Origin of the sequence: Comamonas sp. Z3 (assembly GCF_008121565.1) — a bacterium.
Taxonomy (GTDB): Bacteria; Pseudomonadota; Gammaproteobacteria; order Burkholderiales; family Burkholderiaceae_C; genus Comamonas; species Comamonas brasiliensis.
In genome coordinates this window covers 1-113220 of sequence record NZ_VOQU01000011.1, presented here as the reverse complement: position 1 = coordinate 113220, position 113220 = coordinate 1, and the positions used below count along the sequence as shown (strand labels likewise).

The 113220-nt window shown below is 63.9% G+C and carries 98 protein-coding genes and 1 riboswitch (1 of these 99 only partly in view); of the genes, 51 read left to right on the top strand and 47 right to left on the bottom strand.

Features of this window, described 5'->3' with window-relative positions; translation table 11 throughout:
- On the top strand, nt 1-785 hold the 3' portion of the coding sequence (locus FSY59_RS25965; protein ID WP_003052850.1) for a TRAP transporter substrate-binding protein. 298 nt of this gene lie to the left of the window's left edge; 785 of the gene's 1083 nt are visible here — the last part of the coding sequence; its start codon lies off the left edge, out of view; it ends in the stop codon at nt 783-785.
- Here the strand turns inward: FSY59_RS25965 and FSY59_RS27835 are convergent.
- The 4 genes from FSY59_RS27835 to FSY59_RS25945 all read right to left on the bottom strand — a co-directional run bounded on the left by FSY59_RS27835 (nt 758) and on the right by FSY59_RS25945 (nt 5182).
- Nucleotides 758-964: a hypothetical protein gene (locus tag FSY59_RS27835; protein ID WP_050872193.1), complete on the bottom strand. Its 207-nt coding sequence runs from the start codon at nt 962-964 to the stop codon at nt 758-760. The two genes, FSY59_RS25965 and FSY59_RS27835, sit on opposite strands and share 28 nt — an antisense overlap.
- A 230-nt stretch (nt 965-1194) precedes the next feature.
- Nucleotides 1195-3024: a TRAP transporter large permease subunit gene (locus tag FSY59_RS25955; protein WP_003052852.1), complete on the bottom strand. Its 1830-nt coding sequence runs from the start codon at nt 3022-3024 to the stop codon at nt 1195-1197.
- A gap of 19 nt (nt 3025-3043) precedes the next feature.
- Nucleotides 3044-3664 carry a TRAP transporter small permease subunit gene (locus FSY59_RS25950; protein WP_003052854.1) on the bottom strand — a complete coding sequence of 207 codons (621 nt, stop codon included), beginning with the start codon at nt 3662-3664 and terminating at the stop codon, nt 3044-3046.
- Between the two features lie 345 nt (nt 3665-4009).
- Nucleotides 4010-5182, bottom strand: a complete 1173-nt coding sequence (locus FSY59_RS25945) for a helix-turn-helix domain-containing protein (protein ID WP_003052856.1) — start codon at nt 5180-5182, stop codon at nt 4010-4012.
- 158 nt (nt 5183-5340) lie between these two features.
- On the opposite strand from FSY59_RS25945, the gene FSY59_RS25940 reads away from it, so the two are divergent.
- From FSY59_RS25940 to FSY59_RS25915, 6 genes are all read left to right on the top strand, one after another.
- Nucleotides 5341-5811, top strand: coding sequence for a (2Fe-2S)-binding protein (locus FSY59_RS25940; RefSeq protein WP_003052858.1), 471 nt, complete (start codon nt 5341-5343; stop codon nt 5809-5811).
- Nucleotides 5812-5844: 33 nt separating this feature from the next.
- Entirely contained in the window at nt 5845-8232 is a 2388-nt protein-coding gene (locus tag FSY59_RS25935) for a xanthine dehydrogenase family protein molybdopterin-binding subunit (RefSeq protein WP_043374373.1), read from the top strand.
- A 34-nt stretch (nt 8233-8266) separates the two neighbouring features.
- Nucleotides 8267-9052 (top strand): xanthine dehydrogenase family protein subunit M, encoded by a 786-nt coding sequence (locus tag FSY59_RS25930; RefSeq protein ID WP_003052862.1) that lies wholly within the window; start codon nt 8267-8269, stop codon nt 9050-9052.
- A 179-nt stretch (nt 9053-9231) separates the two neighbouring features.
- On the top strand, nt 9232-10152 hold the full coding sequence (locus tag FSY59_RS25925; protein ID WP_148729958.1) for a MoxR family ATPase: 921 nt from the start codon (nt 9232-9234) through the stop codon (nt 10150-10152).
- Entirely contained in the window at nt 10139-11380 is a 1242-nt protein-coding gene (locus FSY59_RS25920; protein WP_148729957.1) for a VWA domain-containing protein, read from the top strand. The genes FSY59_RS25925 and FSY59_RS25920 overlap by 14 nt, the downstream gene beginning before the upstream one ends.
- 13 nt (nt 11381-11393) lie before the next feature.
- Nucleotides 11394-12041 (top strand): CoxG family protein, encoded by a 648-nt coding sequence (locus FSY59_RS25915; RefSeq protein WP_148729956.1) that lies wholly within the window; start codon nt 11394-11396, stop codon nt 12039-12041.
- Between the two features lie 63 nt (nt 12042-12104).
- Here the strand turns inward: FSY59_RS25915 and FSY59_RS25910 are convergent, their stop codons facing one another.
- Nucleotides 12105-12488 carry a nuclear transport factor 2 family protein gene (locus FSY59_RS25910; RefSeq protein ID WP_148729955.1) on the bottom strand — a complete coding sequence of 128 codons (384 nt, stop codon included), beginning with the start codon at nt 12486-12488 and terminating at the stop codon, nt 12105-12107.
- A 268-nt stretch (nt 12489-12756) separates the two neighbouring features.
- Here FSY59_RS25910 and FSY59_RS25905 point away from each other — a divergent pair, with 268 nt between their 5' ends.
- The 6 genes from FSY59_RS25905 to FSY59_RS25880 all read left to right on the top strand — a co-directional run bounded on the left by FSY59_RS25905 (nt 12757) and on the right by FSY59_RS25880 (nt 23403).
- Entirely contained in the window at nt 12757-14520 is a 1764-nt protein-coding gene (locus FSY59_RS25905; protein WP_148729954.1) for an MdtA/MuxA family multidrug efflux RND transporter periplasmic adaptor subunit, read from the top strand.
- A gap of 24 nt (nt 14521-14544) precedes the next feature.
- Entirely contained in the window at nt 14545-17745 is a 3201-nt protein-coding gene (locus FSY59_RS25900) for an MdtB/MuxB family multidrug efflux RND transporter permease subunit (RefSeq protein ID WP_003052876.1), read from the top strand.
- A complete protein-coding gene (locus FSY59_RS25895) occupies nt 17742-20915 on the top strand; it encodes an efflux RND transporter permease subunit (protein WP_003052878.1) in 3174 nt (1057 codons plus the stop codon). Before FSY59_RS25900 ends, FSY59_RS25895 begins: the two co-directional genes overlap by 4 nt.
- Before the next feature lies 1 nt (nt 20916).
- Entirely contained in the window at nt 20917-22494 is a 1578-nt protein-coding gene (locus tag FSY59_RS25890; protein WP_003052880.1) for an efflux transporter outer membrane subunit, read from the top strand.
- 63 nt (nt 22495-22557) lie between these two features.
- Complete coding sequence (locus FSY59_RS25885) at nt 22558-22881, top strand: hypothetical protein (protein WP_003052881.1); 324 nt, start codon at nt 22558-22560, stop codon at nt 22879-22881.
- Between the two features lie 225 nt (nt 22882-23106).
- Nucleotides 23107-23403, top strand: coding sequence for a hypothetical protein (locus tag FSY59_RS25880; RefSeq protein WP_003052883.1), 297 nt, complete (start codon nt 23107-23109; stop codon nt 23401-23403).
- A 159-nt stretch (nt 23404-23562) separates the two neighbouring features.
- Here FSY59_RS25880 and FSY59_RS25875 read toward each other — a convergent pair whose 3' ends face one another.
- Both FSY59_RS25875 and FSY59_RS25870 read right to left on the bottom strand, forming a co-directional pair.
- Nucleotides 23563-24081 (bottom strand): SRPBCC domain-containing protein, encoded by a 519-nt coding sequence (locus FSY59_RS25875; RefSeq protein ID WP_148729953.1) that lies wholly within the window; start codon nt 24079-24081, stop codon nt 23563-23565.
- Between the two features lie 85 nt (nt 24082-24166).
- The gene (locus tag FSY59_RS25870) at nt 24167-24532 is read right to left on the bottom strand and encodes a hypothetical protein (RefSeq protein WP_187427990.1); all 366 of its coding nucleotides are present in this window, start codon (nt 24530-24532) and stop codon (nt 24167-24169) included.
- A 117-nt stretch (nt 24533-24649) separates the two neighbouring features.
- On the opposite strand from FSY59_RS25870, the gene FSY59_RS25865 reads away from it, so the two are divergent.
- Nucleotides 24650-25321 (top strand): ATP-binding cassette domain-containing protein, encoded by a 672-nt coding sequence (locus FSY59_RS25865; protein ID WP_148729951.1) that lies wholly within the window; start codon nt 24650-24652, stop codon nt 25319-25321.
- On the opposite strand, the gene FSY59_RS25860 is transcribed toward FSY59_RS25865, so the two are convergent.
- The 4 genes from FSY59_RS25860 to FSY59_RS25845 are packed head-to-tail and all read right to left on the bottom strand — an operon-like array spanning nt 25308 to nt 27943.
- Nucleotides 25308-26123, bottom strand: a complete 816-nt coding sequence (locus FSY59_RS25860) for a LytTR family DNA-binding domain-containing protein (protein ID WP_148729950.1) — start codon at nt 26121-26123, stop codon at nt 25308-25310. The two genes, FSY59_RS25865 and FSY59_RS25860, sit on opposite strands and share 14 nt — an antisense overlap.
- Nucleotides 26120-27181 carry a sensor histidine kinase gene (locus FSY59_RS25855; protein ID WP_003052891.1) on the bottom strand — a complete coding sequence of 354 codons (1062 nt, stop codon included), beginning with the start codon at nt 27179-27181 and terminating at the stop codon, nt 26120-26122. The genes FSY59_RS25860 and FSY59_RS25855 overlap by 4 nt, the downstream gene beginning before the upstream one ends.
- Nucleotides 27182-27205: 24 nt before the next feature.
- Nucleotides 27206-27502, bottom strand: coding sequence for a 2TM domain-containing protein (locus FSY59_RS25850; protein WP_148729949.1), 297 nt, complete (start codon nt 27500-27502; stop codon nt 27206-27208).
- Nucleotides 27503-27538: 36 nt separating this feature from the next.
- Entirely contained in the window at nt 27539-27943 is a 405-nt protein-coding gene (locus FSY59_RS25845) for a DUF2306 domain-containing protein (protein ID WP_050872186.1), read from the bottom strand.
- A 273-nt stretch (nt 27944-28216) separates the two neighbouring features.
- Here FSY59_RS25845 and FSY59_RS25840 point away from each other — a divergent pair, with 273 nt between their 5' ends.
- On the top strand, nt 28217-30406 hold the full coding sequence (locus tag FSY59_RS25840; RefSeq protein WP_148729948.1) for a TonB-dependent siderophore receptor: 2190 nt from the start codon (nt 28217-28219) through the stop codon (nt 30404-30406).
- Nucleotides 30406-31665: a PepSY domain-containing protein gene (locus tag FSY59_RS25835; RefSeq protein ID WP_148729947.1), complete on the top strand. Its 1260-nt coding sequence runs from the start codon at nt 30406-30408 to the stop codon at nt 31663-31665. The genes FSY59_RS25840 and FSY59_RS25835 overlap by 1 nt, the downstream gene beginning before the upstream one ends.
- Before the next feature lie 72 nt (nt 31666-31737).
- Here FSY59_RS25835 and FSY59_RS25830 read toward each other — a convergent pair whose 3' ends face one another.
- Nucleotides 31738-32016 carry a PsiF family protein gene (locus tag FSY59_RS25830; protein WP_148729946.1) on the bottom strand — a complete coding sequence of 93 codons (279 nt, stop codon included), beginning with the start codon at nt 32014-32016 and terminating at the stop codon, nt 31738-31740.
- 213 nt (nt 32017-32229) lie between these two features.
- Here FSY59_RS25830 and FSY59_RS25825 point away from each other — a divergent pair, with 213 nt between their 5' ends.
- Nucleotides 32230-33054, top strand: coding sequence for an undecaprenyl-diphosphate phosphatase (locus FSY59_RS25825; protein ID WP_003052903.1), 825 nt, complete (start codon nt 32230-32232; stop codon nt 33052-33054).
- Between the two features lie 136 nt (nt 33055-33190).
- On the opposite strand, the gene FSY59_RS25820 is transcribed toward FSY59_RS25825, so the two are convergent.
- Nucleotides 33191-34066, bottom strand: coding sequence for an alpha/beta fold hydrolase (locus FSY59_RS25820; RefSeq protein ID WP_003052906.1), 876 nt, complete (start codon nt 34064-34066; stop codon nt 33191-33193).
- 60 nt (nt 34067-34126) lie between these two features.
- A complete protein-coding gene (locus tag FSY59_RS25815) occupies nt 34127-35110 on the bottom strand; it encodes a proteasome-type protease (RefSeq protein ID WP_003052908.1) in 984 nt (327 codons plus the stop codon).
- 273 nt (nt 35111-35383) lie between these two features.
- Between FSY59_RS25815 and FSY59_RS25810 the strand changes: the two genes are divergently transcribed.
- Nucleotides 35384-37309 carry a methyl-accepting chemotaxis protein gene (locus tag FSY59_RS25810; RefSeq protein ID WP_148729945.1) on the top strand — a complete coding sequence of 642 codons (1926 nt, stop codon included), beginning with the start codon at nt 35384-35386 and terminating at the stop codon, nt 37307-37309.
- A 62-nt stretch (nt 37310-37371) separates the two neighbouring features.
- On the opposite strand, the gene mutS is transcribed toward FSY59_RS25810, so the two are convergent.
- Together mutS and FSY59_RS25800 are read right to left on the bottom strand one after the other, a co-directional pair.
- The gene (mutS, locus tag FSY59_RS25805; RefSeq protein WP_172671638.1) at nt 37372-39963 is read right to left on the bottom strand and encodes a DNA mismatch repair protein MutS; all 2592 of its coding nucleotides are present in this window, start codon (nt 39961-39963) and stop codon (nt 37372-37374) included.
- Between the two features lie 340 nt (nt 39964-40303).
- Entirely contained in the window at nt 40304-41098 is a 795-nt protein-coding gene (locus tag FSY59_RS25800; protein ID WP_050872174.1) for an IclR family transcriptional regulator, read from the bottom strand.
- A gap of 117 nt (nt 41099-41215) precedes the next feature.
- On the opposite strand from FSY59_RS25800, the gene FSY59_RS25795 reads away from it, so the two are divergent.
- The 8 genes from FSY59_RS25795 to FSY59_RS25760 all read left to right on the top strand — a co-directional run bounded on the left by FSY59_RS25795 (nt 41216) and on the right by FSY59_RS25760 (nt 51462).
- Nucleotides 41216-42658: a carotenoid oxygenase family protein gene (locus FSY59_RS25795; protein WP_003052918.1), complete on the top strand. Its 1443-nt coding sequence runs from the start codon at nt 41216-41218 to the stop codon at nt 42656-42658.
- Nucleotides 42659-42664: 6 nt separating this feature from the next.
- A complete protein-coding gene (locus FSY59_RS25790; protein WP_148729944.1) occupies nt 42665-44410 on the top strand; it encodes a class I adenylate-forming enzyme family protein in 1746 nt (581 codons plus the stop codon).
- A 66-nt stretch (nt 44411-44476) separates the two neighbouring features.
- The gene (locus tag FSY59_RS25785; RefSeq protein WP_148729943.1) at nt 44477-45232 is read left to right on the top strand and encodes an alpha/beta fold hydrolase; all 756 of its coding nucleotides are present in this window, start codon (nt 44477-44479) and stop codon (nt 45230-45232) included.
- Nucleotides 45233-45251: 19 nt separating this feature from the next.
- Nucleotides 45252-46256 carry a tripartite tricarboxylate transporter substrate binding protein gene (locus tag FSY59_RS25780; protein ID WP_148729942.1) on the top strand — a complete coding sequence of 335 codons (1005 nt, stop codon included), beginning with the start codon at nt 45252-45254 and terminating at the stop codon, nt 46254-46256.
- A gap of 11 nt (nt 46257-46267) precedes the next feature.
- Nucleotides 46268-47278, top strand: coding sequence for a nitronate monooxygenase family protein (locus tag FSY59_RS25775; RefSeq protein WP_148729941.1), 1011 nt, complete (start codon nt 46268-46270; stop codon nt 47276-47278).
- A 55-nt stretch (nt 47279-47333) separates the two neighbouring features.
- Nucleotides 47334-48803: a carotenoid oxygenase family protein gene (locus tag FSY59_RS25770; RefSeq protein WP_003052928.1), complete on the top strand. Its 1470-nt coding sequence runs from the start codon at nt 47334-47336 to the stop codon at nt 48801-48803.
- Between the two features lie 29 nt (nt 48804-48832).
- On the top strand, nt 48833-50074 hold the full coding sequence (locus FSY59_RS25765; protein WP_148729940.1) for an acetyl-CoA acetyltransferase: 1242 nt from the start codon (nt 48833-48835) through the stop codon (nt 50072-50074).
- Nucleotides 50075-50370: 296 nt separating this feature from the next.
- Entirely contained in the window at nt 50371-51462 is a 1092-nt protein-coding gene (locus FSY59_RS25760; protein WP_050872168.1) for a porin, read from the top strand.
- Nucleotides 51463-51591: 129 nt separating this feature from the next.
- Here FSY59_RS25760 and FSY59_RS25755 read toward each other — a convergent pair whose 3' ends face one another.
- Complete coding sequence (locus FSY59_RS25755) at nt 51592-52665, bottom strand: sterol desaturase family protein (RefSeq protein WP_148729939.1); 1074 nt, start codon at nt 52663-52665, stop codon at nt 51592-51594.
- A gap of 197 nt (nt 52666-52862) precedes the next feature.
- Nucleotides 52863-53783, bottom strand: a complete 921-nt coding sequence (locus FSY59_RS25750) for an inositol monophosphatase family protein (protein ID WP_003052937.1) — start codon at nt 53781-53783, stop codon at nt 52863-52865.
- Nucleotides 53784-54039: 256 nt separating this feature from the next.
- On the opposite strand from FSY59_RS25750, the gene FSY59_RS25745 reads away from it, so the two are divergent.
- From FSY59_RS25745 to FSY59_RS25735, 3 genes are all read left to right on the top strand, one after another.
- Nucleotides 54040-54840: an RNA methyltransferase gene (locus tag FSY59_RS25745; RefSeq protein ID WP_003052940.1), complete on the top strand. Its 801-nt coding sequence runs from the start codon at nt 54040-54042 to the stop codon at nt 54838-54840.
- Between the two features lie 37 nt (nt 54841-54877).
- Nucleotides 54878-55714, top strand: coding sequence for a serine O-acetyltransferase (gene cysE / locus FSY59_RS25740; RefSeq protein ID WP_003052941.1), 837 nt, complete (start codon nt 54878-54880; stop codon nt 55712-55714).
- A 169-nt stretch (nt 55715-55883) separates the two neighbouring features.
- A complete protein-coding gene (locus FSY59_RS25735; protein ID WP_043376703.1) occupies nt 55884-56543 on the top strand; it encodes a nitroreductase in 660 nt (219 codons plus the stop codon).
- A gap of 137 nt (nt 56544-56680) precedes the next feature.
- Here FSY59_RS25735 and FSY59_RS25730 read toward each other — a convergent pair whose 3' ends face one another.
- A complete protein-coding gene (locus FSY59_RS25730; protein ID WP_050872166.1) occupies nt 56681-57901 on the bottom strand; it encodes an ABC transporter substrate-binding protein in 1221 nt (406 codons plus the stop codon).
- A gap of 184 nt (nt 57902-58085) precedes the next feature.
- Between FSY59_RS25730 and FSY59_RS25725 the strand changes: the two genes are divergently transcribed.
- Nucleotides 58086-58757 carry a nitroreductase gene (locus FSY59_RS25725; RefSeq protein WP_050872165.1) on the top strand — a complete coding sequence of 224 codons (672 nt, stop codon included), beginning with the start codon at nt 58086-58088 and terminating at the stop codon, nt 58755-58757.
- A 70-nt stretch (nt 58758-58827) separates the two neighbouring features.
- Nucleotides 58828-58945: riboswitch (TPP riboswitch) on the top strand.
- 259 nt (nt 58946-59204) lie between these two features.
- The gene (gene thiC / locus FSY59_RS25720; RefSeq protein WP_148729938.1) at nt 59205-61139 is read left to right on the top strand and encodes a phosphomethylpyrimidine synthase ThiC; all 1935 of its coding nucleotides are present in this window, start codon (nt 59205-59207) and stop codon (nt 61137-61139) included.
- A 118-nt stretch (nt 61140-61257) separates the two neighbouring features.
- Here the strand turns inward: thiC and FSY59_RS25715 are convergent, their stop codons facing one another.
- The 7 genes from FSY59_RS25715 to yjgA all read right to left on the bottom strand — a co-directional run bounded on the left by FSY59_RS25715 (nt 61258) and on the right by yjgA (nt 69486).
- Nucleotides 61258-61707, bottom strand: coding sequence for a hypothetical protein (locus tag FSY59_RS25715; protein WP_003052951.1), 450 nt, complete (start codon nt 61705-61707; stop codon nt 61258-61260).
- Nucleotides 61708-61780: 73 nt separating this feature from the next.
- Entirely contained in the window at nt 61781-62494 is a 714-nt protein-coding gene (locus FSY59_RS25710; RefSeq protein ID WP_003052953.1) for a DKNYY domain-containing protein, read from the bottom strand.
- Nucleotides 62495-62509: 15 nt separating this feature from the next.
- A complete protein-coding gene (locus tag FSY59_RS25705) occupies nt 62510-63076 on the bottom strand; it encodes a hypothetical protein (RefSeq protein ID WP_003052955.1) in 567 nt (188 codons plus the stop codon).
- Nucleotides 63077-63249: 173 nt separating this feature from the next.
- Complete coding sequence (locus FSY59_RS25700; RefSeq protein ID WP_255439769.1) at nt 63250-66114, bottom strand: ImpA family metalloprotease; 2865 nt, start codon at nt 66112-66114, stop codon at nt 63250-63252.
- A 513-nt stretch (nt 66115-66627) separates the two neighbouring features.
- Nucleotides 66628-67836, bottom strand: coding sequence for an ABC transporter substrate-binding protein (locus FSY59_RS25695; protein WP_003069356.1), 1209 nt, complete (start codon nt 67834-67836; stop codon nt 66628-66630).
- Between the two features lie 362 nt (nt 67837-68198).
- Nucleotides 68199-68810, bottom strand: coding sequence for a molybdopterin adenylyltransferase (mog, locus tag FSY59_RS25690; RefSeq protein ID WP_148729937.1), 612 nt, complete (start codon nt 68808-68810; stop codon nt 68199-68201).
- Entirely contained in the window at nt 68803-69486 is a 684-nt protein-coding gene (yjgA, locus tag FSY59_RS25685; RefSeq protein ID WP_043374300.1) for a ribosome biogenesis factor YjgA, read from the bottom strand. Before yjgA ends, mog begins: the two co-directional genes overlap by 8 nt.
- A gap of 65 nt (nt 69487-69551) precedes the next feature.
- On the opposite strand from yjgA, the gene pmbA reads away from it, so the two are divergent.
- On the top strand, nt 69552-70973 hold the full coding sequence (gene pmbA / locus FSY59_RS25680; RefSeq protein WP_003052964.1) for a metalloprotease PmbA: 1422 nt from the start codon (nt 69552-69554) through the stop codon (nt 70971-70973).
- A 57-nt stretch (nt 70974-71030) separates the two neighbouring features.
- Here pmbA and FSY59_RS25675 read toward each other — a convergent pair whose 3' ends face one another.
- Nucleotides 71031-71384: a hypothetical protein gene (locus FSY59_RS25675; RefSeq protein WP_043004784.1), complete on the bottom strand. Its 354-nt coding sequence runs from the start codon at nt 71382-71384 to the stop codon at nt 71031-71033.
- Nucleotides 71385-71478: 94 nt separating this feature from the next.
- On the opposite strand from FSY59_RS25675, the gene FSY59_RS25670 reads away from it, so the two are divergent.
- The 3 genes from FSY59_RS25670 (at nt 71479) to FSY59_RS25660 (ending at nt 75844) form a co-directional block, all read left to right on the top strand.
- Entirely contained in the window at nt 71479-72033 is a 555-nt protein-coding gene (locus tag FSY59_RS25670; protein ID WP_003052968.1) for a hypothetical protein, read from the top strand.
- Between the two features lie 122 nt (nt 72034-72155).
- Nucleotides 72156-73070, top strand: a complete 915-nt coding sequence (locus tag FSY59_RS25665; protein WP_148729936.1) for an EamA family transporter — start codon at nt 72156-72158, stop codon at nt 73068-73070.
- 167 nt (nt 73071-73237) lie between these two features.
- Nucleotides 73238-75844, top strand: coding sequence for an EAL domain-containing protein (locus FSY59_RS25660; protein WP_003052973.1), 2607 nt, complete (start codon nt 73238-73240; stop codon nt 75842-75844).
- A gap of 147 nt (nt 75845-75991) precedes the next feature.
- Here the strand turns inward: FSY59_RS25660 and hpaI are convergent, their stop codons facing one another.
- From hpaI to FSY59_RS25625, 7 genes are all read right to left on the bottom strand, one after another.
- The gene (gene hpaI, locus FSY59_RS25655; protein ID WP_003052975.1) at nt 75992-76795 is read right to left on the bottom strand and encodes a 4-hydroxy-2-oxoheptanedioate aldolase; all 804 of its coding nucleotides are present in this window, start codon (nt 76793-76795) and stop codon (nt 75992-75994) included.
- Nucleotides 76796-76858: 63 nt separating this feature from the next.
- On the bottom strand, nt 76859-77821 hold the full coding sequence (locus FSY59_RS25650) for a D-isomer specific 2-hydroxyacid dehydrogenase family protein (RefSeq protein ID WP_148729935.1): 963 nt from the start codon (nt 77819-77821) through the stop codon (nt 76859-76861).
- On the bottom strand, nt 77818-78972 hold the full coding sequence (locus FSY59_RS25645; protein WP_148729934.1) for an exo-alpha-sialidase: 1155 nt from the start codon (nt 78970-78972) through the stop codon (nt 77818-77820). The genes FSY59_RS25650 and FSY59_RS25645 overlap by 4 nt, the downstream gene beginning before the upstream one ends.
- A gap of 179 nt (nt 78973-79151) precedes the next feature.
- Entirely contained in the window at nt 79152-80144 is a 993-nt protein-coding gene (locus FSY59_RS25640; protein WP_003052981.1) for a tripartite tricarboxylate transporter substrate binding protein, read from the bottom strand.
- A gap of 42 nt (nt 80145-80186) precedes the next feature.
- Nucleotides 80187-81668: an NAD-dependent succinate-semialdehyde dehydrogenase gene (locus FSY59_RS25635; protein ID WP_043374286.1), complete on the bottom strand. Its 1482-nt coding sequence runs from the start codon at nt 81666-81668 to the stop codon at nt 80187-80189.
- A gap of 62 nt (nt 81669-81730) precedes the next feature.
- Complete coding sequence (locus FSY59_RS25630; RefSeq protein ID WP_148729933.1) at nt 81731-83260, bottom strand: UxaA family hydrolase; 1530 nt, start codon at nt 83258-83260, stop codon at nt 81731-81733.
- A gap of 47 nt (nt 83261-83307) precedes the next feature.
- Entirely contained in the window at nt 83308-84291 is a 984-nt protein-coding gene (locus tag FSY59_RS25625) for a tripartite tricarboxylate transporter substrate binding protein (protein ID WP_148729932.1), read from the bottom strand.
- A 111-nt stretch (nt 84292-84402) separates the two neighbouring features.
- On the opposite strand from FSY59_RS25625, the gene FSY59_RS25620 reads away from it, so the two are divergent.
- Both FSY59_RS25620 and FSY59_RS25615 read left to right on the top strand, forming a co-directional pair.
- Nucleotides 84403-85338 carry a LysR substrate-binding domain-containing protein gene (locus tag FSY59_RS25620; RefSeq protein WP_003052989.1) on the top strand — a complete coding sequence of 312 codons (936 nt, stop codon included), beginning with the start codon at nt 84403-84405 and terminating at the stop codon, nt 85336-85338.
- A 91-nt stretch (nt 85339-85429) separates the two neighbouring features.
- Entirely contained in the window at nt 85430-85891 is a 462-nt protein-coding gene (locus tag FSY59_RS25615) for a DUF1801 domain-containing protein (protein WP_148729931.1), read from the top strand.
- A gap of 117 nt (nt 85892-86008) precedes the next feature.
- Here the strand turns inward: FSY59_RS25615 and FSY59_RS25610 are convergent, their stop codons facing one another.
- Complete coding sequence (locus FSY59_RS25610) at nt 86009-87097, bottom strand: tartrate dehydrogenase (RefSeq protein ID WP_148729930.1); 1089 nt, start codon at nt 87095-87097, stop codon at nt 86009-86011.
- 128 nt (nt 87098-87225) lie between these two features.
- Here FSY59_RS25610 and FSY59_RS25605 point away from each other — a divergent pair, with 128 nt between their 5' ends.
- On the top strand, nt 87226-88161 hold the full coding sequence (locus tag FSY59_RS25605; protein WP_148729970.1) for a LysR substrate-binding domain-containing protein: 936 nt from the start codon (nt 87226-87228) through the stop codon (nt 88159-88161).
- A gap of 107 nt (nt 88162-88268) precedes the next feature.
- Here the strand turns inward: FSY59_RS25605 and FSY59_RS25600 are convergent, their stop codons facing one another.
- Both FSY59_RS25600 and rpsU read right to left on the bottom strand, forming a co-directional pair.
- On the bottom strand, nt 88269-88715 hold the full coding sequence (locus tag FSY59_RS25600; protein ID WP_003052997.1) for a GatB/YqeY domain-containing protein: 447 nt from the start codon (nt 88713-88715) through the stop codon (nt 88269-88271).
- 182 nt (nt 88716-88897) lie between these two features.
- Entirely contained in the window at nt 88898-89110 is a 213-nt protein-coding gene (rpsU, locus tag FSY59_RS25595; protein ID WP_003052999.1) for a 30S ribosomal protein S21, read from the bottom strand.
- Between the two features lie 464 nt (nt 89111-89574).
- On the opposite strand from rpsU, the gene FSY59_RS25590 reads away from it, so the two are divergent.
- A complete protein-coding gene (locus FSY59_RS25590; RefSeq protein ID WP_255439766.1) occupies nt 89575-90624 on the top strand; it encodes a BMP family protein in 1050 nt (349 codons plus the stop codon).
- Between the two features lie 34 nt (nt 90625-90658).
- On the opposite strand, the gene FSY59_RS25585 is transcribed toward FSY59_RS25590, so the two are convergent.
- The gene (locus FSY59_RS25585) at nt 90659-91933 is read right to left on the bottom strand and encodes an NAD(P)/FAD-dependent oxidoreductase (RefSeq protein ID WP_003053004.1); all 1275 of its coding nucleotides are present in this window, start codon (nt 91931-91933) and stop codon (nt 90659-90661) included.
- A gap of 193 nt (nt 91934-92126) precedes the next feature.
- Between FSY59_RS25585 and FSY59_RS25580 the strand changes: the two genes are divergently transcribed.
- Entirely contained in the window at nt 92127-92606 is a 480-nt protein-coding gene (locus FSY59_RS25580) for an acyl-CoA thioesterase (RefSeq protein WP_003053005.1), read from the top strand.
- Between the two features lie 58 nt (nt 92607-92664).
- Here the strand turns inward: FSY59_RS25580 and cobA are convergent, their stop codons facing one another.
- Genes cobA through FSY59_RS25565 form a run of 3 tightly spaced genes read right to left on the bottom strand, consistent with a single transcriptional unit; the run spans nt 92665 to nt 95485 of the window.
- On the bottom strand, nt 92665-93465 hold the full coding sequence (cobA, locus tag FSY59_RS25575; RefSeq protein WP_148729929.1) for a uroporphyrinogen-III C-methyltransferase: 801 nt from the start codon (nt 93463-93465) through the stop codon (nt 92665-92667).
- Nucleotides 93466-93474: 9 nt separating this feature from the next.
- Nucleotides 93475-94479: a DNA-binding protein YbiB gene (gene ybiB / locus FSY59_RS25570; RefSeq protein WP_003053010.1), complete on the bottom strand. Its 1005-nt coding sequence runs from the start codon at nt 94477-94479 to the stop codon at nt 93475-93477.
- A gap of 58 nt (nt 94480-94537) precedes the next feature.
- Entirely contained in the window at nt 94538-95485 is a 948-nt protein-coding gene (locus FSY59_RS25565) for a LysR substrate-binding domain-containing protein (RefSeq protein WP_148729928.1), read from the bottom strand.
- Between the two features lie 131 nt (nt 95486-95616).
- On the opposite strand from FSY59_RS25565, the gene FSY59_RS25560 reads away from it, so the two are divergent.
- From FSY59_RS25560 to tsaD, 7 genes are all read left to right on the top strand, one after another.
- Entirely contained in the window at nt 95617-96666 is a 1050-nt protein-coding gene (locus tag FSY59_RS25560; protein WP_255439765.1) for a zinc-binding dehydrogenase, read from the top strand.
- Complete coding sequence (locus FSY59_RS25555) at nt 96663-97382, top strand: hypothetical protein (protein ID WP_148729926.1); 720 nt, start codon at nt 96663-96665, stop codon at nt 97380-97382. The genes FSY59_RS25560 and FSY59_RS25555 overlap by 4 nt, the downstream gene beginning before the upstream one ends.
- 44 nt (nt 97383-97426) lie before the next feature.
- Nucleotides 97427-98395 carry a tripartite tricarboxylate transporter substrate binding protein gene (locus FSY59_RS25550; protein WP_050872145.1) on the top strand — a complete coding sequence of 323 codons (969 nt, stop codon included), beginning with the start codon at nt 97427-97429 and terminating at the stop codon, nt 98393-98395.
- Nucleotides 98396-98528: 133 nt separating this feature from the next.
- On the top strand, nt 98529-99575 hold the full coding sequence (locus tag FSY59_RS25545) for a porin (protein WP_148729925.1): 1047 nt from the start codon (nt 98529-98531) through the stop codon (nt 99573-99575).
- A gap of 165 nt (nt 99576-99740) precedes the next feature.
- Nucleotides 99741-100460, top strand: coding sequence for a DUF937 domain-containing protein (locus FSY59_RS25540; protein WP_148729924.1), 720 nt, complete (start codon nt 99741-99743; stop codon nt 100458-100460).
- 154 nt (nt 100461-100614) lie between these two features.
- Nucleotides 100615-101070 carry a CBS domain-containing protein gene (locus FSY59_RS25535; RefSeq protein WP_019043890.1) on the top strand — a complete coding sequence of 152 codons (456 nt, stop codon included), beginning with the start codon at nt 100615-100617 and terminating at the stop codon, nt 101068-101070.
- 174 nt (nt 101071-101244) lie between these two features.
- Nucleotides 101245-102285 (top strand): tRNA (adenosine(37)-N6)-threonylcarbamoyltransferase complex transferase subunit TsaD, encoded by a 1041-nt coding sequence (tsaD, locus tag FSY59_RS25530; RefSeq protein ID WP_003053025.1) that lies wholly within the window; start codon nt 101245-101247, stop codon nt 102283-102285.
- A 56-nt stretch (nt 102286-102341) separates the two neighbouring features.
- On the opposite strand, the gene wrbA is transcribed toward tsaD, so the two are convergent.
- Both wrbA and FSY59_RS25520 read right to left on the bottom strand, forming a co-directional pair.
- Complete coding sequence (gene wrbA / locus FSY59_RS25525) at nt 102342-102944, bottom strand: NAD(P)H:quinone oxidoreductase (RefSeq protein WP_148729923.1); 603 nt, start codon at nt 102942-102944, stop codon at nt 102342-102344.
- A gap of 274 nt (nt 102945-103218) precedes the next feature.
- On the bottom strand, nt 103219-103602 hold the full coding sequence (locus tag FSY59_RS25520) for an Hsp20/alpha crystallin family protein (RefSeq protein ID WP_148729922.1): 384 nt from the start codon (nt 103600-103602) through the stop codon (nt 103219-103221).
- A gap of 91 nt (nt 103603-103693) precedes the next feature.
- Here FSY59_RS25520 and FSY59_RS25515 point away from each other — a divergent pair, with 91 nt between their 5' ends.
- A complete protein-coding gene (locus FSY59_RS25515) occupies nt 103694-104986 on the top strand; it encodes a branched-chain amino acid ABC transporter substrate-binding protein (protein WP_029158743.1) in 1293 nt (430 codons plus the stop codon).
- Nucleotides 104987-105054: 68 nt separating this feature from the next.
- On the opposite strand, the gene mltB is transcribed toward FSY59_RS25515, so the two are convergent.
- The 4 genes from mltB to FSY59_RS25495 form a co-directional block, all read right to left on the bottom strand.
- Nucleotides 105055-106197, bottom strand: a complete 1143-nt coding sequence (mltB, locus tag FSY59_RS25510) for a lytic murein transglycosylase B (protein ID WP_148729921.1) — start codon at nt 106195-106197, stop codon at nt 105055-105057.
- The gene (locus FSY59_RS25505) at nt 106194-108314 is read right to left on the bottom strand and encodes a DUF3488 and transglutaminase-like domain-containing protein (RefSeq protein WP_148729920.1); all 2121 of its coding nucleotides are present in this window, start codon (nt 108312-108314) and stop codon (nt 106194-106196) included. Before FSY59_RS25505 ends, mltB begins: the two co-directional genes overlap by 4 nt.
- Nucleotides 108315-108396: 82 nt before the next feature.
- Entirely contained in the window at nt 108397-109458 is a 1062-nt protein-coding gene (locus FSY59_RS25500) for a DUF58 domain-containing protein (RefSeq protein WP_148729919.1), read from the bottom strand.
- A gap of 31 nt (nt 109459-109489) precedes the next feature.
- Nucleotides 109490-110410 carry a MoxR family ATPase gene (locus tag FSY59_RS25495; RefSeq protein ID WP_050872136.1) on the bottom strand — a complete coding sequence of 307 codons (921 nt, stop codon included), beginning with the start codon at nt 110408-110410 and terminating at the stop codon, nt 109490-109492.
- 36 nt (nt 110411-110446) lie between these two features.
- Here FSY59_RS25495 and FSY59_RS25490 point away from each other — a divergent pair, with 36 nt between their 5' ends.
- The 3 genes from FSY59_RS25490 to FSY59_RS25480 form a co-directional block, all read left to right on the top strand.
- Complete coding sequence (locus FSY59_RS25490) at nt 110447-111406, top strand: histone deacetylase family protein (protein WP_043004825.1); 960 nt, start codon at nt 110447-110449, stop codon at nt 111404-111406.
- 21 nt (nt 111407-111427) lie between these two features.
- The gene (locus tag FSY59_RS25485) at nt 111428-112204 is read left to right on the top strand and encodes an enoyl-CoA hydratase (RefSeq protein ID WP_148729918.1); all 777 of its coding nucleotides are present in this window, start codon (nt 111428-111430) and stop codon (nt 112202-112204) included.
- A 386-nt stretch (nt 112205-112590) separates the two neighbouring features.
- On the top strand, nt 112591-113220 hold a 630-nt coding region (locus tag FSY59_RS25480; protein ID WP_148729917.1), incomplete at its 3' end, for an electron transfer flavoprotein subunit beta/FixA family protein.

Genomic DNA, 113220 nt, shown 5'->3' with positions numbered 1-113220 from the left:
CGGGCAAGGATCCCATCTTCGCCTTCAGCTGCGCCGTGCCCTTCGGCCTGACCACGCTGCAGATGAACGGCTGGAAAGACCATGGCAATGGCCGCAAGCTGCTGGATGCCTTCTTTGCCAAGTACAACTTCAAGACTGCATCCGCAGGCAACACCACGACCCAGATGGGTGGCTGGTACCGCAAGGAAATCAAGACCGTGGAAGACCTCAAGGGTCTGAAGATGCGTCTGGGGGGCGGCGTGTTCGGCGAAGCCATGGCCAAGCTGGGCGTGGTGGCACAGAACATGCCTGCTGGCGATGTCTATCAGGCCCTGGAAAAGGGTACGCTGGATGCCGTGGAATTCGTCGGTCCCTACGACGATGAGAAGCTGGGCTTCAACAAGGTTGCTCCCTACTACTACTACCCCGGTTGGTGGGAAGGTTCTGCCGACCTGGAGTTCTTCATCAACCTGAAGAAGTACAACGCACTGTCGCCCGAGAACAAGGCGATCCTGGACGCTGCAACCCGCGTGGCTGCTGCCGACATGACCAGCAAGTACCAGGTGCTCAACCCTCAGGCCATCAAGCGTCTGGTGGCCAACAAGACCCAGCTGAAGATGTTCCCCAAACCGCTGATGGATGCCGGTTTCAAGGCTTCCATGGAAGTGTTTGCCGAGCACGAAGCCAAGTCGCCCGAATTCAAGAAGATTCACCAGGACATGCGCGCTTTCCAGCGCGACCAGATCCTGTGGAACCGCTTCTCCGAGTTCCCCTTCAATCAGTACATGGCGACTGCCAAGATCTGATCCTGATCAGAGTCACCAGCGCCATGCGCTGGGTGTTGAAAAACCGCAGCTTGCTGCGGTTTTTTCATGCCATCGAGATCATGCTGGGAGTCCACCTGCACCGCCTCGGTGGTGTCTTTCGATACGCGGATGACATCGGCCCGGCAGGGCCGTTCCCATATTCCTTCGGTTGCCAGCATTCCATCGCTGCTGCGACAGGCCGGCTCCACACAAGACTCCTGGGCATTGGCGGCCTGAGACAGCAGATCTGGACAGCAGGTCTGCATAGGGGGGACGGACGGCAGTCAGCAGTTCGGTGACGGTCAGGGTGGCTTCCTGAAGGGAAGCGGATCCATCACCCATCAATCTGCTAGCCATGAAAAAGCCCCGGCTCTTGCGAGCCGGGGCTGTGTCGGTAGCAGCCGTCGATTTACTTGGCGGCAGGTGCCGAGCTCAGTGAATCCTGCAAGGCCTTGGCAGGGTCATCCGAGCCGTAGCCGCTGGCATCGGGCGCTGCCGGAGCCGGCTGGCTGCCTTCTGCAGGGGCCGAACCTTCTTCGCCGCCTTCAGGCGCTCCAAACGGGTTGTCCGCACCATAGCCGCCGCCGGCATCGTTGAGCTGGTTGAGCATTTCGTCGCCCACCTTGTTCATGTCCACGACCACGGGTTTGTCGAGCGCGCCGGTCACGATGCCGGGGAAGGCGATCAGCACGCCCACCATCACCAACTGGATCAGCACAAAGGGCACGGCACCCTTGTAGATCTGCATGGTGGTGACGGGCTCAATCACCTTGTGGGTGACCTTGTCCACGTACTGCTTGTCCGGTGCGACGGAGCGCAGGAAGAACAGTGCAAAGCCGAAGGGCGGATGCATGAACGAGGTCTGCATGTTCACGGCCAGCAGTACGCCGAACCAGATCAGGTCGATGCCCATCTTCTCGGCCACGGGGCCCAACAGCGGCACCACGATGAACGAGAGTTCAAAGTAGTCCAGGAAGAAGGCCAGGAAGAAGATCATGATGTTGACCACGATCAGGAAGCCCACCTGGCCGCCGGGCAGGCTGGTCAGCAGATGTTCCACCCACTTGGGGCCGTCTGCAGCCTGGAAGACCAGACTGAAGGTGGTGGCGCCGATCATGATGAACATCACAAAGCTGGCCAGCTTGGTGGTCGAGGCCAGGGCCTGCTTGAGCAGGTCCATGTTCAGGCGACGGCGGGCAAAACCCATGATCAGTGCCGCCATGGCGCCCATGGCACCGCCTTCGGTAGGTGTTGCAATGCCCAGGAAGATGGTGCCCAGCACCAGGAAGATCAGCAGCAGGGGGGGGATCAGCACAAAGGTCACGCGCTCGGCCAGCTTGGACAGCAGGCCCAGCTTGAGGACCCGGTTGAGCGAGGCGATCACGAAGGCGATGAAGGTGCCGCCGCACATGGCGGTGACGATCTTCTCGTCGGTGGCGACTTCGGTGATTTCCTTGCCCTGCCACCAGGTGTGCAGGTCGGCCATATGGCTGGCCAGGAAGATGGCCACGATGGTGGACAGGCCCATCACCACGACCAGCGAGGTATAGCCGGAGTTGCCGTTGGCTTCGCGGTAGATGCGTGCCTCCAGGGGCAAGGCAGGCACCATCTTGGGCTTGAAGATGGCCAGAATCACCACCCACAGCACATACAGGCCCATGAGCATGAAGCCGGGGATGAAGGCGCCTTTGTACATATCGCCCACGCTCTTGCCCAGTTGGTCGGCCATCAGAATCAGCACCAGCGAGGGCGGGATGATCTGGGCCAGCGTGCCCGAGGCCGCGATAACGCCCGATGCCAGGCGGCGGTCATAGCCGTAGCGCAGCATGATGGGCAGAGAGATCAGGCCCATGGAGATCACCGAAGCGGCAACCACACCGGTGGTGGCAGCCAGCAGGGCGCCCACAAAGATCACGGCCAGCGCCAGTCCCCCGCGGATGGGGCCGAACACCTGACCGACAGTGTCAAGCAGGTCCTCCGCCATGCCGGAACGTTCGAGAATCAGGCCCATCAAGGTGAAGAAGGGTACGGCCAGCAGGGTGTCGTTGGCCATGATGCCGATCAGGCGTTGGGGCAGCCATGCCATCACGGAGGAGGGGAAGACGCCCAGTTCTATGCCCAGAAAGCCGAAGGCCAGGCCCGCAGCGCCCAGGCTGAAGGCGACTGGAAAGCCCAGCAGCAAAAAGCAGATCAGCCCCGCAAACATGATGGGGGCGTAGTTGGTAGCGATGAATTCCATTGATTGTCTCCCGCTACCGTTATGCCTTGGCCTGGGCGGCCAGCGCCTCAGCCTGCTTGCGATCGGCTTCGGCACGCAGGGCCTCGGCCAGCTCTTCCTCGGCGCTCTTGTCGCTGAGCTTGCCCATGGGGTCGGGGCCGTCACCGGTCAGGAAGGCAATGCGCTTGATCAGCTCGGAGATGCCCTGCAGCAGCAGCAAGGTGATGCCCACAGGAATCGCTGTCCACACAGGCCAGCGGATCAGTCCGCCGGGGTTGCCCGACACCTCGCCGGACTGGTACATCTGAATCACCACCGGCATGCTCAGCCACAGAATGGTCAGGCATAGAGGCGTGAGAAAGAAGGCAAAGCCGATGATGTCGATCCAGACCTGGGCCTTTTTGGACAGACGGCTGTTGATCACATCGATGCGCACATGCTCGCGGTGCAGCAGGGTGTAGCCCGCCGCAATCAGAAAGGACCATGCGAACAGATACCACTGGACTTCCAGAAAGGCATTGGAGCTGGTGTCGAAGGCCTTGCGAACAATGGCGTTGGCGGCGCTGATGAAGGTGGCGGCAAATATCAGCCAGATTGAATATTTGCCGACAAAGGCGTTGAGCCTGTCGATAGCCCTGGACAGGGCAAGTAAAGCCTGCATGGTGTCTCCAAAAAGTAGGCCGTGTATGCGTCGCGCTGTTGGGGCTGGTAAGCCTTAGGGCGATCTGAGTTTTTGAACCGAACTGGAGATTCTACGGACGCAGGTATGGTGTTTTTTACAAATACGCAGGCAAATGTGGCGCCCGAGCGTCAGTTGTGTCTGCTATGCGGACGATAGCTGGAAGCGCATGACTGGTAACGCTTAGGTGATTGTTTTATTGAGGTATTTTGGGTTGTTAATGGGCTTTGATGCTAGTGTGCGCCTGCTGTCGTGGAGGGGGCTGTGTGCTGAAACTAGGGCAAATCCGGAGAGAGTAAAACTGCCCTGAATCCGGTTCAAGACCTCTTATTTGCTGGCGAGTCGACGGTAGAGCGTGGCCCGGCTCAATCCCAGGTTGCGGGCTGCCACGCTTACATTTCCGTGCGCCTCCTGCATGGCCTGCTGAATCAGCAGCAACTCGCTGGTGCGCAGCGGCGTGGCCATGGCATTGGCAGGCAATCCCCGGCTGGCTGCGCCGGAGCCCGTCATAACGGGAGCGCGCAGCAAGGGGCCGGCCTGTGCCAGCGCCAGCAGGCGCAGACCGGACCACAGCGGCAGTTGCATTGGCGCCTCGGGCCTCTGGCGCGCATGCTCGATCAGATGGCTCCAGGGCAGGGCCAGCAGCTCATGGCTCTGAATGAGCGAGTCCTCCCCGGGGGCTTGCAGAGGACGTGGCACCAGTTGCCTGGCCACGGTATTGCTGCCCAGCAATCGGCCTTCGGCATCAAACACCATCAGGCCTTCGCCCTCCTGGCCCAGCGGCCCGCCGGGCCAGTTCACGCGCAGCAGCAGGGTGTGAGGCAGGGCCCGCAGCAATCGATCTTCGATGGCGCGTGCGCAGCGCAGCGCCAGCAGCAGCAGCTCGGGGCGCTCGGGGACATCAATGCCGGTGATGTCCAGCATGCCCAGGCATTCGCCCTGAGGGCCGAATACCGGTGCGCCTGCGCAGCTGTAGTCGCGCAGATCGTCGAAAAAATGCTCCTGCCTGTGCAGCCATACCGGGCTGAGTTCGGCCAGTGTCGCGCCTATGGCCGAGGTGCCCACGCCGCGCTCGGACAGATCCACACCGACACGGCCCACGGCCAGCGCGCGCAGATCGCTGTGGTCCACGGGGCCTTGAACTTCCAGGGCCAGTCCCTGGGCATCGGTCAGCAGACAGAAGTAGCGCATGGCGCCCACGGCCGCGACCAGTTGCGTCATGACCGGACGTGCGGCCTGCAGCAGCAGCTGGTGCTTGTCCTGGGCGTGGCGCAGCGCGTGAGGTCCGACGGCCTCGAACTCCACTGTTTGAGCGGGATGACGGCCCTGCGCCACGCAGCGCTGCCAAGAGCGCCAGAGCCAGGGGGCAAGACCAGACGGTACCAGCGCATGGGATGAGTCCATCGCCAGCAACTGCTGCCTGGCCTGGGCAAGCAGGGAATGGCGTGCACCTGGATGGGCTGCGGCTTGCGTGGATGTGGCGAGGCTGGCGGGCGACATGAGGACTCCGGACAGTGTTTCATTTTGAGAATATCTGCGCGTGTTTCGCCTGGCCTGGGGGTCAACCCTAGCGCCTTGCATGGTGGTAACTGCCCACCATAGAGAGTGCGGTTGTGCTTTGTTACCCAATTCTTCGGATATAGGCAGGAGGCATCACGATGAATGTTCAGTTCACGGTCAATGGCCGCGCGGCCAGCATTGACGTCCCCCCCAATACCTTGCTGGTGCAGGCGCTGCGTGAACAGCTGCGCCTGACGGGTACCCATGTGGGCTGCGATACCAGCCAGTGCGGAGCCTGCACGGTGCTGGTCAATGGCAAGGCCATCAAGTCCTGCACCATGCTGGCCGTGCAGGCCCAGGGTGCCGAGGTCCAGACCATAGAGGGCATGGCTGCTGCCGATGGAACCATGCACCCCATGCAGGCGGCCTTCAAGCAGTGTCATGGCCTGCAGTGCGGCTTCTGCACGCCCGGCATGGTGATGAGTGCGGTGGATCTCTGCCGCCAGAAGCCCGGCGCCACCGATGCCGAGATCCGCGAACTGCTCGAAGGCAATATCTGCCGCTGCACGGGCTACCAGAACATCGTCGCCGCCGTCAAAGCGGGTCGTGACGGCATGAGCGCCACCTGAGCAGCGCATCACAACTAGAAGAGGAGACACACCATGGGTGCATCTGACTTTTCCAAGCTGCCGCATATCGGCGAAGCCGTCCTGCGCCGCGAGGATGATCGCTTTCTGACCGGCGCTGGCCAGTACACGGACGACATCACGCTGGGCGCACAGGCGTATGCGGTGTTTGTGCGCTCGCCCCATGCCCATGCGAGGCTGCGCAGCGTCAACGTGGATGCCGCCAAGGCGGCACCAGGCGTGGTCGAGGTGCTCACGGGTGCCGATGTGGCGGCCGCCGGCATCAACGGCCTGCCCTGCGGCTGGCTGATCACCAGCACCAATGGCGAGCCCATGAAGGAGCCGCCGCACCCGATACTGGCCCTCGATACCGTGCGCTATGTGGGCGACCAGGTGGCCATGGTGGTCGCCGAGACCCTGCAGCAGGCGCGTGATGCGGCCGAGCTGGTGGAGGTCGATTACGCGGTGCTGCCAGCGGTCGTGAACGTGGCCGACGCGGCGGGCGGCAAAAAGCCCGGTGCCGTGGTCCACGATATCGCTCCCGACAACCGTTGCTACCAGTGGGCGATTGGCGACAAGGCGGCAGTGGATGCGGTGTTTGCCGGCGCCGCCCATGTGACCCGTCTGGACCTGGTCAACAACCGCCTGATACCCAATGCCATGGAGCCGCGCGTGGCCATAGGCAGCTACAACCGCGCCATGGACGAGTACACGCTGTACGTGGCCAACCAGAACCCGCACGTGGAGCGGCTGCTGATGACGGCCTTCGTCATGGGCCTGCCAGAGAGCAAGGTGCGCGTGATTGCGCCCGATGTGGGCGGCGGCTTTGGCTCCAAGATCTTTCTGTATGCCGAGGATGTCTGCCTGACCTGGGCTGCCAAGAAGCTCAACCGCAATATCAAGTGGACGGCCGATCGCAGCGAGTCCTTTCTGACCGATGCGCATGGCCGCGACCATGTCAGCCATGCCGAGATGGCCATGGATGCCGATGGTAAGTTCCTCGCCATGCGTGTGCACACCGACGCGAATCTGGGCGCCTACCTGTCCACTTTCGCCAGCGCGGTGCCCACCATCCTTTATGCCACCTTGCTGGCGGGCCAGTACACCACGCCGCAAATCCATATCGAGGTCGATGCCTGGTTCACCAACACTTCCCCCGTGGATGCCTATCGGGGCGCTGGCCGTCCCGAGGCCACGTACCTGCTCGAACGCCTGGTCAGCCGCTGTGCCTGGGAAATGAATCTGTCCCAGGCCGAGATCAGGCGTCGCAACTTCATCACCAGCTTTCCCTATCAGACGCCCGTGGCGCTGCAGTACGACATCGGCGACTACCAGGCTTGCATGGATCAGGCCGAGCAACTGGCCGATGTGGCGGGCTTTGCGGCGCGGCGCGCAGCCAGCGAGGCCAGAGGCCTCAAGCGCGGCCTGGGCTACAGCAGCTACATCGAAGCCTGCGGTCTGGCGCCCAGCAATATTGCCGGGGCGCTGGGCGCACGTGCCGGTCTGTTCGAGTGCGGCGAGGTGCGCGTCCACCCCACGGGCAGCGTGACGGTGTTCACGGGCTCGCACAGTCATGGCCAGGGGCATGAGACGACTTTTGCCCAGGTGGTGGCGGCGCGGCTGGGCATTGCCGTCGAGCATGTCGAGATCGTCCATGGCGATACGGGTCGCGTGCCCTTTGGCATGGGAACCTATGGCTCGCGCTCCATCAGCGTGGGTGGCGCTGCCATCATGAAGGCGCTGGACAAGATCGAGGCCAAGGCCAAGAAGATCGCCGCCCACCTGATGGAGGCCAGCGATGCCGACATCGATTTTGCGGGAGGCGAGTTCACGGTGCGCGGCACCGACAGAAAGCTGCCGTTTGCCCAGATTGCGCTGACGGCCTATGTGCCGCACAACTATCCACTGGACAAGCTGGAGCCGGGGCTGGACGAGACTGCTTTCTACGACCCCACCAACTTCACCTTCCCGGCCGGCACCTATATCTGCGAGGTCGAGGTGGACCCTGCCACGGGCGTGGTGCGCGTCGACCGCTTCAGTGCCGTGGACGATTTCGGCACCATCATCAACCCCATGATCGTGGAGGGTCAGGTTCATGGCGGACTGGCCCAGGGGATAGGTCAGGCGCTGCTGGAGAACTGCGTCTACGACCGTGACTCGGGTCAGTTGCTGACCGGCAGCTTCATGGACTACGCCATGCCCCGCGCCGACGATCTGCCCGACTTCAAGCTGGGCACGGTCTGCACGCCCTGCACTCACAACCCGCTGGGCACCAAGGGCTGCGGCGAGGCCGGGGCCATAGGCTCGCCGCCCGCCGTCATCAATGCCGTGCTCGATGCCCTGCATTCCCTGGGCGTCAAGGACCTGGACATGCCTGCCAGCCCACATCGGGTGTGGGAGGCCATCGATGCTGCACGCCCCTGAGGCACCCGACTGAGAGGAAGAGAGGACAACACATATGTATGCCTTCAGTTACTCCACCCCCCGGACGCTGGATGAGGTGAGCGCTGCCAGCGGTCAGTTTCTGGCCGGCGGCCAGAGCCTGATTCCTTCCATGAAGCTGCGCCTGGCCCAGCCCGGCGCGATTGTGGATCTCAACCAGGTCGATGGCCTGGCGGGAATCCGCGTCGGCGGCGATCAGGTCGAGATCGGCGCCATGACGCGTCATGCCGATGTCGCCGCCAGCCGCGAGGTCCAGGCAGCCATTCCTGCGCTGGCCGAGTTGGCCGGCGGTATTGGCGACCGCCAGGTGCGAGCGCGCGGCACGATGGGCGGCTCGCTGGCCAATAACGACCCTGCGGCCTGCTATCCCAGTGCGGTGCTGGGTCTGGGTGCTGTCGTGGTCACCAGTCGGCGCGAGATTGCGGCAGACGACTTCTTCCAGGGCATGTACACCACGGCACTGGAAGAGGGGGAACTGATCAAGGCGGTGCGCTTTCCCGTGCCCAGAAAGGCTGCCTATATCAAGTTCAAGCAGCCCGCGTCGCGCTTTGCGCTGGTGGGCGTGTTTGTGGCGCAGACGGCGCAGGGCGTGCGCGTGGCCGTGACCGGTGCGGGACTATCGGTCTTCCGCCACGCAGGGCTGGAAGCGGCGCTCAACCAGAGTCTCACGGCGGCTGCGGCGGCTGCGGTGCCTATTGACGACAGCGAGCTCAACAGCGATCTGCACGCGAGTGCGCGCTACCGGGCGCAGCTGATCAGCGTCCTGACGCAGCGGGCGGTGGATCAACTGCTCTCTCCCTGAGCGGCTTTGTCTGAGTGGCTGCTCCTGCCTGGGCGGAGGGCAGCCTCGCCACGGGTGGGGCGAGTGGGCGGTCGGCCGGGGCGTTTGCTTGCCGTCTCCTTGCGGCAGTGTGACTGTCATAGGATGTGATTTTTGAATGAAAAGTGGCTTAATCCCTTATCAGTAAAGCGCAAGCAGCTATGAATACTGAAGTGAAAAGCGCTCTGCAGTCGGTGGATGGGCTGCTCGCCGCCTTGCAGGAGGTAGGCTATTTTGCGGACCGGCGTCTGGCCACGGCCGTGTTTCTGGCGCTCAGGCTTCAGCGGCCCCTGCTGCTGGAGGGCGAGCCGGGCGTTGGCAAGACCTCGCTGGCGCAGGCGCTGTCCCAGGTGCTGGCGCGGCAGCTGATCAGGCTGCAGTGCTATGACGGCCTGGAGCAGCGGGAAGCGCTGTATGAATGGAATTACGCCGCGCAGCTGTTGCACCTGCGCGCGGCCGAGCTGCGTGGCGCGGCGGAACTGGAAGCTGTCGAGCAGGAGGTCTATCAGCCTCGCTATCTGGTACGCCGCCCTTTGCTGCAGGCCCTGCAGGCACCTGCGCCTGGCGCGGTGCTGCTGATTGACGAGGTGGACCGGGCCGACGAGCCTTTCGAGGCATTTTTGCTCGAGTATCTGGGCGAGTACCAGGTCAGCATTCCCGAGCTCGGCGTCGTCCGTGCCCAGGTGCCGCCCGTGACCATTCTTACCAGCAATCGCACGCGCGATCTGCATGATGCGGTCAAGCGCCGCTGTCTGTACCACTGGCTGGACTACCCCGAACGCGAGCGCGAGCTGGCCATTGTCCAGTCCAAGGTGCCCGAAGCCGGGGCGGCGTTGACCGAACAGATCGCCAGTTTTGTGGACCGGCTGCGCAGCCGCCCGTTTGCCGATGCCTTCGAGCGCACGCCCGGCATTGCCGAAAGCGTGGAGTGGGCCAAGGCACTGGTAGCGCTAGACACGCTGGTCATAGACCCCGAGCTGGTGCACGAGACGGCGGGCATTCTGTTCAAGCAGCGCGAAGATGTGGCGGCGCTCACTCCAGAGCGTCTGCAGCAATTGCTGGAGCCCGATGCCACAGCCTGAGCTGCAAGCGCAGTCGCCAGAGCGGCCCGCAAGCGCGAGCTGGTGGGGGGACGCGCGCAGCGGCAAACTGCCCATCAATCTGCTGGGGTTTGGCCGCGCGCTGCGCCGTGCGGGGCTGGCGGTGGATGCCGAGCGCCTGGCACTGGCCCTGCAAGGCCTGATGCTGGTGGGGATGAACCGCGAGGACGTGGCCGCCGCGCTGGAGGCCGTGCTGGTTTCACGCGAACAGGACCTGGCGGTCTTTCGCGAATTGTTTGCTGCCTACTTTCGCAATCCCGAGGTGGCCCGGCAGCTTCTGAGCCAGTTGCTGCCGGGCTCGCCGGAGGCGGCCAGGCCGCGTCACAGGCCACGTGTGCAGGAGGCCTTGTCGGCGATTCGTGCCGCACAGCAAAAGCCCGCGAGCGAGGAACTGGCGCTGGATGCCGCCATGTCGGCCAGCGACCGGCACAGGCTGCAGCATGCGGATTTCAACCAGCTCAGTGCCAGCGAGTACCGCCTGGTGCAGCAACTGGCGCGCGATATCCGCTTGCCGCTGCCCAGCTATCGCAGTCGCAGAAGCGAGCTGCGCGCCTCGGGGCTGCGTGTGCACTGGCCCGCCAGTCTGAAAGCTGCGGCAGCCACGGGCGGCGAGCTGGCAAGTCTCAAATGGCGCAGGCGCAAGCGGCTGCCCATGCCCTGGCTGGCGCTGGTCGATGTGTCGGGCTCCATGGAGCGTTATGTGCGTCTGCTGCTGGCATTTCTGCACCAGGCCACCAGCCCCCGGCGCTATCCGCAGCTGCGCCGCCATGTCTACAGCCTGGGAACCGGCCTGCAGGAGCTGGACCGGGCTTTCGCCCACAGCGACCCCGATGCCATGCTGGCCCAGCTCAATCACGACATCGATGATTTCGGCGGCGGCACCTGCCTGGGGGAATGCCTGGCGCAGCTGCGCCGGCAGCAGGCTCGCCATCTGGTGGGCAGGCGTACCCTGGTGCTGCTGGTCAGCGACGGGCTGGATACCGGCGACAGTGCGCTGCTGGAGCGGGAGCTGCAGTGGCTGGCACGGCACAGCGCGCGCATTGTCTGGCTCAACCCCTTGTTGCGCTTTGACGGGTATGCCCCGCTGGCCAAGGGCGCGCAGGTGCTGCATCGTCACAGCCATGCCATGCTGGCCGTGCACAACCTGCAGTCATTGCAGCAACTGGCTGCGCACCTGGCGAAGCTGCTGCAGCTGCCGCACCGAGATTGAAAAGGAGAACACCATGGAAATGCATGCCAGCCGCCCTCTTGCCGTGAGCCAGCAGCAGGCCTGGGAGGCGCTCAACGATCCGCAAACCTTGCAGCAATGCCTAGCCGGCTGCGAAAAGTTCGAGGATGCGGGCGATGGCTCCTATGCCGTGATCATGTCCGTGAAGATCGGTCCGGTATCGGCCAAGTTCAACGGCCGGGTCACGCTGTCGGATGTGCAGCCGCCCAAGAGCTACACGATTGCCTTTGAAGGACAGGGCGGTGTGGCCGGCTTTGGCAAGGGCCAGGCCAAGGTGGATCTGACTCCCACCGATGAACGCCACTGCGAGCTGCACTACGAGGTGCAGGCCCAGGTCGGCGGCAAGATTGCCCAACTGGGCCAGCGGCTGATCGACGGCGCTGCCAAGAGCATGGCCGAGGATTTCTTTGCGCGCTTCGAAGCCGTGATGCAGCAGCGCCACCCGAGCGAGCCGCCCGAAGACGAAGGCAGTGCGGAGGAGCCGGATACACGCTCCTGGGAGCACGATGCGGCCTCCACCAGCTACGCTCCGCTGGACGCCACACCCTCGGCGCCGCCGCGCGAATCGTCTGGCATCCCCGTCTGGGCCTGGGGCCTGGGGGCTGTCATCGCTCTGGGCGCGCTCTGGCTGCTGACTCGCTGACCAGCGCATCAATAAAAAAGCCCCTGGGCCTGAGGCCAGGGGCTTGGTGCAGGTGGCTTAGCCTTATTGAGGCTGGGCGTGGAAAGCCTTGTTGGCGATCTTCCAGCCCTGCTCGGTCTTGAGCAGCACAAAGTAGTCGGTGAAGGTCACGGCACCATGGTAGAGCGTGACCTTGGCCATGGCGGCCGTGCCCACGATGTCCAGGGAGTCGATGACGCGGCGACGCGTGGCTTCGTCGGCGGCGGGCGTGTTCTTGAAGCGCTGGCAGTAGAAGTCCAGGTCCCAGGAGGTCAGCGGGCCTTCGCGCACGGACTCCAGCCGGGCCGTGAGCATGAAGGCTGCGCGCATATGCTCGGCCTTGTCTTCGGCATGGCCGCGCATGTACAGCTCCAGCGGCACGCGCACGGCGGCTTCTTCGGGGTGATTGGTCAGGCGTTCGGTGGTCATATGGGTTTCTCCTTGGAGCCGGATTCCTTGCGCCGCAAGGCGGACGCAGCAAGGGGCGGTGTCAGCCGCCAAGCATGAGGCCTGAAAACACCGACATTGAGGCTATGAAAGTCAGCACTGTTTTAGTCTGCCAAGAGGGAACTTAACGAGGTAAACCCGAGGTAAAGCCGGGGTAAATGCTGGCAAAGCCGGCGCTGCCTGACCCGGGATTTGCTTGCAACTGGATACCATTGGCGCCAATTCAGGCTCGAAATTCCTGCGCTCAACCATGTCCAGCTCATCCCATCTGCACCCCAATCGTCATTTTTTACAGCAGGGCAAGGTCCGGCCCGCCTTGCTTGCCACGGTGGTGCTCGCTGTGGCGGCCGCTGGCGGCGGCTATTGGTGGTATACGCAAAAACAGGGCGCAAGCGGCGATACGTCTGCGTCTGCAGCTCCTAAACAGGGAGCGGGTGGGCCTGGCGCACGCGCCGGGCGCAACGGTCGCGCAGGGCCGGGCGGCCCCGGCGGCATGAGCCAGGCTCAGCCTGTGAGCGTCGGAGTGGTGGAGCAGCGTGACATGCGTGTGCTCGTCAGCGCCATTGGCACCATGAATGCACGTGCCACGGCTGTGGTGCGTGCCAAGGTTTCGGGCGAGCTGCTCAAGCTGCACTTCAAGGAAGGTGACGAGGTCAAGGCCGGTCAGTTGCTGGCAGAGATCGACCCGCGCAGTTTTGCAGCCTCGCTGGCGCAGGTGCAGGGCTCTCTGGCGCGCGATCAGGCCCAGCTCAAGAATGCGCAGCTGGATCTGCAGCGCTACAAGGAGCTGCAGGCCCAGGACTCGATAGCCCGCCAGCAGGTCGATACCCAGGCCGCGCTGGTGCGCCAGCTGCAGGGCACGGTGGCGGCCGATCAGGGTCAGGTCGATGCGGCCAAGCTGCAGCTGAGCTATACCAAGATCACGGCTCCCATCTCGGGCCGCCTAGGCCTGCGCCAGGCCGACCTCGGCAACGTGGTCAATCCTTCCGATACCAACGGGCTGGTGACGATCACCCAGATTCGCCCCATCGATGCCGTCTTCTCCATCCCCGAAGCCCATGTGGGGACGCTGGCCCAGCAACTGCGCGAGGGCAAGGTCATGCCCGTCGAACTCTGGGACCGCGAGCAAAAGCAGATACTGGCCAAGGGCCAGCTCAATGCGCTGGACAACACCATCGACACGACCACGGGCACGGTCAAGGCCAAGGCCTCGTTCGACAACGCGGAGCGCAAGCTGTTCGCGAATCAGTTCGTCAACGTCAAGCTGCAGCTGCGCCAGATCGATCAGGCGCTGGTCGTGCCCGCGAATGCGGTGCAGAACAACTTTGTCTATCTGGTCAAACCCGACAACACGGTCACCCAGCGCAAGATCACGGTGGGGGTGACGGACGGTGACTATGTCAGCGTGCGCGGCGAACTGGAGCCCGGCGACAAGGTGGTGACCGACGGCATCGACCGTCTGCGCGAAGGCGCCCAGGTAACGGTGGTGGACTCGGAAAAAGTCAAGAAGGTCGACCAGGCCGTGCAGGATGCTGCCAGCCAGCCGCGCGGCATGATGCGCAACCTCAGTCCCGAGCAGCGTGAAAAAGTCTCCAAGATGACGCCCGAGGAACGCAAGGAGTTCTTCCAGAAGCTGCGCGCCGAGCGCGGTGCCAATGGCGGCAATGCGGGCCCGGGCCCGGGACCTCGCGGCGCGGACGCCCGTGGCGATCAGCCGCGTGAGGTGCAGGGCAGTCCCTCCAGGCCGGACGCCAAGGCCGATGCAAAGCCGGATGCCAAGCCTGCCGCTGCGAACGAGGCCAGGTCCCAGGCCGGCGCCGAGCGTGGTGACGGCGGCGAGGGCCGAGCCGAGAGAGCCGAGGGCCGGGGCGACCGTCCCCAGCTGACGCCCGAGCAGCGCGCCAAGCTGGAGGCCCTGTCGCCCGAAGAGCGCCGCGCCTTCTTCCAGAGGCTGCGCGCCGAGCGCGAAGCCAATGGTCAGACCGGTACGGCAGCCGGCGGCACGAGTCGCTGAGCATAGTCAGAGCCTGCGGCCATCATGAATCTCTCGCGCCTCTTCATTCTCAGACCCATCGCCACCAGCTTGCTGATGGTGGCGGTGCTGATCTCGGGCATTCTTGCCTACCGTCTGCTGCCCATCTCGGCCCTGCCCGAGGTGGACTATCCCACCATACAGGTCACCACGCTCTACCCCGGGGCCAGCCCCGATGTGATGACCTCCAATGTCACGGCACCGCTGGAGCGCCAGTTCGGTCAGATGCCGGGCCTGGACCAGATGTCCTCGACCAGTTCGGGTGGCGCATCGGTCATCAGCCTGCGCTTTGCGCTCGATATGTCCATGGACGTGGCCGAGCAGCAGGTGCAGGCCGCGATCAACGCGGGCACCAATCTGCTGCCCAGCGATCTGCCCATGCCCCCGCTCTACAGCAAGGTCAACCCGGCCGATGCGCCGGTGCTGACGCTGGCCATCAGCTCGCCTTCGCTGCCCGTCATCAGGATCAACGACCTGGTGGAGAACCGTCTTGCGCCCAAGCTCTCCCAGGTCAAGGGCGTGGGTCTGGTGGCCATTGCCGGTGCGCGCCGCCCGGCCGTGCGCATTCAGGCCAATCCGGCTGCGCTGGCCAGCTTCGGCATGACGCTGGATGATGTGCGCACCGCCATCTCTGCGGCCAACGTCAAGACCGCCAAGGGCAGCTTTGACGGCCCCAACCGCGCATCGACCATCGATGCCAACGACCAGATGCAGTCGGCGGCCGAGTATCGCAACCTCATCATCGCCTTCAAGAACGGCAATCCCGTGCGCCTGTCCGATGTGGCGCAGACCGTGGACGACGCCGAGAACACGCGTCTGGCCGCCTGGTCGGGTACACCGGAGACCGGCTCCAAGTCGGCCGTGATTCTCAATATCCGTCGCCAGCCCGGCGCGAATGTGATCGAAACGGTCGATGCCATCAAGAACCTGCTGCCCCAGCTCAAGGAGACACTGCCTGCCTCCGTCGACGTGCAGGTGCTGACCGATCGCACCGTGACCATTCGCGCCTCGGTCAAGGATATGCAGTTCGAGCTGGCCCTGGCCATCGCCCTGGTGGTGATGGTGATCTTCCTGTTTCTGCGCAGCGCATCGGCCACGCTGATTCCCAGCGTGGCGGTGCCGCTGTCGCTGATAGGCACCTTCGGCGTCATGTATCTGGCGGGTTTTTCCATCAACAATCTCACGCTGATGGCCCTGACCATCGCCACGGGCTTTGTGGTGGACGATGCCATCGTGATGATCGAGAACATTGCCCGCTATGTGGAAAAGGGCGAGGCGCCCATGCAGGCCGCGCTCAAGGGCGCCAGGCAGATCGGCTTCACCATCATCTCGCTGACCATCTCCCTGGTCGCGGTGCTGATTCCGCTGCTGTTCATGGGGGATGTGGTGGGGCGTCTGTTCCACGAATTCGCCATCACCATGACGGTGGCGATTCTGATCTCGGCCGTGGTTTCGCTCACGCTGACCCCCATGCTGTGCGCGCGCCTGCTGCGACACCGGCCCGAGGGCGAGAAGAACCAGGCGCAGTCCAAGGGCTTGGGCGCTGCGGTCGCGCGCTTTTTCGACAAGGTGATTGCCGGGTACGGCCGCATGCTGACCTGGGTGCTGGATCACAGCAAGCTGACCTGGCTGGTGTTCATCGCCACGCTGGTGGTCACGGTGCTGCTGTACTTCGTTGTGCCCAAGGGCTTCTTCCCGGAGCAGGATACGGGCACGATTGCCGCGACCACCGAGGCCGACCAGTCCATCTCCTTTGCCGCCATGGCCGAGCGCCAGCAGGCGCTGGCCGAGCATTTGCTCAAGGACCCGGCCGTGGCTTCCATCTCCTCGTTTATCGGCGTCGATGGAACCAATACCACGCTGAATACCGGCCGCATTCAGATCGACCTCAAGCCCCATGCCCAGCGTGACCGCCTGCCGGTGGTGCTCAATCGCCTGGCCGACGATTCCCAGGCCGTGCCCGGTATCCGCCTCTATGCCCAGCCCGTGCAGGACCTGACGATAGAAGACCGCCAGGCCCGCACCCAGTACCAGCTGCTGCTTTCCTCGCCGGACATGAACCAGCTCACGGCCAGTACCCGAATTCTGGTGGAGCGTCTGCAGCAACTGCCCCAGTTGCTGGATGTGAGCAGCGATCTGCAGAACCAGGGCCGTCAGGCCTATGTGCAGATCGACCGTGCCCAGGCCAGCCGTCTGGGCGTGACGGTCTCGTCGGTGGACTCGGCCCTCTACAACGCTTTCGGCCAGCGCCTGATCTCCACCATCTTCACGCAATCCAACCAGTACCGGGTGGTGCTGGAGGTGGCGCCGCAGTTCAAGATCGGGCCCGAGGCCTTGCAGAACATCTATGCCGCATCCAGCAACGGAGCGCCGGTGCCGCTGTCCTCGATTGCCACGGTGAGCGAGCGCCCGATGGCACTGGCCGTCAACCATGTGGGGCAGCTGCCTGCGGCCACCATTTCGTTCAACACCGCATCCGGTGTGTCGCTGGGCCATGCGGTGGAGGCGGCCCAGGCCATCATCGGGCAGCTGCGCGACGAAGGGCAGATTCCGCTGTCGGTGGACTCGCAGTTCCAGGGCGCAGCGCTGGCTTTCCAGGCCTCGCTGTCCAATACCCTGCTGCTGGTGCTGGCCGCCATCATCACCATGTACATCGTGCTGGGCGTGCTCTACGAGAGCACGATTCACCCGATCACGATTCTCTCCACCCTGCCGTCGGCGGGCGTGGGGGCGCTGCTGGCCTTGCTGGTGGCGGGGCTGGATCTGGACATCATCGCCATCATCGGCATCATCTTGCTGATCGGCATCGTCAAGAAGAACGCCATCATGATGATCGACTTCGCGCTGGACGCCCAGCGCGAGGAAGGCATGAATGCGCGCGACGCGATCTACCAGGCCTGTCTGCTGCGCTTCCGCCCGATTCTCATGACCACGCTGGCGGCCCTGCTGAGCGCGCTGCCCATGATGCTGGGAACGGGCGTGGGCAGCGAGCTGCGCCAGCCGCTGGGCGTGACTCTGGTGGGCGGGCTGCTGCTGAGCCAGCTGCTGACCCTGTTCACCACGCCGGTGATCTATCTGACCTTTGAGGGCTGGGCCGAGGGCTGGCGCACCAGGCGCGGCCTGCCGGCCGTCAAGCATGTGCCGCATTCGGAAGCCGAAGTCATGGGCGAGGCAGGCGATGGCGACCGGGACGGGGCGCGTCCATGAGCATCTCCACGCCCTTCATCTTCCGACCCATTGCGACCATGCTGCTGACCATCGGCATGGCCCTGGTGGGCGGCGTGGCCTATTTTCTGCTGCCTGTGGCGCCGCTGCCGCAGGTGGACTATCCGACGATTTCGGTGACCGCCAGCCTGCCCGGCGCGGCGCCGGACACCATGGCGGCCACCGTGGCCACGCCGCTGGAGCGTGCCCTGGGCGCGATTGCCGGTGTCAACGAGATGACGTCCAGCTCCAGCATGGGCAGCACGCGCATCACGCTGCAGTTCGATCTGACGCGCACGGTGGACAGCGCCGCCCATGACGTGCAGGCCGCCATCAATGCTGCGCGCACGCTGCTGCCCTCGGGCATGCCGGGCAACCCGACCTATCGCAAGGTCAATCCGGCAGACGCGCCCATCATGATTCTGGCGCTGACTTCGGATTCGCTCACGCGTGGCCAGATGTATGACGCGGCCTCCACGGTGCTGGCCCAGAAGCTGGCCCAGGTGGAAGGCGTGGGCCAGGCATCGATCAACGGCGGCGCGCTGCCGGCCGTGCGCGTGGAGCTGGATCCGGTGCGTCTGGCGGCCAATGGCGTATCGCTGGATGCCGTGCGTACAGCCATCACCGCCACCAATGCCAATCGCCCCCTGGGCGCCGTGGAGCGTGAAGACCATTACTGGCAGGTGGCGACCAACGACCAGGCCCGCACCGCCGCCGAGTACGCGCCCCTGGTGCTGCGCTGGAACAACGGCAATGCGGTGCGCCTTTCCGATGTGGCCGACGTCACCGACTCCGTGCAGGATGTTCGCAACTACGGCGTCATGAACGGCAAGCCCGCCGTGCTGCTGCAGGTGTTCAAGCAGCCCGACGCCAATATCCTGCAGTCCGTGGACAAGGTGCGCGCCATGCTGCCCCAGCTCAGGGCATCGATCAATCCGGCCATCGATGTCACGGTGATCTCGGATCGCACGCCCACGCTGCGCGCCTCGGTCAAGGAGGTGCAGAACGCGCTGCTGATCTCGATAGCGCTGGTCATCATGGTGGTGTTCGTCTTTCTGCGCCGGCTGCGCGCCACGCTGATTCCGGCCGTGGCCGTGCCAGCGTCGCTGATGGGCACCTTCGGCATCATGTACCTGTGCGGCTACACGCTGGATAATCTCTCGCTGATGGCGCTGACGGTGGCCGCAGGCTTTGTGGTGGACGATGCCATCGTGGTGCTGGAGAACGTGATGCGCCACATGGAGCGCGGCAAGTCCGCGATGCAGGCGGCCATCGAAGGCGCGCGCGAAATCGGCTTCACCGTGGTCTCCATGAGTCTGTCGCTGATTGCGGTGTTCGTGCCCATTCTGTTCATGGCCGGCGTCGTGGGGCGCTTCTTTCGTGAATTTGCCGTGGTCATGTCGGCGGCGATTCTGGTCTCCATGATCATCTCGCTGACCACCACGCCCATGATGTGTGCGGCCCTGCTGCGCACGCCTGCCGACGAGGAGCGCCGCCGCGCCGAGCGTGCCCGGCGCCCGTTCACGCGCCGCTGGGATGCCTTCTGGCTGCGCGTCTCGCTGGCCATGGATCGCTTCGAGGCGCGTGTGACGGCGCTGTACCGTCACACCCTGGCCTGGGGGCTGCGCCACCAGCCCGTGGTGCTGCTCAGTCTGGTGGCGGTCATCGGCCTCAACATCCATCTCTACCAGACCATAGACAAGGGCTTCATGCCCAGTGAGGACACGGGCCGCGTCATGGGTTTCATCCGTGCCGACCAGTCCACGTCCTTCCAGGCCATGGAGCGCCGCATCAAGCGTTTTCTCGATGTGGTGCAGCAGGACCCGGCGGTGGAGTATGTGACCGGCTTTACCGGCGGCGGCCAGGCCAATTCGGCCAATATGTTCATGTCGCTCAAGCCCATGGCCGAGCGCAAGGTGTCGAGTGACGAGGTCATCAACCGCCTGCGTGAAAAGCTCAAGGACGAACCCGGTGCGCGCCTGTTCATGATGACCCAGAGCGATGTGCGCATTGGCGGGCGCCAGAGCATGTCCTCCTATCAGTACACGCTGCAGGCCGACGATACGGCCGAGCTGCGCCTGTGGGAGCCGCGCATCCGTCAGGTGCTGTCCACGCTGCCGGAGCTGACCGATGTCAACAGCGATGTGCAGGACAACGGCATGCAGACCAAGCTGGTCATAGACCGCGACCAGGCCACGCGCCTGGGCCTGACGGTGGCGCAGATCGACAACACGCTCAACGATGCCTTCGGCCAGCGCCAGGTGGGCGTGATCTACAACCCGCTCAACCAGTACCGTGTGGTGATGACGGCCTCGTCCCAGTATCTGCAGAGCCCGGAGACGCTGCGCGGCTTCTTCTTCGTCAACAGCGCGGGCCAGCAGATTCCGCTGACGGCCTTTGCCAGGATCACCACCTCGACCACGCCGTTGTCCGTGCAGCACCAGAGCGGTACGCCGGCCAGCACCGTGAGCTACAACCTGTCGCCCAATGTCTCGCTGTCGCAGGCCAATGACGCGATCCGCAATGCCATGCTGGAGCTGGGCGTTCCGGTGTCCATTCGCGGCAGCTTCAGCGGCTCGGCCGGGGCCTTCCAGCAGGCGCTGGCGGGTCAGCCCCTGCTGATTCTCGCGGCCATCATCACCATCTATCTGGTGCTGGGCATCCTCTACGAGAACCTGGTCCACCCGCTGACGATTCTGTCCACCTTGCCCTCGGCCGGCGTGGGGGCGCTGCTGGCGCTGATGTGGTTCAAGACCGAGTTCTCGCTGATCGCCTTCATCGGCGTGATCCTGCTGATCGGGCTGGTCAAGAAGAACGCCATCATGATGATCGACTTCGCGCTGGAGCGCGAGAAAGGCGGTCATGCCACGGCGGCCCAGGCCATCTATCGGGCCTGCCATCTGCGCCTGCGCCCCATACTGATGACCACCATGGCGGCCCTGTTCGGCGCGCTGCCCCTGGCCCTGGGCCGGGGCGACGGTGCCGAGCTGCGCCAGCCCCTGGGCATTGCGATCGTGGGCGGCCTGCTGCTGAGCCAGTTGCTCACGCTCTACACCACGCCCGTGGTCTATGTGCTGCTGGACCGTGTGCGCCGCAGTGTGTTGCGCCTCTGGGCGCGCCGTCCGGCCAGAAGGCGCGGCGGCCAGGCCTCTGTCATGGCTGAGGCGAAGTGAGATGAATATGCCAGCACATTTTTTGAATCAAATCGGCGTCAATCCCAATCAGGGTAAGCGTAAGCAGCTCACTTTTATGAAGAATTCTCCCCGGGCGCTGCCCCGCTGGATGCCGCGTCTGCTGCCGCTTGCTGCGGCGCTGGCGCTGGCCGCCTGTTCCACCCAGCCCGCCTATCAGCCGCCACGGCTGGATGTGCCGGCCCGGTTCAAGGAGGCCACGCCAGAGGCCGCGCAGTTCGGCGTCTGGCAACCCGCGCAGAGCTCGGCGGCCAGCCCGTCCGCCGCAGTGCCCGACCAGTGGTGGACGGTGTATGGCGACAGCACGCTGGATCAGCTGCAGCAAGCGGCAGCCGCAGGCAACCCCAGCGTGGAGCAGGCCGTGGCCCGTCTGCGCTCGGCCCAGGCGGCCGTCGCCAGCAGCCGCGCCGCGCAATTGCCCACGCTCAGCACCACGGGCAGCGGCTCGCGTGCCTTGACCGGCGGCGGCACCTACAGCAATACCAACGGCGAGAACGTGGCGCGCAGCGGCAGCATCAACAACAACTTCTCGCTGGGCCTGAGCGCCAGCTGGGAGCTGGATCTCTGGGGCAAGCTCTCGGGCGCGGTGGATGCCAGCCGGGCTTCGGCCCAGGCCAGTGCCGACGATCTGGCTGCGGCCCGTCTGTCGGCCCAGGCATCGGTGGCCCAGACCTATTTCTCGCTGCGTGCCGCCGAGGCGCAGATGAAGTATCTGCAGGAGAGCCTGGAGGCCTACGGGCAAAGCCTGAAACTCACGCAGAACCGCTACCAGGCGGGCGTGGTGTCTTCGGCCGATGTGGCCCAGGCCCAGTCCCAGTACAAGAGCACCCAGGCCAGCCTGCTCGACGCCCAGATCACCCGTGCGCAGTACGAGCATGCACTGGCGGCCTTGCTGGGCAAGGCTCCGGCCAACTTCAGCCTGCCGGTCACCGGCCACCTGCCGACGCCGCCGGCAGTGCCCGAGATGCTGGCCTCCACCTTGCTGGAGAGGCGCCCCGACATTGCTGCTGCCGAGCGCCGCGTGGCCTTGGCCAATGCGCAGATCGGCGTGGCGCGCGCGGCCTATTTCCCTTCGCTGACCCTGTCGGCATCGGCCGGCTATCGCAACTCCGTGCTCTCCGATCTGCTCAATGCACCGAATCTGTTCTGGTCGCTGGGCCCGGCGCTGGCCATGAGTCTGTTTGACGGTGGAGCGCGTTCGGCGGCCGTGGAGTCGGCCCGTGCCACACTGGACCTGAATGCCGCCGCCTACAAGCAGACCGTGCTGACGGCGCTGCAGGAGGTGGAGGACAATCTGGTCGCTGCCGTCAATCTGGCGCAGGAGGAGCAGGTGCAGACCGAGGCCCTGGCCGCAGCGCAGAAATCGCTGACCGTGGCCAACAACCAGTACCAGGCCGGTATCGTGGCCTATCTGAACGTGATCTCGGCCCAGACGACGGTGCTCAGTGCCCGGAACAACCTCAACAGCGTCAGAAACCGCAGGCTGACGGCCGTGAACACCTTGCTCAAGAATGTGGCAGGGCGCTGGGAGCCTCTGGGCGCGGGGCTGCGCAAAGAGTGAGCGGGCCGTGCAGGCTTGTGGTCTGGGTTACAACCGTGGCTCCGTTGTTGTGAAGATCAAACCATGAGCATTGCTGTTTTCTACCTGCGCAATTCCGAGCCCGAGGGCCAGACACCGGTCTGGCAGCCGCAATGCCGGGCCTTCTCCGATGCGCAGATGAGCGAGGCGCTGGCCCTGTGCCAGCAGCTGCGCAAGGACGAGCGCCATGCCCATGTGGTGATTTCGTCGGAGTTGCGCGATATGGTCGGGCCCGTGGGCGTGTCTGCGGTCGAGGACGGCAAGACGCCCGATGGCGTGGACTATCAGTGGAGCAAGGCCGGGCGTGCCGGGGCCAGTCGCAGGAATGCGGCCGAGCCGCCCAGGCAGCGCCAGGATATGGACTGCTGAGCCCGGCCGGCTGGGCCTCGAATATGGCGCGTCGGCGTGCAGCTGCTGTGCACGGCTGTCCCACCGTGATTTGAGGGACAGGCCGGACAGCTTCGTGATAAAACCTGCTCCATTCCCTGGCCGCCATCTCTGGGGTAGGGTTGGGTCTGCGGTGCAGGGCATGTCGGCTTGTGCAGCCTGTCGCCCTTGTCTGCCAGCTATCGCCTGTTTCACCGGGAGTCCGAGATGTTTAAGAAAGCTTTGCTCTTAGGGACTGTCGCTGCCGTTGCGGGGTGCAGCAACAACGGCGCACCTGGCGAAACCCAGGTCAAGCAAGCGCTCTATGACTACTACGCGACCGCGGATGGCAGGGACGATCTGAATCAGGCGCTGGATAAAGAGGTCAGCGTGAAAAACTGCCGACAGGATGGTTCGGGCTATCGCTGCACCATTCAGAACCAGAGTCTGGGAAGCACCATCGACATGCTGTTCGTCTTTGACAAAGGGGACAGCAAGTGGAAATTCCAGCGCGAAGCTTCCTGATCTGCGAAGCATCAGAGAGGGTCAAGCAGATGTCGATTCAGGGTCTGTGAGCCGCGAGGCCAGGGGCGCCAAAGCGCACTCAGGCCGCGACGGCCTGGGCGCACCGGACGGCAGCCGTGCCGCTCCAGGGTGGCCAAACAAGTGCTTGACGGTCTGCCATCAGGCCGCCTGTACCTTGGCCAGATAGCCGGCCAGCAACTGCATGCTGCCGCTCCAGCCCATCTTCATGCTGGCATGCGAGCTGTCGAACAGCGCTTCTTCGACCGGGCTGGCATCGAGAGCGCGCCATTCCAGATGCAGGCGCGTGCCGCCGGCTTCCTCGCTGAGCGTGGTGGTCGACAAGGTGTAAAGCGGCCATTGCGGCGCCATCGGATGGCGCGTGACGCCGCCAGCGGTATCGCTGAACTGCACCACGACGACGATGCGCTCGGGCGCTTTCAACTCCCTGAAGCGCCATTTGCCCCACATGGCGGGCGCCTGGGGCATGGCCTCGGCGCGCATGCCGTAATGAAAGCTGCCGCCTTCGCGTGCATCCACATCGCATTGCGTCATGATCATGCCGGGCGGGCGCATCCACTGGCTCAGGTGCTCGCCTTGCGTGAAGGCCGCGTAGACCAGCTCGCGCGGTGCCTTGATGAATTGCTCGATGACAAACGGGGCAGAGAGTCGCTCGGTCATGGACATGCCTTTGCAGATCGCTTGGAGCCATCCATTGTGCACAGCGAGCACCTGACTTCAAGCGCCGCGTCCTCGGGCTTGGATGTCAGGCTTCGAGATCAAAGGCCTGGCTCAGTGCATCGCCGAACTGCGTGGAGCCCGAAAGACAGAGGCTGACCGTGGTGCGGCCCGTGGCCGAGGCCTGCAGCTCCAGTCTGCCTGCTGCCCTGTCGAAGCGGGCGCTCAGGGGTTGGCCGTCATCGTCCTGTGCCTGCAGGTCATAGTCCCAGTCATTGCCGTCTTCCAGGGCGCCCTGGCGGCCCGCAAACTTCTGGCTGGCCCAGCGCAGCAGGGCTTCGATTTCGCCGGCCAAAGCCGGCACGCGCTCGGCCCTGACGCTGGCCATGGCGTCCCAGGTGCCCGTGCCTTCTTCATCTTCGCTGTAATCGAATTCCAGATAATCCAGAGCCATGGCATATTGCGCGCTGTTGAGAGGGACGCCATTGTGCCTGTGCCTTGCTTCGCGCATGGCTGTGGGTTCTTTGGTCAAAATCAGCCGTAGACATATATATACAAGGCATTGTCAGCTATGAATTCTGAACTCGACGATGGCTGCGAGTCGCTGTGCATGGTGCAGGCTCTGCAGGTGAGCTTCGGCTACCCGGGCCGGGTAGTGGCCCATGAGGCCTCGCATTGCTGGCATGCCGGACTGTGTCTGCTGCAAGGCGACGAGGGCACGGGCAAGACCAGCTGGCTCAAGGCATTGGCCGGGCAATTGCCGCTGCGCGTGGGCTTGATGCACTATCCGTTCGCCGACAACGGCCGCCTGGCTGCAAGCTCCTGCTTCTGGCAGGATCCACGCCAGCCGCTCAACGATGTCTACAACCAGATGCCGGCCGAGAGCTGGGTGGCTTTGCAGCGCACGCTGTATGCGCATTGGTCGCAGAAGCAGTTCGAGCAGCATGTGCAGGGCTTCGGGCTGGAGCCGCATTTGCACAAGCCGCTGCTGGCCCTGTCATCGGGCACGCAGCGCAAGCTGTGGATGGCCGCCGGCTGGGCCAGCGCAGCCGAGCTGGTACTGATCGACGAGCCGCTGGCGGCGCTGGACAAGCCGTCCGAGCGCTATGTGCAGCATGCGCTGGCGGCCATGGCCGCTGAGCTCAAGAATCCGGCACGGCCCCGCAGCGTCATCGTGGCGCATTGGGATGCCATGCAGGGTGTGGACTGGGAGGATGTGATGGTGCTGGCTACATCGCCTTGAAGCGCGTTGCGTAGAGACGGCTGACGGCCAGTTTTTCAGGGCGGTCACGCAGCAGCAGGCTCAGGCGCCCGGACTCGTCACGCTGGGCGCTGGCAATGGCTTGCGCCCGCACCACGGTGCCGCGATGGATTTGCCAGAACTCGCGCGCGTCGAGCTGCGGCAGCAAATCCTTCAGCGGGGTACGGATCAGATACTCCTGACTGGCCGTCAGCACGCGCAGGTATTTGTCGGCGGCTTCGAGGTAGATGATGTCCTGTACCCTCACCATATGGATCTGGTTGCCGACGCTGGCCTGGATGATCTGCAGCGCGGCGGGGACCTGCCCCAGCAGTTGCTGCTGCAGCCCGAGCAGCTGCTCGAGCTGACGGTGATTCTGCATGGCAAGGTCCGTGCCCTGCGCCGGCTGGCGCTGCTGCCACCACTGCTGCAGGCGCTGCACGGTCTGGCCGAGGCGCGCCGCCTGCACCGGCTTGAGCACATAGTCCATGGCGCAGGCCTCGAAGGCCGCCAGGGCGTACTGGTCGTAGGCGGTGACAAAGACAATCGCCGGCAGCGCTTGCTCTTCGGGCCAGGCATCGGCGATTTCGGCGGCAGCTTCCAGCCCCGTCTGGCCGGGCATGCGAATGTCCAGGAACAGCAGATCGGGCAGCCGGGTCAGCGCCTGCTGCACGGCGCTGATGCCGTCGGCCACCCTGGCCTCTATATGCAACTGGGGCCAGAGCTGGCCCAGCAACTGCTGCAATGCCAGGGCCAGCAGCGGTTCGTCTTCGGCAATCAGGGCGCGCGGCGGGCTGGTGTTCATGGCTGGGGCTTCAGGGGGAGTGCGATGCAGGCCCTGGTTCCGCCTGCGCTGTCTGCTGTCAGGTCGAAGCGGGCAGCGCTGCCGTAGCGGCTGGCCAGGCGTTCGCGAATCTGCTGCAGGCCAAAGCCTGAGCCCGAAGGCGGCTGGCCAGGCAGCTCGGGCAGGCCCAGGCCATTGTCATGCACGCTGAGCAGGAGATGGCTGTCATCCAGCATTCCGGCCTGAACGGCAATATGGCCGCCGGCCAGCTGGGGCTCAAGTCCATGGCGAATGCTGTTCTCCACCAGCGGCTGCAGCAGCAGGGGCGGCACAGGCAGTCCGGCCAGATCGGCGGGCAGCGTCAGGGAGTAGGTGAGTCTGTCGCCCATGCGGATCTGCATCAGGGCCAGGTAGTCGGTCAGCAAGGCAAATTCGCTGGCAAGACTGTGGGTGCCGTTGCGTGAACCGGCAAGCGTGGCACGCAGGTAGGCAATCAGATGGTCGAGCATCTGCTCGGCACGTGGCGCATCGCTGGCAATCAGCACGCGCAGATTGGCCAGGGTGTTGAACAGCATATGTGGCTCCAGCTGGGCCTGCAGCAGGCTGAGCCTGGCTTCGGCGGCCTGGCGCTGGGCCTGCTCTGCCTGCATCTGCAGATGGCGCGATTTGCCCACCACATAAAAGCCCCAGGACATGGCAATGCTGGTCGCCATGGTGATGGCAAACGGCAGCCATAGCGAGGGCCTGCCTGCGGCGGGCAGTTCGGGATGGAACTGCTGAACATAGAGGCTACCCAGCGGATTGCCCAGAACCAGCCCTGCTGCAATTCCCAGCGGCACCACGGCCATGCCGCGCAGGCCGCGCGGCCAGGGAATCTGGTCGGACTCGCGCCAGCGCAGCCTGAGCAGATCGATGCTCAGCCAGCTGATCAGGCCTATGGCCAGCGAGTAGGCGAGGTTGACATCCCACAGGCCCTGGCCCAGAGCGGTCAGGGCCGCGGCGATCAGCAGGCAGGCCGCCACGGTGATGCCGGCGTGACGAAGCAGGGGGGCGGGCGCGAACATGGACATGACAGCCATGGTAGGTGATGGGGGATCCGGCAACTAGCGCTTTTCGCTGCGCTTGAGCGTTTTCAGCTCGTGCTCCAGCAACTGCTGAAAGAGCGGGCTGCCGGGTGCCAGCAGCCAGACCACGGCGCCATGTATCAGCAGGCCCAGACCCCAGCCCAGAGCCGGGTAGACCGCCCAGTGCCGTCCCTGACCCAGAGCCAGGGCCAGGGCCAGGGCCATCAGGCCCAGATTCACTGCGGCATAGACCGCAGCATGGATATACCAGCCCAGCTTCATGCCGGCGCGGCGGCGTGCCTGCTGGTGCAGAACGTCTTCAGAGATCGGGTTCATGTCTTTTCCTTGTAGTGCTTGGGATGAGTACGGGGCTCAGGCCAGTCCTTGCCACAGCAGCTTGCCGAGCAGGCGGCCTGGAAGCAGCGTGAACAGCCCTGCGACCACGCAGCTGCCGAAGTACAGCTTGCGCATGACGCTGCGGTGCTGGCCGATGCGTCGATGGGCCAGATGCCAGAAGGACAGTGCCAGGCCACCCAGCGTCACGGGGATCAGCAGATGGATGGGCGTGAAGCCTGCCCAGTTGGGCAGGCTGAAGTCGCGTATGAACAAGGCGGAGATGGCCGTGGCCAGCATGAGCAGCACAAAGCCACGGCCTGCAATTCTGTGCACCCAGGGCAGCGGGCCGGCCTGGCGCCTGGCCCAGAGTGCAATGGCTCCGGTCAAGGTGGCTGCGATGGCGCAACCCATGTGAAAGGCAATCAGAGGTGTGAGTGTCATGGCTGGCTCCTGGTGCTTGCACATGACTGTGCAAGCAGGGCCTGCTGGCGGCCAGCGCCTTGCGACGAAATGACAGAAACCCGGAGCCAGCTGCAACCCCGTGGGTGTGACCGGTGTGGCTGCCTGGTTTGTGCGCGCACACATACCACGCAGCGGCTTCAGGGTTGGCAGTTTGCCGTGGATCCCGTTGAGGCTCCAGGGTGTTTGACATCGTTGGCGGGGGTTGATTACTAAAATTAACGATTCTGAAAATCATTCTCAATAATTTAAAAAATGTTTCTGCTGCGACCGATTTCCCTGGCTGCCCTCGCACTGTGCAGCCAGCAGACTGTTTTTGCCCAGACTTCCAGCACTGAATCAGAGGCTGCCCTGCAGACCGTGACCGTGGAGGCCAGCGCCGATGCTTCGGCCCAGGGTCTGGCCAAGCCTTTTGCGGGCGGGCAGGTGGCGCGCGGCGCGCGTGTCGGCGTGCTGGGAAACCAGGACATGATGGAGACTCCGTTTTCCGCTACCAGCTATACGAGTGATCTGATTCAGGATCAGCAGGCCAAGAGCGTGGGCGACGTGCTGCTCAACGATGCAGGCGTGCGCTCGGCGCGTGGCTTCGGCAATTTCCAGCAGGCCTACTTTGTGCGCGGCTTTGTGCTGTATTCCGATGATGTGGCCTATAACGGCCTGTACGGTCTGGTGCCGCGCCAATACATGGCGTCGGAGTTCGTGGAGCGCGTGGAAGTGTTTCGCGGAGCGAATGCCTTTCTCAGCGGCGCGGGTGCGGGCAGCGTCAGCGGCGGCGGTCTGGGCGGCCTGATCAATGTGGTGCCCAAGCGCGCTGGCAACGAGCCGCTCAATCGTGTCACCCTGGGTGGCGCCAGCGGCGGGCAGGCCTATGCCGCAGCCGATGTGGCCCGCCGCTTCGGCCCCGATGATGCAGCCGGTGTGCGCCTGAACCTTGCGCGCCGCAGCGGCGGCACCGGCGTGAGCGGTGAGAAGGTCCACACCACTGTCGGTTCGCTGGGCCTGGACTGGCGCAGCAGCCGTGCACGTCTGTCGGCCGATCTGGGCTGGCAGGAGCACAAGCTGACGGCGCCGCGTCCCTCGCTGACGCCTTCGGACAATCTGCCCATTCCGGCGGCTCCTGACAGCAAGACCAACTACGCCCAGCCCTGGACCTACTCCAACAGCCGTGACCTGTTCGGCACCGTGCGTGGGGAATACGACTTCAACGACCAATGGACCGGCTGGGCCGCTGTGGGCATGCGCCGGGGCAGCGAGGACAACGCGCTGTCGGGCCTGACGCTGTCCAGCGCGGCTGGCGATGCCTCGGTCAACCGCTTCGACAACACGCGCAGGAACCGCGTCAAGACCGGCGAGCTGGGCCTGCGCGGCAGGTTTGAGACCGGTGCGGTCAAGCACTCGGTGGTGGCTTCGCTGTCGGCCTTCGACGCCAGCGAGCGCAATGCCTGGGGTTACAACTATGCAACCGGCCAGAGCAACAACATCTACAACCCGGTGGCCCTGCCTGCGCCTGCCTATACCGGACTGGGCGGCATACTGGGCAGCCCGCGCGAGATCGAGCGCATCAAGACCAGCAGCCTGGCGCTGGCCGATACCCTGGGCTTCATGGATGAGCGCCTGCTGCTGACGGTGGGCATGCGCTACCAGACCATCAAGGTCGATGGCTTTGATGCCACGACGGGCGCGAGCTCGGGCAGCTATGACAAGAGCCGCGTGACGCCGGTGGCGGGCCTGGTGTTCAAGCTGACCCCCGAGGTGTCGGCTTATGCCAACTACATCGAAGGGTTGGCCAAGGGCGGCAGCGCGCCCATGACCAACGGTGGTCAGGTGGTCAGCAATGCAGGCCAGGTGTTCGCTCCCTATGTCTCCCGCCAGAAGGAGGTGGGCCTCAAATACGACGGCGGCAATATCGGTGCCAGCGCCTCCTTCTTCACCACCAGCATGCCCAGCGCCTATGTGGAGAACAATGTCTACGGGGTATTCGGCAAGCAGCGCAACCGCGGTCTGGAGTTCAATGTGTTCGGCGAGCCCGTCAAGGGCCTGCGCGTGCTCGGCGGCCTGACCCTGCTGGACGCCAAATACCTGACCACGGCGAGTGGCGCCAATGACGGCAAGCGCGTGGTGGGCGTGCCCCGCAGCCAGGCCAATATCGGCGCTGACTGGGATGTGCCGGGCGTGCGCGGTCTGGCATTGAATGCTCGGCTGATGTATACCGGCGCACAGTACGCCAATGCAGGCAATACCCAGCGCGTGCCGGCCTGGACCCGCTTTGACCTGGGCGCCCGCTACCTGATGGACGTCGGCGGCAAGCTGGTGACCCTGAATGCACGCGTGGACAACGTGGCCAACCGCAACTACTGGGCCTCGGTCGGCGGCTATGCCACCAACGGCTATCTGGTCCAGGGCGCACCGCGTACCTTCTCCCTGACCGCCAGCGTGGACTTCTGATGCGCGCTCTGTGGACCGTGGTTCATCGCTGGGTAGGCCTGTTTCTCGCGGCTTTCCTGGTCATGACCGGTCTCACGGGAGCGGTGCTCTCGTGGGATCATGAAATCGACGACTGGCTCAACGCCGACATGCTGCACACGCCGGGACGCGGCCCGCTGCAGACGCCGCTGCAACTGGCCCAGGCCGTGCAGGCGGCCGATGCGCGCGTCGAGATCTCCTATATGAGCCTGGGCCTGCGCGAGGGTGAGGCAGCCTCCTTTCTGGTGCGCCCGCTGCTGGACCAGGGCACGGGCAAGCCCCATGTGCTGGGCTACAACACGGTGTTCGTGGACCCGGTGACGGGCTCCATCACCGGCCACCGCGACTCCAAGAGCCTGGCCCTGAGCTGGCGCAATCTCATGCCCTGGCTGCGCCATCTGCATGAAAGCCTGCTCAGCCCCACGTTTGCGGGCAGCAACCGCTGGGGCTACTGGTTCATGGGCGGTCTCGCGCTGCTGTGGCTGGCCGACAGCTTCTGGGCCCTGGTGCTGACCCTGCCGGTGAAGAAGAAGGCGGCTGCGGCCGGGGCGCAGGATGCCCCCGCCAAGGCTGGCGGCAAGTCCTGGTGGGCGCGCTGGATGCCGTCCTGGCGCATACGCTGGGGCGCCGGTGCCTACAAGCTCAATTTCGATCTGCACCGCGCGGGCGGGCTGTGGATCTGGGGCGTGATCGTCATCGTGGCCTTTACCTCGTTCTCGATCAATCTCTACCGCGAGGTGTTCTACCCCGTGATGAGCAAGGTCTCGACCACCACGCCCGGCCCTTACGAGACGCTCAAGCCGGCGCCTTTCGGCAGCTTCATCGAGCCGAAGATCGGTTTTGCCACGGCCATCGAGATCGCGCGCAAGGAGGCGGTGCAGCTGGGCATCAAGACCGAGGCCGGAGGTATCTGGTATGGCGGGGATTTCCCGTTCTACAACGTGTCCTTCTTCGATCCCGACGATGAGACCGGGGCCATGGGCATGGGGCTGTCCAATGTCTATGTGAGCTCGGAAAGCGGCGAGGTGCTGGGCAGCTATCGTCCCTGGCACGGCACGGGAGCCGATGTGTTCGTGCAGCTGCAGCTGCCGCTGCACAGCGGTCGCATCCTGGGCACCTTCGGGCGTGTGCTGATATCGCTGGTCGGCGTGATGGTGGCCATGCTGTCCATCACCGGCGTCGTCATCTGGTGGAAAAAACGTCGCGCCCGGCGAACGGCCCTGGCCGCTGTCTCCGCCTGAAACCACAAAGCCACCTTGCGGTGGCTTTGTGCATTGCGCGCTGCGCGGAAGCGGCAAAGCCGCTCAGGCGGCTCAGTCCTTCTTCAGGCACTCGCTCATGAAGGTCTTGCGCTCGTCGCCCTTTTTGCCGGCGGCGTCGGCATTGCAGCTCTTCATGCGTTCCTGCTGACGCTTCTTGCCGTCGGACAGGCAGGACTTCATGAACTCCTTGCGTTCATCGCCCTTCTTGCCGGTGGCTTCGGTGTTGCAGGTGCCCATGAGCTGCTGCTGGGCGGTTTTGGGTTTGTCGCCAGCAGCCATGCTCATGCTGCAGGCCAGGGACACGACAGCCAGGACCACAAATTTTTTCATGATGGTGTGATTTTTGAAAAAACGCCGACAACCGGCGCGCAGCTATTGCAGCACAGGCGCGTGAATTTGCCCATCACCACAAGCCATGTCTTGTAAAAGTTTGCGATTGTCTGTCGATCGGTGGCCGGAAAAGGTCTTGTGAGCGCGAGCGGGAAAATGGCGAGCGGATAATGGGCGGCTTTGCTTCAACCCTGCATCCAAAGGACGATTCGCGTGGATACTTTATTGCTGGTCAAGGCCGCCATCATGGGCATTGTGGAAGGGCTGACCGAGTTCTTGCCGATTTCCTCCACCGGCCACCTGATCCTGGCCGGTTCGCTGATGGGCTTCGTCGGCGGCAAGGCCAAGGTGTTTGAGATTGCGATCCAGACCGGGGCCATCTTTGCCGTGATGCTGGTGTATTGGCAGAAGATCCGGGACACGCTGGTGGAACTGCCCAGCAGCCGCCAGGCGCAGAAGTTCGCGCTCAACGTACTCATCGGCTTTTTGCCTGCCGTGGTGCTGGCGCTGCTGTTCGGAAAATACGTGCAGGAGCATCTGTTCACGCCCGTCATCGTGGCGACCACCTTCATCCTCGGCGGTTTCGTGATTCTCTGGGCCGAGAACCGGCCGGCCGCTGCCACCCGTGTGCAGTCGGTGGACGATATGACGGCTCTCGATGCGCTCAAGGTCGGCCTGGTGCAGTGCTTTGCCCTGGTGCCCGGCACCAGCCGCAGCGGCTCCACCATCATCGGCGGCATGCTCATGGGCCTGTCGCGCAAGGCGGCCACCGACTTCTCGTTCTTCCTGGCCATGCCCACGCTGATCGGCGCGGGCGTCTACAGCCTCTACAAGGAGCGCGCGCTGCTGTCCATGGCGGATGTGCCGCTGTTTGCCGTGGGCCTGATCTTCTCGTTCATCAGCGCCTGGCTGTGCGTGCGCTGGCTGCTGCGCTTTATCTCCACCAACAGCTTTGTGCCCTTTGCCTGGTACCGCATCGTTTTCGGCATCATCGTGCTGGTGACGGCCTATACCGGCATCGTGGACTGGCACCATTGAGTGCCTTGGCGCTGTTCGCAGAAAAGCCGCTTGCGTGATTGCAAGCGGCTTTTTTCATAGCTGCTAACGCTTGTCTCGATTGAGTTTCAGATAGTTTTAATGCTGAAATCGTTATCTGAAAAGCGCAAGAAGCTACTTATTTATGAGTGCTGCCAGCGGATTTCTGCAGAATGGTCTGCTCCATATTGAGCAGCGAAGCCTCGATGGCGGCGGCGGTGGCCTCGGGCCGCTCCATGGGAAACAGATGGCCGCCGTCGAGCATGGTGATGCGCCCGCGGGTGATGCGCTGCGTCATCTCCATGCCCACCTGGCGCATCTCCACCGACGAGCGACCGCCGATGAAGGCCACCGGGCAACGCACGGGGTGACGCCTGAGCTGGTTGTTGAGATTGCTGGGCAGGGTGTTGTAGATGGCGGTTTCCACCTCGCGCCTGAACAGCAGGCTGCGCTTGCCCTGGTCGTCCTCCAGGCCGTGCTGCACATAGTCCTGCAGCACCTGCGGGTGCCACTGGGCAAAGGCCTTCTTGCCACGGAAATACTCCAGCGCCTCCTCGTTGCTGGCCCAGGTGGTGCGCCGGCGCTGGCTGATCTTGCCCGGGGAGACCGAGGCCACGATCTGCGTCTGCTTGGCCAGGCCCACGGCGTTCGCTTTCCAGCCGCCCAGCAGGGGCGAGTCGATCAGCAGCACGCCGCGCGCCAGATCGGGGCGCTTGGAGGCCGCCTGAAAACTCAGAATGCCGCCCAGCGAGTGGCCCACGAGATAGACCGGCCGGCCGTGCCGCTCGACCTGCTGCTCGATGTATTCGATCAGCTCGTCCACCAGATGCGGCCAGTGGTTGGTGACGGGGCGCTGCGGGTCATGGCCGAAGCGCTGCACGCCCCCTGCCTCGATGCCGCGCTGGCGCAGCAGCGAAAACAGCAGGCGATAGGTGCCTATGGGAAAGCTGTTGGCATGCGCGAAGACCACGGGCAGGGTGTTCGTCGTACTGGCAGTGGCAGTGTGCTGGGACATGGCGCGGGACAGGCTGGACAGTAAAAACGCCCCATGGGGGCGTTGGATGTGTCGATCAGTTTAGCGCCTGGACAGCGCCGCCTGTCTTTGCATGCGCGCCTGCTCCTCTGCCGTCTGCAGGCGCTGGTATTCATCGGCCATGCTCAGGCCCGCCTGAGCCGGCACCACGGGCTGGCGCAGTGCGGCGGGCGGATTATTGCCTGCACCCAGCCCATGGGCCGAGCGCGAGGCGACGGGCGCGCCGACCTTGACCAGCGGATGTGCGCGCGGGCTGTGGATGCGAATCGGCGTATCGGTCTGGCCGCCGTCCCAGGCCGGGTCGTCGATGCTGTCGAAGACATGGCGCAGGCGCTCGCCCCAGCTGTCGTGCAGCATGCGCAGATAGGGATTGTCGGCGTCCAGGCAGACAATGCGGTCCGTGGCGAAGCGGTTGTTCTCGTAGACGATCAGATCCAGCGGCAGGCCCACCGAGAGGTTGGACTTGAGCGTGCTGTCCATGGACACCAGCGCGCACTTTGCGGCCTCGTCCAGCGGGGTTTCGGAGGTGATGACGCGGTCCAGCACGGGCTTGCCGTACTTGGATTCGCCGATCTGGAAGTAGGGCGTCTCGCCCGTGGCCTCGATGAAGTTGCCTGCCGAATAGACCTGGAACAGGCGCATGCGCTCGCCCTGGATCTGGCCGCCGAAAATCATGGAGACATTGAAGTCCACCCCGGCGCGCTGCAGGGCCGTGGCCTCGCGCTCATGCACATGGCGCACGGCCGCGCCCAGCACGCGCGCGGCATCGAACATGCTGCGCACATTCCAGATGGTCAGCATCTCGTCCGTGGTCGTGTCGTGCAGCTGAAAGCTCTCCAGCAGCTCGCGCACCGACTGGGTGATGGAAAGATTGCCAGCCGATTGCAGCACCATGAAGCGCTCGCCCGGTTGCTCGTACAGCATGACCTTGCGGAAGGTGCTGATCTGGTCGAGTCCTGCATTGGTGCGGGAGTCGGACAGAAACACCAGGCCGGCGTTGAGCTTGAGGGCGACGCAGTATGTCATGGGTGATAGAGACAATAATGAAAAACGTATGAATGTCAGGCGCAGCAAGCGCTGAGTGCTTTTAAATAGATAGCTGCAAACGCAGGCTGCCACGTGATTTTAGAAGGGTTTTAATAACGCCGGTGGCGGCCCTGTAACTGTTGCCGGTGCCCCATCCAAGCCCGTGTGCAGGGCCGGGCTGAGGAAGTCCCTGAGATGCAGAGCCTGTATGCGTGAGAAGATGCCGCCCCTTGATAGAACACTTGCTTACAGCTGGTTAGAAGAGGGTCTCCCATGCACGCATTTCGCAACCTGTCGATACGGACCAAGCTCATGTCCAGCATGCTGGCCTGCCTGCTGCTGTTCGTGGCGATTTCCACGACGCTGGGCTTTGTGCTGACAGGCGCCAGCCTGCGCGAGCGTGTGGTGGGACAGGAGCTGCCGGCCGTGGTGGGGGAGATCCGTAACGACATCCTGCGCCAGATCGGCACGCCGCTGGCCATGGCCAGATCCCTGGCCGGCAACAGCTATGTGCTGGACTGGGAAGCTGCGGGCGAACCCGAGGACGGCAATGCCGCGTGGGCCAGATACGCCCAGGCGGTCAAGCAGCAGGCCGGGGCCTCCTCGGTGTTCTGGGTGTCGGGCAGCACGGGCCAGTACTTTGGCGAGCAGGGGGTGACGCGCAGGCTGGCGCCCAAGGGCCAGGGCGACCAGTGGTTCTACGAGCTGCTGGCCGGCGACAAGTCGCAGGTGCTGGAGATCGACAAGGACGTCAGCTCCAACGCCTATATGCTGTTCATCAATGTCCGCTTCGATGCGGGCCAGGGCAGGCAGGGCATTGCGGGCCTGGGCCTGTCGGTGGACGGGCTGGCCCAGGCCGTGCGCGCCTACCAGGTGGGTGAGTCCGGCTCGGTCTCCCTGGTGCGCGGCAACGGCAGCATTCTCGTGCACCGCGACCCGGCGCTGGTGGACGGCAAGCACTGGCTCAAGGACCGGCCCGGCTTCAGTGCCGGGCTCAGCGCTGCGCTGCTGAACCGCGAGCGCTTTGCCCATGCCATGTACGAGGCGCCCTCGGGCCGGCAGCTGATTGCCTCTTCCTATGTGCCCGAGCTGGACCTGTATGTGATTGCCGAGCTGCCCGAGGCCCAGGTGCTGGGCGGCGTGCGCCGCACCATCGCGCTGACCTCGGCCGTGGCTGGCCTCGTGGGCGGCGGCATAGGCCTGCTGGTGATCTGGCTGGTGAGCCGGGCGATTGCGGCACCTGTGGGACGCGCGGCGCGGATGCTGGAGGAGATTGCCGATGGCCATGGCGACCTGAGCCGTCGCATGCCGGTGGAGAGCAATGACGAGGTGGGGGCTCTGGCCTCGGCCTTCAACCGCTTTGTCTCGTCGCTTGAGCGCATGGTGGGGGCCGTGCGCCAGGCCGCCGATTCGATTTCCGTGGCCAGCTCAGAGGTGGCCCAGGGCAACCAGGATCTGAGCCAGCGCACCGAGCAGGCGGCCAGTGCCCTGCAGCAGACGGCGGCATCGCTGTCGGTGCTGACGGACAGCGTGCAGGCCAATACCGAGGCCACGCGCAGTGCGGGCGAGCTGGCGCAGTCGGCGCGCGGCGTGGCCGAGCGCGGCGGTGCAGCATTCGAGCAGGTGGTGGTGACCATGGAAGGCATCAACCACGCGTCGCGCAAGATTGCCGACATCATCGGTGTGATCGACTCGATTGCCTTCCAGACCAATATCCTGGCGCTGAATGCGGCGGTGGAGGCTGCGCGTGCCGGTGAGCAGGGCCGGGGCTTCGCCGTGGTGGCGGCCGAGGTGCGCAGCCTGGCCCAGCGCTCGGCCGAGGCCGCCAAGGAGGTGCGCCAGCTCATCACCGACTCCGTGACCCAGGTGGGCAGTGGATCGCAGCAGGTGGAGCATGCGGGCGCCACCATGCAGGAACTGCTGGACGCCGTGGCCAGGGTGACGCGGATCATCGAGGAGATCAGCGATGCTTCGCAGACCCAGGGGCGCGGCATTGCCGAGATCAACCAGTCCGTGGCCGGGCTGGACGATGCCACGCAGCAGAACTCCGCCCTGGTCGAGCAGTCGGCCGCCGCAGCAGTCAGCCTGCGCGAGCAGGCCGCACGCCTGATGGGCGAGGTGTCTGCCTTCAAGCTGGGTGACAGACCCCAGGGTCGCCCGTCCGTGCAGGAGCGGCAGCCGCAGCTGCTGGAGGCCTGAACGCAAGCCGGGCCTGAAGAGATCGGGCCCGGGCTTGAGTCCGCAAGGCTTAGGACATGTTCTTAGGCGGCGCTGGTGCTCAGTTTCTTGAGCTGGTAGAGCACCTCCAGCGCTTCGCGCGGGCTCAGTGCATCGGGGTTGACGTCGGCCATGGCCTGATCCAGCGGGCTGAGGGCGGCGCTGGCGTCCACCAGCTCCGGTGCATCGAACAGATTGACCTGCAGCTCGTTCTCGCCGGCCTGGGATTCGAGGGCTTCCAGTGCATGGCGCGCATGGTTGAGAACGCCTGCGGGCATGCCGGCCAGCTTGGCCACCTGGATACCGTAGCTGCGGCTGGCGGGCCCGGCCTGGATCTCGTGCAGAAACACGATGTCGCTGCCCGACTCTGCAGCGCTGACATGCACGTTGACGGCGGCCTTGGCCTTGGCGGGCAGCTCGGTCAGCTCGAAGTAGTGCGTGGCAAACAGCGTGAACGCCTTGGTCTTGTCATGCAGCTGGCTGGCAATGCCGCTGGCCAGGGCCAGTCCGTCGAAGGTGCTGGTGCCGCGGCCGATCTCGTCCATCAGCACCAGGGAGTGGGGCGTGGCCGAATGCAGAATCTGCGCGGCCTCGGTCATCTCCATCATGAAGGTGGACTGGGCATTGGCCAGATCGTCGGCGGCGCCGATACGCGTGTGGATGGCATCGATGGGCCCCAGGCGGCAAGCGCCGGCCGGCACATAGCTGCCCATGCTGGCCAGCAGCACGATCAAGGCCACCTGGCGCATATAGGTCGATTTACCGCCCATGTTCGGGCCGGTGATGATCTGCATGCGCGTGTTGAGGTTCATGCGCGTGTGGTTGGCAATGAAGCTGCCGCTGGAGGTCTCGGCCATGCGTGCTTCCACCACGGGGTGGCGACCGGCCTCGATCTCTATGCATGGCTGGCTGACGAACTGCGGCTCGGCCCAGTTCAGCGTCAGAGAGCGCTCGGCCAGCGTGCACAGAACGTCCAGTGCGGCAATTGCCTGGGCCACGCGCGTGAGCTGGGGGACATGGGGCTGAAGCTGGTCGAGCAGCTGCTCGAACAGGAACTTCTCGCGCTGCAGCGCTCGCTCCTGGGCCGACAAGGCCTTGTCCTCGAAGGCCTTGAGTTCCGGCGTGATGTAGCGCTCGGCGTTCTTGAGCGTCTGGCGGCGGCGAAAACGCTCGGGGACCGCGTCCTTGTAGCTGTTGGTGACCTCGATATAGAAGCCATGCACCTTGTTGAACTGCACGCGCAGATTGGGAATGCCGGTGAGCAGCTTTTCCTTGGCCTCCAGCTCCAGCAGAAACTCGTCGCAGTTGTTCTGGATGGCGCGCAGCTCATCGAGTTCGGCATCAAAGCCCGTGGCAATCACGCCGCCGTCGCGCACCAGAGCCGCCGGTTCTTCGAGAATTGCGCGGGCCAGCAGCTCGGCACAGCCTTCGGGCGGAATCAGGTCGTTGAAGATCTGCGTCAGATAGGCGGATGGCGCTTGTCCGGATTGCGCCAGCAGCTTCGCTTTTTCCAGTGTTTTGGACAGGCCTACCAGCTCGCGCGGGCGCACCTGGCGCAGGGCGATGCGGGCGGTAATGCGCTCCACATCGCTCACGCCCTTGAGCTCGGCACGCAAGGCTTGCCAGGGTGCCATGCCCGCTCCCGTGCCGCGCAGCACGCCTATGGCTTCCAGGCGCTGCATGGCGGATTGGCGATTGCGCTCGGGCTCCAGCAGCCAGGTCTTGAGCAGACGGCTGCCCATGCCGGTCATGCAACTGTCCAGCAGGGAGAACAGCGTGGGCGAATCTTCGCCGCGCAGCGTCTTGACCAGCTCCAGATTGCGGCGCGTGGCCAGCGGCAGCGCAATCAGCTCGTCGTCGCGCTGCACCTGGATGGCGTGGATGTGGGTCAGGTTGCGGCCCTGGGTATGTTCTGCATAGGACAGCAGTGCGGCACTGGCGCCATGGGCCAGCGGCAGGCCTTCTGCCTCCCAGGCCTTGAGGCTGGCCGCGCCCAGCAGCTCCAGCAGCTTGCGCTCGCCCAGGCCCGAGTCGAACTGCCAGTCGGGGCGAGGAGACAGGGGGCAGCTGATGGCGCTGCTGTGCTTGACGGCAAACAATGCCTGCTCGAAGCGCTCGGTGACGCCTGCGCTGTAGATCACCTCGCTGGGCGCAATGCGCGACAGCCAGGCACCCAGTTCATCGGCCGCGCATTCGGCCATATGGATGCGGCCCTGGGTCACGGCCATCCAGGCCAGACCGCAGCGCTGGCGACCGGCGGTGTGCACGGCGACCAGGATGGCTTCGCTCTTGTCGGACAGCAGTTCGCTGTCCGTCAGCGTGCCGGGCGTGACCACACGCACCACCTTGCGCTCGACCGGGCCCTTGCCTGCGCCAATCTCTCCGACCTGCTCACAGATCGCCACCGACTCGCCCATCTTGATCAGGCGGCCCAGATAGTTCTCGAGAGCGTGAAACGGCACGCCAGCCATGGGAATGGGCTGGCCGGCGGTCTGACCGCGCGAGGTCAGCGTGATGTCCAGCAGGCGCGTGACCTTCTCGGCATCGCCAAAGAACAGCTCGTAAAAGTCACCCATGCGGTAGAAAACCAGCGTGTCGGGGTAGTCGGCTTTGAGCTTGAAGTACTGCTGCATCATCGGCGTATGCGCCGAGAGGTCAGCCATGTCTGGGGAATAGGGCAGCGACGGGGATTCTGTGCTTTTCTGGGTCATCGCTTCAGCGGTATGCAATACAGGGGGCGCTGCGCCAGAGCCGGGCGGGCGCCAAAGCATGCATTATCCGTGAAGGGGAAAAGCTGGTTCTTGTGCCGCTTTTGTCGTGGCTTGCAGCAGGCCTGCATTCGGGCTTGCCAGGTCCATGAGGTCGGGCGCTGGCCGGCATTCACGCTCTTTCGCCAGATACGGCTTGCGCGATGGCGCAGCCCAAGCCGCCCAAGCTGAATCCGGATGAGGATGCCGAAGTACTGCTGCCAGGGCGCTACGAGATCTCGCTGGCAATGGCCTGAAGCTGTGGCGCCACCTCGTGCCTGAGCCAGTGGAGATCGAGGGTGCGGCCCTGGAACGTGCAGCTGAGGGCGGCGACGTCTATGCCGTGAACCCGTCCCAAAGGGACGGCGACAGCCTGCACGTCGGCAATCAGGTCGCCGACCGACGTACAGCAGCCGAACTGAGGGTAGTCGATGAAGTTCTCCAGCACTTTTTTCTCATGCTGCTGCCACTGCAGTGGGTCCTTGATCTTGATCTGATTGATCAAGGCTTCGCGGGCGGCAGGCGTGCAGCCAAGAAGGTAGGCTCTTCCCATGGCGGTTCCGAGCAGCGGATGGGTGCTGCCTATATCGTGGGAATAGACCAGTCCACGGCTGCCGCGCACGACCTCGATGTAGACCATGGAATAGCGGTCGCGAATGCCGATGGACACGCTGCAGCCCAAGGTCGTGGCCAGCTTGTGCATGAGCGGTCTGGCGCTTCTGCGCAGCGTGTACTGGGCCAGAAGCGGATAGCCCAGGGATAGCGTTGCAGGGCCGAGCCGGTACTTGCCGTAGTACTCGGTGGTGGCCAGATAGCCGAGACACAGCAGCGTGTAGCTGAGCCGTGAAATGGTGGCCTTGGGCAGGCCCAGCATGCTGGCCATTTCGCCATTGCCAAGAATCGGGCGTTCGGGCGTGAAGCAATGCAAAAGCTCCAGCCCTCGTGCCAGCGTGGTGGCGAACTGTTTGTCGCCTGCGTATTCCTCTAGCCCTGCAGGTACGCATCTGTTCCAGGTGTTATCCATAGATTTTGAAAAATTGATATCAAATATGGAATATCGAAATTTTACGGTGCTTCACAACGACCCGCTCCTACACTGATTTGACGCCTGATTGACAGGTGACAAACAGGAGCGAGACAAATGGATGCAGCAGACCTGCCTGTGCACGATATCCCTGCGTTGAATGGCAACAATGCCCCGGTTGACGAGGAAGACCATTGGGACAATCTCCAGGTGATCGGAGAGCTTCCCGTCGATCTGAACGGCCTGTATGTGCGCAACGGGCCCAATGCCTTCTATCCACCTGAATGGCGTTATCACGCCTACGACGGTGACGGCATGCTGCACGCAGTGCGTTTCGAGCGCGGTCGGGCCAGCTACCGCAACAAGTGGGTGCGGACCGAGGGATTGCTGGAAGAGCAGGCTGCAGGACATGCGCTGTGGAAGGGACTCAAGGAGGCCCCGCGCGCCGACACTCCCGAGCAGCCACTCAAGAACACGGCCAACACCGACGTCAAGTTCCATGCCGGCCGACTGCTGGCCATGTGGTATCGCTCGGGTCTGCCGTATTCGCTCGACCCCATCACGCTGGAGACCGTCGGCAACGGCGATGTCGACGGCAGGATCAAGCGCCTGTCCGCACATTCGCGGCCTGACGAGCACACCGGCGAGCTGGTGTTCTTCGACTACGACACCAAGCCGCCCTATATGTGCTATGGCGTGGTGGACGCCCAGCGCAAGCTGCGTCACATGATCGAAGTGCCCATGTCCCAGCCGAGCTTGCCGCATGACATGGCAGTCACCGAGAACTACTCCATCTTGCATGACTTTCCGCTTCGTCCCGACCCCGAGGCGCTGGCGATCGGACGCTACAAGGTGCGCTTCTTTGCGGACCAGCCATCGCGCTTTGGCGTCATCCCCCGCTACGGCAATGCCTCGGATGTGCGCTGGTTTGAAGCCAGGCCGACCTACATGCTGCATGTCGTGAATGCCTGGGAGGAGGGACAGGAGGTGGTGATGATAGGCACGCCTTACCGCATGTACGAGAAGGACGATGGCAGCCTGGACTCGGAGCGCCTTGAACGCACCATCCATATGCGCCAACGCGATTTTCTGCTCTACGAGTGGCGCTTCAATCTGGAAACGGGCAAGACCAGCGAGCGTGTCATAGACGATGTGCTCAACACCGAGTTCCCGGTCATCAACAGTGCCTACCAGGGCCGCAAGAACCGCTGGTCGTACCACGTGATCTTCCCGCAGGGCGGGCTTGAGGAGCCGCGCTTTCCAGGACTGGTGAAGTACGACCTCGAAACCGGCGGCTATGTGGCCTACAGCGCAGGCCCGCAGTACTTCTACAACGAGGGCGGCTTTGCGCCACGCGACAACGCCATCGGTGAGGACGATGGCTATCTCGTGATGTTTGTCTGGAACCCGACCACCAGGCAGTCGGAAGTCCAGGTCTTCGACGCCAAGGGAAGTCGCATGGCTGACGGACCGGTTGCGCGCATCCTGCTGCCACGCCGCGTGCCGCACGGCTTCCATGCAACCTATGTGAGCCAGTCCAACCTGGACAAGTGGAGGTGAGCGGCCATGATTCTGGTAGAGCAGACAACCATCGATGAATACCTCGCCAAAGGCTGGTGGGGCCAATCGACCATCGGCGAGATCTTTCTCGACACCGCCGCGCGCCAGCCATCGCTGTTTGCCGTAGCCGATGCGCCCAATCGCCCGGAGCTGTTCGGCAAGGCGCCGCAGCGCTGGAGCTGGGCTGAGCTGCGCGAGCAGGTGGGGCGCATGAGCGTCTTGCTCAAGGTCCAGGGCGTGCGCAAGGACGATGTCGTCGTCGTCCAGATGCCGAACTGCGTGGAGTTGCATGCCATCTATCTGGCCTGCGCCATCGGTGGCGTCGTCGTCTCGCCGGTGCCGATGCAGTACCGGACCCATGAGATCGAATATGTCGTGCAGAGCAGCGCAGCACGCGGCCTCATTACTACTCAGCGCCTGGGCAGATACCTGCCGGCGCAGGAGCTGGTCGGGATGCGCGTGCAGCTGCCCACGGTGCAGTGGATCTGGTCGTACTCCGACGGATCAGGCGAGCCGCTGCCGGACGGCGTGGCGGATCTTGATGCACTGCTTGCCGCAACCGAGCCGGCAGGCGACGCGCAGATGCGCGAGCACATGCGGCAGATCGGTCTCAGCGCCGATGACGTGTTCACGGTCTGCTGGACTTCCGGCACCGAAGCGCGCGCCAAGGGCGTTCCGCGAAGCCACAACGAATGGCTGATCGTCGGCTCGGGTGTCATAGACGCGGGCCAGATGCCGCAGGGCGTGCAGATGGTGATACCGTTTCCCTTTGTGAACATGGCGGGCATTTCGACCAGCCTGATGGCCTGGCTGCTCACGGCGGGCGGACTGCACCATCACCATCCGTTCGATCTCAAGGTCTTCATCCAGCAACTGCAGGACAACCAGACCGACTACACCGTGGCCGCACCTGCGGTGCTGGGCATGCTGCTCAAGGCACCGGAGCTGCTCGAAGGCCTGGACCTGAGCCGTCTCAGGCGCATAGGCTCCGGCGGCGGCCCGCTCTCGCCCTGGGTCATGGAGCAGTTTGCAGAGCGTTACGGCATCGAGGTCATCAACTACTTCGGATCGAATGAAGGGGCTGCACTGTCCTCGACGCCGCAGGATGTTCCCGATCGGCACCAGCGCGCCAGCTACTTTCCCCGCGTGGGTGTTTCGGGATTCGGCTGGAACGCCGTGCATTCGCAAAAGCTTGCCACGCGCCTGGTCGATGTGGAAAGCGGCGAGGAAATCCGTGAGCCCGGCAGGATCGGCGAGCTGCGCTTCAAGGGGCCGATGATTTTTTCGGGCTACTTCAACAGCCCCGAGCTCACCGCCCGCGCATTCGATGAACTGGGCTACTACCGCAGCGGCGATCTGTTTGAGATCGCTGGCGACAGGCAGCAGTTCTACCGCTTTGCCGGCCGTTGCAAGGACATCGTCGTGCGCGGCGGAATGAACATCTCCTGCGAGGAGGTCGAGAGCCTGCTGCTGTCACACCCCAAGGTGCGTGAAGTTGCAGTGATCGGCTGGCCCGACGAGGTGCTGGGGGAGAAGGTCTGCGCCGTGGTGGCTCCCAAGGACAGTGCGGATCCGCCCGATCTGCCCGAGCTGGTCTCGTTCCTCAGGACCGAGGGCAAGGTGGCGGCCTTCAAGTTGCCCGAGCGCATCGAAGTGATTGGCGAGCTGCCGCGCAACCCGGTGGGCAAGGTTCTCAAGCGCGTGCTGCGCGAACAGATGCAGTCCAGGGCCGGTGCGGCTTCGACGGTTTGAGCCGCCATCCGCGGCTCGCGAGAACAAGCAGAGCAGAAACCGATAAAGACAACGGAGGCAAACGATATGAACGCAGTCAAGCCCAAGCAGCCGGACGGCCGAAGCGCTGCGAGCACCGCCGCGCTGGTACTGATTCCCGGAATGCTCAATGACAGGAGTATCTGGGACGAGGTGATCGCCGGAGTGCGCCGGCAACTGGGCGACAAGGTCCATGTTCTGGTGGCCGATGTGATCACCCAGGTCTCGATAGCGGATATGGCGCGCGATGCGTGGCGGCAGCTGGCCGACGTCCCGGCGCAAACGCCTTGCTTTGTCGCGGGCTTCTCGATGGGAGGCTATGTGGCCCTTGAAATGCTCAGCCATCCGCTGCGGCCGATTCGCGAAGCGTGGCTGATCTCCACTTCGGGATTGCCGGAAAGTCCGAACAGCGCGCCGATGCGTGAGAAGGCCATCGCCAGCTTCGAAAAGGATTTCGAGAAGGCCATTCAAGCCACTGCGCGCTGGGGGACCTTCGAGAAGGCGTCCGAGGCGCTCGAGCCGCTCATCGGCGCCATGCGCAAGCTCGGCGCGCAGGTGGCCATTCGCCAGACACGCGCCATCATGCAGCGCCGCGATCTGCGCGAGGCACTCAGGACCTTGGACGTGCCGGTGCATGTGCTGTGTGGCAAAGAGGATCGGATCACGCCGCCCGACCTTTCCGAGGAACTGTCCCTAAGCATTCCTGGCGCGCAGCTGCAGTGGGTGGACAAGGCCGGTCACATGCTGCCCCTGGAGCAGCCGGCGTTCATTGCCCGAAGCCTGTGTGCCCGTCTCGTTGCCTGATTTGAGGAGTCGTCGTCTCATGTATCCCTGTTCCAACAATGATCGCTTGCAGCGCCGCATGGCCGCTGCATTGCTTGCCGGCTTTGCGATTGCCCCCGTGGCCATGGCTGCCGAAGAAACGTTCCCTGCCCGGCCGGTGCATGTCTATGTGCCGTTTGCCGCCGGCAACACGCTGGACAACGCGCTGCGCCAGGTGGCCGAGGAATTCCGCAAGAGCACGGGCCAGCCGATGATCATCGACAACAAGCCCGGCGGCGCCGGCATCGTTGCCGCGCAGGCCGCCGCGCGAGCTCCGGCCGATGGCTACAGCCTGCTGCTGGTGAACACCAGCATGCTGTCCGTCAATCCCCATACCTTCAAAGAAAAGCTGCCTTACGACGCTGAAAGGAGCTACCGCCAGATCACGGGATTCGTCGGCTCCACCCTGGTGCTGGCCGCCAACAAGACCGTCCCGTCGAACAATCTGCAGGAGTTCGCCCAGTGGGCCAGGAGCCAGAAAGCGCCGGTGAACTATGCATCGTTCACGGTCGGCAATTCATCGCATTTCGCGGGCGTGATCCTCAACGAGAAGCTCGGCCTGAATCTGATCCATGTGCCTTTCAACGGCACGCCGTCGGCGGTGCAGAACCTGATCGGCGGCCAGGTCAATACGGCTTTTCTGCCACTGATTGCGGTCAAGCAGCAGGTGGATTCCGGCCGGCTCAAGGTGCTCGGCGTGAGCAGTCCAAGGCGCTCCGAGCTGCTGCCCAATGTGCCCACGTTCGCGGAGCAGGGGGTGCCCGAAATGAATATCTATATCTGGTCGGGCTTTGCCGCCCCGGCATCGACACCCGATTCGGTGGTGAATCGTCTGAACGACGAGATCAACAAGATCCTGGGCTCGCCTGAGCTCAGGGCCAGGTGGCGCGACATGGACTTCGAACCCATGCCCATGTCGCCAAAGGAGTTCACCGAGTTTGTGCGCGAAGAGAGCCAGCGCTGGCGCAAGGTGGTCGAGGTCTCCGGATTCAAGATCGAAGACTGACGGGAGGCCGCATGTATCAGACATTTCCCTCCGATGCCCGGACCGGCCTGGCCGCCGGAAAGGCCAGCCTCGCGCAGCAGCTGAACCTGCGTATTCCCGTGGTATCCGCTCCCATGTTTCTGGTCTCAGGGCCGGAACTCGTCGTGGCCGCCTGCAAGGCCGGCATCGTGGGTGCGTTTCCCACGCCCAATGCACGCCCGATCGAGGTGCTCGACGACTGGATGAAGAGCATCACGCAGCAGCTGCAACGCGCTCGCGACGAGCAGGACCCGTCCACCATCGGGGCGTGGTGCGCCAATGTGGTGACCCATTCCTCCAACACGCGGCTGCAGGATGACCTGCGGCTCATTGCCAGGCACCAGCCACCGATAGTGGTCACGGCGCTCGGCAGTCCGAAGCCCGTAATCGAGACCGTGCATGGCTATGGCGGCATCGTGATTGCCGATGTGATCAGTCTGCGGCTTGCCGAGAAGGCTGCGGCGGCGGGGGCCGACGGGCTGGCCTGCATCTGTGCGGGCGCGGGTGGACACACCGGCCATCTGTCGCCATTCGCCTTCGTGAGCGCGGTACGCGAGTTCTTCGACGGCCATGTGATCGTGGGCGGCGGCATCAGCGATGGTTTCGGTGTCGCGGGAGCCATCGCTTCGGGCGCCGACCTCGTTTACATGGGCACGCGCTTCATTCCCACGACGCAGAGCATGGCCGAGCCCGCCTACAAGGACATGCTCGTGGCCGCCACCTCGGAAGACCTGCTGGTGAGCGCCGGCATCACAGGCAGCAACGCCAGCTGGCTCAAGCCGTCGCTGCGCGCCAACGGTATCGATCCGGACAACATGCCCGCCGTGCCAGAGCGTTCCTATGACAGCAACCGGGCCATCGGCGCACGCAAGTGGAAGGACGTTTGGGCCGCAGGCCAGGGTGTCGGAGCCGTGAAGTCGGTACAGAGCGTGGCGCAGGTGGTTGACCAGCTGGCGCAGGAATGGGATGCAGCCCGTGAGCGCTTCAGGTTCTTTTCAAGCTAGCGCAAAAGTCTGCAATCAGCGCAGATTCACTCCAGAAACCGAAAAGAGGACTCCCATGCATACCGAAATCGTCGGGCGGATACGGCCCACCATCACGAATTGGGACAACAATTTCATGAGCGGCCCGTTCACGCCGAACTTCGTTGAGTACACCGCCACCGAGCTGGAGGTGATCGGTGAAGTGCCCAGGCGCCTGAACGGCGTCTATCTGCGCAACACGCAGAACCCGGTGCACGAGCCCCGGGGCGTGCACCACGCCTTCGATGGTGATGGCATGCTTCACCTGCTGAGCTTCAGAAACGGTCAGGTGCAATACCGCAACCGATTTCTGCGCACCAAGGGCTTCGAAGAGGAACAGGCTGCGGGGCATGCGCTGTACGCCGGCCTCATAGACAACCCGGGGCTTGCGCAGCGTCCGGGCTGGGGCGCGCGCGGCGGGCTGAAGGATACCTCGGCCACCGATGTGATCGTGCACGCCGGCTCTGCGCTGACCACGTTCTATCAATGCGGCGAGCCCTACCGCTTCGATGCGCGCACGCTGGAGCCGCTCGGCGTATCTGCGTGGGCAGCGCAAGTGCTCAAGGACAACGGGATTTCGGCCCATCCCAAAGTCTGCCCCAGCAGCGGCGATCTGCTGTTCTTCAACTACAGCAAAGAAGCGCCATATATGCATTACGGCGAGGTGAACGCACGCGACGAGCTGGTGCACTACGTGCCGGTGCCGCTGCCGGGGCCGCGTCTGCCGCACGACATGATGTTCACCGAGAACTTCGCGATCCTCAATGACTTCCCGCTGCATTGGGACGAGTCGCTGCTGGCGCAAGGCAAACACAAGCTGAGCTATTTCGATCAGAAACCCAGCCGCTTTGCCGTCGTGCCGCGACGTCATGCGCCTCAGACCGGCGTGAAATGGTTCGAGGCTAGTCCCACCTATGTGCTGCACTGGCTCAATGCCTGGGAAGAGGGCGACGAGATCGTGCTGCATGGATACCACCAGCAGCAGCCCATGCCCAGGGCGGGCTATGACAACACCGGCGCCACGCTGGGTCCCGACCGCTATGGCCCGACGCTCTACGAATGGCGCCTGAACCTGCGCACCGGCGGGGTCGTGGAGCGCAGGCTGTTCGACAGGCATCTTGAGTTCGGCCTGATCAATGCACGTCACTGGGGTCGGCCCTATCGCTATTCCTACAACATGATCGCGCACCCGGAACACTTTCTTTTCGACGGGATACAGCGCTTTGACCACACCACGGGCGAGACGCAGGAATACCGCTTCGGTGAAGGCCGCTTCGGCAGCGAGTCCCCCATGGCACCGGCCCTTGATGCCAGTGCCGAGGACGACGGCTACGTGGTCAGCTTCGTGACCGACATGAACACCGATAGCTCGGAGTGCGTGGTGCTTGATGCGAGCGACCTCGCACGAGGACCGGTTGCGCGCATCCGCCTGCCGCATCGCATCAGCAGTGGAACGCACGCCTGCTGGGCCGATGCGTCGGAGCTGCGCGGCGAGCAGGCTGCCTGATTACCCACAAACAGAGAGGAGACGAACCAATGACACAAGCGACCTACATTCTGGGTGGCTATCAGACCGACTTTGCCAGGGCATGGTCGCGTCAGGGCCAAGACCTGTCCGACATGGTGAGAGAGGGGGTGAACGGCGTGCTCGAAGCCGTTCAGGTGAAGGCCTCGGAGATAGAGAGCATTCATGTCGGCAATGCCTTCGGCGAGCTGCAGCGTCAGCAGGCGCACCTGGGTTCGATGGTCGCGCAGATGGTGCCCGAACTCAACGGTGTTGCCGCCATGCGCCATGAGGGTGCCTGCGCCTCGTCCTCGCTGGGCGTGCTCAGTGCCATGGCCGAGATCGAGGCGGGCCGTTACGACTGCGTTCTGGTGCTTGGCGTGGAGGAGTTCAAGAACCTCTCCGGACATGAAGCCTCGCGCAATCAGAATGCCGCATCCTGGCAGGGGCATGAAGACATCGAATGCCAGTATATGTGGCCGGCTGCATTCGGCGCAGTGGCCCAGGAGTACCAGCGCCGCTACGGTCTGGATCGCAAGTACCTCAACCGTATCGCCGAGCTGAACTATGGCCACGCCAGGAACAACCCGCTGGCCCAGACCCGCAACTGGCAGTTCAACGAATTGAGCTTCACCGACGATGAAGAAGCCAATCCGCTCGTGGAGCCCGGAACCCGCAGGCAGGATTGCGGTCAGGTGACCGATGGCGCGGCAGCCGTGATTCTGGCGTCCGAGGCCTTCGCCCGCAGCTATGTGGAACGCAACGGCCTGCAGCTTCAGGATCTCGCGCGCATCACCGGCTGGGGACACCGCAACTCCGTGCTGCGTCTGAAGGACAAGTTTGAACTGAGCCGTGATTCGGCTTATGTCTTTCCGCATTTGCGCCAGACCATCGAGGACGCATGGGGCCGGGCAGGCATCCAGGGGACGCAGGATCTGGACGGCATCGAGACCCATGACTGTTTCACCACTACCGAGTATGTGGCCATCGATCATTTCGGGCTCACGCCGCCCGGGCAGAGCTGGCAGGCAGTGGAAGATGGCTCCATAGATCGTGATGGCCGCTGCCCGGTGAATATGAGTGGCGGTCTGATCGGCTGCGGCCACCCGGTGGGCGCGACCGGCGTTCGGATGGTTCTGGATTGCGCGCGCCAGGTCACAGGCAAGGCCGGTGCCATGCAGATTCCGAAGGCGCGTCGCATGCAGGCGCTCAATATCGGCGGCTCCTTCGGCACCGTGGTCAGCTTCGTGATCGAGCAGGGCGGGCCGAGATGAGCGATTAGGCCTCTGCCTCCTCGGCATTGGCAGCAGGCCGGATTCTTGCGAATCTGGCCGACGAAGTCTTCCATACCAGGCATCTTTCGGCGCAATCGACCGCAGAGAGGGGCCGCGTTTGCGCAATGCCTGCACAACAGCGAGTTTTCCGACGGTGCTACGGCCTTGCCCGGCAGCTGCCAGCCACGATTTTCCAGAGGCGGCGAGAGCCAGGCTGCCGTCGGTACGCACTTCGAAACGCGTTCTGCCATGCGGATTCCTGCATGAAAAACACACTCCAATCACACAGAGGCACTATGAACAAGCTTTCAACTGCGCTGGGCCTGGGCCTGCTCGTCGCACCTACTGCACTTCTCGCGCAAAACACCGTCACCTTGGGAGGCCAGATCAAACTGGGGATGGACCATATCTCGCTCAACAGCCGTAGCGCAGAGCGCAGCGCCGCGCGGCTCACCAACAACACCAGCTTCTGGTACCTCGATGGCAAGGAAGATCTGGGCGGCGGCAAGAGCGCTTACTATCGGCTGGAATGGGATTTCGCTGCCGATACCGGCACATTCGGGGCTGGTCGCAATTTCTTTGTGGGACTGGGGGACGCGCAGCTGGGGCGTCTGCAACTCGGACGCCAATCGGTGTATTTCAGCCATCACTGGTTCCAGGGCGATTTTCACGGTGCATTCGATGCAGCGCCCAATGCCGCCAACTCGCTCAATGTCCTGGGAACCGTCAACGGTGCCTACTTCGCAGGCGGCTTCCTGAACAACACCATTCGCTACCAGGCGCCCAGCATCGGAGGCTTCTCCGGCATGGCGTCCTATACCTTCGATGCGGAATCTGCCGAGACCAAGCGCAACAAGACCTGGTACCTCAGCCCCACCTATACCAAGGGGCCGTTGCGCGTCGGCTACTACCATCTCTCGCGCAGGTCCCAGGGCAGCATGCCGGGTCAGACCGTGGGCTCTCTCGACCAGGATGCCGACCGCTTCGCTTTCAGCTATCTGCAAAGCGGCTTTCGATTCGGCCTGCTGGTCGACCGCAACAAGGTCACCGACCGCGCCTCGGGAACGTCGCAGCATCGCTGGGCGTATGCGATCCCGCTGACCTACGGCATGGGACCGCATCTGCTGTCTGCAACCTGGGGGCAGGCGCTTTCAACGCACATCAACGGCAGCAGGCTCGCCAGCTCAGGTGCGAAGATGCTATCGCTGAGCTACCAGTACTCGCTGAGCAAGCGCACGGCGCTTGACCTGTCGGTGATCGAGTTGCGCAACCAGAAGAACGGTCGCTACAACTTCTGGAACGGCGGCATGGGCGGTTTGCAGCTGGCGGCGTCCGATGCCGGCGGCAAGTCGCGCATGATCTACGCTGGAATGAAGCACACTTTCTGATCGAGCCCTTGATCGGGGCTCGCTCGACGATGGACGAAGCGCGTGTTGGTGCCGCCCTGAGATCTCCGCGTGACGCCCATGCCTTCAAATTGCGCTCGCCAAGCTGGCACCCCGCCCTGGCACGGGATCTCATGCCGCTTTTTGCGGGCTGGCGCTTGTGGTTGGCGCTTCTGCTTCTGCGTCATCGGCATCGTGAACGGGGCGGTAGCCCGGCCCGAAGGACACATCACCCAGCCGCCAGCCGGCGCGGCAGCTGACCGCGCCCCAGAAGCGCTTCAGGGTGTACCACTGCATGGCGATCACGCCGCGCTCGTTGTCGGCATCCACTTCCGGGTCGCTCACGCCCGTGGGGCGCAGCTGTTCATCGTGATAGAGGGCGGTGCCGAACAGCTGATCCCACCAGGGAAGGACCTGGCCGAAGTTGCAGTTGTGGCGCTCGGGGCGCGTTGCATCGCGCAGCATATGGTGGTTGCGGTGAAAGCGCGGGCCAACCAGCAGGCGCTCGCCCGCCCGGCCCAGCCAGCCCAGGCGCAGCGCCACATTGGCGTGGGAAAAGTTCTGCACCAGCTCGCTGAGCAGGCCCAGCATGGCGAATTCCGATGGCTCCACGCCCATGGCCAGGCCCACGCTGGCCAGCACAAAGCTTTGCAGCATGCCGTCCAGATAGTTGCTGCGATCATTGCTCCAGCAGCTCATCTGGCGCTGGCTGTGGTGCATGCTGTGCATGGCCCACCACCAGGGAATGACGTGCTGGGCGCGGTGCATCCAGTAATACGTGAGGTCGTAGACCACGTAGTACACGGCAAACAATACATAGGGGTGCTCTTCAAACCAGGGAACCCAGGCCTTGAGGCCGCTGGCTTCCGAGGTGGACGGGCCGCCGCCCAGCATATGGGCGACCGGCATGAGGATCAGAAAGCTGAACAGCGGAAACAGGCCCAGCAGCATGAGCAGGGTGTAGTTGCGATCCACGGTGGTGTGGCGGCGGTCGGCCCAGTGCTCGGCGGGAAGCAGGCTCTCCAGCGGCCGCATCACACAGCCGATCAGAAACAGCTGCAGCAGCGCGATCAGAATGCCGGCGGCAATCTCGCGCGGATCGCCCGCTGCCTCGGCAATATGGAGTGCGTTGACCACGGGAGTCACCGCATGCACGGATACCCAGTCAATGGCCAGCGTCCAGTGCTGGCTGAAGAAATCCATCATATTGTTCTGCCCATTTGTCGTCGGGCAGATTCTGGACCGGGAGTTTGTGGATTCTGTGGAGAGGCGCAGACTCCGCCGCCTGTCCCTTGCGTGTGGTCAAGAGGCATTGATTGGGCTGGAGCGGAGCGGCCGCAATAAAAAAAGGGCCTGGTCCACCGGACCAGGCCCTTTCCGCAGTCGTGGGGCGACCGCCTTTTTTATTCAGCGTTCTTCTGGCCTTCTTCGGCAGCTGCCTCGGCGCCTTCTTCGGCGGGGGCTTCGAATTCACCGCTCTTGACGGCCTGGCGCACGGCTGCCTTTTCGCCGGCGCTGGCGAACTTGCTGTACTTGCCGAGCACGGGGATCAGCGAGCCGTAGATGCGGGGGTTGGCCGCCAGGATTTCGCGTTGCTCCAGGAAGTCGGCTTCGCCTGTGAAGTTGCCCACCAGGCCACCGGCCTCGCTGACCAGCAGGGAGCCGGCAGCCACGTCCCAGATGGACAGGCCGGACTCAAAGAAACCGTCGGCAAAGCCGGCTGCCACATAGGCCAGATCCAGGGCGGCCGAACCGGGGCGACGCACGCCGGCGGTGCGCTGCATGACGTCGCCCAGCATCAGCATGTATTGCTTGAAGTTGTCGCCACGGCGGAAGGGGAAGCCAGTGGAGATCAGGCAGTCGCGCAGCTGGGTGCGCTTGGAGACGCGGATGCGGCGTTCGTTCAGATAGGCGCCGCGGCCCTTGGTAGCCGTGAACAGGTCGTTGCGGCTGGGGTCATAGATCACGGCGTGCTCGATCTTGCCCTTGTAGGCCAGGGCGATGCTCACGCAGTAAACGGGGAAGCCGTGGATGAAGTTGGTGGTGCCGTCCAGGGGATCGATGATCCAGACATGGTCGGAGTTCTTGGCACCGTGCTCGCTGCCCGATTCTTCGGCCAGGATGGAATGCTGGGGGTAGGCGTTGAGCAGCGTCTCAATGATGATGCGCTCGGCAGCCTGGTCTACCTCGGTCACAAAGTCGTTCACCTGCTTTTGCGCAACGCGCACCGATTCCACATCCAGTGCGGCACGGTTGATGAGGGCGCCAGCGGCGCGAGCAGCCTTGATGGCCACGTTGAGCATGGGGTGCAGGGAGTTCGACATAAATTGTGAGTGCGTTGGCGATGCAGCCGGAGCAAAACTGGGCTGAACTACGCGGGTAAGAACGTAAAAGCCGCGACCGGCGATGCGGGGCGGCGACAATGGGCGCAATTCTACCCAGCCTGCGCTTTTTTTGCTTGTTCGTCCCGGCGACCCGAGGGTCTTCTCTGCGGCACTTGCGGATACGAGAGAGAACGGGCCGCGTAGGCTGCTGTCTTATCAAGGCCACAAGTGGGGCCTTTTGCATTGTTCTGCGTTGATGAAAACCCGATTCGTACTGATTGAAACCAGCCATGCCGGCAATGTGGGCGCGGCTGCCCGAGCGCTCAAGACCATGGGCTTCGACGACCTGGTGCTGGTGCGCCCGCGCTACAAGAACGTGTTGCGCAAGGAAGAGACCATCCAGCGTGCCAGCGGCGCACTGGACGTGTTGGACAGGGCCCGCGTGGTCGATACCCTGGATGAAGCCCTGGAGGGCATCAGCCATATGTGCGCCACGGCGATGACGCCGCGTGACTTCGGCCCGCCCACACGCACGCCGCGCGAGCATTTCGAGTTGCTCCTGAAAGGAGAGCTGGATACGCGCTCCATACCTGCTGAGGACGCTGGTCTGACCGATAACCAGCCCACGCCCGGTGCGGTCTGCAACCAGAAGGGCGTGGCCTTTCTGTTCGGCTGCGAGCGCTTTGGCATGAGCAACGACGATGTCTACCGCTGCGACGTGGCGCTGTCGATTCCGTCCAATCCGCAGTTCGGCTCGCTCAATCTGGGCTCGGCGATTCAGGTCGTTGCCTATGACTGGCGCGCGGCGCTTGGCGGCTTTCCCGTGGTGGAGCACACGCCCGAGGTGCATCGCGCCGACATGGCCCAGGTGCAGGGCATGCTGGGCCATTGGGAGCAGGCCCTGGCCCATATCGGCTTTCTGGACCCGGCAGCGCCCAAGAAGCTCATGCCCCGGCTTAACCAGCTTTTCAACCGCGCGCAGCTGACCCAGGAAGAAATCCATATTCTTCGCGGTGTTGCCAAAGCCATGCTGCAGAGCCAGCCACCAACCCGCTAGACTTCACAAGCTAAACACTTCCTCACGTTGTTATTTGATGCTTGCTCGCCTGCGCTCCGACATCCAGTGCATTCTTGACCGCGACCCTGCGGCCCGCAGCACCTGGGAGGTCATCACCTGTTATCCGGGGCTGCACGCCATCTGGCTGCAGCGCCCTGCACACTGGTGCTGGACGCATGGCTTCAAATGGCTGGGCCGCTTCATCTCGCACATGGGACGCTGGTTCACCGGCATTGAAATCCACCCTGGTGCCGTCATCGGTCGCGAGGTCTTCATCGATCACGGCATGGGTGTCGTGATCGGCGAAACCGCCGTGGTGGGCGATGGCTGCACCATCTATCACGGTGTGACCCTGGGCGGTACCTCGCTGTACAAGGGGGCCAAGCGCCACCCGACCCTGGGCAAGAACGTGGTGGTCAGTGCCGGCGCCAAGGTGCTGGGCGGCTTCGAGGTGGGCGATGGGGCCAAGATCGGCAGCAATGCCGTGGTCATCAAGCCCGTACCCGCAGGTGCCACGGCCGTCGGCATTCCGGCGCGCATCATTCCCAGCAAGACCGGGCAGAGCGCCGATGTGACCGAGCATGAGCTGGCTCCCAAGGTCGAGGCCAAGGCGCAAGCGGCTGTCGTGCTCGACGAGGATTGCGGCAAGAGCGGCTTTACCGCCTATGGCGTGACGGCCGAAGTCGACCCCGTGGCCCAGGCCATGCGTTCGTTGTCCGAAGGCGCAGCCGGTCACGAAAAGCAGATCGCGCTGCTATGGGCCGCCATCGAGAAGCTCTCGATCCAGGGTCATGTCAAGGACTGTGTGCCCTGCGAGTCCGAGCGCCCCGAGGCCTTTCAGAAGGACAAGATCGATCAGATTTTAGGGAAGTAGGCCTCAAACGCTTATCTGTAAAGCGATTGATGCTTCTTTTTTTTGATAGTGAAAGCCAGCGCCTGTCGCTGGCTTTTTTCATGGTGCTTGCCCGTAGTCGATTTGAGGGGCGCAAGCCCTGCCCATCCGCTCAAGACTGCTTGTCAACTCAAACCCAAGGCGAGCAATGATGAATGTGGAACAGGCCCTGCGACAGCGTCATTCGGTACGTGCCTTTTTGTCCAGAGCGGTGGGAGCGGCCCAGGTCAGGGAGTTGCTGGTGCAGGCCGGGCTGGCGGCTTCCGGCGGCAATCTCCAGCCCTGGCGCGTGATGGCACTGACGGGCACAAGTCTGCAGGCATTGCGCCAGGCCATGTCCGAGGCGACCCCTGACTCCGATGCGGCCCTGGTCTATCCGGCTCAGCTCTGGGAGCCCTATCGCAGCCGCCGCTTCGACAATGGCGAGGACCTCTATCGCTCATTGGGCATGGGGCGCGAGGACAGGATTGGGCGGCTGCGGCAGCTGGCCAGCAACGCCCAGATGTTTGGTGCGCCGGTCGGCGTATTCGTGGCTGTTGAGAAACGCATGCTGCATGCGCAGTGGGTGGATCTGGGGATTTATCTGCAATCTCTGATGCTGCTGGCCGCCGACAAGGGCCTGGCCACCTGTGCCCAGGGCTTCTGGCGCAGTTACAGCACTTTTGTGAGCCGGAACCTGGCGCTGCCGCCGGGCTACCAGATTGCCTTTGGCTTGGCACTGGGTTATGAAGACAGCGCCGCGCCCGTCAACCAGTGGCGCTCCACCAGGGCTGCGCCCGAGGACTGGTGCGAGCTGCGCGGGTTCGAATAAGCCTTGTCTCGATGCCGGTGCAGGCGGGCGCTTGATGCTTCTGCCTATGCGGCAGGAAGGCCGGGCCGCCGATGAAGCGCAAGCCATGAGGCCGGGCTCCATGCAGGCAGCCCGGCTGCTTGCTCAATGGCGGCGACTCACTTCCACAGCGCGCACTTGCTCTCTTCCTTGGTGGTGAAGACCTGGTCGCCGGGCAGGGTCTTGAGCACCTTGAAGTAATCCCAGGCCTTCTTCGATTCGGCCGGCGCCTTGACCTGCAGCAGATACATATCGTGGGCATAGCGGCCATCGGGGCGAATCACGCCCTTGGCATAGAAGTCCGACAGTGGCGTGGCCTTGAAGCCGGCCATGATCTTGTCGGCATCCGTCGTGCCCAGCTTCTCGGCCAGTTTCAGATACTGCATGGCGGCCGAGTAGTTGGCGGCCTGCAGTGAAGTGGGCATCTTCTTGAATTTGGCAAAGAAACGATCCGAGAACTTGCGGCTTTCTGGGTTCAGGTCCCAATACCAGCTGTCGGTGAACATCAGGCCTTCCGTGGCCTTGAGGCCCAGACTGTGGACGTCGGAGCTGAACAGCAGCAGGCCGGCCAGCTTCATGGTCTTGGTCAGGCCAAACTCGCGAGCCGACTTGATGGCATTGATGGTGTCGCCGCCGGCATTGGCCAGGCCCAGGATCTGGGCCTTGGAGTTCTGGGCCTGCAGCAGAAAGGAGGAGAAGTCAGCCGTGTTCAGCGGGTGCTTTACATTGCCCAGCACCTTGCCGCCGGTGGCATTGATGACGCGCGTGGTGTCGGCTTCCAGGGCCTGGCCAAAGGCATAGTCCGCCGTCAGAAAGAACCAGTTCTTGCCGCCCAGTTCCACCACGGCCTTGCCCGTGCCCTTGGCCAGTGCCACGGTGTCATAGGCATAGTGCACAAAATAGGGGCTGCACTGCTCGTTGGTCAGTGCCGAGGTGCCGGCTCCGTTGATGATGTAGACCTTTTTCTTTTCGTCGGCCACCTTGCCCATGGCCAGACCGGCGCTGGAAGTGGTACCCCCGATCAGCATGCTCATGCCCTGGGTGTCAAACCACTCGCGCGCCTTGCTGGCCGCGATATCGGCCTTGTTCTGGTGGTCGGCCGTCAGCACCTCGATGGGCTTGCCCAGCAGCTTGCCGCCGAAGTCGTCCACGGCCATCTGCACAGCCAGAGCACCGCCCTTGCCGTCCACATCGGAGTAGAGGCCCGACATATCGGTGATGAAGCCGATGCGAATCTTGTCCTGCGCCTGGGCGCCTGCAGCGGCCAGCAGGCAGCCCAATGCCAGCGTCAATGTTCTGGGGGAGAAAGCGGTAGCGGAGCAAACAGAGCGAGGCTTCATCAGAGTCATCTCCTGAGATGGTGGGTACCCGGTCACTGCGACGGGCAGCCAGCATGGTCGCAGCTGATGCAGGCCGCGCCATCAGGGCAAGCACCGGGGCGGCTGCGGCAAGGTATCCGGCGAGACTCGGGAAAATGCCGCAAGCTTCTACACTGCAGTGCAGCAATTTTGGAAAGAACAAGAGATGGATATTCGTCAAGCCTTGCAGCAGCGCCGCTCGGTACGCGCTTTTCTGCCCCAGAACGTGGCTGCAGCCACGGTGCGGGACTTGCTGGAGACTGCGGCGCAGGCCGCGTCCGGCGGCAATATGCAGCCCTGGCGTGTGACCGCCGTGGGCGGGCAGGCGCTCGAGGATCTATGTGTCAGGGCCAGAGAGACAGAGGCGGTTGCGCGTCCCGGCCTCTCCTACCCGCCCGGACTGTGGGAGCCCTATCGCAGCCGCCGTTTTGAAAATGGCGAGGATCTGTACCGCTCACTCAGTATCGGCCGCGAGGACAAGGCCGCACGCCTGGCCCAACTGGCCAAGAACGGCCAGATGTTCGGTGCGCCCGTAGGCATTTTTGTGGCCGTGGAAGAGCGCATGGGCTATGCGCAATGGGTGGATCTGGGCATTTACCTGCAGTCCTTCATGCTGCTGGCCGTGGAGCATGGCCTGGCCACCTGCGCCCAGGGCTTTTGGCGCATGTACAACGATATGCTGATCGAGCAGCTGGCCTTGCCAGAGGGCTACCAGATTGCCTTCGGCATCGCCCTGGGCTACGAGGACGTCAGCGCTCCCATCAACCAGTGGCGCTCAAGCCGTGCGGCCAGCCATGAATGGCTGGCGCTGAAAGGGCTGGACGAGGCTGCGGATTAGGCACCTGAGAGTCAGGAGAGTTAAACCGCTGCAATGCATGTGCAACATGCGGCAAAAGCAGCCTATACTGCATGCAGCTCCGGGGTGTGCGAAAGCGCTGAGATGCCAGTCACTGTGAAAACAGTACAGGCGAACCCGACGAACTTGATCCGGTTCATACCGGCGGAAGAAGAGCGGGACCCTGACGCAGGGCCGATGGATGGACAGGACAGCCGGCACCAGTGCCAGCCCTGAAAACCATGGGCACAGCAAACCCCAGGCGCCTCGCGCACTGGGGTTTTGTCTTTTCTGGGCAGCCGGTGCGTGAAGAACCAGGCCGAAATGACAGAATTTCGGCGGCACAGGCCGGATACCCCATAGCGGGCAAGGCCGGTGCCGGGCAAGATCAGAACGGGGCCGCACTCCACGGAGCGTTTGATGCATTTCAACCGCTTTGAGGAGACTGCGATGAACGCCCCTGATTCCATCTTTACGCCTGCTGCAGGCCATGCCCCCGATGCCGCCCGTTTTACCGAGTTGCTGGCCCAGTCGCGCCAGCCATTTCCGGCATCGACCAAGAGCTATCTGAGCGGTGCACTGCACCCCCAGCTGTGTGTGCCGGTGCGCGACATTGCGCTCACCAATGGAGAGCAGGTCAGCGTCTACGACACCTCGGGCCCCTATACCGACCCCGCCGTGCAGATCGACGTGCGCCAGGGTCTGCCCAGCGTGCGTGCGGCCTGGATCGAAGCGCGCGGCGATAGCGAGTACTACGTGGGTCGCCAGCGCGTGGCGCTGGACGACGGCGGCAAGCGCGGCGAGGAAGATGCGCGCGTGGCCCAGCTGCGTGCCGAGGCGGCCGCGCTGCAGCGCCAGCCGCGTCGAGCCAAATCCGGCCAGAACGTGACTCAGATGCACTATGCCAAGCGCGGCATCATTACGCCCGAGATGGAGTATGTGGCCCTGCGCGAGAACGGCCGCCGCGAATGGATGGCGCAGTACCAGCAGGACGCGGCGCGCGAGCTGCGTCTGGCCGGCAACAGCCTGGGCGCCAGCATTCCCAAGATCATCACGCCCGAATTCGTGCGCGACGAGGTGGCGCGCGGCCGCGCCATCATTCCGGCCAATATCAACCACCCTGAAATCGAGCCCATGGCGATCGGCCGCAATTTCAAGGTCAAGATCAACGCCAACATCGGTAACTCGGCCGTGACTTCCAGCATCGAGGAAGAGGTGGAAAAGCTGGTCTGGGCCATTCGCTGGGGCGCGGACAATGTCATGGATCTGTCCACCGGCAGGAACATCCACACCACGCGCGACTGGATCGTGCGCAACTCGCCCGTGCCCATCGGCACCGTGCCCATCTATCAGGCGCTCGAGAAGGTCGGCGGCATTGCCGAAGACCTGACCTGGGAGATCTTCCGCGACACCCTGGTCGAGCAGGCCGAGCAGGGCGTGGACTACTTCACCATCCACGCCGGCGTGCGCCTGGCCTATATCCACCTCACGGCCCAGCGCCGCACCGGCATTGTCTCGCGCGGTGGCTCCATCATGGCCAAGTGGTGCATGGCCCACCATCGCGAGAGCTTCCTCTACGAGCACTTCGAAGACATCTGCGACATCATGAAGCAGTACGACGTGAGCTTCTCGCTGGGCGACGGCCTGCGCCCCGGCTGCGCCAGCGATGCCAATGACGATGCCCAGTTTGCCGAACTGGCCACGCTGGGCGAGCTGACGCAGATCGCCTGGAAGCACGATGTGCAGACCATGATCGAAGGCCCCGGCCATGTGCCCATGCACATGATCCAGCAGAACATGACCGAGCAGCTCAAGCACTGCCACGAGGCACCGTTCTACACCCTGGGCCCGCTGACCATCGACATCGCTCCCGGCTATGACCATATTGCTTCGGCCATCGGCGCGGCCATGATCGGCTGGTTCGGCACGGCCATGCTGTGCTATGTCACGCCCAAGGAGCATCTGGGGCTGCCTGACCGCGACGACGTCAAGCAGGGCATCATCGCGTACAAGATCGCGGCCCACGCTGCCGACGTTGCCAAGGGCCATCCGGGCGCGCGCTCGCGTGACGATGCACTCTCACAGGCGCGTTTCGACTTCCGCTGGCAGGACCAGTTCAACCTGGGCCTGGACCCTGACACGGCGCAGGCCTACCACGATGAGACCCTGCCCAAGGACAGCGCCAAGGTGGCCCATTTCTGCTCCATGTGCGGACCCAAGTTCTGCTCCATGAAGATCACCCAGGAGGTGCGCGACTTTGCCAAGCAGCAGGGCATGAGCGCCGAGCACAGCATTGCCGCGGGCATGAAGGCCAAGGCCCAGGAGTTCAACAAGGCGGGCGGGGATTTCTATATTCCCATCGCATCGGACACCACGGCGCGTTGATCTGAGATGGCCGCAGGGCTGCAGCGCCTGGTCATCAAGCGCTGGCAGCTATCCAATGAAAAGCGCAGTCCCTGGCTGCGCTTTTTTGGGGCGAGTGAGGCTTGGCCGAGCCTGACGGTCAGATCAGGTATTCGGGGCGACCAGCTGCAACCCAGGCTTGGTATCGGGCATTGATCTTCGGCGCAATCCGGTGGAACTGCTCCCAGTCGTCGCTCACACCATACATGGTCTGTCCGTCGACACCGAACTCCTCGAAATAATCATCCACAAACCTGCTGTCGTGGTCCTCGCCTCGGTAATAGGCCACGGTAAAGGCATTGCCTTCCTCGTTCAGCTCCTGGTTCGTGAACTTCTCGTCGAGCACGCGCAGCAGGAATTGGGCGCCGCTCAACTTCTCGCTCTTCAGCAGCTCGATCTCCTCTTCGGCTTCTTCGATCAGCTCCTGGCTGGCGTAGTCGTTGCGGATCAGCCAGGCCAGAAACATGCCGATATGCGTGGCGCCCGCGGCCTGCGGAAGATCGGCCGGAAAATCCCCGCCGTAGTGCCAGGACGCGTCGTCGTACTTCATCGTCTCTCCTTGTATGTGGGCTGCAAGGCAATCCCCTGCATCCGGGACATTGCCTTTCGCGCTGGGCGGGATCTTATCGGCTGCAGCTTGGTGCACAGGCCGGGTCCGGGCACTGCGGCACGGCATTCTTCTCGATCAGATGCATATGGAAGACATGCTTTCTGTCTCTGGACCATGCGCCATGAATATGCTGCCAGGAGGGCGGATCCGCACGCGGCAGCTTGCGCTCCAGGTAGTAGATGGCCTGGTCGTCGCCGGAGAATCCGGAGTTCAGAATCCGCCAGCGCAAAGGATTGGCGCCACGCAGAGGCTTGCCGTCGCAATAGATTTGCTCGCCGTCGCTGGCATAGAGATCATTGTCCGGCATCACCTGCAGATGGCGGCTGCGGATACAGTTTTTCATTCTTCTGCCCCAGTACCACGCTGCCTGGGCATCGGATCCATAGCCGCCGCCCAGGTCGCGAAAAGTCAGAGGGTCGCTACCCGCAAGCGGCTTGAGCGAGGTTTCGTACTCGAAATAGATACTGCTGCGGTCCAGCCAATACGTGCCCAGCTGGCGAAAGCTGTTCCGGTCGATATTCGGCAGCCGGCTCCAGGCGTGGAAGATGCTGCAGGCATCTCTGGCAATGAATTGCTGATTTACAGAAATCTCGAAGCTCGCCGCGTCGGCGGTCGCCAGCTTGCGTCCCTGATGCCAGACTTTGGCCGCCCGCAAGGACCAGAGCTCGCTGCCGTAAGTGCCAATCACTTTCTGCCCGGGCAGATCGGCCAGTTTTTTCCAGCTCATTGTTGCGGCCTGTGCTTATTCATGGAGAGATCCTGCGACCCTGTGGATTCGGGTGAGCAGGCGCCGCCGGATCAAACCGCTGACCGGTCGGATCAACCACCAGTAGGGGGTGAAGCTGCGCAGGGCGCTGCCATCGGTGCAATGCACGCGGGTTTGCGTCACCAGCTTCGTCTGGCCTTCGGGCGTCGGTTCCGTGCTGAAGTTGAGCACCAGCTTGGCCAGGTTGGCCTCGGTGTAGCGGGCAAACTGCGCTTCAGGTTCCTGCAGCCGGACCAGGCCGTAGTCGCGCTGCCAGAACCGTCCCAGGAGACCGAAGGCCAGCTCTCGATCCGCGTCGCGACCCAGGGGCATGAAGTCTTCAAGGCCGAAAGCCGGGCGCTGGCTCAGTCCGCTTCTTGCCCCCAGCGTGCCAAGCAGACGATCGGGCAGCTCGCGCAGCCGGATAAATCCCTTGGCCCATGGGTCTTGCGTGGTGCCGGGGAGCATGACCGCATCCAGCAATATTTTGGGTGGCAGGTCCGAGATGAGGGTATGGCGCTCCTGGAACTGGAAGGCGGGAAGGTATTGATCGATCAGTTGCATCTTGGCTCAGGCGAATGTATCGAGTCCGGCGCACAATCCTCTTCCGGTCTCGGAAGCGCAGATTGCCCGGCGACGGGCACCAGTCTGCGCCAACTGGCTATCCAAATGAAAAAGGCAAGCCGCAAGGCCTGCCTTTTTTGCTGGGCGATGCTGCAGGGTCTGCGGCGTTTGGCTTAGAAAGGGTAGCTGGGAACGCCCCCCGTCAGATCCACCCAGCGGCCCAGCTCCAGCTGGTTGCCCTTGCCGGGCACCATGGCGTAGAACTCGGGAGCGAGCAGGGGCATGCCATGAGCGGCGATCGAACTCAGAGCGACCGGACTCAGAGGAATGCCGTAATGGGCAAAGACCTGGCGCATGTCGCGGCCGATGATGCGGCTGGACAGCACATACAGCAGCTCATGGTTGCTGATGTCCCGGCTGGCATAGTCTTTCATGCCCAGTGCGTTCTTGTTGGCGCTCCAGTAGGCATTGTCATAGATCAGGCGCTCGCCGCGACCCAGCAGGCCCAGGAAGTCGATCACATCCGCAGGCTGAGGCTGGGCCTGGCCCAGGCGTTCCCGGGTGTAGATGAAGGCCAGCTGGAAGTGCACGGCACGCATGGCGTTGTCGGACTTGTTGGCCTTGGTCCAGAAGCGCTGGAACATATCGGCTTGCAGAGCATCGCCGGTCTTGCCCGTGGCGCGTGCCGCCTGGATGTCCAGGTAGAGCTTCTTATGGTCGATGCGCTCGCCGCTGTTGTTCTCGGCACCGTTGGTGATGGCGTACTGGCGCAGGGCACTGGCGTTGGCCAGGATGTTGTTGTCGCATTCCACGGGGCAGCCGCCGCCGTCGGTGGTCAGCAGCGTCATATGGCGCATCACGGTGTTGTGGCCCAGCTCATGCCACCAGCCCCATCCGGGGGCAAGGCCGGCGGCGCCGTCCGAAGGATTGCCCGAGCACAGAAAGCCGCAGGCCGCCAGCCAGCCGACAAAATGCTGCACGCCGGGGGCGCGCTGGATGCTGCCGCGGCAATCCCAGCCCAGCGTGGCGCAGACGTTGTTCACATTGGCGCTGGCACTCATATTGTTGTAGCCGTTGGCCAGGTGGTTGCTGTCGAAGATCATGCCCTTGAGGCGCTCCACGACATAGGTGCGCGGATGGTGGCTGCCGATGGCGCTTCGGGCGTAGCCAATGGTCTGCTGTACCTCGCCCCCCACCATCTTGGAGGTCTGCCAGCCAAAGTCGCCGCGTTGCAGTGCCTGCACGGCCTCGTCGATCTCCTGTGCGCCGGGATTGCGCGTGAAGTCGAAATGCGCGTATTTGACGCTGCCGCGCACGCGCAGCTTGACCACGCTGCCGGCCTTGGCTCCCGAGTAGTTGAGAAACAGCGGACCGCCCCAGGCCGTGCTGTAGCTCAGCGTCTGGCCCGGGCTCAGGCGGGCCTGGTGCCCATCCGGAAAGCGTGGTCTGGTGTAGTTTTCCTGCGCCAGAGGATTGCCGCGCGTGCGGATATTGCCCACCCGCAGCGCCAGTGCCGCATCCGCGGCATCCACGATCTGCACCTGCACGGTCTTGCCCGGCACGGCGCCGCGGCCGATGGCCGTGCGGCCATCGGTCTGGGCAATGGTGACCTCGATGGTTTCCCAGCTGTCGCTGGTGGCCAGGCTGGCCGAGGCCTTTGGCATCCAGTCGGCAAAATTCAGCGGCGTGCTTTCATGCTCGCGCACGGCATAGCTCAGCGTGTCGGCCGCCATGGTGCGGAAAAAGGTGCTGGCATCGGAGCGCCGCACCTGCGCATAGTCCACCTGCTGGCGTGCCAGATCGGCCCAGAGCACCAGGCGGCGATGCGCCGCCATATAGGGCTTGAGATAGTAGTTGTCGGCAAACAGGTTGATGCCCTGGCCTTCCTGGCCGAGCAGATCGTTGCGGATGCCGTCGAGAGCGCCGATCAGGCTGGTGTCTGCGGAGAAGTCGGCACTGCTGCCGTTTTTCAGCGCTGCGAGCGCGGACTCATGCGCCCCCAGTCTGTCGGCCGCCTGGCGCTGCTGGGCAGCGGTCCTGCCGCCGATCTGGTAGCCGTCGGCGGGCGCCCAGTAATTGCCGGCGTAGCCGCCCAGCTCCATGCCCATGGCCTGAAGCACCTGTCGGCCGCCGGCCGAGTCCCCCCAGTTGCTGTGCAGATAGATCACGCCCTTGCCGGCCTGCAGGTAGCGGCTGACCTGGTTGCTCAGCGATGCCGAGAACGGCGTGTCCTGGCCGAAGACAAAGACATCGATGCTTTCCCAGCAGTTGTTGGCGGGGTCGGTGATGGCGCAGCTCACCATCTCGGCCTTGCTACCGAGGCGGGCGACCAGATTCGTGACCGAGGCCTGGCTGTAATTCTGCGCGGCCATGCGCAGCGTGGTCGGCAGCGGACCTTGCGCCTTGCCGGTGGCAAGCCAGGTGAAGCTGCGCTTGAACAGGGGCAACTGCGCCTGATTGGCGCCCGAGGCCGTGGCGAGCTGTCCCATCAGGTCTTTGCCATAGGCCAGGGCGCGGCCATTCTGGGACGTTGCCATGCTGGCCAGCACATTGCCGTTGTTGGCCACCAGCAGCGGGCTGGCGCTGGTCGACAGCAAGGGGCTGACGCGCTGGCTGTTGTTGCCGAAGTCCAGGGCCGCGGCAGTGCTGTCATCCAGCAACTGGGCGAGCAGTCTTTGCTGCTGCACCCGGGTTTGCTGGATCAACTGCGTGGCCGATTGCAGCAGCTCCGTCTGGTCTTCTGCCTGCAGCAGGCGGCTGTTGCCGGCAAGCAAGGCCTGTTCTATGCGGCTGCTGGTCGGCGGCTCGGTGACCGGCGGCAGCACCGCAGGCGGATCCACTTCCGGAGGTGCGACCTCGGGAGGCGTTACGCCGGGAGTGCCGGGCTGCACAGGGGTTTCGGTGCCAGGAGGCGTGGAGGGGGAGGAGTCGCCAGAGCCACCGCCGCCGCAGGCGGTCAGGGCAAGGCTTGCCAGGAGAGTCAGAGTCCAGCGTGGAAACATGAGTTTGGAAGTCAGGGCGCCGTAACTCGCAGTCATGCTGCGCTGCTACGGTCAAAGAAACTACCTGTTTTTAGGTAGTGAAACAGGCGTAAAGCCGATAAGGCGCGGCGCAGTGTAGCCTTGTCTGCGAGCTCTATTGACCATGGCCCAACGAGACTGTCCAACCCGAAACATGGCGTGGTAACCAGTTATTGACTCAGCACAAATGCCAATAGCGTAATAGGCTGCATCCAGGTGTTTTGTTAATAACCGATAAGTCCTGGGTGATGCAGGATATTTTTTGTTGAAAATTGATTGAAAAGCATGACTGAAAAAGGATTGATGCTTTTAAGTTGATAGCAAAATAATTCGATGAACGTTTCAATGTTTTATTTTGTAATTTATGTTTTAAATATGTGACTTATTCATTGATTTGGTATTTTTGGCGCATTGATTTCAGCGGCGGAGTTTTCAGGCGGCGCAGCCCTGGCTTGCTATTCGCACTGCTCAAGGCAGTAAAAAACATGGGAGCCTGAGCTCCCATGTTTTTTCGGTCCATGCTAATCCGCTTTATCGCCAGTACTGGCATTTGCTTTCGGCCTTGGTGGTCCAGATCTGCTCGGCCGGCAGCTTCTTGATGATCTTGTAATAGTCCCAGGTGCCCTTGGACTCTGCCGGCGACTTGACCTGCATCAGGTACATATCGTGCACATAGCGGCCATCTTCGCGGATATAGCCCTGTCCGAAGAAGTCGTCGATCTTGGTGCTCTTCAAGGTGGCCATGACCTTGTCGGCATCCAGCGTGCCGGCTTTTTCCACGGCCTTGAGGTAGTTCATGGTGGCCGAGTAGTCGGCGGCCTGGATCTCGCTGGGGCGACGCTGGGTCTTGGCCATGAAGGCGTCGGCAAACTTGCGCGAGCCGTCGTTCATGTCCCAGTACCAGGGGGCGGTGAACTGCATGCCTTCGGTGTTCTTCAGGCCCAGGCTGTGGATGTCGCTGAAGAAGACGAGCAGGCCGGCCAGCTTCATGTTCTTGGTGACGCCGAACTCCTTGGCCGCCTTGATGGAGTTGATGGTGTCTCCGCCGGCATTGGCCAGGCCGAGAATCTGCGCCTTGCTGTTCTGGGCCTGCAGCATGAAGCTGGAGAAGTCGCTGGCGTTGAGTGGCGTCTTGACCGAGCCCAGCACCTTGCCGCCGCGCGCTTCGATGATCTTGCTGGTGTCGGCTTCCAGGGCGTGGCCGAAGGCATAGTCGGCCGTCACAAAGAACCAGCTCTTGCCGCCCGTGTCCACCACGGCGCCGCCCGTGCCCTTGGCCAGGGCCACGGTATCGAAGGCGTAGTGCACGGTATAGGGGCTGCACTGTTCATTGGTCAGGGCCGAGCTGCCCGCGCCATTGTCGATAAAGACGCGCTTTTTCTCCTGCGCGACCTTGGCCATGGCCAGGGCGGTGGCGGAGTTGGTGCCGCCGAACACCAGGCTGATGCCCTGGGTGTCTATCCATTCGCGGGCCTTGCTGGCCGCGATATCGGCCTTGTTCTGGTGGTCGGCCGTGAGCAGCTCGATGGGCTTGCCCAGCACCTTGCCGCCAAAGTCGTCAATTGCCATCTGTATGGCAACGGCACCGTTCTTGCCTTCCACATCGGCATAAAGGCTGGACATGTCGGTGATGAAGCCGATCTTGACTTTTTCCTGTGCCATGGCGGGAGCCGCGAAGGCCGCCGTCAGGGCGAGAGCCAGCAGGGAAGCAGTGGGCGCAGACTGGGACAAGCGATGCATGGAGTCTCCTGAAAATTATGAGAAATGTGGAGAGAGCGTGCAGCGTCCGGTCGGCGGGTGGCCGCCGTCGCTGCATCGCAGCAAACATGCTAGGGGTGGCCCATGCGTCTGGCATCGGGGCAAGCACTTGCGGGAAATCCCAAGGGATATACCTATTTTGATAGCTTATATCGCTTACATTTAATAGATTTCAGATGGTTTTATTGCTGAAATCAATGAATGAAAAGCGCAGAGCGCTTTTATTCTGATAGCGGTTGCAGCGAGATACCGCCGGCACGGATGCCGCGCCGGCGCCATGAAAAAAGCAGCCCGTAGGCTGCTTTGGTAGATGTTTTGGCAGGGATTGCACCCGGCGCTTCAGGCTATGCCTTGCGGGGCGCGCGAATCGCGGTCTTGGGGCGGAAGGCCTTGCAGATCTCGTCATGGGTCTCGAGATAGGGGCCGCCGATCAGGTCGATGCAATAGGGCACGGCGGCAAAAATGCCGTTGACCTTGGATTTTCCGTCGGCGTCCTTGAGTCCTTCCAGCGTCTCGGCAATTGCCTTGGGCTGGCCCGGCAGATTGATGATCAGGCTGCTGCCGCGTATCACCGCCACCTGGCGCGAGAGGATGGCGGTGGGCACAAAGGCCAGGCTGATCTGGCGCATCTGCTCGCCAAAGCCCGGCATTTCCTTGTGGGCCACGGCAAGGGTGGCCTCGGGCGTCACATCGCGCAGCGCGGGGCCGGTGCCGCCGGTGGTCAGCACCAGGCTGCAGCCCGCATCTACCAGCTCGATCAGGGCCGCGCTGATGCCGGCCTGCTCGTCGGGAATCAGGCGCGCTTCGAACGCTACGGGATTCTTCAGCGCCCTGGACAGCCAGTCCTGCAGCGCGGGCAGGCCCTTGTCTTCATAGACGCCGCTGCTGGCGCGGTCGCTGATGGAGACAATGCCGATCTTCACGGCATCGTGAAGATATACGGGCGCATCACTCATCGCCGTCGTCCTCGGCAGCCGCATCGGCCTTGCCGGCGCTGGCCAGCTGCTCGCGCACCAGCTGGAACAGGTCGCGGTAGGCGCGGCCCTTGCTGACTTCCTTGGGCTCGGCATCGGGGCCGGCAGCAGCGGCCGCTGCGGCGGCTTGTTCCCTGGCTTTCTCGATGTCCTTGCGCGACTGGCGGATCAGCGAGCGCAGTTGTTGCACGTCGGAGCCGGGGAAATGTTCCAGCCAGATGGACAGGGCCGCTTCTTCGACGATGAGGCGGTCGCGCCATTGCTCGGCCACCTGCAGCGACATTTTTTCGCTGGCCGAGCCATTGCGCTGCTCGTCCAGTGCCTGCTTGACCGCGGCGACCTGTTCAGGCGTCAGCTTGCGCATGAGCTTGCCCACATACTGGAGCTGGCGGCGCTTGCCTTCGAAGTTGGTGATGCGCTTGGCCTCGGCCAGCGCGTCGATCAGCTGGTCGGACAGCTGCAGGCGCTTGAAGAGGTCGCTGCGCAGCGTCATGAGCTCCTTGCCCAGATCCTGCAGCGCATCACTTTCGCGCTTGAGGTCGGTCTTGGTGGAGTCGTAAGTGCCTTTGAGTTCGGCCTTCAGTTCAAGGTCCAGCTCGCTGCCTTCGGCAACGAACTTTCCGCGAACAAAATAGCCTTTGGTGGGTTTGCGTGACATGGTAAGGGGGCAATATCGGTGGCAGCGCAGAGGGCGCCGCAGTGGCGGCTATCATATCCGCCGCTATGAAAAAACCTCGCTCCAGCAATACAAGCACTTCCAGTGCACAGGCCCAATCCGCACCGCAAGCCGGTTTCAGCTTCAGCCAAGCCTTTTTTGAAGGCCTGGTGGACCAGGCCCTGAGCCACGCCAAGAAGCTGGGTGCGACGGACGCAGGCTCCGAGGCTTCCGAAGGCTGCGGCCTGTCGGTCAGTGTGCGCAAGGGCCAGCTGGAGACCGTGGAGCGCAACCGCGACAAGTCGCTGGGCGTGACCGTCTATCTGGGCCAGCGCCGGGGCAATGCCAGCACCTCGGACTTCTCCGAGGTCGCCATCAAGCAGACCGTGCAGGCCGCCTACGACATCGCGCGCTTCACGGCCGAAGACCCGTTTGCCCGCCTGCCCGACAGTGCCGATATCGCGTTGCCCGGCACGCACCGTGATCTGGAGCTGTTCCACCCCTGGGACATTACCAGCGAGCAGGCCGCCGAGATGGCGCTGCGCTGCGAGGAGGCCGCCTTCAAGACCCACCGCCGTGTGAGCAACAGCGAGGGTGCGGGCGTCTCGGCCCAGCAAAGCCATTTCTTCACGGCCCATACCAACGGTTTTCGCGGCGGCTACGCCAGCTCGCGCCACAGCATGTCGGTGGCGCCCATCGCCAAGCTGCCCGGCAAGAACGGCGAGATGCAGCGCGACTACTGGTACAGCTCCATGCGCAATGCGGCCGATCTGGCCTCGCCCGAGGCCGTGGGCCGCTATGCCGCAGAGCGCACGCTGAGCCGTCTGGGCAGCCGCAAGATTCCGACCATCGAATGCCCGGTGCTGTTCGAGTCGCCCCTGGCCGCCGGCCTGCTGGGCAGCTTCGTGCAGGCCGTCAGCGGCAGCGCGCTGTATCGCAAAAGCACGTTCTTGCTGGACTCCATGGGCAAGCCCATCTTCCCCAAACACATCGATATCGAGGAAGACCCCTTCGTCCTGGGTGGCAAGGGCAGCTCGCCCTTCGACGAGGAAGGCGTGCGCGTTCAGGCCCGCAAGGTGGTGGATGCCGGCCGCGTGGAAGGCTATTTCCTGTCCAGCTACTCGGCGCGCAAGCTGGGCATGAAGACCACGGGCAATGCCGGCGGTTCGCACAATCTGGTCATGACTTCGCGCCGCACCAAGGCGGGCGACGATCTGGACGCCATGCTCAAGAAGCTGGGCACGGGTCTGTTCGTGGTCGAGCTGATGGGCCAGGGCGTGAACTATGTGACCGGCGACTATTCGCGCGGTGCCAGCGGTTTCTGGGTGGAGAACGGCGAGATAGCCTTCCCCGTGGACGAAATCACGATTGCCGGCAACATGAAGGACATGTTCAAGGGCATCGAGGCCATCGGAGCCGATGCCTATAACTACGGTGCCAAGACCGTGGGCTCCATTCTTGTCAATCGCATGAAGGTGGCGGGCAGCTGATCGCCGCAGATCGCTCCATGAAAAAAGCAGCCGGTGGCTGCTTTTTTTGTGTCTGCATCAGCTCTCGGCGGCTGCCTGAACAATGCAGTGCGAGAGCTTCTCGAAATGCTTGTGCGCATCGGCGCTGAGCTCGATCTGCTTGCGTCTGGCATCTTCGGTATCGGCCAGCAAAATCCAGCCTTTTTGGCGCATGGACTTCAGGCGGGTGTGAATCGTGGCTGGAGAGCCCAGTTCACGCTGGGCCATCAGGTCCCGGACGCAAAGACGCTCCTGGCGCGTGCCGGCATTGGCAATCTGCTCCAGCAGGCGCTCTTCCAGCGGGTCCAGTGCAGGCAGCATCGGCAGGTTGCGGATGGTCGCTGCCAGGTGCAGAAAGCGTAAATAGATATCGGCAGACAGGGACTTTGACATGAGAAGGCAAAAACAGACGACGTGCCGCTAATGAAGAGCGAGTAAACGGCACTCATAATACTGCGCAGACAGTGAACAGGGTCGGCGGCAGCGCATGAAGAACATTTGGACGCAATTTTCGGTGGCGGTAATCACGGCTTTGCTGTTCTTGGCGATGCTGGCCTTGAATCAGTGGATTTTCTCCGAACTGGAGTTTGTCAGAGGCGTCAACTGGATTTACCTGCCTGCAGGTGCGCGTTTACTTTGTACCCTGCTTTTTGCGGAAGCGGGCGTGGTCGGGCTTTTTCTCGTGTCATGGCTGGTCTGCAACTTTTACTTCTTCCCCGATGACGGCTTGCGTGCCTTTGCGGGCGGCATCATGGCCACGCTTGCCCCTTATGGCACCTATTGCGCGGCCCGCAAATGGATGGGGCTCGGCCGCACCCTCAGCCATCTCACGCCGCAGCGCCTGCTGTGGCTCAGTGTGATCTACGGGCTGAGCAATGCCTTGCTGCACCAGGCCTGGTCCGTCGTCAGAGGGGATGGCTTCCAGCTGGACCAGCTTCTGGTGATGATTGTGGGCGACTTCAGCGGGACCCTGATCGTGCTGTATGCCTTCAAGGCCTTGCTCATGCTGCCGATCAAGATGGATCGCTATCTGCTCAAGTAACGCCATTGCCTGCGGCTGGCGGCGGGACGCTTGTCCGATTTGCCCTCTACGTCGGCAGCTGGACGGATGGCAAGTCATACTAGGGGCTTGATCGGGAAAATCCAACAACAGTCGTCAGTGTCATGAGTTCTGCATCCTCGCCCACCTCCGGCATGAGCCGTCCGGACTGGCTCAGCGCCATCATCGTCATCGTGGTCTGGGGTCTTAATTTCGTGGTCATGAAGTGGGGGCTGGCCAAGCTCTCGCCGCTGCTGCTGTGCGCGCTGCGCTTTGCCGCCGCATCGTTGCCGTTTCTGCTGTTCGTGCGCCCGCCCAAGAATCTTTCCTGGGGCTTGCTGGCCGCCTACGGGCTGGTTCAGGGGGTAGGGCAGTTCGGCCTGCTGTTTACCGGCATGAAGCTGGGCATGCCTGCCGGCATGGCATCCGTGGTGCTTCAAACCCAGGCCTTCATCACCATGCTGCTGGCGGCTGCGTTCCTGCAGGAAAAGCCGCAGCGCTGGCAATGGCTGGGCTTGCTCATCGCTCTCGCAGGGCTGCTGCTGATCGGCGCCGCCCATGGTGAGGGGGCATCGGATATGACCCTGGTCGGCTTTGTGTTGACCGTGGGCGCCGCGGCCATGTGGGCCGGCTCGAATCTGCTGACGCGCGTGGCGGCCCGGCAAGGCTCTTATGAGCCTGTGTCCTTCATCGTCTGGACCAGCGCCTTCCCCATGCTGCCGCTGCTGGCGCTGTCGGTCTGGGTGGATGGCACGGATTCTGTTGCTGCGCAGCTGGGCTCCATAGGCTGGAGCGAGCTGGGGGTGATCGCCTATCTGGCCTTTCTGTCCACCTTGCTGGGCTATGGCCTGTGGACCCGGCTGCTGCAGCGCTACGCCGCCAGCACCGTGGCCCCCTTGTCCCTGCTGGTGCCGGTGATCGGTTTGCTCTCGGCCATGCTGCTGCTGGGAGAGTCGCCCAACGGCCTGCAATGGCTGGGTACGCTGGGCGTTCTGCTGGGCATGGTGGTCAACCAGTTTGGCGGCAGATGGCGGCGTTGAGTTGCAGGTCAGGAACTGTTGTCGATCCCGTTTTTTTTATCACTCGGCTTGAATCACGAATATTGAATCTCGTATTCGTCATTATTATTGCTGGCATTCATATAAAAGCATGACTTTCCATCCCGGATTCGAGCCGGCCCAGGATGTGAACATGCAAAGGAATAATGATGCGTGAGGGAGATATTGGCGCGATGCCTCCAGAGCTGCAGCTGGCCCGGTTGCAGGCTCTGGATCGGGTCATGGCCATGGCCGAGTTCGGCCTGGATGGGGTGCTGTGCCGCGCCAATGACAACTATCTGCAGCTCATGGGCCTGACGCGTGAGCAGTGTCTGGGTCGTGCGCACCGCAGCTTTTGCTCTGCCCAACTGGCAGGTAGTGCCAGATATCGGGAAATCTGGGCCCATCTGTGCGCGGGCAATGCTTATTCCGGCGTGGTGGAGCGATTGCGCAGCGATGGCAGCAGTTGCTGGCTGGAGGCGACCTATTCACCGGTGATGGATGCCCAGGGGCGGGTGGCGCATATCCTGAAGATCGCCACCGACGTCACCCAGCGGCGTGCCCTGGAGCAGGCGCAGCAGGAGCATCTGCGTCGCCTGTCCCTGGTGGCCGATGCCTCCGATACGGCAGTCGTCATCAGCGACGGAAACTCGCGCATCGTGCATGTCAACGGCGGCTTCACGCGCATGTTCGGCTGGCGCACCGAGGAGGTGGCGGGACGCACGCCGATTGCCCTGCTGGCGCCTCAGGTGTCCGAGACTTTCGTGGATCGTTACCGTTCGGATTTGCGCGCCGGCCAGCCCGTAGGGCGCGAGGAAATCGTGGTCGGCAAGCACGGCCAGCGCTACTGGGCCAAGGTCATCAGCAACCCCATCCTCGACGCGGGCGGTTGCTGGCAGTACACGGTGTCCATGCTGACCGACATCACCCGCTCCAAGATGCACGAGGCCTTGCAGCACCGCGTGCTGGAAGCCATGGCGCGCGAGCGGCCACTGGTGGAGGTGCTGGAGATGGTGTGCCTGGAAGTCGAGAGAATCGCGCCCGAGGTGACGGCATCGATTCTCGAAGTCGATGCCCAGGGTCTGCTTCATCCTCTGGCCGGGCCAAGCCTGCCCCAGTCTTATTCGGCGCTGCTCGACGGACTGGCCGTAGGCCCGAAAGTGGGCTCCTGCGGAACCGCGGCATGGCTCAATGCGCCGGTGCAGGTGGACGATATCGGGCAGGATCCGCTGTGGGCTGATTTCAGGCACCTGATCCTGCCGCTGGGGTTCAAGGCCTGCTGGTCCACGCCTATCTGCAACAGCGAGGGCAAGCCGATAGGCACTTTCGCGTTCTATTACCGGGAGCCGCTGACGGGCGGCGCCTCGGCGTTTCACCAGCAGCTCGTGGATGCCTGCATCCACCTTTGTGCCCTGGCCCTGGAGCGCGAACTGTCGCGCGCACGCATCCGCCAGCTGGCTTTCTACGACGGCCTGACCGGATTGCCCAACCGCAGCCTGCTGCAGGCCAAGGCCGATCAGGCGATTGCCTCGGCCGCGACCCACGATGCGCAGCTGGCCGTGCTGTTCATCGATCTGGACCGCTTCAAGCAGGTCAATGACTCTCTGGGCCATCCTGTGGGGGATGAACTGCTGCGCAGTGTCGCGGCGCGACTGCAGCGCGTGCTGCGCAGCTCCGATATTGCCGGGCGCCTGTCGGGCGACGAATTCGTGGCCGTGCTGCCGCACTGCGATGCGGAATATGTGGCCAATACCATCGAACGCCTGCAGGAGCTGCTGGCCGAGCCCCTGAACATTGCCGATACCTCGCTGGCCATTTCCGCCAGCATCGGCATAGCCATGTTCCCCTCGGATGGCCGGGATATGGAGACCCTGGTGCACAGGGCCGACATGGCCATGTACCAGGCCAAGAGCAAGGGGCGGGGCCGTTTCTGCTTCTTCAGCAGCGAAATGAACCGTCTGGCGCAGGAGCGACTGGCCTTGGAGACTGCACTGCGCAAGGCGCTCAAAAGCGGTGGCCTGCGCCTGCACTATCAGCCCCAGATCGAGATGGCCACCGGCCGTCTGTATGGCGTGGAGGCCCTGGCGCGCTGGAGCCATGCGGAGCTGGGCGAGATTTCGCCTGCCCGCTTTATCCCGCTGGCCGAAGAATGCGGGCTGATTGCCGACCTGGGAAGCTGGGCGCTGGAGGAGGCCTGCCGCCAGCTGTCGCAGTGGCGTGCCAAGGGGCTGGAAGTCCCTGCGGTGTCGGTCAATCTGTCGCCATCGAGTTTTCACAACCTGGACCTGCCGCGGATGATCGCCGACACGCTGGACCGCAACGACCTGGTGCCGCAGGATCTGACCCTGGAGCTGACGGAAAGCATTCTGCTGGACACCAATCCCAGCACCATGAAGACCATCAACGAGGTGCATGCACATGGCGTGCGTCTGTCCATGGACGATTTCGGCACCGGCTATTCCAGCCTCAGCTATCTGCGCCGACTGCCGGTCAGCGAACTCAAGCTCGATCGCAGCTTTGTGGCCGATCTTGAGCACGACGAAGCGGCCCGGGCACTGAGCAGTGCCATCCTGGGCATCGGCAAGAGCCTGCACCTGACCGTGGTGGCCGAAGGCGTGGAGACGCCGACGCAGAGCGTGATGCTGTGCGAGCAGGGCTATCCGGTGGCACAGGGCTTTCTGTTCGCCAGGCCGCTGGCGCCGCAGGAGTTCGAGCATTGGCTGGCTGCCAACGCCGCCTCCCCGGTGCAGACGGCCTACGGTGCCATGGCCGCATGAACTTGCCGCTGCTGGCAGGTGCATGAGGCGCGTCAGCTGGGATGTGGGGCTTGGCAGTCTCACATCTGGCTGACTTGATGATTGACGACAACACAGCCTGCAGGCCAGTACGGGCCCGGCCGAGGCTGCTGCGCCGGTTACCTGGCTTTAGTAGGCCGCACCAGGCCGAGCCGGAGCGGCGACGGTTGCGCCGGCAAACTGGCTGCGCAGCCTGCGCGCGGCGTTCACGAACATCAGCAGGTCCACGCCCACGGCCACAAAGCTGCAGCCCAGATCCAGGTAACGCTGTGCCAGCGCGGGGTCAGAGGTCAGCGTACCTGCCGCCTTGCCGCTGGCAATGATGGTCCGCATCGCCGCCTCGATGGCAGCCTGCACTTCAGGGTGGCCGGGGTTGCCGCGGTGGCCCATGGAGGCGGCCAGGTCGGCCGGGCCTATGAAGACGCCATGCACGCCATCCACGGCGCAGATGGCTTCGAGATTTTGCAGGGCTGTGGTGGTCTCGGCCTGCACCAGCAGGCAGACCTCGTCGTCGGCCACATTCAGATAGTCGGCGCGGCTGCTCCATTGAGAGGCGCGTCCCACGGCACTGCCGACGCCGCGCACGCCCAGGGGCGGGTATTGCGTGGCGGCCACGATGGCCCGGGCCTGGTCTGCCGTGTCCACCATGGGCACGAGCAGCGTCTTGACGCCGATGTCCAGCATCTGCTTGATCAGGGCCGTGCTGCCTTCCACCACGCGCACCACGGGCTGGGCCGGGTGCGGGGCCGCTGCCTGCAGGGCGCCCAGGGTGCTGCGCAGATCGTTGGGCGCATGCTCGCCGTCGATCAGCAGCCAGTCATAGCCCGTGGTGGCGGCGGCTTCGGCCAGATAGGGGTCGGCCATGGACAGCCATAGTCCGATCTGGGGCTGGCGGGCGCAGAGGGCGGTCTTGAACGGGTTGTATGCAGGCATGCTTTTCTCGGTTTGACTATTCATGGCGTGGCATGGGGCCACGGCGATGCAGGAGGCACTGGTTCACAGCAGGTGGCCGGCGGGCAGTGGCCTGCCTGCCAGGTGGTCGACGATATTGGCGGCGGTCAGCGTCGCCACGCGCAGCGCCGCCTGGCGCGTCACGCCGGCCACATGCGGCGTCAGCAGCACCTGCGGCAACCGGGCCAGCGGATGGCCCTGGGGCAGCGGCTCGATGTCGAAGGTGTCGAGTCCGGCGCCACCCAGATGGCCGCTTTCCAGTGCCGCCAGCAGCGCGGCCTCGTCGACCACGGGGCCGCGTGCCGTGTTGATCAGCAGGCTGCCCGGGCGCAGCAGCGCCAGTTCGTTCGCGCCTATCAGGCCGCGTGTCTGCTCGGTCAGCGGGCAGTGCAGGCTCAGTATGTCCACGCGGGGCAGCAGCCGGCGCAGATCGGGTTCGCAGTCAAAGTCGTCTGCCTGGCCTGCGGGGCGCAGCACCAGCACCTTGGCGCCCAGGGCCGCAGCCAGCTGCGCGGTGGCGCGGCCGATGGCTCCGTAGCCGACGATGCCCACCGTGGAGCCGCGGAAGTCGCGGCCCTGCCAGTTGCTGCCGGCCCAGCCGCCGGCGCGTACCTGCTGGTCCAGCTGAGGCAACTGGCGCACCAGCGCCAGCATCAGCGCCAGTGCATGCTCGGCAACGGCCGGGGCATTGGCCGCTTGTGCCACGGCCACGGCCACGCCTTGGGTACGCGCAGCCTCCATGTCCACGCTGTCCACGCCGGCCCCGTTCTTGGCCACGATGCGCAAGGCGGGTGCCGCCCGCAGCACGGCGGCGCTCACAGGCTTGGAGCCGCGCAGCACCAGGGCCTGGGCGCCGGTCTGCGCCAGCCGCTGCGCCAGGCTTTCCGCCGTGATGGGTTCGGCCATGAAATGGATCTGTCCGCCGGCTTGCTGCACCACGGCCTGGGCTTCGGGTGCCCAGTGCTCGGCGGTGACGAGAACATTGAAGGGAATGGAGTCTGTGGTCATGCTTGTGCGCTCACCCAGTCCGGCTGCACGCGCACATGGCGGATATGCTGGCGGAACACGGTATAGGCCAGATGCAGCGCGCCGTCGGCGCTCTGGCGGATGGAGGGGTAGGAGTATTCGCGATTGCGGCCGTGCTCGGAATCATTGCTCATGCACCAGCCGTCGCCCACTTCGAGGTTGCGTTGCCAGGGCCAGCTCAGGCCGTCGTCGGCCGACAGGGCCAGCGTCATGGGCGCACGCGGAGCGCCCCAGAATGCTCGGCGCTCGCCGGCTGCAGCCTTGGCTGGTGTTGCCGAGCTGTCGCCCAGCTCGTCATACAGCGACTCGCGCCGCTGCGTGGCATCGGCGGCGCTGCTGGCGTTGAAGATCATGGCCAGACGCCCGTCGGCCAGACGCAAGGCCTGGATGGATGAGTTGTTGTTCGGCAGCTCCGTGGCCTCGGGCTCCTGCCAGCTCAGGCCGCCGTCTTCGCTGCGGCTGCGGTAGACATGGTCGGCCCAGCGGCTGCGAAAGAACGCCAGCAGGCCGCCGTCCGAAGCCTGCACGATGTTCATGTGAACGCAGCCCAGGCTGCCGGGCACGGCAATGCGCTGCCAGCTGCGCCCCTGATCTGCCGAGCGCAGCACGCCGCTGTCGTCGTGGCTGCCGTCCCAGGCCTGGCCCGGCTGGGCGCGGCAGTGGAAGACCGGCAGCAGCCAGCTGCCGTCCGTATGGACATGGATGGGTTGGCGCACGAAGGTGCCAGCAGGGGCATCGGCCAGCGTCTCTGTGGGCTCCCAGCTCAGGCCCTGGTCGCGAGACAGGCGCCGGCGCACCACCGAGGTGTTCTGGTGCCCCGATTGCTGGGCCGTGTGCAGCAGCCACAGTTCGCCGCCCGGCGCGGGAAACAGCACGGGGTTCTGTTCCGAGCGTTCGGCATCGTGGGAGAGCTGGATGGGCTCGGACCACTGCGCGGCACCGGGGTCAAGGCGCGACATGAAGACCGAGATGTCGGATCGGCCCTCCATGGAGCCGCCGAACCACACGCAGCCCAGGGTGCCGTCGTCCAGCACCATCAGATTGGCGGCATGGGCCTGCACACAGGGCGAGGGCAGGTCCGCCACCAGGCGGTCCGGGTCTTCGGCATGTGGGCGCAGCAATCCATCAAGCATTGGTTTTCCTTGGTTTGTCATGACACTGTGCTGTCTTTAATGTTTCTGTTTGCGGCGCGCTCTTGCGAATGGGGACCTGGAAAGAGCCAGTGCCGCCCATGCAGCCCGTGCCGCCCCGCAGTGAGGAGAAGAGAGAGCCTCATCTGCTGCGGGGGCGCGGCCTGGCCGCTCGGTGCATGTCAATCGGCCTTGATCTTCGCTGTCTTGATGAGACCGCCCACGCGCTGGTATTCACGGGGCACGAAGGCGCGCAGCTCTGTGGCGTCGCCGCTGCCCGGGGTCACGCCCAGATCGCGCAGCTTGGAGACCACCTCTGGCTGCTTCAGGGCCTTGGCCAGTGCACCGGAGAGCTTGCCGCTCACATCGGCGCTGGTCTTGGACGGAGCAAACAGTGCGTACCAGGCCGAGAACTCGAACTGTGGGTAGCCGGCTTCGGCGAAGGTCGGCACATTGGGCAGCTCGGGCAGTCGGGTGGTGGAGCCCACGGCCAGGGCGCGCACCTTGCCACCGCGCAGCAGAGGCATGGAGTTGGTCGCGGTATCGAAGATGACCGGAATGCGCCCGCCGATCAGATCCACGATGTGGGCATTGCCGCCCTTGTAGGGCACGTGGGTCATGGGGACCTTGGCGATGGACACGAACAGTTCGCCGGCCAGGTGCAGCGGCGAGCCGTTGCCCGAGGAGCCGTACATCACGGCCTGCGGGTCCTTGCGGGCCGCTTCCACCACATCCTTGAGCGATTTGTAGGGCGAGTCGTTGGCGGTGATGGCGATGATGGGGGCGCTGCCGATCATGCCGATGGGCTCGAAGTCCTTGACGGGGTCGTACTCGGTCTTGATCAGATGCGGGCTGGCGGCGTGCGTGGCCAGGCCGCCGACAAGCAGCGTGTAGCCGTCGGCCGGCGCGCGCGCCACGATGCCCGCGCCCAGCAAGGCCCCGGCACCAGGCCGGTTGTCCACCACGCTGGCGGTTCCCAGTACCTCCCCCATCTTCTGGCCGACCAGCCGCCCCAGCATGTCATTGGCGCCGCCCGCAGGATAGGGCACCACAAAGGTGATGGGCTTGCTCGGGAAGTTTCCCTGGGCCTGTGCCAGCGGCATGGCACCGGTCAGGGCCAGTGCTGCCAGCGCGCCCAGTACGGGCCTGCGGGTGATGTATCGGGATTTGCTCATGGTTTGTCTCCTGTTGTGAATGGTTCTAGCGACCGTGTTGCGTCAATCCAGTTGTCCCTGGCAGACGTATTTGATATGCAGGTAATCGTCGAGCCCGTGAGTGGAGCCTTCGCGGCCGTAGCCCGACTCCTTGACGCCGCCAAAGGGGGCGGCCTCTGCGGCCAGCGCGCCTTCGTTGACGCCCACGATGCCCGATTCCAGGGCATCGGCGACACGCCAGATGCGGCGCATGTCCTGGCTGTAGAAATAGGCGGCCAGACCGAACGGCGTGTCGTTGGCGGCGGCGATGACCTCGGCCTCGTCGTCAAACACGGTCAGCGGAGCCACGGGCCCGAAGGTTTCTTCGCAGGCGCAGGCCATGGAGGCAGTGGCGCCCGAGAGTACGGTGGGGGCGAAGTAGGTGGGGCCCAGATCCGTCAGGCGCTTGCCGCCGGTGAGTACCTTGGCGCCCTTGGCCACCGCGTCCTCCACATGGCGGGCGATCTTCTCGACGGCGCGGTCGTTGATCATGGGGCCGATCTGCGAGGCCGGGTCACTGGCCGGGCCCACGTGCAAGGCTGCCACGCGGGCGCTGAGCTGCTGGGCAAAGGCCTCGTACACCGAGCGGTGCACAAAGACGCGATTGGGGCAGACGCAGGTCTGGCCGCCGTTGCGGAACTTGGCGGCCATGAAGCCGTCCACGGCGGCTGCCACATCGGCATCCTCGAAAACGATGAAGGGCGCATTGCCGCCCAGCTCCAGCGAGAGCTTTTTCAGTGTGTCGGCGCTGCGGCGCGCCAGGTGCTTGCCCACGGGCGTGGAGCCGGTGAAGGTGATCTTGCGCACACGGCTGTCGTCCAGCCACTGGTCCACCACCCCGGGCGTGCGCTCGCGCGAGGCCGTGACGATGTTGAGCACCCCGGCCGGCACTCCGGCTTCGTGCGCCAGCAGCACCAGGGCCAGTGAAGTCAGCGGCGTGTCCTCGGCCGGCTTGCAGACCACGGTGCAGCCCGCAGCCAGTGCCGGCGCGATCTTGCGCGCGATCATGGCGGCCGGGAAGTTCCAGGGCGTGATGGCGGCGACCACGCCCACGGGCTCGCGCAGGGCGAGCATGCGCCGGCCCGGCACGGGCGCGGGAATGACTTCGCCGTTCATGCGCGTGGCGGCCTCGCCGAACCATTCGATGTAGCTGGCGGCATAGGCCACTTCGCCCTTGCCTTCGGCCAGCGGCTTGCCCTGCTCCAGCGAGATCAGCGTGCCCAGATCGTCCTGATGGGCCAGCACCAGGTCGTTCCAGCGCTTGATGATGGCGGCGCGCTGCTTGGCCGGCAGCTTGCGCCAGGCTGGCAGCGCCGCCTGGGCGGCATCCACGGCGGCGCGCGCGTCGACCGCACCGGAATCGGGTACGTCGGTAATGGTGCTGCCCGTGGCCGGATCGGTCACGGCAAAGCTGGCGCCGCTGGCAGCGGGTGTCCAGGCGCCGGCGATGAAGTTGGCGCTGCGCTGCAGTTCGGTGCGTTGCAGTCTGAGTGGCGTGGCGTTCATGGTGAAAATCGCAGAAAGTGAAGATCGGATAAGGGCGCAAAGCTCTGGAAGATGCGTTTTCCTCAGCTCACGATGCCCAGGTGCCAGGGCACGAATTCATGGTCACCCAGTCCCAGGACTTCGCTCTTGGTCTGTTCGCCGCTGGCATGGCGCAGGATCTGCTCGAAGATCTGCTGGCCCAGCTCGGGCACGGTCAGCTCTCCGTCGACGACCACGCCGCAGTTGATGTCCATGTCTTCCTGCAGGCGCTGGTACATCGGCGTGTTGCTGGCCAGCTTGATGGTGGGTGCGGGCTTGCTGCCGAACATGGAGCCGCGGCCCGTGGTGAAGCAGATCAGCTGGGCGCCGCTGGCGATCTGGCCAGTGGAGGCCACCGGGTCGTAGCCCGGCGAGTCCATGAAGACGAAGCCGTGTTCGGTGATGGGCTCGGCATATTCATAGACAGCGCGCAGCGGTGTGGTGCCGCCCTTCATGGCACTGCCCAGAGATTTTTCAAAGATGTTGGCCAGGCCGCCGGCCTGGTTGCCGTGGCCGACCACACCGTTGAACTGGGCGTTCTGGCCGGCTGCGTAGCGTTCCCACCAGGCCAGGCGGTCCAGCAGCTTCTGGCCGACTTCGGGACTGATGGCGCGGCGCGTGAGCATGAACTCCACGCCGTGGATCTCGGGGGTCTCGGACAGAATGGCCGTGCCGCCGTGGCGCACCAGAATGTCCATGGCTGCGCCCAGGCCGGGGTTGGCCGTGATGCCCGAAAAGCCGTCCGAGCCGCCGCATTCCAGGCCGATCTTGAGGTGGGCGGCGCTGACGGTGCTGCGCTGGGCCTGGTCGGCGATGGGCAGCATTTCCTCGATGGCGGCAATACCTGCCTCGATGGTGGCGCGCGTGCCACCCACTTCCTGCATCACCAGAGTGCGCAGCAACTGACCTTCCTTGAGGCCTTGCGAATCCACCAAGGCATCGACCTGGTTGCGCTCGCAGCCAAGACCCACGATGAGCACGCCCGCCAGGTTGGGGTGGCGCGCATAGCCGGCGAGGGTACGGCGCAGCACGTCGAAGTGCTCGCTGGGCGAGGACATGCCGCAGCCGCTGCTCTGGGCAAAGGCGGCCACGCCATCCACATTGGGAAAGGCTGCCAGCCGCTCGGGCGTGAAGTGGGCGGCGATGCGCTTGATCACGGTGGCCGAGCAGTTGACCGAGGACAGGATGCCGATGAAGTTGCGCGTGCCCACGCCGCCACCCGCTCGCACAAACCCCTGGAAAGTGGCGCGCTCTTCCTCGGGCACGTAGTCCACGGGCCGTACGTCGGCACCGAACGACGGGTCGCGGTAGTAGTCCACCAGCTTGAGGTTGTGGCTGTGCACATAGTCGCCAGGCTCCAGGTCGCGTGTGGCGACACCGATCACCGTGTCGTACTTCTTGACCTGCTCGCCCTCGGCGATGCGGCGTGCCGCGATCTTGTGGCCGGCCGGCACCTGGGCGCGCGTTCGCACTCCCAGCTCGGGAATGTCCTGGCCCAGGGCCAGGGCGGTCTTGGCCACCAGCACGTTGTCGTTGGGGTGCAGGTGCAGCAGGGAGGAAGAGGAGGGGAGCATCTTGGAGTCCGGGGATGGCGGGCCTGAGGCGGTGGGGACGCGGCGCGTCAGCGCATCAGGTCGCGCAGTTTGAGTTTGTCGATGAGCACGGTTTCCTTCTGGTAGACCGTGTTCACATACCTGGCGTAGTCGGGGCCATCCAGGTAGAGCAAGGGCGCGTCCAGCCTTTCGGCCACGGACTTGAACTCGGGGCTGGCCACGGCCTGGCGGAAGGCATCGCGCAGCTTGGCTTCGACGGCGGGCGGCAGGCCCTTGGGCGCGCCGATGCCGTTGGGCGCATCGACGACCACGTTGTAGCCCAGGTCCTTGAGCGTGGGCACGTCCTTGAAGCGCGGCGTGCGCTGCTCGCCCCAGGTGGCAAGAAGGCGCAGCTTGCCGGCTTCGACATGCGGGGCCCAGGAGCTGGAGTCGGCCAGCGCATCCACATGGCCGCCCAGCACGCCCTGCAGCGCTTCGGCGCCGCCCTTGTAGGGCACATGGCTGAGCTGGATGCCGGCTGCAGCCGCAAACTCTTCCATGCCTACATGGGTAGCGCCGCCCACGCCGGCGTGGGCGTAGGTGATGCTGCCGGGCTTGGCCTTGGCGGCGGCGACGAAGTCCTGCAGGGTCTTGAAGCGCGAGTTGGCCGGCACGGCGATGCCAAAGGTCTGACCCGAGGTGCGCGCGATATAGGTGTAGTCCTTGCGCGGATCGGCCTGCAGCGTGCCCAGCTGGGAAAAGCGCGTGACCGAGATCGGGATCTGGCCGATGGTGTAGCCATCGGGCTTGGCCGAGGCCAGAGCCTTGGAGCCGATCATGCCGGAGGCTCCGGCGCGGTTTTCCACGGCAATCGCCTGGCCCAGGATGCGGCCGGCCACGGTGCACAGCGCGCGCATGGACTGGTCGGCCGTGCCGCCGGCAGGCCAGGGGCAGATGAAGGTGATGGGGCGCTCGGGCCAGGTCTGGGCCAGCAGGCGGGAGGAAGTTCCGAGCGTGGCTGCGCCGAGGGCGCCGAGCACAAAGCTGCGCCGGCTGCTGCGTGGGGGGATCATCGCGTGTCTCCTGTCGTTATTTGAACTGCTAGCCCCGATTGTTCAAAACTGCTCCATGACAATCCAATGAAAAGATAGACTCTCTTCATAACTAATAAGTAATGAAGCCCCATGAGCAAGATCGATCGTGTGCTGCGCTCCAACCTCAAGCTGCGCCATCTGCAGCTGCTGGTGGCACTGGACCAGTTTCGTCACCTGGGCCGCGCGGCCGAGTTTCTGGCCGTGACCCAGCCCGCCGTCTCCAAGACCCTGGCCGAGGTCGAACGCATGCTGGGCATGGCGCTGTTCGAGCGCTCCACGCGCGGCACCGAGCCCACGGCAGCCGGCGTCAGCATGGTGCGGTTTGCGCGCTCGGTGCTGGCCGGTTTCGAGCGGACGCGCGACGAGATGGCCGCCGAGGCCAGCGGCGCGCGCGGGCGCACCAGTGTGGGTGCCATGGTGGTGGCCACGCCGGTACTGCTGGCGAGTGCCGTGGAGCGGCTCAAGGCGCGTTCGGACCAGACCACGGTAATGGTGGAGGAGGGGGATCTGACGCGCCTGCTGCCCAAGCTGCGCCTGGGGGAGCTGGATCTGTTCGTGGGGCGGCTGGAGCCCGGCTATGCCGCGCCCGACCTGGAGACCGAGGCGCTGTACGACGATCCCATGGTGGCCGTGGTGCGGCCCGGTCATGCGCTGCTGGCGCCGGGCGCGGCCAGCTGGCAGGCCCTGGCGGACCAGCCCTGCGTGCTGCCGCCGCCCTGGGCCTCGCTGCGCGTGAAGCTGGAGCAGCAGTTCTATGCCCACGGCCTGCATCCGCCGGCCGACATCGTGGAGACCGCGTCCTTTCTCTCGCAGCTGACCTTTGTGCACCAGCGCGGCGCTGTGGCCTTCATGGCGCGTGGCGTGGCCCGCTGCCATGCGGCCCTGGGTACACTGGCCATGCTGGATCTGGCCGTGCCCATCGATCTGCCACCCGTGGGGCTGATCACCTTGCGCGGCCAGCCGCTGACGCCGACCACGGGCTTGCTGGTCGAATGCCTGCGCGAGGTGGCCAGGGGACAGGGCTGAGCGTGACGCCATCGGCAAGTCCGCAGGGCGGCGTTTCACCTGCCGTGCCGGGCCCTGCGCATGGGACCGAATTGATGAAGGAGAGCTGTCCATGAGCACCTCGCTACCCGCGTCCTCCACCGGGCCCGTCAGCGGTCCCGAGGCGTCGGCTCTGCTCGATGCCAGGATTGCCAGCCTGGACGACTGGCGCGGCGCCATGCTGGCTCGCGTGCGCGCGCTGATCCACGAGGCTCTGCCCGCCGTGGTGGAAGAGCTGAAATGGCGCGGAACGCCCGTATGGTCACAGGACGGCATTCTGTGCACGGGCGAGACCTACAAGGCCGTGGTCAAGCTGACCTTCGCGCATGGCGCGGCCCTGGCCGATCCGGCCGGCCTGTTCAATGCCAGTCTTGAAGGCACCACGCGCCGGGCCATAGACCTGCATGTCGGCGAAGCGCTCGACGGCGCAGCGTTCCAGGCGCTGGTGCAGGCCGCTGCGCAGCGCAATGCCCGGGCCCGGTCGGCCAGCAAATCGGCTTCACAAGCCAAAGCCAGACCGCGGTCTGAAGCCTAGGTCGCCGCAGCCGGTGGCCCTGGGCGTGCAGGCGTGCAAAAGCACCCCGGTGCAGGTTCAGCCTGCGCAGGGCGCTTCTCATCTTGAATCAGGCCGGCTGGGGCCAGCCCGGAGTCATCAGGCGTTGGCGATGGCCGCGGCGATGGCTTCGCCCACCTCGGTGGTGTTGGCCTTGCCGCCCAGATCGGGCGTCAGCGGACCGGCCTTGATCGTGTGCTCGATGGCGGTCACGATGGTGTCGTGGGCCTGGCGCCAGGCACCTTCGCTGCGGCCCAGGAAGTCCAGCATCAGCGCGCCCGACCAGACCATGGCAATGGGGTTGGCGATGTTCTTGCCGTAGATGTCGGGTGCCGAGCCGTGCACGGGCTCGAACAGCGAGGGGAAGGTGCGGTCGGGGTTGAGGTTGGCCGATGGTGCCAGGCCGATGGTGCCCGTGGTGGCAGGCCCCAGGTCGGACAGGATGTCGCCAAACAGATTGGTGGCGGCCACCACGTCGAAGCGGCCGGGCTGCAGCACGAAGCGGGCGGTCAGGATGTCGATGTGCTGCTTGTCCAGCGTGACTTCGGGGTAGTCCTTGGCCACATCGTCGGCGCGCTTGTCCCACCAGGGCATGCTGATGGCGATGCCGTTGCTCTTGGTGGCCAGCGTCACGTGCTTCTTGGCGCGGCTCTGGGCCAGATCGAAGGCGTACTTGAGCAGACGGTCGGCGCCATGCTTGCTATAGACCGATTCCTGGATGCAGATCTCGCGGTCCGTGCCTTCAAACATGATGCCGCCCAGGGCCGTGTACTCGCCCTCGGTGTTCTCGCGCACCACGTAGTAGTCGATGTCACCGGGCTTGCGGCCGGCCAGGGGGCAGGGCACGCCTTCGAACAGGCGCACCGGGCGCAGGTTGATGTACTGGTCGAATTCGCGGCGGAACTTGAGCAGCGAGCCCCACAGCGAGATATGGTCGGGCACGGTGGCGGGCCAGCCCACGGCGCCGAAGAAGATGGCATCCATGTCCGAGAGCTGGGCCTTCCAGTCGTCGGGCATCATCTGGCCGTGTTCGGCGTAGTAGTCGCAGTGGGCCCAGTCGAAATGGTGGAACTCCAGCGGCAGGTCGAAGCGCCTGGCTGCGGCTTCCAGCGCGCGCAGGCCTTCGGGCATGACTTCCTTGCCGATGCCGTCGCCGGCGATGACTGCAATCTTTTTGGGAGTGGACATGGTGCTCTCTCGTGAATGTGTTGGGTGGCGAGGCAGCGGCTCAGCCTGTGCCTGGCGGTATTCTGCACCTTGCATAAATGAATACAATTGACTGATCGTGGCCTGATTGTTTACAGATCGTGCAGAAAATGCCCTCGCCCGAAGACCTGCGTGTCTTCACCACCGTGGTGCGCAAAGCCAGCTTTGCCGAGGCTGCGGCCGCGCACAATGCTTCGCCGGCCTTTGTCAGCAAGCGCATCCGCCTGCTGGAGCAGGAGCTGGGCGTGAAGCTGCTGCATCGCACCACACGGCGGGTCGCTGTCACGGAGCAGGGCGAGCGCGTCTACCACTGGGCGCAGCGCATTCTGGACGAGGTCGAGCATCTGCTGCAGGAGGTGGATGTGACGCGTCGCCAGCCGCGCGGCCTGCTGCGGGTGTCCACCAGCTTCGGCTTTGGCCGCCATGTGGTGGCGCCTGCGCTGTCGCAGCTGATTGCGCAATATCCGGCGCTGCAGCTGCGCCTGGAGGTGTTTGACCGCATCGTCGATGTCGCGGCCGAAGGCTTCGATCTCGATGTGCGCGTGGGCGACGAGATCGCGCCGCATCTGATTGCCCGCCATCTGGCCGACAACCATCGCGTGCTGTGCGCGGCCCCGGCCTATGTGAAGCGGCGTGGCAGTCCGCGCACGCTCGACGAGCTGGCTGCGCATGACTGCCTGGTCATCAAGGAGCGTGACCATCCCTTCGGTGTCTGGAAACTGCGCTCGGGCAGTCAGGAGCGCAGCGTGAAAGTGACCGGGCCGCTGTCCACCAATCATGGCGAGATGGCCGTGCAATGGGCGCGCGACGGCCATGGCATCGTGCTGCGCTCGCTCTGGGATGTGGCGGCCGATCTGCAGGCCGGGCACCTGCTGCAGCTGCTGCCCGAGTGGCAGCAGCAGGCGAATATCTGGGCTGTCTATCCGACGCGGCTGGAGCGCTCGGCCAAGGTGCGGGTCTGCGTCGAGTTCCTGCAGGAGTTCTTCAGCAAGCAGGCGCCCACGGGATTCAGGAGTGCTATGAAAAAAGAAGCTGCTATCGATTGATATACATAAATTTCAGAGTCTTTTGAATCTGAAAAATATGCACAGCAAGCGCAAGCAGCTTCTGTTTTTGAGCCTGATACCGCAGGGCGGCTCAGGCCGGTTGCCAATTATTGGGTCAGCGCGGCCTTCACGGCAGCGGACACCAGGCCCATATCGGCCTTGCCGGCCAGCTGGGTCTTGACGGCGCCCATCACCTTGCCCATGTCGCCGGGGCCGGAGGCGCCCAGTTCGGCCACGATGGCCTGCACGGCCGCGGTGATCTCGGCTTCGCCCATGCGTTCGGGCAGATAAACCTTGAGCACTTCCATTTCGGCCTTTTCCACATCGGCCAGATCGCTGCGATTGGCGGCTTCGAAGGCGGCGATGGAGTCCTTGCGCTGCTTGATCAGCTTGTCGACGATGGCGATGACGGCCGCGTCGTCGAGCTCGATGCGCTCGTCCACTTCCTTTTGCTTCATCGCGGCCTGCAGCAGGCGGATGGTGCCCAGGCGTGCACTGTCCTTGGCACGCATGGCGGTCTTCATGTCTTCGGTAATCTGGGCTTTCAGGCTCATGGCTTTCTCCTTGGGGTGGGCGAATGGCAGTCCGCGATGTGAATGGCGCCGACTGTCCATGCGCTGGGAGGTCACTGCGCAGCCGGGCAGGCTTGGCAGTGGCCAGAAAACAAAAAACCCGCGCCTGGCGTCCCGAGCGCGGGTTTGCGGCTGTTTTAAGGCCGACTGGTCCTAATCAACGATTAGTACAGCTTCTTAGGCAGTTGCATGCTGCGAACGCGCTTGTAGTGACGCTTCACGGCAGCAGCCTTCTTGCGCTTGCGCTCGGCTGTGGGCTTTTCGTAGAACTCGCGAGCACGCAGATCGGTCAGCAGACCCAGCTTTTCGATGGTGCGCTTGAAGCGGCGCAGGGCAACTTCATAGGGCTCGTTTTCTTTGACGCGGATGGTAGTCATTTAATTTCCAGATATATCTGTGCTGACAGAGGGTTCTCGGGAAGATCGGGCCTGAGAGCCGTGTACAGCGGTTTCCCCGCCACTTTTTAACTAGTATGGCCGACGGGGTAATGCCAGCAAAGTCGAGCATTATAGACCAAGACTTGGGCTGCGTCTGCATAGCGCAGCCAAGCAATCCTGCGCTGGCCGGGATGACAGGGCTTTGCCGCAGCAGGCTGGCGTTGCCAATGCCCCGATCCAGGCACCGCCATTGTGCGCTTGTGACTGTCTTTATGCCTTTGCTGCGCGCAAGGTGCAGGCCCTAGCCCACGCCGGTGTCGCTGGGATCTGGGGTTTGTGTGGAGCATCTTGTGCACGGAAATTGCATACAGTTTAAGAGCTCTGTTTCTTGATTCAAGTCAGGAGGCGAGTGACCTGGTGCCTGTGCGCATCGCTGTCTTTTCCGTGTCCAAGGAGCTTTCATCTTGTCCAGCGCTTCTCATTCCTCATCGGTTTCGCGTCGTCAATGGATGGCTTCGGCCATCGCCGTCCCCGGCCTGCTGGCGCTGACGGCCTGTGCCGGCAAGGCCCAGGCTCCGGGCGCTGCTGCGGCCGGCAATTCTCTGGTGGTGGGCGGTCTGTTTGCCGGCTCGCGCAGCGACAAGGGCTTTATGGAGGCCGGCTGGCGCGGTCTGGAAAAAGCGCGCCAGGAGCTAGGGGTGCAGACCCGTTTTCTCGACGGCATGGCACCCAGGAAGGAGTTGCTGGAGCCGGCTCTCGTGCAACTCGCGGGCCAGGGCGCACAACTGGTGATTGCCCATGGCGGGCAGAACAATCAGGCCGCAGCCGACGTTGCGGCGCGCTTTCCCAGGACCCAGTTCGTCGTGACCCAGGGCGCGGTGCAGGGGAGCAATCTTTGCAGCTATGACGTGCTGCAGGAAGAGTCGGCCTATCTGGCCGGAGTGCTGGCGGCGCTGACCACCAGGACCGGTGTGGTCGGTCATATGTCGGGCATTCGGGTGCTCCCAGGACTCAAGGGACGTGCCGCCTATGCGGCCGGCGTGCGCGATACCGATCCCAAGGTCAAGCTGCTGACGAACTTCTCTGGCGATCAGGACGACAACGCCTTGTCGCACCGCATTGCCAGGGCCCAGATGGCAGCCGGTGCCGATGTGATCTTCACCATGCTCAACTCCGGCCGCGATGGCGTGACCCAGGCCTGCCGTGAGGCGGGCACGCGCCAGATCGGCAATGTGATCGACTGGACTACGGTGGACCCGCAGGTGTTCGTCGCTTCCGCCTGGGCCGATGTGGGCATTGGCGCGTTCTTGGCCGTCAAGGACATGCAGGAGCGCGGTGCACCCGGCCCGGGTATTCGCAAGATCGGTCTGAGCGATCCGGCTGCCGTACGCCTGACCATGGGCGAGGCAGTGGCGCCCGCTGTGCGCGAGCGCGTGGCCAGGGCGTCCGCAGCCATCTCCTCGGGGCAGCTCAAGGTTACCGAGCACTACGAAGGCCCGGAGTTTACGGTCTGAGCGCATGGTGGGCCGCCGCTCCGATTTCAGTTGCTCAAGCCTGTAGCGACTGCTTTTCCGCCATGGCCTGGGCGCAGGCAGCGGCACTGGCCCAGGCCCACTGGAAGTTGTAGCCGCCCAGCCAGCCGGTGATGTCCACCACCTCCCCGATAAAGTACAGGCCCGGGCGGGTCTTGCACTCCATGGTTTGCTGGGACAGCACCTTGGTGTCCACGCCGCCCAGCGTGACCTCGGCTTTTTTGTAGCCTTCGGTGCCCGTGGGGGTGATTTCCCAGCGCGACAGCTGTTCCGCCAGTCTGGCCAGGGCCTTGTCGCCGGCCTCGTTGATGGGGCGCTGCAGCTCGGGCATGCGGCTGACCCAGGCATCGGCCAGACGCGCGGGCAGGTGGGCGGCCAGCTCGTTGGCTACCAGCTTGCGCGAGTGAAGCTTGGCCTGGGCAAGCACCTCGGCCAGATCCACGCCAGGAAGCAGATTGATCTGCAGCGGGGTGCCGGGCTTCCAGTAGCTGGAGATCTGCAGCACCGCAGGACCGGAGAGGCCGCGATGGGTGAACAGCAAATCCTCGTGGAAGCTCATGCGCTCCTTTTTGCTGCCGGTGCTGATTTCCACGGGCAGGGCCAGACCGGCCAGGCCTGCGTAGGGCTGCCAGCCTTCGCCGTCGAAGGTCATGGGCACCAGGCCGGGCGTGCGCTCGATCAGCGGCAGACCGAACTGCTGGGCCAGCCGGTAGCCGAAGTCGGTGGCGCCTATCTTGGGAATGCTCAGGCCGCCGGTGGCAATGACCAGATTGGCAGCCTGTACCAGGCCACGATCGGTTTCAATCTGATAGCTGCAATCACTTTCTGTGTCTGGGTTTTCCGGTGAAAGCACTGCTTTCTTGACCTGGCAAGGCTGCCAGCGCTGCACGCCGCCCGCTGTGCACTCGGCCAGCAGCATGGCGATGATGTCCTCGGCCGAATGGTCGGCAAACAGCTGGCCCTTGTGCTTTTCGTGGTGGGCAATGCCGTGTCTGTCCATCAACGTGATGAAGTCGGCGGGTGTGAAGCGCGACAGGGCCGAGCGGCAGAACTGGGGGTTCTGTCCCACAAAATGCTTGTGCGGCGCACGCACGTCCAGATCGCGGTTGGTGAAGTTGCAGCGTCCGCCGCCCGAGATGCGGATCTTCTCGGCCACCTTGGGCGCATGATCGATCAGCAGCACCTTCAGGCCCTGCTGGCCGGCCTGGGCCGCGCAGAACAGGCCGGCGGCACCGGCGCCGATGATGATGGCGTCAAAAATCTGGAAGGGGACCTGTGGGGTGGAGGACACGGCGGGCAGGGCGCTGAAGCACGAACAACAAAGCCGGTCATTGTCCCAGATGGCCGGTCACTGGAGTTGGAGGGGCTGACAAAGTCCCGAAATGCGCGGGTCGTGATGCCTGTGCAGTCGCCAGCCCGTTGTCCTGTTGGGATATGCGGCAAGCCTCTGCATGTGCCATGGATCACTTCTAGAATCGCGCCCCATGAATACACCATCCCACCAGCTGAGCATGACCGTGCTCATGTCGCCCGACATGGCCAACTTCTCCGGCAATGTGCACGGCGGCGCCATTTTGAAACTGCTGGATCAGGTTGCCTATGCCTGCGCCAGCCGCTATGCGGGCCGCTATGTCGTGACGCTGAGCGTGGATCAGGTGATGTTTCTGCAGCCCATCCATGTGGGCGAGCTGGTGACTTTTCTGGCCAGCGTGAACCACACCGGCAAGTCGTCCATGGAAATCGGCATCAAGGTGATTGCCGAGGAGATTCGCAGCCAGGTGGTGCGCCACGTGAACAGCTGCTTCTTCACCATGGTGGCAGTGGACGATGACAAGAAGCCTGCCCCCGTGCCACCGCTGCAGCTCGAAACCGACGAGGAAAAGCGCCGCTGGGACGCCGCCATCGTTCGCAAGGAGCTGCGCAAGGAGCTGGCCGAGCGCTTCGCCGAGACTCGTACTCCCTGAGTCGGGGTGGCGCTTGCCGCCCGCCCGGGCTGCAGGACAGCCCGGGGACGGTCCTGGCTCAGGCCGCCGCTGATTGCGGCAAGGCCTGGGGCTGGTTCTGCCAGGCGGCAATACCCTGGACCACATCGCCGACGACGATGATGCTGGGGCTGCCCAGCTGATGGTCGGCAATGCTCTGCGGCAAATCCTTCAGAAAGGTCAGCGCATGGCGCTGCTGCGGCAGGCTGGCATGCTGGATCACGGCCACGGGCGTGCTGCCGGGCAGACCGCTGAGCAGCTCGCTGCTGATGCGCTCGACGCTGCTCACTCCCATATAGATCACCAGCGTCAGCTTGGCCGCATGGGCCGTGGCGGCGATCTGGCGCCAGTCGGGGCCGCTGTCGCCGGGCTTGGCATGGCCGGTCATGAAAAGCACGCCATGCGCGCGGTCGCGGTGGGTCAGCGGGGCGCCCAGGCTGGTCAGGCCCGCAAGGCCGGAGGTGATGCCGTTGATGACATCCACCTCGATGCCGGCCTGACGCAGATGTTCGACCTCTTCGCCGCCACGGCCAAAGATGAAGGGGTCGCCGCCCTTGAGGCGCACCACGCGTTCGCCGTCCTGCACGGCCGCAATCATGAGCTTTTCGATAAAGGCCTGGGGGGTGCTCTTGCAGCCGCCGCGCTTGCCCACATAGACCACGCGGGCAGTGGGCGAGGCGTGGCTCATCACACCGTCGCTGACCAGATCGTCGACAAACAGCACGCTTGCTGCGGCAATGGCCTTGGCGGCCTTGATGGTCAGCAGCTCGGGGTCGCCGGGGCCTGCACCCACCAGGGTGCACGAGCCGCGCTGATTGGGGTTGTGGGAAATGGCAGTCATTGTGGGGTCTCAGTCGGGGCTGCGGTTATAGGCTTGCAGTGCGGCGCGGCTGGCGGCAGCGCCGGCATCGGTGACCTGCATGGCCTGGTGCAGGGCTTGTATCTGTTCCAATTGTTGCGCGATCGGCGCCGGCGCAGGCTGCTGGCCGTTCAGGATGTCCAGCGTCAGCCGGGCTGTCTGCTCGGCATTCAGATCTTGTTCCGGGGCACTGATCTCGGTGCCGGATGCGAGCTGGCTGCTGTGCAGGGAAGAACGCTCAAAGCAGATTTCTCCGGCAATCACACCCGTACTCACGGGTTCGCGGTGGGGGGCGGCCACGGCCTCGCCTTCCGTGCCGCGCACCAGCAGCGCACTGGTCGCGCGCATGGCCAGCGTCTGGAGCATGGGCTGGGCATAGGCCGGGTGGGTGTAGCTGGCCAGCACCAGCCCGGACTGCGCGGTGCTGTTGCCATGGATGGGGTCCAGCAGTTTGACGATGCTGTGCGAGGGGTTGCGCAGGCCCATCTGGCGGCGAATCTGCAGCAGCCGATCCAGCGGTGCCAGCAGGTGACGGGTCTGCATCCAGACCTTGTCGCCAGGCTCCAGAGCGACGGGGCGCTCGATGGCTGTCCAGCCCAGCTGCCGCCATACCTCGGCCGTGCCCAGGCGCTTGTCCTCGGTATGGCTGCCGTGGACCAGCACCGGCAGGCCTTGTTGCGCCAGCAGACCTGCCAGCAGCGGGGTGAGGTTGGCCAGCTTGCGCGAGCCGTTATAGCTGGGGATGACGACCACGGGCAGGGCTTTGTGCGCCTGCGGCCACACGGGCAGACGTTGCTGGGTCGCGTCGAGAAAGCCTGCCAGCTCTTCGGCGCTTTCGCCCTTGAAGCGCATGGCAATGCAAAAGCCGCCCAGCTCCAGATCACTGACCTTGCCGTCCAGCACCTGCCCCATCAGATCGCAGGCCTGGGCCCGCGAAAGAGAGCGCGCGCCCTTGGTGCCGCGACCGATTTCCTTGATGTAGTGGCTGATGCTCATGATTAACGTAATTGTCGCTATAAAAACCATGAGTTGTCAGACGATTTGGTTATATAAATCAAACCGGCTGTGGTCGGAAAACCGTCGCTCCCTGTTGCGCCAGCTGTGCAGCCAGGGCCTGTAGCTGGGATTGCGCGAGCTGGGCGACAAGGTCCAGCATCGGGTTGCCCTTGAGCGCTTCGGCAGACGCCAGGACGGCGAGCCGGCTGACCTGGCGCGAAGCCCGAAGCGGCCGGAACACGATCTGCTCGCGGTGGAACATCGCGAAGGACGCCGGCACGATGGCCACGCCCAGACCGCAGGCCACGAGCGCCAGCACATTCACCAGCTGACCGGCCTCGTGGCGTATCAGCGGAGTGAAGCCGGCCTCGGCGCACAGCGCGACCGTGCGGTCGAAGTAGTCGGTGTCCTGATAACGGGTGAAGCCCACAAAGGGCTGGTGCACGGCGGCTTGAAGATCCAGCATTCCACTGCCTCCGGCCAGAGGGTGCGAGGCCGGAACTGCCAGGCAATAGGGGTCATCGATGCTGGCCAGCTCAAGCTCGTCGGCCTCCCTGTGCCCGGGGCGGGCAAAGCCGAGTTCCAGCTCGCCCTGGCGCAAGGCCCGCTGTTGCTGCGAGGAAATCATTTCGCGGGCTTCGATCTGCACGTCGCAGTCGGCCTGTGCCACAGCCCGCAGCAAGCCGGGCAGCAGGGACTGCATGGCCGAGGGAACCAGCCCCAGGCGCAGCACGGTCTGGCTGCTGCGCTCTCGTTCGCGCGCGCGCAAGGGGGCTTGCTCGGCACGCGCCAATATGACGCGCGCATCTTCCAGCAGCGACTCGCCTGCAGCGGTGAGCTGCATACCGCGCGGCAGGCGGGTGAAGAGCTGCGTGCCGACCTCATCCTCGAGTTGCTTGAGCTGCTGTGACAGCGGCGGCTGGGCGATGAATAGCTTGCGGGCCGCCCTGCTGACGTTGCCCTGCTCGGCAACCGCCACGAAGTAGCGCAGATGTCTCAGTTCCATGCCTGAATCAATCCATATTTCAAAAGTATGATTTTTATATTAAATCAGTGTTGGACATATGAGTGAAGGGCGGCAACACTGCCGATCCTGTTCGTTCTGAGATGCATGTCCACGCATGCATTGCCTGTCTCATGCAAGCCTTGCAAAAAACCGAGTCCGCCAAGGGACTGAAGCTCAACGAGGTCGACATGCCGTCGCCTGCCGCAGGTGAGGTGCTGCTGCGGGTTCATTCCACCGGTGTCTGTGGCACGGATCTGCATATCGATGCCTGGACGGCGAGCTATCACTTTTTGCAGGCCGCGCTGCCGGTGACCGTGGGTCACGAGTTCAGCGGCGAGATCGTGGCCAGAGGCGAGGGGGTCGAGCATCTGCCCCTGGGGCAGTTGGTGGCCGTACGGCCTTCGGTCACCTGCGGCAGATGCCCCAGCTGCAGTGCCGGCGACTTCGATACCTGCACCACCCGCCGTGGCATCGGTGTCATGCGCCATGGCGGCTTTGCCGAGTATGTGGCCGTGCCCCTGCGCAATTGCGTGGCGATTCCACACGGCGTGGACCCCGAGGTTGCTGCATTGGCCGAGCCGCTGTCGGTGAGCTTCGAAGCCGTGCGCACGGGCAATGTCCAGCCCGGCGATCGTGTGCTGATCCTGGGGCCCGGCAATATCGGTCAGGGCATTGCGCTGTTTGCGCGTGCCGCAGGGGCGGCCCAGGTGGTGGTTGCCGGCCATGGCGATGCCGCGCGGCTGGAGGTCCTGCGCTCCATGGGGTTCGAGGATTTGCTGGACTTCGAGGGGCAGGACATCGACGAAGCCCTTGCCGCGTATACGCAGGAAGCTTTCTTTGACGTGGTGATCGAAGCCACCGGGGCGGCGGCAGTGCTGGCGCCGGCCCTGCGCGCACTCAAGACCCATGGTGTGCTTGTGATTGCCGGCATTCATTCAGCCCCCGTGCCGCTGGATCTGACGGCCCTGGTGCGGCGTCATCAGCAGCTGCGCGGCTCCTATCGCACGCCGGAACGCTGCTGGCTGGAGGTCGTTGAATTCATGCAGACCCATCAGGATCAGCTGCGCCTCATGATTACCCACCGCGTGCCGCTTGCGCAGGCCGGGCAGGGGTTTGAGCTGGCGCGCGCGCGGCTGGCGAGCAAGGTGCTGATTCAACCCGGCGCGGGTTCTGCATCATGAGCTGCGCCTTCCTGGCCCTGTGGAACGACATTGACCGGCCCGAGGCTCGCGCAGAATACGAGGCTTGGCATGCCCTCGAGCATGTTCCCGAGCGCGTGGGTTTGCCGGGCTTTGTCTACGGCCATCGCTATGTCGGCGCCTGCGGATACTTCACGCTCTACGGTCTGGAGTCTCTGGCGGCCCTGGACTCGGCCGAGTATGCGGATGTGATCGCCAACCCCACGCCCTGGTCGGCACGCATGAGGCCGCGCCTGAGTGCTTTCATGCGCAGGCCCTGCATATTGCAGGTCCAGGCTGGAGCATCCAGCGGTGCGGCGCTGACGACGCTCAAGGCCGTCACCGCCGATGTACAGGCCTGGGCCGCGCAGGCAGCCCGCTGGGCGGAGCAGGCGGTGCAGCAAGGGCGTCTGCTGCGGGTCATGGCGGGTGTGGTGCCTGTGGAGCGTTCCTTGCACTACCCCGTTGGCGGGGAGTGCATTGCCGAGCAGGCCCAGGGGGAATTCACGGTGGTCATGCTGGCCGAGCATCTCGACGGAACGTCATGCACCCAGGGGGCCCAATGGTGGGCCGACCAAATGCAGGCACATCACCTCGAAACGCCTGCACAGCAGGCTTTTAGCCTGCAAACCCGGGTGTACCGTTCGCAGCTGGCCCTGCCCGCCATTGGACGCCTGCCACCCTTGATGGAACTGATGGCTGGATACGCCGATTGTTGATCCGAGACTGAGATTCTGGAGACATAGAGATGACAAGAAAATCGATGCCCGTGCGCCGGGCTGCCCTGCTGCTGTGCGCCGCTGCCTGTCTACCCCTGGCGGCTCAGGCCCAGGGCAAGGCTGACTGGCCCACCCGCCCCATACGTCTGATCGTCGGCTATGCCAGTGGCTCTTCGCCCGATGTGCAGGCCCGCCTGCTGGCCGAGCCCCTGACCAAGGCCCTGGGGCAGCCTGTGGTGGTGGAGAACAAGGGTGGGGCCAGTGGCAATATCGGTGCTGACGCCGTGGCCAAGGCCGGCGACGGCCACACCATAGGCGTGATCGGCAACGGCCCGCTGACCAGCTCCAAGTTTCTCTACAGCAAGCTGCCCTACGATCCGATCAAGGATCTCGCACCGCTGGCCATGATCGGCTCGGCCCCTCTGGTGCTGGTGGCTCCCCGGTCCATGGCAGCGAATGCAGGGGCTTATTTCAAGGCGCTCAAGACCGGGACCCAGGGCAACTACGGCTCGGTGGGAACGGGGTCCGGCGGCCACCTGGGCGTGGAGCTGATCAAGGAAGCCATGGGCCTGAATCTGCAGCATGTGCCCTACAACGGCGGCCCGGCCGTGGTCAACGCCTTGATGGGCGATCAGGTGCAGATGGCCTTGCTGCCGGCCTCCACCGTCATGCCGCTGGTCCAGTCCGGCAAGCTGGCCGCCCTGGCCGTGAGTTCCAGCAAGCGCAGCCCGCTGGCGACCGGCGTCCCGGCCATGCCCGAGATTGGTGCCGGCAATGTGGACATCGAAGTCTGGAATGCGGTCATGGCACCGGCCTCCATGCCCGCCGAGCATCGCGCCAAGCTGGCTGCGGCCCTGGAGAAGATTCTTCATGCTCCCGATATCCGCAGCAAGCTGCTGGCCCAGGGCTGGCGCATCGACGACACCAGCGCTGCCTCGCTGGCCAGGCGCATCGAAAACGATGCACGCATCTATGGCAGCCTGATCACGCAAAAGAACATCCGCCTCGAATGAGCGCGGCCGGCGCCATCTGAGGCGCCGGACTTCCACACGGCATCCCCGCAGCTGCGGTGGATGCCGCTGTCAGCGGCTCGACAGCGGCAGGAATCTGCTGCGAGGCCCATCCATTATTAAAAAGAGAGACTTCATGACATCCTTGCAATCGGGAGGCTTGGCCGTGGCCGCTGCCTTCATCTCCGCATGCTCGCTGGCTCAGGCCCAGACCGCTGGGCCCGCCACATCCCAGGTCACTCTGTACGGCGTGGTGGACATGGCCGCCGAGTCGGTGTCCACCGGCGCGGGCCGCACCCTGCGTGCGGAAAGCGGTGTCCTGGCGGGCTCGCGCTGGGGCGTTCGCGGAACCGAGGATCTGGGCGGCGGCCTGCGTGCACTGTACGTGATGGAGGCCGGACTGAATGCCGATACCGGCGAGCGCGGTCAGGGCGGACTCGCCTTTGGTCGACAGATCTTTGTCGGCATGGGCGGCGACTGGGGGCAGCTGACGGTGGGCCGCCACTACACCACGTTTCATACCTCGCTGGCTTCCTATGCCCTGACGGGCCTGATCTGGGGCAATGCCGCCAACTATTTCCGTGACGGCACGGTGCTGCGCGCCGACAACTCGCTGCGCTTTCAGTCGGCTTCCATGGCAGGACTGGTGGTGCGGGGCATGTACTCGTTCGGGGAGAACGCCGGCACCAATGTGGGGCGCCAGTTCGGTGGCTCGCTGGACTACACGCGCGGCCCCTGGAGCCTGGGTGCCTCGCTGTGGGAGCGTCGCACCACGGCCCAGAACACCGACCGCTATCACTTGCTTGGCGGCTCCTATGACTTCAAGGTGGCTCGGGCGGCCTTGCTGCTTTCCACCCGGGGGGATGATCTGCTGGATGCAGCCAGCAAGCGAGGACGCTTCTTTGAAGTCAGCATGACCATACCGGTCAGCACGGCAGGGCAGGTGCTGCTGTCCTATGGGCAGTTCCAGGGGCGTGCGCGTGCGAACAGCGATGCCCGTGCCCTGAGCGTGCGCTACGACCATGCGCTGTCCAAGCGCACCAAGCTGTATGCGGGTGTCTCCGCAATCCGCAACGAGGCCGACGCAGCATTCACCATCAACAGTGCCAGCAATGCCGGGCCTTCGGTTCCCAAGGGCAGCAAGCCGCGCTCGCTGCTGGTCGGTATCTCGCACTCCTTCTGAGGCAAGCCGACACAGGACGCTGCGGCCTGCAGGAAGCCCTGTTCAGGGCGGTGGCCGCCTCAATGGTCTATAGCCTGGGAGGGGCTTGCGTAGTGAATGAACATTGATCACATTTCGGGACACAGGGCGCGCGTAACATGTGCGCTGTTTTTGAGGAGTGTTGAAATGACCGCTAACGCATCTTTGACCGACGAGCTCATGGGCCAGCTTCAGGGCGCTCCCATGCAGGGCCTGGCCCAGCAGCTGGGCATCGACTCCGTGCAGGCCGAGCAGGCCGTGGGTGTGGCGCTGCCCATGCTGTTTGGTGCGCTGGGCCAGAACACGGCTGAGCCTCAGGGAGCTGCCGATCTGTTCGGTGCGCTGCAGCGTGATCACAGCAGTGCCAATGGCGCGATGGATACGGGCGGTCTGCTGGGCGGGCTCGGTGGCCTGCTCGGCGGAGCGGGCGGTGGCGCCGGTGCGGCTGGCGGCCTGGGTGGGCTGGGTGGGCTGGGCAGCATTCTGGGCTCGGTGCTGGGGGGCGGCTCCGGTGCCGGCAATTCGCAGCTGGATGCGGGCGCCATCCTGGGCAATATCTTTGGCGGTCAGCAGCAGCAGGCCGAGTCCCGGCTTGGCCAGGCCACGGGTCTGGGGGGCAATGCAGGTCAGTTGCTGGCCCTGCTGGCTCCGCTGGTGATGTCTTTCCTGGCCAATCGGGTCCAGTCGCAGGGAATGGGAGCCGGCGACCTGGGCAATGCTTTGGATCAGGAGCGTGGCCAGATCCAGTCGCAAGGCGGCATGGCTGGCGGCATCCTCGGCAGCCTGCTCGATCAGAATGGCGACGGCAAGCTGGATGCCGGAGATTTGTTCAAGCTGGGCGCGGGTCTGCTGGGCGGCCGGCGCTGAGCCAAGGATTGGGTGACAGTATCAAGGCAGCTTTGGCTGCCTTTTTTGTTTTTGTATACGGGCATAGCCTGATTGCCGCAATGCAGCAGGATTCTCACACTGGTCATGTCGTCATGCGTTTTGCATGACGGGCCGATCCAGAAAGGAGAACCAGATGACGACCGTCGCCGAAATTCTGCGCGCCAAGGGCAACAGCACTATCTACAGCGTTTCTCCCTCCGACACCATGCTGGCTGCGCTGCAGCTCATGGCGGAAAAAAGCATTGGCGCGCTGCTGGTGCTCGAAGGTGGCGATATCGCCGGTATCGTGACCGAGCGCGACTATGCGCGCAAGATCGCGCTGCAGGGCCGAAGCTCGGCCAGCACGCGCGTGGACGAGGTCATGACGCGCAAGGTGCATTGCGTGCTGCCGAGCCAGACCAGCGAGGAGTGCATGTCGCTGATGACCAGCAATCGCATGCGCCATCTGCCCGTGATCAACGAGACCCGCGAACTGCAGGGGCTGATTTCGATTGGCGACATCGTCAAGGAAATCATCTCGGCCCAGCAGTTCACGATCCATCAGCTGGAGCACTATATTTCCGGGACACCCAATGTGAATCAGCCGTAGGCTGCTGTGAATTGAATATGGGACTTACGCAAACAAGAATGTAACAACGGCCTGCCTTCTGAGGCAGTCGCTCGGTCTGAACCCGTTTTGCGTAAGTCGTGGAATAGTGAAGGCGGGCAGGGCTAATGTCCGCCTTTCCTGCATCTGGAGGGCGCAAGTTCTACACTTGCGGCCATGAGTTTGCTGATCCTGGGAATCGAATCCTCTTGTGATGAAACCGGTGTGGCCCTGGTGCGCACGCCGGACGGCCAAGGTGTGCCTACCTTGCTGAGTCATGCGCTGCACAGCCAGATTGAAATGCACCGCGCCTATGGCGGCGTGGTGCCCGAGCTGGCCAGCCGTGACCATATTCGCCGCGTGTTGCCGCTGACCGAGAAGGTGCTGGCCGAATCCGGGGAGCAACTCGACAATGTCGATGTGATTGCCTTTACGCGCGGCCCAGGCCTTGCCGGGGCTTTGCTGGTCGGCTCCGGTGCGGCTTGTGCCATGGCGGCCGCGCTGGACAAGCCCGTGCTGGGCGTGCACCACCTCGAAGGCCATCTGCTCTCGCCCTTTCTCAGTGCCGACCCGCCGGAGTTCCCGTTCGTGGCCTTGCTGGTTTCGGGTGGCCACACCCAGCTCATGCGTGTGGACGGCGTGGGCGACTATGAAATCCTGGGTGAAACCATCGACGATGCGGCGGGCGAGGCTTTCGACAAATCGGCCAAGCTCATGGGCTTGCCCTATCCGGGCGGTCCCGTGCTCTCGAAGCTGGCGGAGGGCGGCGATCCTCAGGCCTTCAAGCTGCCTCGCCCCCTGCTGCATTCGGGTGACCTGGACTTCTCGTTTGCCGGTCTCAAGACGGCCGTACTGACCCAGGCCAAGAAGCTGGGTGACGAGCTGGAAGCGCGCAAGGCCGATCTGGCCGCCAGCACGCAGGCCGCGATTGTGGATGTGCTGGTCAGGAAAACCATGGCTGCACTCAAGCAGACCGGCATGAAGCGGGTGGTGGTGGCGGGAGGTGTGGGAGCCAACAAGCAGTTGCGCGAACAGCTCAATGAGGCCTGCGCCAAGCACAAGATCCGCGTGCATTACCCCGAGCTGCATTTGTGCACCGACAACGGCGCCATGATTGCCATGGCTGCCGCCATGCGCATACAGGCGGGACGCGAGCAGGCACAGCATGAATATGCGTTCGATGTGAAGCCGCGCTGGCCGCTGGATTCGCTCAGGTGAGTCCGTACCGCAAAAAAGCAGCCCAGGTGGCTGCTTTTTTCATGGCTGCCTAGCGCTTATCCGGCAAGCTTTACGGCCAGTTTCGCTACGTTCTGGCCCTGATAGCGGGCAATGCTCAGCTCGTCGGGATGAGGCTGGCGCGAACCATCGGCACCCGCAATCGTCGAGGCCCCATAGGGCGAATTGCCACCCTTGACCGCGCTCAGATTGGTCTGTTCGGGCAGCGGATAGCCCAGCGGCACGATGATCATGCCGTGATGGGCCAGCGTCGCCCAGGTGGTCGTGGCCGTCATCTCCTGGCCACCGCCGGTGCCGGTCGAGGTGAAGACGCTGCCGATCTTGTTGATCAAGGCCCCCTTGACCCAGAGACCGCCGGTCTGGTCGAGAAAGCTGCGCATCTGGCCCGGCATATTGCCAAAGCGCGTGGGCACGCCAAACAGGATGGCATCGTAGTCGGCCAGCTCGGCTGGGGTGGCGACCTCTGCGGCCTGACTGGCCTTGCCGCCTGCGTTCTTGAAGACATCCTCGGGCATGGTTTCGGGCACGCGCTTGATGCTGACCTCGGCACCGCTGACGCTGCGCGCGCCTTCGGCCACGGCCTGCGCCATGGCTTCGATATGACCGTACATGGAATAGTAGAGAACAAGCACTTTTGCCATGGGTGAATTCCTGAAACGGGTTGGAAAGCGGTGCGGCAGTGGCGCACCCGACTGAACCCACAGTGTAGGAATCGAAGATGGCAGCGCGACATGCACCGGCAGCCGGCGCCTGTAGGCCAAGGCGCCGAATCGGCTCACCTCCCGGAATCGGCCATGCCATTGACATGAAAAAAGCCCGCAACGCTTTGGCATTGCGGGCTTGTGCCCTCCGGTCCGCCCCGCTAAGAGGAGATGGAAGAAAGGATGAGGCAGACCGGTAGGCGAAAAGCAGCGCTTATTCGATGCTCAGCGTCACGGCCTTGCTCTGGGGCTCGAGCTTGGCCAGGGTCAGCGAGAGCACTCCATGCTCGAGCTTGGCCTTGCTGTTGGCAGCATCGATTTCATGGCCCAGATCCCAGCTGTATCTGACCTGGCGAGGCGCGCCTTCCACGCTCTCGAGCTTGGCGACAGTTCCTTCCAGCGAGAGTTTGAGCTGCTCGCGTGCCAAGCCAGGCACATCCAGGGTCAGCGTGGTGAACTTGTCATCGCGGCTGACCTGAACCTGGCGTTGTACGGGGCTTGCAGCGCCCAGGGTTTCCTGCAGGAAACGTTGCAGGGCCAGGTCGGCGGCGCGAGGGGATACAAAGGTATTACGGCTCATCACAGGGGCGAAGAACATGGTGTTTAACTCCTTTAAACTGCGCGGCTTGCGTTGTTGCCGCTTGACTCATAGGTAGGTGGTGGCAAGCGCATTTCAAGAGGTTTTTTTGATGAATAAATTGCGCCGTGATGCCTTGAAATATCTGCAGTTGCCACTACTATGCGCGCCGTTCGGCATTGCTGGCGCTGCGGTGGCTGCAGCCAGGGCCGGGCTCGCACAGCCCGTCAAGCTGGCATTGGTGGAGAGTCTTTCCGGCCCGTTTGCGAACACGGGCGAAGCCGTTTTCCGCAATCTGCTGTGGGCGACCGAGCGGGTGAACTTGCGCGGCGGCGTGCGCCTGGCCGACGGTCTGCATGAGCTGGTGATCGAGCGCTATGACAGCAAAGGCCAGAATGAAGAGGCGCTGTCGGCATTGCGCGCAGCCATAGACAATGGTGCGCGCATCATCATGCAGGGCAATTCTTCGGCCACGGCGGCGGCGCTTGTCGATGCCATCGACAAGCACAACAGCCGCGACCCCTCGCGTCGTGTGCTGTATCTGAACTATTCGGCCGTGGACCCGGCACTGACCAACGAGCGCTGCAGCTTCTGGCATTTCCGTTTTGATGCCCATGCCGATATGCGCATGGCCGCGCTGATGGAGGTCATCAGGGACGACAAGGCCGTGGACAGCGCCTATCTGATCGGACAGGACTACAGCTTTGGCCAGGCCGTGCTGCGCGAGGCCAGGCGCCAGCTTGCCGCGCAGCGCCCCGATGTGCGCATCGTGGGCGACGAGCTGCACCCTGTGGGGCGCGTCAAGGACTTTGCGCCTTATGCGGTCAAGATCAAGCAAAGCGGCGCCCAGGCCGTGATCACCGGCAACTGGGGCAACGATTTGATGCTGCTGGTCAAGGCAGCGCGCGAAGCAGGCTACGAAGGGCGTTTCTACACCTTCTACGGCAATGCCCTGGGCGCCCCGGCGGCCTTGGGTGATGCCGGTGTGGGCAAGGTGCTGGCCGTGGCCGACTGGCTGCCGAATGTGCCCACGGCAGAGAGCCGGGCCTTCTACCAGTCCTTCCGCCAGCGCTTTCCCAGGCCTCAGGACGACTATGTGCATATGCGCATGCAGCTCATGATCGAGGCTCTGGCACAGAGCCTCGAAAAAGCCGGCAGCACGGACACCGTCGCCGTGGCCCACGCCATGGAGCATGCCAGGGTGCAGATGGCGGGACGCTCGGGCAGCATGCGGGCGACAGACCACCAGTTTCAGCAATCGCTGGTGGTGGGCATGATGGAAAAAAGAGGCAGTGCTGGCGTGGACTTCGATGTAGAAGGCTCGGGCTACGGCTTCAAGGTCGTGCGAGAGATTGCGGCGGCCAGGGCCGAGATGCCCGGCCAGTGCCAGATGAAGCGCTTTTGAGTGGCTGGATAACTATCGAATCAATAGCTGCCAGCGCTTATTGGGAAAGCGCTGGCACCCGAATTAATCTAGTTGCGTTTAGCAGAGGCGGTCTGGCTGGCCAGATAGGCGTCATGTACCTCACGTCCCAGCTCTATCACCGACAGCGCATAGAACGCTGACCAGTTATAGCGCGTGATGGCGTAGAAATTCTCGGTACCCGCGATGTACTCCGTGGGGCCGGAGCTGCCGTTCTTCAGCTCTATGAGCGCCAGTGGACGCTCATAGCTGTCGGCGCCGAGCACCCGCACTTCGCGTTGTGCCATCTGCGCGGCCGTGAACGTGGGGTTGATATCGGGCGCCAGCAGGGTTGCCAGATTCTCTCCCTGGGCGCGCATGTCCACGGTAAACGCCGTCGGCAGGCCCGGCTTCCAGCCGTGGCCGACGAAGTAGTTGGCGACCGAGCCAATGGCGTCGGTGGCGCTGTTGAACAGGTCAATGCGACCGTCACCGTCAAAGTCGACTGCGTATTTGTCCCAGCTGGTGGGCATGAACTGACCCAGGCCCATGGCGCCGGCATAGCTGCCGCGCAGGGCAAACGGGTCGCTGCCCGTGCGGCTGGCCGTGACCAGCACCTGCTCGAGTTCGCCACGGAAGTAGTCGCTGCGGGCCTGTGCCCGGGGGTGGGCCTGCGGAAAATCCAGTGCCAGCGTCGCCAGTGCATCCATCACGCGAAAGTTGCCCATGTTGCGGCCGTAAATGGTTTCCACGCCGATGATGCCGACGATGATCTCTGCGGGCACACCGAACTGCTGCTCGGCACGCGCGAGTGCCTGGCGGTTGGCCTGCCAGAATTGCACGCCGGCGCGTATGCGCACAGGGTCGATGAAGCGGCTGCGGTACACCGTCCAGTTCTTCACAAAGGTCTTGCCAGCCGGGGTCACCAGGCGTGTGACCACGGGCAGATTGCGTGCCTCGCTCAGTTGTGCGCGCACCCAGTCGACAGGCAGATCGCGGCGGGCAGCGATTTCGTCGGCCAGTTGCATGGCGTCGCTCCGACCGGCATAGGCCACGGCCGTAGCGGCTGCAGCCGTGACTGCTGCTGCCGGTGCCGCCTTGCGGACGGCCTTTTTGGCCGGTGCGGCGATGGCGCCGGCGGTCAGCAGGCACAGGGCCAGAGTGCTCAATGTTCTAGTCCTGAAACGATTGCTCTGATTAGGGTGAATGCTCATGTTTTTAATTCTTGATGGTTTTGGGGCCAGCGCTGCTTCAGGATGGACCGCCAGCGCCGGCGCAAGATCTTCAGTTCGTTGGCTTCGGTGCTGGAGGATGGTGCATAGCGTAGCCTCTCCATGTCCAGCAGCCAGTCGGATAAGGCCGCAGCCATGGAGGCGGATGTTGATTCCTCGGCCCAGCGCTCCTGCACGCGGCGCGAGATGCTGCGTGCAGAATCGCTGGCGCCACTTGCTATGCCGGCGCGGTTCAGCCGCAGCCTGGCAGTGTGCATGAGCTGAGCCCAGCCATCGCGCTGCGGTCGTGTGGCGCGGGCCCAGATCAGCCACAGCAGCGCCAGAGCGCTCAAGCTGCCCGCCAGCAGGCGCAGCAGATCCGTCCAGCTCGGCGACTCGAAGCCCAGGCTCTGCAACAGATTGAGCTGACGGCTTTGGGTGTAGTTGATCACCCACTGGTTCCAGCGGTTGTTGACGGCCTCCCAGACGGCACGCAGCTTCTCCAGCGTGCCGGTATCGACGAAGTTGCCAACGGCGCTGGCAAAGGCGCCGGGGGGGGCACTCAGGCGCTGGAACTGGCCGACCCGGCTGGGTGCAACAGCGCCCGTCGGGTCCACACGGACCCAGCCCCGGCCGGCAATCCAGACTTCGGTCCAGGCATGGGCATCGCTGTTGCGCACGGTCCAGTAGTTGTCCACGCTGTTGCGGTCGCCGCCCTGGTAGCCGGTCACGATGCGGGCGGGGACTCCCATGCCGCGCATGAGCACGGCAAAGGCTGAGGCGATGTGCTCACAAAAGCCTTGCTTGCTGTCGAACCAGAAGTCATCGGCGGTGTGGACGCTGTCCACCACGCCGGGATCCAGTGTGTAGGTGTAGCCGCCGGTTTTCAGGCGCTGCATGGCGGCAGCGATCAGCCTGTCCGTATCCGCATCGGTGCCCGGTTGAGCGTGCAATTCGGCCCGCAATTGTTCGCCCAGGGCCTTTGTGTGCGGGTTGCTGCCGGCTGGCAGTTGCAGATAGCGCCTGAGCTCGGGCGTGAGCTGCAGTGGTCCATGGCTGAAGTCGAGATAGCTTTGGGCATCGACACGCAGCACATCGGTAATCGGGCGCCAGCTCAGCCACTGGAGGCTGGAGCTCATGCGCAGCCTGCCTACCGAGGCGCCCGGCGGAATCTGGGGTTCGGCCCTGGCGGCGTCCAGCAGCGTCAGCCAGCGGCGCTTGCTGGGCTCGATCAGCATCTGATAGCGAACGGGCTCTCCGCTCACGCGCAGCTGAGGCATCGCCATGGCGTCAAGCACAGGGTCGGCCTGCCAGTTGCGACCATCGAACTGGCTGAGCACGGGGCCGCGAAAGTACAGGGTGTTGGCGGGCGGCTCCTGGCCTCCGGGAGTATCGAATCGGATGCGCAGGGCTACGCTATCGTCCAGAGCCAGCGCGGCGACTTCGCCCACGCGCATGTTTTCGGACAGGCCCGAGCGACCGGCCATATCGTCGGACGGTACGCCCCATAGCGGCGCCATGCGCGGAAAGAACAGAAACAGCGCCACCATCACGGGCGCGCCCCAGAGTGCAAGCCCGCTCGCGGTGCGCAGTGCCTGCATCAATGGCGGCTTGCCCGCCGTCATATGGGCATTGACCAGGGCCGTGAGCAGGCCCATCAGTCCCAGGACCATGGCCACGGCGGTGGGCAGGGACTGGGAATAGAAAAAATTGCTGAGCAACACGAAGAAGCCCAGAAAGAACACCACCATGGCATCGCGCCGGGCGCGCAGTTCCAGTGTCTTGAGCGCCAGCAGCATGACGATCAGGGTCACACCGGCATCGCGGCCCACAATGGTCTTGTGCGTAGCCCAGGTGGCTGCAATGGCAACAGCCAGTGTGCCCGCCAGCACCCAGCGGCCGGGTAGGGGGGCACCCGTCAGTGCCAGGCGCGCGCGCCATAGCAACAGGGCTGCGGCAAAGGTGCAGGTCCACCAGGCAGTGTGCTGGATCTGCGGCAGCATGATCCAGGCGATGACGGCGAGCAGAAACAGGGTGTCTCGTGCATCGCGCGGCAGGGCCGTCAGGCGCTGTCGCCAGCTGCCCTGTATGGGCCTTCCGAAGGTTGCGGTGTTGTTCATCGCCGGGCTCCCCCGGGATGAGGATTCGTCTTGCGGACGGGCAGTGACCACTCGCTGCGGAGAACGTGTGTGCTGTGTTTTTTCATGGGCAGGCGGCCAATGCTTCGAGGCAGCGCGTGGTGTGCTGTGCACCGCTGGCCGGTGCGATCTCCTGGCCGCCCGGCAGGCGCAGGCCCCAGGTGCGGCCTTGCTGCTGAGCCATCAGCACCCAGGCGGCAAGGCGGGACAGACGCGCCTCATGGTCGGCCAGGCCGGTATGGCGCACATCAAGCCAGAGCCGGTGATGGTGGGCCATGGGCCGGTCGCGGCTGACCAACTGGTGACCGCCTGTTGCAAAGGACTGAGCCGCCTTCTTCCACACCACCAGCTTGAGCGGGTCGCCATTCTGATAGCTGCGTACGCCATCGAATTCGTCACCGCTGCGCACCTGGGCACTGCTGCGGCCGCCGGCTTCGGGACTGGCGGCTGGCAGCGGCGGGGCATGGGTTTCAGGTGCGGGATAGACCCAGACTTCGGTGTGGGGCCGCCATAGAGCCCAGACGCGAAATGCGCCCAGCGGGTAGCGAGTGAGTATGGAGACGGCGGGCAGCTCCTGCCGGCCGCGGCGCGTGGGCATGAAGCTCAGCTGCACGGCGGTGCTGCCCTGCTCGGGGATATCGACCCAGGTCCAGGCATCAGAGTGATCAGCGCTTTGCCGGGCCTGGTGCAAGGCGAGGCCTATGCCCCAGCGGCGCGAGCGGCGGGCATTGTGCAGACTGATATGCATAGGGCAGGGCGCATGGGCAAAACAGCCGCCCGATGCATTGCCTTGCGAACCTGCGCCGCCGAGGCTCAGTTGCAGACCGCGCAGATTGCCATGGCCCACAACCATGCTGGCGGCGGCGCTGCCTGCTAGCAGAAACGTGAGCAGATAGCCCAGATTGAGCTGGTAGTTGATGGCAGCGATCAACAGCACGGTCAGCGTGGCCAGCATGGCCCAGCCCGCACGTGAGGGCAGGATGTAGACATTGCCCTGGGTCAGTGTGAGCTGGTCGCTGCGCGGCAGGCGTGCGAACATCCACTCGCGCACCCTGGCGCGGGGAGAGAGCCGCTGGAGGATATTGAATGCTTCTGGCTGTTTGCCCTTTGATGTCGGGCGCTTCATGCTGTGAAATTCATGGCGAAGTCCATCGGCATCAAGACAGCGCAACGGCCTGCATCATGGCGCGCACCTGCTCCACGGCACCACGGCCGGCATGGCCTACGGGAACCAGACGGTGGGCAATCACCTGGGGCAGTATGGCCTGTACATCGTCGGGCGCCACATAGTCGCGGCCCTCCATCAGCGCGATGGTCTTGGCCGCGCGCAGCAGCGCGATGCCTGCGCGTGGCGACAGGCCCTGGGCAAACCACTGGCCGTTGCGTGTGGCGGCAATCAGATCCTGTACATAGTCGAGCAGGGCCTCGCTGGCGTGCACGGCCAGTGCCGCAGCCTGCAACTGCTGCAGCTCCTGCTGGGAGATGACGGGCAGCAGCGCATCGGCAGCGGCGCGGCGGCCGTTGCCCGTGAGCAGCTTGCGCTCGGCATCGCGCGAGGGATAGCCCAGGCTGATGCGCATGAGAAATCGGTCCAGCTGGCTTTCGGGCAGCGCAAAGGTGCCCAACTGCTCCAGCGGGTTCTGGGTGGCAATCACAAAGAAGGGGGCCGGCAGGCTGTGGGTCTTGCCCTCGGTGGTGACCTGGCGTTCCTCCATGGCTTCCAGCAGCGCACTCTGGGTCTTGGGGCTGGCCCGGTTGATTTCATCGGCCAGCAACACCTGGGCAAACACCGGCCCCGGGTGGAACACAAAAGCCTCTTGGCCGCGGTCGTAGATGGAGACGCCCGTGAGGTCGCTGGGCATGAGGTCGGCAGTGAACTGCACACGCGAGAACTGCAGGCCGAAACTATGTGCCAGCGCATGGGCCAGGGTGGTCTTGCCTACACCGGGAACGTCTTCGATCAGCAAGTGACCGCCTGCCAGCAAACAGGCGACACCGTCTCTGACCTGATCCGGCTTGCCCTCCATCACCGTGTTAAGCTGACTCAAAAGCGCATTAATTGTGTTCTGTGCATGCATGGCAGAAACATATCCTAAATAAGCGATAGCGGAGACATGACTGTGGGCAAGACAGGTTATTTCACCCACCGGGATTGCTGGTTGCACGAGATGGGGCCGGGCCACCCTGAATGCCCGGCGCGGCTGGATGCGATAGAGGACAGGCTGCTGGTCAGTGGCGTGGGCGATGCGCTGGAGCGCTGCAACGTGCCGCTGGCGTCATTGGCCGAGATTGAGCTGGCGCATGATCCCATGCATATTGCCGCCCTGCAGGGCCTGACAGACAGGCTGGAGCAGGAACTGGCCGCCGGCGGGCCTGAGTACAGGCAGCTCGATACCGATACCTCCATCAACCGCCACACCTTCAAGGCCGCCTTGCGCGCCGCGGGCGCGACACTGGCGGCTACCGATGCCGTGCTGGCCGGAGAACTGGAAAACGCCTTTTGCAGCGTGCGTCCGCCCGGACACCATGCCACGCGCAACCAGGCCATGGGCTTTTGCTTTTTCAACAATGTGGCGGTGGGCGTCAAGTATGCGCTGGAGCGTCACCATCTCAAGCGCGTGGCCGTGATCGACTTTGATGTACATCACGGCAATGGCACGGAAGACATCCTGGCCGGTGATCCGCGCGTGTTGATGTGCGGCATCTTCCAGCACCCGTTCTATCCGTTCAGCGGCGACAAGGATCCGGCGTCGAACATGCTGAACGTGCCTGTGGCCGCATACACCAAGGGCATGGACATTCGCGAAATCATCGAGATGATGTGGATTCCGCGCCTCGAAGCATTCAAGCCCGAGATGATCTTCATCAGTGCCGGCTTTGATGCACACCGCGAAGACGATATGGGTCAGCTTGGCATGACCGAAAACGACTTTGCCTGGATCACCACGCGAATCAAGGACATCGCACGGCGCTTTTCCAAGGGCCGCATTGTTTCCTGCCTCGAGGGCGGTTATGTGATGGACCCGCTGGCGCGTAGCGTGGAGGCGCATCTGCGCGTATTGGCCGATATCTAGTCCGAAAGCAGGGAGACAGCGATGAGCGATTCCTTAGTGCAGCTGAGCCAGGACGAGCGCGGCGTGGCTCGCATCACTCTGAGCGATCCGCAGCGCTTCAACGCCTTGAGCAGCGAAATGCTCGCCGCCCTGCAGTTGGCGCTGGATGCCGTGGCCAGGGATGAGCAGGTGCGTGTGGTGGTGCTGGCGGCCGAGGGCCGGGCCTTTTGCGCAGGGCATAACCTCAAGGATATGGCGAGGCACACGGAGCTGGCTTACTACCAGCAACTGTTTGCCCAGTGCAACCGCATGATGCTTTCGATACAGAAGCTGCCGGTGCCCGTCATTGCAAGAGTGCAGGGTATTGCAACGGCTGCAGGCTGCCAGCTGGTGGCGCAGTGCGATCTGGCCGTGGCCAGCAGCGATGCCCGCTTCGCCACCAGCGGTATTCAGTACGGCCTGTTCTGCTCCACGCCCAGTGTGCCTCTGGTGCGCAACATGCCCATCAAACAGTCCATGGAGATGCTGCTGACGGGCGAGTTCATCGATGCACAGACAGCTCTGCACTACGGCCTGCTCAATCGTGTGAGCGAGCCCGAGCGACTCGATGCCGCCGTGGAGGAACTGGTGGGGGCCATTGTGAGCAAGCCTCGTACGGCCATCAGAATGGGCAAGGAACTGGTCTATCGCCAGCGGGAGATGGGCCTGGAGTCGGCCTATCAGCTGGCGGGTCAGACCATGGCCACCAATATGCTGGATGCCGACGCACAGGAAGGCGCCCAGGCTTTTCTCGAGAAGCGCAAGCCTGGCTGGTCTTGAAGCATCGGCCATCGTCCGCCGGGCTGGTTGATCTGTGTGGATGCCGCAGCCGTGCATCTCGGTCTTGTGCTTCAGGCCCGTCCATTTGAACGACGAGGCTGCTTTCAGGCGGTGTTACCGTGAGACTTGTCTGAATGCAGGCATGGCGTTGATGGGCTCAATTCCTAGGTATTACCCTGATTGGGCTCATCTGATACCCATGATTTCGCATGGCTTGTGCATAAAATAGAACGGTCGTTCTTTTTATGCCAGTCCGCTTGCGAAGGTTGCTGCGCAGTTCTCCAGGCAGATTGTCTGGAAAATTGTGCAGAGAGTGTTGCAGTGCCGCATAAAATGAATCCAGTTTACGTAAACGTCAATGCAGTAATCATTAAGGAGCCGCAGCAATGAAGGTATTGGTCCCTGTCAAGCGCGTGGTGGACTACAACGTCAAGGTCCGCGTGAAGTCGGACGGCACGGGTGTGGACATCGCCAACGTCAAGATGAGCATGAACCCCTTTGACGAAATCGCCGTCGAAGAAGCCGTGCGCCTGAAGGAAAAAGGCGTGGTCACCGAAGTCATCGCCGTCTCCTGCGGCGTGGCCCAGTGCCAGGAAACCCTGCGCACGGCCATGGCCATCGGTGCCGACCGCGGCATTCTGGTCGAGACCGATGTCGAGCTGCAGCCCCTGGCCGTGGCCAAGCTGCTCAAGGCCCTGGTGGACAAGGAGCAACCCGGTCTGGTCATCTGCGGCAAGCAGGCCATCGACGACGATGCCAACCAGACCGGCCAGATGCTGGCGGCCCTGGCCGACCTGCCCCAGGCCACCTTCGCCTCCAAGGTCGAAGTTGCTGGCGACAAGGTGAATGTGACCCGTGAAGTGGACGGTGGCCTGGAAACCGTGGCCCTGTCCACGCCCGCCGTCATCACCACTGACCTGCGCCTGAATGAGCCCCGCTACGTTACCTTGCCCAACATCATGAAGGCCAAGAAAAAGCAGCTGGACACCTTCAAGCCCGAAGACCTGGGCGTGGAC

Bases quoted from the DNA above. Each gene is read 5' to 3' on its own strand.
- FSY59_RS25555 (WP_148729926.1), top strand. From the start codon at position 96,663: ATGAGCTGCGCCTTCCTGGCCCTGTGGAACGACATTGACCGGCCCGAG.
- FSY59_RS25495 (WP_050872136.1), bottom strand. From the start codon at position 110,410: ATGCATGCACAGAACACAATTAATGCGCTTTTGAGTCAGCTTAACACG.
- FSY59_RS25865 (WP_148729951.1), top strand. From the start codon at position 24,650: ATGAATTCTGAACTCGACGATGGCTGCGAGTCGCTGTGCATGGTGCAG.
- FSY59_RS27835 (WP_050872193.1), bottom strand. From the start codon at position 964: ATGCTGGCAACCGAAGGAATATGGGAACGGCCCTGCCGGGCCGATGTC.
- FSY59_RS25850 (WP_148729949.1), bottom strand. From the start codon at position 27,502: ATGAACCCGATCTCTGAAGACGTTCTGCACCAGCAGGCACGCCGCCGC.
- FSY59_RS25940 (WP_003052858.1), top strand. From the start codon at position 5,341: ATGAATGTTCAGTTCACGGTCAATGGCCGCGCGGCCAGCATTGACGTC.
- FSY59_RS25900 (WP_003052876.1), top strand. From the start codon at position 14,545: ATGAATCTCTCGCGCCTCTTCATTCTCAGACCCATCGCCACCAGCTTG.
- tsaD (WP_003053025.1), top strand. From the start codon at position 101,245: ATGAGTTTGCTGATCCTGGGAATCGAATCCTCTTGTGATGAAACCGGT.
- FSY59_RS25875 (WP_148729953.1), bottom strand. From the start codon at position 24,081: ATGACCGAGCGACTCTCTGCCCCGTTTGTCATCGAGCAATTCATCAAG.
- FSY59_RS25725 (WP_050872165.1), top strand. From the start codon at position 58,086: ATGGATATTCGTCAAGCCTTGCAGCAGCGCCGCTCGGTACGCGCTTTT.
- FSY59_RS25520 (WP_148729922.1), bottom strand. From the start codon at position 103,602: ATGTTCTTCGCCCCTGTGATGAGCCGTAATACCTTTGTATCCCCTCGC.
- FSY59_RS25835 (WP_148729947.1), top strand. From the start codon at position 30,406: ATGCGCGCTCTGTGGACCGTGGTTCATCGCTGGGTAGGCCTGTTTCTC.
- hpaI (WP_003052975.1), bottom strand. From the start codon at position 76,795: ATGCCTGCATACAACCCGTTCAAGACCGCCCTCTGCGCCCGCCAGCCC.
- FSY59_RS25545 (WP_148729925.1), top strand. From the start codon at position 98,529: ATGACATCCTTGCAATCGGGAGGCTTGGCCGTGGCCGCTGCCTTCATC.
- FSY59_RS25650 (WP_148729935.1), bottom strand. From the start codon at position 77,821: ATGACCACAGACTCCATTCCCTTCAATGTTCTCGTCACCGCCGAGCAC.
- FSY59_RS25710 (WP_003052953.1), bottom strand. From the start codon at position 62,494: ATGAGCTGGAAAAAACTGGCCGATCTGCCCGGGCAGAAAGTGATTGGC.
- FSY59_RS25775 (WP_148729941.1), top strand. From the start codon at position 46,268: ATGTATCAGACATTTCCCTCCGATGCCCGGACCGGCCTGGCCGCCGGA.
- FSY59_RS25645 (WP_148729934.1), bottom strand. From the start codon at position 78,972: ATGCTTGATGGATTGCTGCGCCCACATGCCGAAGACCCGGACCGCCTG.
- FSY59_RS25490 (WP_043004825.1), top strand. From the start codon at position 110,447: ATGACTGTGGGCAAGACAGGTTATTTCACCCACCGGGATTGCTGGTTG.
- ybiB (WP_003053010.1), bottom strand. From the start codon at position 94,479: ATGAGCATCAGCCACTACATCAAGGAAATCGGTCGCGGCACCAAGGGC.
- FSY59_RS25880 (WP_003052883.1), top strand. From the start codon at position 23,107: ATGTTTAAGAAAGCTTTGCTCTTAGGGACTGTCGCTGCCGTTGCGGGG.
- FSY59_RS25955 (WP_003052852.1), bottom strand. From the start codon at position 3,024: ATGGAATTCATCGCTACCAACTACGCCCCCATCATGTTTGCGGGGCTG.
- mutS (WP_172671638.1), bottom strand. From the start codon at position 39,963: ATGATGCAGCAGTACTTCAAGCTCAAAGCCGACTACCCCGACACGCTG.
- FSY59_RS25715 (WP_003052951.1), bottom strand. From the start codon at position 61,707: ATGAAGTACGACGACGCGTCCTGGCACTACGGCGGGGATTTTCCGGCC.
- FSY59_RS25925 (WP_148729958.1), top strand. From the start codon at position 9,232: ATGAATACTGAAGTGAAAAGCGCTCTGCAGTCGGTGGATGGGCTGCTC.
- FSY59_RS25630 (WP_148729933.1), bottom strand. From the start codon at position 83,260: ATGCTCCCCTCCTCTTCCTCCCTGCTGCACCTGCACCCCAACGACAAC.
- FSY59_RS25930 (WP_003052862.1), top strand. From the start codon at position 8,267: ATGTATGCCTTCAGTTACTCCACCCCCCGGACGCTGGATGAGGTGAGC.
- FSY59_RS25745 (WP_003052940.1), top strand. From the start codon at position 54,040: ATGAAAACCCGATTCGTACTGATTGAAACCAGCCATGCCGGCAATGTG.
- rpsU (WP_003052999.1), bottom strand. From the start codon at position 89,110: ATGACTACCATCCGCGTCAAAGAAAACGAGCCCTATGAAGTTGCCCTG.
- FSY59_RS25855 (WP_003052891.1), bottom strand. From the start codon at position 27,181: ATGGCTGTCATGTCCATGTTCGCGCCCGCCCCCCTGCTTCGTCACGCC.
- FSY59_RS25765 (WP_148729940.1), top strand. From the start codon at position 48,833: ATGACACAAGCGACCTACATTCTGGGTGGCTATCAGACCGACTTTGCC.
- FSY59_RS25540 (WP_148729924.1), top strand. From the start codon at position 99,741: ATGACCGCTAACGCATCTTTGACCGACGAGCTCATGGGCCAGCTTCAG.
- FSY59_RS25665 (WP_148729936.1), top strand. From the start codon at position 72,156: ATGAGTTCTGCATCCTCGCCCACCTCCGGCATGAGCCGTCCGGACTGG.
- FSY59_RS25800 (WP_050872174.1), bottom strand. From the start codon at position 41,098: ATGGATAACACCTGGAACAGATGCGTACCTGCAGGGCTAGAGGAATAC.
- FSY59_RS25790 (WP_148729944.1), top strand. From the start codon at position 42,665: ATGATTCTGGTAGAGCAGACAACCATCGATGAATACCTCGCCAAAGGC.
- FSY59_RS25535 (WP_019043890.1), top strand. From the start codon at position 100,615: ATGACGACCGTCGCCGAAATTCTGCGCGCCAAGGGCAACAGCACTATC.
- FSY59_RS25600 (WP_003052997.1), bottom strand. From the start codon at position 88,715: ATGAGCCTGAAAGCCCAGATTACCGAAGACATGAAGACCGCCATGCGT.
- thiC (WP_148729938.1), top strand. From the start codon at position 59,205: ATGAACGCCCCTGATTCCATCTTTACGCCTGCTGCAGGCCATGCCCCC.
- FSY59_RS25920 (WP_148729957.1), top strand. From the start codon at position 10,139: ATGCCACAGCCTGAGCTGCAAGCGCAGTCGCCAGAGCGGCCCGCAAGC.
- FSY59_RS25820 (WP_003052906.1), bottom strand. From the start codon at position 34,066: ATGTCCCAGCACACTGCCACTGCCAGTACGACGAACACCCTGCCCGTG.
- FSY59_RS25795 (WP_003052918.1), top strand. From the start codon at position 41,216: ATGGATGCAGCAGACCTGCCTGTGCACGATATCCCTGCGTTGAATGGC.
- FSY59_RS25895 (WP_003052878.1), top strand. From the start codon at position 17,742: ATGAGCATCTCCACGCCCTTCATCTTCCGACCCATTGCGACCATGCTG.
- FSY59_RS25505 (WP_148729920.1), bottom strand. From the start codon at position 108,314: ATGAACAACACCGCAACCTTCGGAAGGCCCATACAGGGCAGCTGGCGA.
- FSY59_RS25670 (WP_003052968.1), top strand. From the start codon at position 71,479: ATGAAGAACATTTGGACGCAATTTTCGGTGGCGGTAATCACGGCTTTG.
- FSY59_RS25735 (WP_043376703.1), top strand. From the start codon at position 55,884: ATGAATGTGGAACAGGCCCTGCGACAGCGTCATTCGGTACGTGCCTTT.
- FSY59_RS25615 (WP_148729931.1), top strand. From the start codon at position 85,430: ATGAGCACCTCGCTACCCGCGTCCTCCACCGGGCCCGTCAGCGGTCCC.
- FSY59_RS25840 (WP_148729948.1), top strand. From the start codon at position 28,217: ATGTTTCTGCTGCGACCGATTTCCCTGGCTGCCCTCGCACTGTGCAGC.
- FSY59_RS25945 (WP_003052856.1), bottom strand. From the start codon at position 5,182: ATGTCGCCCGCCAGCCTCGCCACATCCACGCAAGCCGCAGCCCATCCA.
- FSY59_RS25580 (WP_003053005.1), top strand. From the start codon at position 92,127: ATGAATACACCATCCCACCAGCTGAGCATGACCGTGCTCATGTCGCCC.
- FSY59_RS25550 (WP_050872145.1), top strand. From the start codon at position 97,427: ATGCCCGTGCGCCGGGCTGCCCTGCTGCTGTGCGCCGCTGCCTGTCTA.
- FSY59_RS25950 (WP_003052854.1), bottom strand. From the start codon at position 3,664: ATGCAGGCTTTACTTGCCCTGTCCAGGGCTATCGACAGGCTCAACGCC.
- FSY59_RS25915 (WP_148729956.1), top strand. From the start codon at position 11,394: ATGGAAATGCATGCCAGCCGCCCTCTTGCCGTGAGCCAGCAGCAGGCC.
- FSY59_RS25610 (WP_148729930.1), bottom strand. From the start codon at position 87,097: ATGTCCACTCCCAAAAAGATTGCAGTCATCGCCGGCGACGGCATCGGC.
- FSY59_RS25860 (WP_148729950.1), bottom strand. From the start codon at position 26,123: ATGAACACCAGCCCGCCGCGCGCCCTGATTGCCGAAGACGAACCGCTG.
- FSY59_RS25830 (WP_148729946.1), bottom strand. From the start codon at position 32,016: ATGAAAAAATTTGTGGTCCTGGCTGTCGTGTCCCTGGCCTGCAGCATG.
- FSY59_RS25905 (WP_148729954.1), top strand. From the start codon at position 12,757: ATGTCCAGCTCATCCCATCTGCACCCCAATCGTCATTTTTTACAGCAG.
- FSY59_RS25780 (WP_148729942.1), top strand. From the start codon at position 45,252: ATGTATCCCTGTTCCAACAATGATCGCTTGCAGCGCCGCATGGCCGCT.
- pmbA (WP_003052964.1), top strand. From the start codon at position 69,552: ATGAAAAAACCTCGCTCCAGCAATACAAGCACTTCCAGTGCACAGGCC.
- FSY59_RS25730 (WP_050872166.1), bottom strand. From the start codon at position 57,901: ATGAAGCCTCGCTCTGTTTGCTCCGCTACCGCTTTCTCCCCCAGAACA.
- FSY59_RS25755 (WP_148729939.1), bottom strand. From the start codon at position 52,665: ATGATGGATTTCTTCAGCCAGCACTGGACGCTGGCCATTGACTGGGTA.
- FSY59_RS25750 (WP_003052937.1), bottom strand. From the start codon at position 53,783: ATGTCGAACTCCCTGCACCCCATGCTCAACGTGGCCATCAAGGCTGCT.
- FSY59_RS25890 (WP_003052880.1), top strand. From the start codon at position 20,917: ATGAATATGCCAGCACATTTTTTGAATCAAATCGGCGTCAATCCCAAT.
- FSY59_RS25700 (WP_255439769.1), bottom strand. From the start codon at position 66,114: ATGACTGCGAGTTACGGCGCCCTGACTTCCAAACTCATGTTTCCACGC.
- FSY59_RS25845 (WP_050872186.1), bottom strand. From the start codon at position 27,943: ATGACACTCACACCTCTGATTGCCTTTCACATGGGTTGCGCCATCGCA.
- FSY59_RS25605 (WP_148729970.1), top strand. From the start codon at position 87,226: ATGCCCTCGCCCGAAGACCTGCGTGTCTTCACCACCGTGGTGCGCAAA.
- FSY59_RS25515 (WP_029158743.1), top strand. From the start codon at position 103,694: ATGAATAAATTGCGCCGTGATGCCTTGAAATATCTGCAGTTGCCACTA.
- FSY59_RS25760 (WP_050872168.1), top strand. From the start codon at position 50,371: ATGAACAAGCTTTCAACTGCGCTGGGCCTGGGCCTGCTCGTCGCACCT.
- FSY59_RS25485 (WP_148729918.1), top strand. From the start codon at position 111,428: ATGAGCGATTCCTTAGTGCAGCTGAGCCAGGACGAGCGCGGCGTGGCT.
- FSY59_RS25675 (WP_043004784.1), bottom strand. From the start codon at position 71,384: ATGTCAAAGTCCCTGTCTGCCGATATCTATTTACGCTTTCTGCACCTG.
- cobA (WP_148729929.1), bottom strand. From the start codon at position 93,465: ATGACTGCCATTTCCCACAACCCCAATCAGCGCGGCTCGTGCACCCTG.
- FSY59_RS25640 (WP_003052981.1), bottom strand. From the start codon at position 80,144: ATGAGCAAATCCCGATACATCACCCGCAGGCCCGTACTGGGCGCGCTG.
- cysE (WP_003052941.1), top strand. From the start codon at position 54,878: ATGCTTGCTCGCCTGCGCTCCGACATCCAGTGCATTCTTGACCGCGAC.
- FSY59_RS25815 (WP_003052908.1), bottom strand. From the start codon at position 35,110: ATGACATACTGCGTCGCCCTCAAGCTCAACGCCGGCCTGGTGTTTCTG.
- FSY59_RS25635 (WP_043374286.1), bottom strand. From the start codon at position 81,668: ATGAACGCCACGCCACTCAGACTGCAACGCACCGAACTGCAGCGCAGC.
- FSY59_RS25565 (WP_148729928.1), bottom strand. From the start codon at position 95,485: ATGGAACTGAGACATCTGCGCTACTTCGTGGCGGTTGCCGAGCAGGGC.
- FSY59_RS25500 (WP_148729919.1), bottom strand. From the start codon at position 109,458: ATGAAGCGCCCGACATCAAAGGGCAAACAGCCAGAAGCATTCAATATC.
- FSY59_RS25770 (WP_003052928.1), top strand. From the start codon at position 47,334: ATGCATACCGAAATCGTCGGGCGGATACGGCCCACCATCACGAATTGG.
- yjgA (WP_043374300.1), bottom strand. From the start codon at position 69,486: ATGTCACGCAAACCCACCAAAGGCTATTTTGTTCGCGGAAAGTTCGTT.
- FSY59_RS25870 (WP_187427990.1), bottom strand. From the start codon at position 24,532: ATGGCTCTGGATTATCTGGAATTCGATTACAGCGAAGATGAAGAAGGC.
- mltB (WP_148729921.1), bottom strand. From the start codon at position 106,197: ATGAGCATTCACCCTAATCAGAGCAATCGTTTCAGGACTAGAACATTG.
- FSY59_RS25695 (WP_003069356.1), bottom strand. From the start codon at position 67,836: ATGCATCGCTTGTCCCAGTCTGCGCCCACTGCTTCCCTGCTGGCTCTC.
- FSY59_RS25810 (WP_148729945.1), top strand. From the start codon at position 35,384: ATGCACGCATTTCGCAACCTGTCGATACGGACCAAGCTCATGTCCAGC.
- FSY59_RS25705 (WP_003052955.1), bottom strand. From the start codon at position 63,076: ATGCAACTGATCGATCAATACCTTCCCGCCTTCCAGTTCCAGGAGCGC.
- FSY59_RS25560 (WP_255439765.1), top strand. From the start codon at position 95,617: ATGCAAGCCTTGCAAAAAACCGAGTCCGCCAAGGGACTGAAGCTCAAC.
- FSY59_RS25785 (WP_148729943.1), top strand. From the start codon at position 44,477: ATGAACGCAGTCAAGCCCAAGCAGCCGGACGGCCGAAGCGCTGCGAGC.
- FSY59_RS25620 (WP_003052989.1), top strand. From the start codon at position 84,403: ATGAGCAAGATCGATCGTGTGCTGCGCTCCAACCTCAAGCTGCGCCAT.
- FSY59_RS25625 (WP_148729932.1), bottom strand. From the start codon at position 84,291: ATGATCCCCCCACGCAGCAGCCGGCGCAGCTTTGTGCTCGGCGCCCTC.
- FSY59_RS25910 (WP_148729955.1), bottom strand. From the start codon at position 12,488: ATGACCACCGAACGCCTGACCAATCACCCCGAAGAAGCCGCCGTGCGC.
- FSY59_RS25885 (WP_003052881.1), top strand. From the start codon at position 22,558: ATGAGCATTGCTGTTTTCTACCTGCGCAATTCCGAGCCCGAGGGCCAG.
- mog (WP_148729937.1), bottom strand. From the start codon at position 68,810: ATGAGTGATGCGCCCGTATATCTTCACGATGCCGTGAAGATCGGCATT.
- FSY59_RS25935 (WP_043374373.1), top strand. From the start codon at position 5,845: ATGGGTGCATCTGACTTTTCCAAGCTGCCGCATATCGGCGAAGCCGTC.
- wrbA (WP_148729923.1), bottom strand. From the start codon at position 102,944: ATGGCAAAAGTGCTTGTTCTCTACTATTCCATGTACGGTCATATCGAA.
- FSY59_RS25660 (WP_003052973.1), top strand. From the start codon at position 73,238: ATGCGTGAGGGAGATATTGGCGCGATGCCTCCAGAGCTGCAGCTGGCC.